Genomic DNA, 112,996 nt, shown 5'->3' with positions numbered 1-112,996 from the left:
CGTCCTCGATCGGCATGAGGAACGGCTTGTCGACGTCGCGCTCCGGCTCCGGGATCGCGGTGTCGACGGCGGCCATCAGGTCCAGGACCGACTGGCCCCACTCCTTGTCGCCCTCGAGCGCCTTGAGCGCCGAGACCTTGACGACCGGGACGTCGTCGCCCGGGAACTCGTACTCGGAGAGGAGCTCACGGACCTCGAGCTCGACGAGCTCCAGGATCTCCTCGTCGTCCACCATGTCGGCCTTGTTCAGGGCGACGACGATGTACGGAACGCCGACCTGGCGGGCCAGGAGCACGTGCTCCTTGGTCTGCGGCATCGGGCCGTCGGTGGCGGCGACCACGAGGATGGCGCCGTCCATCTGCGCCGCACCCGTGATCATGTTCTTGATGTAGTCCGCGTGACCGGGGCAGTCGACGTGGGCGTAGTGACGCGTCTCGGTCTGGTACTCGACGTGCGCGATGGAGATGGTGATACCGCGCTGGCGCTCCTCGGGAGCCTTGTCGATCTGGTCGAACGCCGAGGCCTCGTTCAGGTCCGGGTACGCGTCGTGCAGCACCTTGGTAATGGCGGCCGTGAGGGTCGTCTTACCGTGGTCGATGTGACCGATGGTGCCGATGTTGACGTGCGGCTTAGTCCGCTCGAACTTCGCCTTCGCCACTGGGGTCCTCCTGTGGAGTGGTTCTGAACGCCTTGCTTCATCGGCGCCAGGTGATCTTTGCTGGAAAGCCCGGGCCCAGGGGCATCCCGCCACGATTGTGTCGGAATGCCCCGTGAGGCTCCGGAGTCAAGCCTAAAGCGTGTGGACGCGGAGCGTTACTCGCCCTTGGCCTTCGCGATGATCTCCTCGGCGACGTTCCGCGGAACCTCGGCGTAGGAGTCGAACTGCATCGAGTAGCTTGCGCGACCCGACGTCTTGCTGCGGAGGTCTCCGACGTAGCCGAACATCTCCGAGAGGGGCACGAGGCCCTTCACGACGCGGGCACCGGCCCGCTCCTCCATGGCCTGGATCTGACCACGGCGGGAGTTGATGTCGCCGATGACCTCACCCATGTAGTCCTCGGGCGTGGTGACCTCGACGGCCATCATCGGCTCGAGGAGCACGGGGGACGCCTTGCGCGCGGCCTCCTTGAAGGCCTGCGAACCGGCGATCTTGAAGGCGAGCTCGGAGGAGTCGACCTCGTGGTAGGCACCGTCGAGAAGCGTGACGCGGACGCCCGTCATCTCGTACCCGGCGAGGATGCCGAACTGCATGGCCTCCTGCGCACCGGCGTCGACCGAAGGGATGTACTCCTTCGGGATGCGACCACCGGTCACCTTGTTCACGAACTCGTACGACGCGTCGCCGCCCTCGATGGGCTCGATCGCGATCTGCACCTTGGCGAACTGACCGGTACCACCGGTCTGCTTCTTGTGGGTGTAGTCCACGCGCTCGACGGCCTTGCGGATCGTCTCACGGTACGCGACCTGCGGCTTGCCGACGTTGGCCTCGACCTTGAACTCACGGCGCATACGGTCGACCAGCACCTCGAGGTGCAGCTCGCCCATACCACCGATGATGGTCTGGCCCGTCTCCTCGTCCGAGTGGACCTGGAACGACGGGTCCTCCTCGGCCAGGCGCTGGATCGCGACGCCCAGCTTCTCCTGGTCGCCCTTCGACTTGGGCTCGATGGCGACCTGGATGACCGGCGCCGGGAAGTCCATGGACTCCAGGATCACCGGGGCCTTGTCGTCGCACAGCGTCTCACCGGTCGTGGTCTGCTTCAGACCCATGACGGCGATGATGTCGCCGGCGCCCACCGACTCGATCTCCTCACGCTTGTTCGCGTGCATGCGGTAGATCTTGCCGATGCGCTCCTTCTTGCCCTTGACGGAGTTCAGCACGGCGGTGCCGGACTCCAGGCGGCCCGAGTAGACCCGGACGAAGGTGAGCTTGCCGAGGTGCGGGTCGCTCATGATCTTGAACGCCAGCGCCGACAGCGGCTCGTCGTCGGACGGCTTGCGCTTGACGACGACCTCGGGGTCCTTGACGTCGTGGCCCTCGATGGCCTCCACGTCGAGCGGGGTCGGCAGGTAGCGCACGACCGCGTCGAGCAGGGGCTGGACGCCCTTGTTCTTGAACGCGGTACCGCAGAACACCGGGGTGACCGTGGTGTCGCTGGACTTGCCGGACGCGATGGTGATGCGACGGATCGCGGCGTACAGCTGCTCCTCGGTGGGCTCCTGGCCCTCCAGGTACAGCTCCATGATCTCTTCGTCGTTCTCGGCGACGCCCTCGATCAGCTTGCCGCGGTACTCCTCGGCAGCCTCGGTGTGCGTGGCCGGGATGTCGACGACGTCGTACATCTCGCCCTTGGCGGCCTCGGCGGACCACACGAGCGCCTTCATGCGGACCAGGTCCACAACGCCCTTGAAGTCGGCCTCGGCACCGATCGGAAGCTGCATGACCAGCGGCTGCGCACCGAGGCGGTCCGAGATCATGTCGACGCAGCGGTGGAACTCCGCGCCGGTCCGGTCGAGCTTGTTGACGAAGCAGATACGCGGCACGCCGTAGCGGTCCGCCTGACGCCACACGGTCTCGGACTGCGGCTCAACGCCGGCGACACCGTCGAACACCGTGACAGCACCGTCGAGGACGCGCAGCGAGCGCTCCACCTCGACCGTGAAGTCGACGTGCCCGGGGGTGTCGATGATGTTGATCGTGTAGTCGTTGTCCTCAAGCGGCCAGTGACAGGTGGTGGCAGCAGAGGTGATCGTGATGCCACGCTCCTGCTCCTGCTCCATCCAGTCCATGGTGGCAGCGCCGTCGTGGACCTCACCGATCTTGTAGCTGACGCCGGTGTAGAAGAGGATCCGCTCGGTGGTGGTCGTCTTGCCCGCGTCGATGTGGGCCATGATCCCGATGTTGCGGACCTTGGCCAGGTCAAGTGAAGTGGTAGCCATAAGGCTTCAGTCTTCTCTCGGTCTCGATGGGGTCTGCGACTACCAGCGGTAGTGCGCGAAGGCCTTGTTGGACTCGGCCATCTTGTGGGTGTCCTCGCGCTTCTTCACAGCGGCACCGAGGCCGTTGGAGGCGTCGAGGAGCTCGTTGAGCAGACGCTCGGTCATGGTCTTCTCGCGACGGGCGCGGGAGTAACCGACCAGCCAGCGCAGCGCCAGGGTGTTGGCGCGGCCGGGCTTGACCTCGACCGGCACCTGGTAGGTGGCGCCACCGACACGGCGGGACTTGACCTCGAGGGTCGGCTTGATGTTCTCAAGAGCGCGCTTCAGCGTGATGACCGGGTCGTTGCCGGTCTTCTCGCGCAGGCCCTCCATGGCGCCGTAGACGATGCGCTCGGCGGTGGAGCGCTTGCCGTTCAGCAGCACCTTGTTGATGAGGGAGGTCACCAGAGGAGAACCGTAGACCGGGTCGATGATGACCGGGCGCTTCGGGGCGGGGCCCTTACGAGGCATTCTTACTTCTCCTTCTTGGCGCCGTAGCGGCTGCGGGCCTGCTTGCGGTTCTTGACACCCTGGGTGTCGAGCGAACCGCGGATGATCTTGTAGCGAACACCAGGCAGGTCCTTCACACGGCCACCACGCACGAGCACGATGGAGTGCTCCTGCAGGTTGTGTCCCTCACCCGGAATGTAAGCGGTGACCTCGATCCCGCTGGTCAGACGCACACGCGCGACCTTACGCAGGGCCGAGTTCGGCTTCTTCGGGGTGGTCGTGAACACACGCGTGCACACGCCACGACGCTGGGGCGAACCCTCAAGCGCGGGCGTCTTGTTCTTCTCGACCTTGTCCTGCCGGCCCTTGCGGACCAGCTGCTGGATCGTAGGCACTACTTCTCCGGTTTCTGTGTGCCGATAGGTACAGCTAACCTGGAACGTCGCCGACCCACGCGGTCGGGTGTGTCGAATCCGGCGGACTCCCGCCGCGAGGCGAAAAGAGCACAGATTACGGTGGCCGCTCACGGCTCACTATGCGGTTGAAGGCACGCACGGGAGCCAGGGCACACCCCAGGCACAAGGTCTGAGCGTACCTACCTCATAGGCTGCGGTCAAAACAAATGAGCCCCGCCCGCACCGCGGCCCGGAGCATGTCAAGCCCCTGCGCGGTGGATGATCTTCGATTTCCCGTTCCGCCCACGCCGACTTCCCGTTCCGCGCACGCCGCCGCGGCACCCCTCCCGCTCATCCGGACGCCGCGCCCGCCACGACCGCCAGCGTCAGCAGGACCGCCCAGCCCGCGACGGACAGCCAGCCGAGAACGAGTCCGAGCAGCGCGAACCCGTCTCCGCCCTCCCCGGTCCGGGCCATCTCGGAGCGGGCCGCGTGCCCCAGCACCACGGCCGGTATCGCGGTGAACCCGAAGGAGACCAGGCACAGCACACCGCACACCGCGGAACCGACCGCCTTGCCGTTGGTCCGCGGCCGCGGCACGGGCAGAAACGTCTGCGGTACGAGGGTGACGGGCGCGGCGTGCGGAACGGGGCCCTGGGGCAGGTCGGCGACCAGCAGCGCCAGCTCGCCCACCGTACGCGCCGCGTAGGCCCGTGAGACCCGCTTCTCGAACTCCGGCTGCTCCAGGCGCCCCTCCCCGTACCCCGCCCTGAGCACGTCCACGGCACGCTCCCGGTCGGCGTGCGAGGCGAGCATCGACGGACCGCCCTGACCGGCCCAGCCCTGCGGCGCGGGCCCGCCCTGCCACGGCTGCGGGACGCCGTTCTTCTGCCACCCGGTGGGCGCGCCGCTCCCCTGCGACGACTGCGGCACACCGTCCCCCTGCCACGGCTGCCACGACGGGTGCGTCATGGGGCACCTCCCCCGTCTCGGTCGGAGTCCCTCCATCATGCGCCGAACCGGCCCTTTCCGGCACCGTTCCGCCACCCGGAAAGAACCCCGAGGGAACCCGGAGAGAAGCTGAGGGGCGCGCCGGGGCCCGGCTCGGCCCCGGCGGCCCCTTGCCATCCCCCGGCAATGTCACCCCGCCCAAAACAGCCGACCCCGCCCCCTGCCCGCCCGCCCCGCCGTCCCGCACCCTCGAACCACCACACGGCCGAACGGGGGTGGCTCCATGAACCGCAGCACCGCACACACCGACGTCCCGCCCGTACGCCGCTGGCCGAAGGCCCTCCTGCACGGCTGGGTCGGCGGCTCCCTCGGGCTCCTGCTGATGATGGTCGTCATCGGCGGCCTCCGGCTCAGCGGCGGCGGCGCCATGTTCCTGGTGCTCTACTGCGCGGCGATCCTCCCGCCGGCCCTCGTCTCGTACCGCCTCCAGCCACGCCCCGCCCGAGCCGCCCCCACGGCCCTGCCGCCCGAGGACACCGAGCGGGCCATCACCGAGTACGGCGAACTGCTGCACGCCCACCCCTACTCCCCCGGCCACACGGCCGACACGCGGGAGCTGGCCGACTACGACACCGCCCTCGACGCCTACGAGCAGGCCAAGCGGTCCGCCCCCGCCCAGGTCCCGGCGATCCTGGCACGCGGCCGGGAGGCCCTGAACCGGCTGGGCGCCACCGGCCCGGACTCTCTGGACCACCGGCTGGGCACCACCGCCCCCGACACCACCGGCGTCACCTGGAGCCAGGGCCGCGGCACGATGAAGCTGCGGCTGCCCTGGCCCACCCCGGGCGCCCCCGCGCTGCTGGTGGTGGAGACGGACGTAGAGCGGCACCTGACCGTGCACAGCCGCTCGGGACGCGGCAGCCGCCGCCAGCCGCTCCTCGACGGGCTCCTGGGACCGCACGGCGCCCAGGTCGGCGTACCGGCTCAGGACGGCGACTCGCTGTACGTGGAGGTCGGGGCCGACGGGCCCTGGCGGCTCGCGCTGCGCCCGCTCGGCGCGGTCCGGAAGCTGGCCGACGGCGGGGTGCTGCACGGCCGGGGTACGGAGACCGTGCTCCGGCGGGGTACGGCCGGTGCGGTGGAGTTCGAGCACAGCGGCGACACGGAGTTCGTCGTCCGCCGGCTCACGGGGACGTTCCGGCCCACCCGGCTGCTCGCCCAGGGGCGCGGCAAAGCCCGGCTGACCGTCCCCGCCCAGCGGTGCTGCGTCCTGCACGTCGAGACCACCGGAAGCTGGAAACTGCGCACCCCCACCGCCTGACGCGCGGAGAGGCCGAGGCCCGCGGATACGCCGACGGGCGGCCACCCCGAGGGGTGACCGCCCGTCGACTCAAGCGACTCGCTTACTGGTTGTACGGACCGTAGTCGTAGTCCTCCAGCGGAACGGCCTGGCCGGAGCCGGTGCCGAACGGCGAGTAGTCGATGTCGTCGTAGCCGACGGCCGAGTACATCGCGGCCTTGGCCTCCTCGGTCGGCTCGACCCGGATGTTGCGGTAGCGGGACAGACCCGTACCGGCCGGGATGAGCTTACCGATGATGACGTTCTCCTTGAGGCCGATGAGGCTGTCGGACTTGGCGTTGATCGCCGCGTCCGTCAGGACTCGGGTCGTCTCCTGGAAGGAGGCGGCCGACAGCCAGGACTCCGTGGCCAGCGAGGCCTTGGTGATACCCATCAGCTGCGGACGACCGGAGGCCGGGTGACCGCCCTCCTGGACCACACGACGGTTCTCGGTCTCGAACTTCGAGCGCTCGACCAGCTCGCCGGGCAGCAGCTCGGCGTCGCCCGACTCGATGATCGTCACGCGGCGGAGCATCTGCCGGATGATGATCTCGATGTGCTTGTCGTGGATCGACACACCCTGCGAGTTGTAGACCTTCTGGACCTCGCCGACCAGGTGGACCTGGACGGCACGCTGACCCAGGATGCGCAGCACGTCGTGCGGGTTGGTGGCACCCACGGTGAGCTGCTGGCCCACCTCGACGTGGTCGCCCTCGCGGACCAGGACCTTGGCACGCTTGGAGATCGGGAACGCCGTCTCGTCGCTGCCGTCGTCCGGGGTGACGACGATCTTCTTGGTCTTCTCGGTCTCCTCGATCCGCACGCGGCCGGAGGCCTCGGAGATCGGGGCGACACCCTTCGGGGTACGGGCCTCGAAGAGCTCAACGACACGGGGCAGACCCTGGGTGATGTCGTCACCGGCCACACCACCGGTGTGGAAGGTACGCATCGTCAGCTGGGTGCCCGGCTCACCGATGGACTGGGCGGCGATGATGCCGACCGCCTCACCGATGTCGACCAGCTTGCCGGTGGCCAGCGAACGGCCGTAGCACATGGCGCAGGTGCCGACGGCGGACTCGCAGGTCAGGACCGAGCGGGTCTTGACCGTCTCGATGCCGGCCGCGACCAGCTGGTCGATCAGGACGTCACCGAGGTCGACGCCCGCCGGGGCGAGCACCTTGCCGTCCACGACGATGTCCTCGGCGAGGCAGCGCGCGTACACGGACGTCTCGGCGTTGTCCGCCTTGCGCAGGACGCCGTCGGCGCCGCGCTCGGCGATGGCCAGCTTGAGGCCGCGCTCGGTGCCGCAGTCCTCCTCGCGGATGATGACGTCCTGCGAGACGTCCACCAGACGACGGGTCAGGTAACCCGAGTCGGCGGTACGCAGGGCGGTGTCCGCCAGACCCTTACGGGCACCGTGCGTGGAGATGAAGTACTCCAGCACGGAGAGGCCCTCACGGAACGAGGCCTTGATGGGACGCGGGATGGTCTCGTTCTTCGCGTTCGACACCAGACCACGCATACCGGCGATCTGCCGCATCTGCATCATGTTTCCTCGGGCACCCGAGTCAACCATCATGAAGATGGGGTTGGTCTTGGGGAAGTTCGCGTTCATCGCCTCGGCGACCTCGTTGGTCGCCTTGGTCCAGATCGCGATGAGCTCCTGCGTGCGCTCTTCCTTGGTGATCAGACCGCGCTCGTACTGCTTCTGGACCTTCTCGTCCTGCTCCTCGTAGCCCTTGACGATGGCCTTCTTGGCCTCGGGCACGACGACGTCGGAGATGGCCACGGTGACACCGGAACGGGTCGCCCAGTAGAAGCCGGCCGCCTTCAGGTTGTCGAGCGTCGCCGCCACGATGACCTTGGGGTAGCGCTCGGCCAGGTCGTTGACGATCTCGGAGAGCTGCTTCTTGCCCACCGAGTAGTCGACGAACGGGTAGTCCTCGGGCAGCAGCTCGTTGAAGAGCGCGCGGCCCAGGGTCGTACGCAGCCGGAAGGTGTCACCCTGCTGCCACTCGGGCTCGCCCTCCTCCTGCGCCGGCGGCGTCCAGCCACGCGGCGGGATGGTGCCCACCGGGAAGCGGATGTCGATCGGCGACTGCAGCGCGAGCTCGCCCGCGTCGAACGCCATGATCGCCTCGGCCGTGGAGCCGAAGGACCGGCCCTCGCCCTTGGTGTCCCGCAGCTCGCCGTCGGTGGTGAGGAAGAACAGACCGAGGACCATGTCCTGGGTCGGCATCGTCACCGGACGGCCGTCGGCGGGCTTGAGGATGTTGTTCGAGGACAGCATCAGGATGCGGGCCTCGGCCTGCGCCTCCGCGGACAGCGGCAGGTGCACGGCCATCTGGTCACCGTCGAAGTCCGCGTTGAACGCGGTGCAGACGAGCGGGTGGATCTGGATGGCCTTGCCCTCGACCAGCTGCGGCTCGAAGGCCTGGATGCCGAGGCGGTGCAGGGTGGGAGCACGGTTGAGCAGCACCGGGTGCTCGGCGATGACCTCTTCGAGGACGTCGTACACGACCGTGCGGCCGCGCTCCACCATGCGCTTGGCGCTCTTGATGTTCTGCGCGTGGTTCAGGTCGACCAGGCGCTTCATCACGAACGGCTTGAAGAGCTCCAGCGCCATCGCCTTGGGCAGGCCGCACTGGTGCAGCTTCAGCTGCGGGCCGACGACGATGACGGAACGCGCCGAGTAGTCGACTCGCTTACCGAGCAGGTTCTGACGGAAGCGGCCCTGCTTGCCCTTCAGCATGTCGCTGAGGGACTTCAGCGGGCGGTTGCCGGGACCGGTGACCGGGCGACCACGGCGGCCGTTGTCGAACAGCGCGTCGACGGCCTCCTGGAGCATGCGCTTCTCGTTGTTCACGATGATCTCGGGCGCACCGAGGTCGAGAAGGCGCTTCAGTCGGTTGTTCCGGTTGATCACACGGCGGTACAGGTCGTTCAGGTCGGAGGTCGCGAAGCGGCCACCGTCCAGCTGCACCATCGGGCGGAGGTCCGGCGGGATGACCGGGACGCAGTCGAGGACCATGCCCTTGGGGCTGTTGGAGGTCTGCAGGAAGGCAGACACGACCTTCAGCCGCTTCAGCGCACGGGTCTTCTTCTGGCCCTTGCCGGTCCGGATGATCTCGCGGAGCTTCTCGGCCTCCTCGTCGAGGTCGAAGGACTCCAGGCGCTTCTGCAGCGCCGCGGCGCCCATCGAGCCGTCGAAGTACGTGCCGAAGCGGTCACGCAGCTCGCGGTAGAGGAGTTCGTCGCCCTCCAGGTCCTGGACCTTGAGGTTCTTGAAGCGGGTCCACACCTCGTCGAGACGGTCGATCTCGCGCTGCGCACGGTCGCGCAGCTGCTTCATCTCACGCTCGGCACCCTCGCGCACCTTGCGGCGCACGTCGGCCTTGGCGCCCTCGGCCTCCAGCTCGGCCAGGTCGCTTTCCAGCTTCTTGGCGCGGGCCTCCAGGTCGGCGTCCCGGCGGTTCTCGATCTGCTGCCGCTCGACGGAGACGTGCGCCTCCAGGGAGGGCAGGTCGCGGGTACGGCGCTCCTCGTCGACGTACGTGATCATGTACGCCGCGAAGTAGATGACCTTCTCGAGGTCCTTGGGGGCGAGGTCGAGCAGGTAGCCCAGACGCGACGGGACGCCCTTGAAGTACCAGATGTGCGTGACGGGAGCGGCCAGCTCGATGTGGCCCATCCGCTCACGGCGCACCTTGGCGCGAGTGACCTCGACGCCGCAGCGCTCGCAGATGATGCCCTTGAAGCGGACGCGCTTGTACTTGCCGCAGTAGCACTCCCAGTCCCGGGTCGGACCGAAGATCTTCTCGCAGAAGAGTCCGTCCTTTTCGGGCTTGAGGGTGCGGTAGTTGATGGTCTCGGGCTTCTTGACCTCGCCGTGGCTCCACTGACGGATGTCGTCAGCGGTGGCCAGGCCGATCCGGAGCTCGTCGAAGAAGTTGACGTCGAGCACTATGCGTCAATCCCTCTCAGGGTCGTAAGTCTTTGGGTCTGATACGGGGGTCCAGGGGCCGGAGGCCTTCGCGGGGAAGGCCTCCGGACTCCCGTCAGACCTCTTCGACGCTGCTCGGCTCGCGCCGGGACAGGTCGATGCCGAGCTCCTCCGCAGCGCGGAAGACATCCTCGTCGGTGTCACGCATCTCGATGGACATACCGTCGCTGGACAGCACCTCCACGTTCAGGCACAGGGACTGCATCTCCTTGATGAGGACCTTGAAGGACTCGGGGATGCCGGGCTCGGGGATGTTCTCGCCCTTGACGATGGCCTCGTAGACCTTCACGCGGCCGGTGACGTCGTCGGACTTGATGGTCAGCAGCTCCTGGAGGGCGTACGCGGCGCCGTAGGCCTCGAGGGCCCACACCTCCATCTCGCCGAACCGCTGGCCACCGAACTGAGCCTTACCGCCCAGCGGCTGCTGGGTGATCATGGAGTACGGACCGGTCGAACGGGCGTGCAGCTTGTCGTCGACCAGGTGGTGCAGCTTCAGGATGTACATGTAGCCGACCGAGATCGGGTCCGGGAACGGCTCACCGCTGCGGCCGTCGAACAGCCGCGCCTTGCCGGACGGGAGCACCATGCGCTCGCCGTCGCGGTTGGGGATGGTGTGCTGCAGCAGACCCGCGAGCTCGTCCTCGCGCGCACCGTCGAAGACCGGGGTGGCGACGTTGGTGCCGGGCTGGACCGAGTCGGCGCCGATCGCCTGGAGGCGCTGCGCCCACTCGTCGGCGAGACCGGAGACGTCCCAGCCGCGGCTGGCGAGCCAGCCGAGGTGGATCTCCAGCACCTGTCCCGGGTTCATTCGGGACGGCACACCGAGCGGGTTGAGGATGATGTCGACCGGGGTGCCGTCCTCCAGGAACGGCATGTCCTCGATCGGCAGGATCTTGGAGATGACGCCCTTGTTGCCGTGCCGGCCGGCGAGCTTGTCACCGTCGGTGATCTTGCGCTTCTGTGCCACGTAGACGCGGACCAACTGGTTCACGCCCGGGGGCAGCTCGTCGCCCTCCTCGCGGTCGAAGACGCGGACGCCGATGACCTTGCCGGTCTCGCCGTGCGGCACCTTCAGCGAGGTGTCACGGACCTCACGGGCCTTCTCACCGAAGATCGCGCGCAGCAGGCGCTCCTCGGGCGTCAGCTCGGTCTCACCCTTCGGGGTGACCTTGCCGACGAGGATGTCCCCGGCGATGACCTCGGCACCGATCCGGATGATGCCGCGCTCGTCGAGGTCGGCGAGGACCTCCTCGGAGACGTTCGGGATGTCCCGGGTGATCTCCTCGGGGCCGAGCTTGGTGTCACGGGCGTCGACCTCGTGCTCCTCGATGTGGATCGAGGAGAGGACGTCGTCCTGCACGAGGCGCTGCGACAGGATGATCGCGTCCTCGTAGTTGTGACCCTCCCACGGCATGAACGCGACCAGCAGGTTCTTGCCGAGCGCCATCTCGCCGTTCTCGGTGGCGGGACCGTCGGCGAGGACCTGGCCCTCGATGATCCGGTCGCCCTCGGCGACGATGACCTTCTGGTTGACCGAGGTGCCCTGGTTGGAGCGGGCGAACTTGGCCAGGCGGTACGTGATGTACGTGCCGTCGTCGTTGGCGGTGGTGATGTAGTCCGCGGAGACCTCCTGGACCACACCGGCCTTCTCGGCCTTGACGACGTCGCCGGCGTCGACGGCGGAGCGGTACTCCATGCCGGTGCCGACGAGCGGGGCCTCCGCCTTGATGAGCGGAACGGCCTGGCGCATCATGTTCGCGCCCATGAGGGCACGGTTGGCGTCGTCGTGCTCGAGGAACGGGATCATGGCGGTCGCGACCGACACCATCTGGCGCGGCGAGACGTCCATGTAGTCCACGTCGCCACCGGCGACGTAGTCGACCTCGCCGCCACGGCGGCGGACCAGGACGCGGTTCTCGGCGAAGCGCAGGTCGTCCGTGAGCGTGGCGTTGGCCTGCGCGATGACGAACCGGTCCTCCTCGTCGGCGGTCAGGTAGTCGACCTCGTCGGTGACCTGGCCGTCGACGACCTTGCGGTACGGCGTCTCCACGAAGCCGAACGCGTTGACGCGGCCGTAGGAGGCGAGCGAGCCGATCAGACCGATGTTCGGGCCTTCGGGCGTCTCGATCGGGCACATGCGGCCGTAGTGGGACGGGTGCACGTCACGGACCTCGAAGCCGGCCCGCTCACGGGACAGACCACCGGGACCCAGCGCCGAGAGACGACGCTTGTGCGTCAGACCCGACAGCGGGTTGTTCTGGTCCATGAACTGCGACAGCTGGCTGGTGCCGAAGAACTCCTTGATGGAGGCGACGACCGGCCGGATGTTGATCAGGGTCTGCGGCGTGATCGCCTCGACGTCCTGGGTCGTCATCCGCTCGCGGACGACTCGCTCCATACGCGCCAGACCCGTACGGACCTGGTTCTGGATGAGCTCGCCGACGCTGCGCAGACGACGGTTGCCGAAGTGGTCGATGTCGTCGGTCTCGACGACGATCGACTGGCCGCTGTCGCCCACGGTCTCGATCTCGCCCGCGTGCAGCTTCACCAGGTACTTGATCGTCGAGATGATGTCCTCGACGGTCAGGATGCCCGCGTCCAGCGGAGCGTCCGCGCCCAGCTTCTTGTTGACCTTGTAGCGGCCGACCTTGGCGAGGTCGTAGCGCTTGGGGTTGAAGTACAGGTTCTCAAGGAGCGTCTGCGCGGCCTCACGCGTGGGGGGCTCGCCCGGACGCAGCTTGCGGTAGATGTCGAGCAGCGCGTCGTCCTGGCCCTGGGTGTGGTCCTTCTCCAGGGTGGCGCGCATGGACTCGTACTCGCCGAACTCCTCCAGGATCTGCTCGGTGGTCCAACCGAGCGCCTTGAGCAGGACGGTCACGGACTGCTTGCGCTTGCGGTCGATGCGCACACCGACCATGTCGCGCTTGTCGATCTCCATCTCCAGCCAGGCACCCCGGGACGGGATGATCTTGGCGGAGAAGATGTCCTTGTCGGACGTCTTGTCGATGGAGGAGTCGAAGTAGACGCCGGGCGAACGGACCAGCTGCGACACCACGACACGCTCGGTGCCGTTGATGACGAAGGTGCCCTTGTTCGTCATGAGCGGGAAGTCGCCCATGAAGACCGTCTGGGACTTGATCTCGCCGGTCTCGTTGTTGGTGAACTCAGCCGTGACGAAGAGCGGAGCGGCGTACGTGAAGTCGCGCTCCTTGCACTCGTCGATGCTGTTCTTCGGGGGCTCGAAACGGTGGTCGCGGAAGGTCAGCGACATCGACCCGGAGAAGTCCTCGATCGGGGAGATCTCCTCGAAGATCTCCTCCAGACCGGACTTGGTGGGGACGTCCTGACCGGACTCCAGAGCCGCCTCGACCCGATTCTGCCAAGCGATGTTGCCGAGCAGCCAGTCGAAGCTCTCGGTCTGCAGCGCGAGCAGGTTCGGAACCTCAAGGGGCTCCTTGATCTTTGCAAAGGAGATGCGCAGCGGGGCGGTGCTGGCGCCGTTGTTCGTATTCGCGGTCGAGGCATTGCGCGAGGCGGCCAAGAGGGGGTCCTTCCGAGGGCTCGGACTCACTACGCGCGTACCGGCCCCTCACCGTGCACGAAGACAGAGATCCCTGGTCAGGGATGTTCGGTCAGCAGTGCTCAAGCGAGGGCATGCCCCTGGTGACGGGCAGGGGACAGCTAACAGGCAGCGCAAAGGGTCAGTGTAGCCACTTGGCACACTGATGTCCAGCCCCGATTTTTTCTGTGACCCTCGTTGTCCTCAACGCCTTCGGCACGCCTGCCCTCAACGCACGTTGATACTGCCCTCTTCGTCGCCGATCCATGCCTCGGATACGGATCCTTGTGACGACGCGTCCTGAGAATTGCGCGCTGCGTGCGGTTCGTCAAGGCCCCCCTGCCCGAACCAGGGGCTTTCCGGGGACACGACGAAGATCACCATACCCCTCGCTGACGAGGCCGCAAGGCAACCGTGGCCACGCCCCCAGGAACGCCGAAGAGCGACCACCCGGATGGATGATCGCTCTTCAGCGCTTGAGCGTTACAGGTCCCGTGGACCTGTGGTGCGGACCCAGGGGGTCCGAGAGGTCTTACTTGACCTCGACGGACGCGCCGGCGCCCTTGAGGGCCTCGGCAGCCTTGTCGGCGGCCTCCTTGTTGACCTTCTCCAGGACCGGCTTCGGGGTGCCGTCGACCAGGTCCTTGGCCTCCTTCAGGCCGAGGGAGGTCAGCTCACGCACGACCTTGATGACCTGGATCTTCTTGTCGCCGGCGCCGGTGAGGATGACGTCGAACTCGTCCTTCTCCTCGGCGGCCTCGGCGGCGGCGCCACCAGCGGCACCACCGGCGACGACGACCGGCGCGGCAGCGGCGGCGGTGACGTCGAACTTCTCCTCGAAGGCCTTCACGAACTCGGAGAGCTCGATGAGGGTCATCTCCTCGAACTGCGCGAGCAGGTCTTCCTGGCTGAGCTTCGCCATGATGGCGGTCCTTCCACTAAATCGGCAGGTGCCGGATGTACTGGGTGAGGCGGGCGTACGTTCGGGCCCGCTGCGACCCGCGCCTACGACTGGCGCGGATCAGAAAGCGAGCCGAATTACTCGGCACCGCCCTGCTCGGCCTGCTTGGCGCGCAGCGCGTCCACGGTGCGGACGAGCTTCGACGGCAGCGCCTGGAAGACAGAGGCAGCCTGGGACTGCTTGCCCTTCAGCGCACCGGCCAGCTTGCTGAGCAGAACCTCGCGGGACTCGAGGTCCGCAAGCTTCTTGATCTCGTCGGCGGACAGCGCCTTGCCGTCAAGGACACCGCCCTTGATGACGAGATTCGGGTTGTCCTTGGCGAAGTCACGAAGACCCTTCGCCGACTCCACCGGGTCACCGGTGACGAAGGCGACGGCAGTCGGACCAGCGAAGAGCTGGTCGTCCAGCGTGATCCCGGCCTCGTTGGCCGCAATCTTGGTCAGCGTGTTCTTCACCACGGCGTACTGGGCGTTCTCACCGAGCGAACGACGCAGCGTCTTGAGCTGCGCCACGGTGAGACCGCGGTACTCGGTCAGCACGGCAGCGTTCGAGCTACGGAACTTGTCCGTCAGCTCGGCAACCGCGGCAGCCTTGTCGGGCCTCGCCATAGAGCCTCGGCCTCCTTCCGGGTGATTCGGACCGCGCGGACCCGAAGGAGGACTGGGGAAAACGAAACGCCCCGGCGCAGGCGCACGGGGCGTAGCTCGACCTTCATGGACGGAATCCATGTGGGAGCACTTCCACAGTCACCTGCGCGGGTCGTCCGCAGTTCAGCGGATCCTTCGGCCACCGCACCCTCGTGATGAGCGCACGGCAACGACCAGCGGTCTTTGGCTTCTGGAAGAGAGTACGGGACCGGATCGCCGTCAAGCAAATCCGGTCGTACGGTGCTCAGCTCTCGCCGGGTTCCTGCATCATCTCGGCGAGGTCGACGGTGTCCTTCGCGGGCGGGGCCTCGACCGTCACCGGCTGGTTGAGGTCGAGGAAGGTGATGGTCATGTCGAGCGGGCCCTTGTCGGCGTCGCCCTTCATCCGGAACTGCTTGGTGTGGTCGTCGCCGTCGATCCACATGTCCATCGTGAGCTTGTCGATGCCCATGGCCTCGTACCGCTCGACGCTCTTCTCGCGCTTCTCGCGGGTGGCCTTGTCCTCGTCCTTGAAGGAGTCGCGCAGGGCGTCGAGGGTGAGGGTGCCCCGGTAGTGGGTGGTCTCGACGCCGTCGACCTCCTCCGTACCGACCTTCTTCACGTCGTCGGCGCCGGTGAGGAACGTGGACTCGGCCGCCGGGTTCTGCTCGGCCTGGCCGGCTCCGGGGCTCCCGCCGAGGGCCTCGTCGCCCAGCACGGACAGGTCGAACTTCATCCAGCTCTTGCCGTCCATCTCCTTGGCCATCTCGGCGTTCCCTCCGAGGTACATGGCCTTGTCGACGAACCGGATCTCCATGGAGCCGTCGGCCCGGTCGGGCGCCGTCATCTTCATGCTCATGGCGACCTCGGGCTTCAGCCGCATGGCGGCCTCGCCCTTGATCCGCCCCTGCTCCGGGATCTCACCCGTCATGCGGTACCGCAGGGACGTGATGTCGTCCGAGTTCTTCGCCGCCTTGGCGACCGCCGCGGCGGGCGTCATCTTGGGCGACTCCCCGGACTCCCCCTTGGAACAGCTCACCGCACCGGCGGCGAGGGCCACGGCCGCGAGCCCGGCGCCGATCGTCCGGCGGCGCGTGGAACGTCGTACAACAAACCCCATTGCTTCCCCCCAAGGAACATATGGTCGATTTACATGCGAGCCGTGAGCCTAACCGACGGGCCGGAAGCGGTCGTCCGAATTCCGGCCCGCTGTCGGCTCAGGAGGCGGTGCCGCCCTGTCTGCGCAGCAGGTCCTTGAAGTCCTCGGTGTCCCGCGCGGGCGGCTTGCGGACCGACACCCGCACGCCGTAGTCGCTGTAGTGGGCGGTCTGGGTCAGCTCCCCGGTCGCCATGGTGCCCCGCTCGACCTTCTTCACCAGCAGGTTCCGGTCGTCGACCCAGATGTCGACGCTCTGCTCGATGACACCGGCCTGCTGGAGCCGGTCTCTCAGGGCCGCGTCGGTGACGTCGCCGACGGGGACCGTGCCGGAGTAGTGCGTGGTGGGCCGGCCGTCCACGGTCTCCTCGCCGACCTCGCGCACGTCCTTGGAGTGCAGCAGCAGCTTCACCGACTGGCTGGGGGTGCTGCCGCGCATCTGCTCGGCGAAGGTCGCGCCCCGGCCGTCGCCGAGGTCGGCGAGATCGTCGTAGTCGTATCTGATCCAGTGCTTGCCGCCCGCCCGTGCGGCGAACGTGTCGCCCATGCGCGCGTAGTAGGCGTCGGGCAGATAGCGGGCCTGCATGGAGGTGACGCCGAGGCGGCGCATGGCCTCGGCCGTGGTGCCGCCGGTGTAGGTGATGGTCAGGCTGCCGACGAGGTCGTCCCGCCAGCCGAGGACGCCGTCGGCCTCGATGGACAGTTCGGCGCCCATGACCGTGGTGGACTCCACGCCGACCGAGTGGGCCGCGGCGGTGGCGCGCTCCGCCACGCGCAGGGCCGCGAGCGGCGGCCGGGCGCTCCCGCGCTCCTCCCGCTTCTCCTCCGCCGAGCCGGTGCAGGCGGTCAGGACGGCCGTCGCCACCAGCACGAGGCCGGCCCTACGGCGCCTTGCCGTGCCGTTCATCCGCCGCACCCCCGTCCATGTCCCGTGCCCGCACGCTAACCCAGGGCACTGACATCCGTCCGGAAAAGAGGAACGGGCCCCGCACCTGGGAAGGTGCGGGGCCCGTAGCCGACTTCAGTGAGCCCTGTCAGCTCAGACCGCCGCCGGGTCCTCCTCGACGAGGAGGTTGCGGGTGCGGTTGGGGTCGACCGGAATGCCGGGGCCGATCGTGGTGCTGATCGCGGCCTTCTTGATGTAGCGACCCTTGGCGGCGGACGGCTTCAGACGGAGGATCTCCTCCAGGGCCGCGCCGTAGTTCTCCACCAGCTTGCTGTCGTCGAACGACACCTTGCCGATGATGAAGTGCAGGTTCGAGTGCTTGTCGACGCGGAACTCGATCTTGCCGCCCTTGATGTCGTTGACAGCCTTGGCGACGTCCGGGGTCACGGTGCCGGTCTTGGGGTTCGGCATGAGACCACGGGGACCGAGCACGCGGCCGAGGCGGCCGACCTTGCCCATGAGGTCCGGGGTGGCGACGACGGCGTCGAAGTCCAGACGGCCCTTCGACACCTCGTCGATGAGCTCGTCGGCGCCGACGATGTCGGCGCCCGCGGCACGAGCGGCCTCGGCACGGTCACCGGTCGCGAAGACCAGGACCCGGGCGGTCTTACCGGTGCCGTGCGGGAGGTTCACGGTGCCACGGACCATCTGGTCGGCCTTGCGCGGGTCGACACCCAGACGGAAGGCGACCTCGACGGTGCCGTCGAACTTGGTCGTGGAGGTCTCCTTGGCGAGACGGACGGCCTCGAGCGGGGCGTACAGCTTTTCCCGGTCGACCTTGGCGTCCGCAGCGCGGAGAGACTTGCTGCGCTTGCTCACTACTGCTCCTGGGGTTCTGTAGGAGTCGTGGTCCGGGCCGAGCAGGCCCTGCCACTACTGCTGGGGGGTTGGGGTTCAGCCCTCGACCGTGATGCCCATGGAACGGGCGGTGCCGGCGATGATCTTCGCGGCGGCGTCCAGGTCGTTGGCGTTGAGGTCGGGCATCTTGGTGGTGGCGATCTCGCGGACCTGCGCCTCGGTGATCTTGGCGACCTTGGTCTTGTGCGGCTCGCCGGAGCCCTTCTCCACGCCCGCGGCCTTGAGGATCATCTTGGCGGCCGGCGGAGTCTTGGTCACGAAGGTGAAGGAACGGTCCTCGTAGACCGTGATCTCCACCGGGATGACCCAACCGCGCTGCGACTCGGTCGCGGCGTTGTAGGCCTTGCAGAACTCCATGATGTTGACGCCGTGCTGACCCAGCGCGGGGCCGACCGGCGGGGCCGGGTTGGCGGCACCGGCCTGGATCTGGAGCTTGATGAGCCCCGTGACCTTCTTCTTCTTGGGAGGCATAGCTCTCCGGGTCCTTTCGATTCGGGTCCTGCCCGCATACGGGGACCACCCGGACGCAGGCATACCGCACAACGATAGCGGGTATAGGTGTGCGGCCAAAAACCGAGCAGGTCAGGCGGACGCTCGCACGTTGCCTGACCTGCGCGGAAGCATTTGCTCCAGAAGGACTAGTTCTTCTGGATCTGGTCGAAGCTCAGCTCGACCGGCGTCTCACGCCCGAAGATCTCCACCAGACCCTTGACCTTCTTGGAGTCGGCGTTGATCTCGTTGATCGTGGCCTGGAGGGTGGCGAAGGGACCGTCGGTGACGGTGACCGAGTCGCCGACCTCGAAGTCCAGCACCTGGACCTCGACCTTGCGCTGCGGCGCCGGCTTGCCCTCGGCCTCGGCGGCCTCGCGGGCGGCCTTCTCCTCGGCCTCCGGGGCGAGCATCTTGACGATCTCGTCCAGGGTCAGCGGGTACGGGTCGTAGGCGTTGCCCACGAAGCCGGTGACGCCGGGGGTGTTGCGGACGACACCCCAGGACTCGTTCGTGAGGTCCATGCGCACCAGGACGTAGCCGGGGAGCTTGTTCTGGCGGATGGTCTTGCGGTCGCCGTTCTTGATCTGGACGACCTCTTCCTGCGGCACCTCGGCCTGGAAGATGTAGTCCTCGACGTTCAGCGAGACGGCGCGCTGCTCCAGGTTGGTCTTCACGCGGTTCTCGTAGCCGGCGTACGTGTGGATGACGTACCACTCGCCGGGCAGGGTCCGCAGTTCCTCGCGCAGGGCGGCGATGGGGTCCACCGGCTCGGCCGGCTCCTCCTCCGCCTCCTCGGCGTCCCCGGCCGCGTCCTCGTCCTCGACGTGCAGGGCGGCTTCCTCGGCGGGCTCACCGGCCTCTTCCTCGGCAGCCTCGACCTCGTCCAGGTCCTCGTCCGCGCCCTCGACGATGTCGAGCTCGTCTTCGACAGTCTCGTCGGGCTCGATGGCGTCGTTCAGGTTCTGGTCAGACACGGTGGCTGCTTCTTCCTGGATACATAGGGGTGGAACATGCGAAAAGGGGCGCCGGTAACCGCGGCGCCCTTCGCTCTTGGCTCAGCCGAAAACGTACTTGGCGGCGTGGTCGAGCCCATAGTCAATCACGGTCACCAGACCGATCATGATGACGACGAAGATGATCACTACGGTCGTGTACGTCGTCAGCTGGTTGCGCGTGGGCCAGACGACCTTGCGCAGTTCGGCGACGATCTGGCGATAGAAGAGGGCAAGGCGCTTCAGCGGGCCCTTCTTGGCACGCTTACCGCCCTTGCGGGTCTTCTTCGAATCCGCCGCCTCGTTTTCGGCATCAGGCATGTCGATGGAGCCCACGGCGTCCGTCACTCGTCCTCACCTGATTCCGGGTCGTGGCCGTGCCGCGCCCGGTCTGAGCCGCACGGCGGTGCATTCCTGTACGTACATGCGCACACATCCTGGCGAAGGTGTGTGTAGCAGGGCCGGAGGGACTTGAACCCCCAACCGCTGGTTTTGGAGACCAGTGCTCTACCAATTGAGCTACGACCCTTTGTATGTCCACCAACGTACCGCATCCGGACGGGTGCTCGGTGTGCACCGTAGGAGTGCGGCCGTTGAAGGCCAACGAGGTGAGAGTGTACGTGGTCCGCGGCGCCCCGTCGAACAGAAAGTGCCCGTAGGGACGTTGGATCCGGAAGATCGCCCAGCGTGGCGGGGGAATCCGGACGGTTGTTCAGCCCCGGTTCGGTCTGTGAAACCCGCGTGCCGGGCGGATTTCCGGTCTGAAACGATGGGCTCATGAGCGCTGCAACCCCTCCCACCGAGCGCCGGGTCTCCGCCCGAGTCGGCGCGATCTCCGAGTCCGCCACCCTCGCCGTGGACGCCAAGGCCAAGGCCCTCAAGGCCGCCGGGCGTCCGGTGATCGGCTTCGGCGCCGGCGAGCCCGACTTCCCGACCCCGGACTACATCGTGCAGGCGGCCGTCGAGGCCTGCTCGAACCCGAAGTACCACCGCTACACGCCGGCCGGCGGCCTGCCCGAGCTCAAGGCCGCGATCGCCGCGAAGACGCTGCGCGACTCCGGCTACGAGGTCGACGCGTCGCAGGTCCTGGTGACCAACGGCGGCAAGCAGGCCATCTACGAGGCGTTCGCCGCGATCCTCGACCCGGGTGACGAGGTCATCGTCCCGGCCCCGTACTGGACGACGTACCCGGAGTCGATCCGGCTGGCCGGCGGTGTCCCGGTGGAGGTCGTCGCGGACGAGACGACCGGCTACCGCGTCTCCGTGGAGCAGCTGGAGGCGGCCCGCACGGAGAAGACGAAGGTCGTCCTGTTCGTGTCGCCGTCGAACCCGACCGGCGCCGTCTACAGCGAGGCCGAGACCGAGGCGATCGGCCGCTGGGCGGTCGAGCACGGTCTGTGGGTGCTGACGGACGAGATCTACGAGCACCTGGTCTACGGCGACGCGACCTCGGTGTCGCTGCCCGCGATCCTGCCGGAGCTGCGCGACAAGTGCATCGTGGTCAACGGCGTCGCCAAGACGTACGCGATGACGGGCTGGCGGGTCGGCTGGATCATCGGCCCGAAGGACGTGGTCAAGGCCGCGACCAACCTCCAGTCGCACGCCACGTCGAACGTGTCCAACGTGGCCCAGGTGGCGGCGCTGGCCGCGGTGTCGGGCAACCTCGACGCCGTGGCGACGATGCGCGAGGCCTTCGACCGCCGGCGCAAGACCATCGTGCGGATGCTCAACGAGATCGACGGCGTGGTCTGCCCGGAGCCCGAGGGCGCGTTCTACGCGTACCCGTCGGTGAAGGGCCTGCTCGGCAAGGAGATCCGCGGCAAGCGTCCGCAGGACAGCGTCGAGCTGGCCGCGCTGATCCTGGAGGAGGCCGAGGTCGCGGTCGTACCCGGTGAGGCCTTCGGCACGCCCGGCTATCTGCGGCTGTCGTACGCGCTCGGCGACGAGGACCTCGTCGAGGGCGTCTCGCGCATCCAGAAGCTGCTGGCGGAGGCGCGGGACTGACGTCCCCGTTCAGGGGCACTCACCGGTATCGGTGGGTGCCCCTGTTTCTTTGTGCGGGTGTTTCTTTGTGCGAGCAAGACCACGAACGGGGAAAGCGCTACCGGGACGGCAGGGGCGTACGGCAGGATCCTGGGATGGAGCGTGTACGTGATGTCTCTGAGCTGCCGAAGGCCCATCTGCACCTGCACTTCACCGGGTCGATGCGGCCCGGCACCGTCCTGGAACTGGCCGACAAGTACGGCGTGCGCCTGCCCGAGGCGCTCACCGAGGCCCTGACGAGCGGGGAGCCGCCGCGGCTGCGGGCGACGGACGAGCGGGGCTGGTTCCGCTTCCAGCGGCTGTACGACGCGGCCCGCTCGTGTCTCAGGGAGCCGGAGGACATCCAGCGGCTGGTGCGGGAGGCGGCGGAGGAGGATCTGAGGGACGGCTCCGGGTGGCTGGAGATCCAGGTGGATCCGACGTCCTACGCTCCCCGGCTGGGCGGTCTGATCCCCGCCCTGGAGGTCATCCTGGACGCGGTGGAGACGACCTCGCGGGAGACCGGGCTGGGGATGCGGGTGCTGGTCGCCGCGAACCGTATGAGGCACCCTCTGGACGCGCGCACGCTGGCCCGGCTGGCGGTGCGGTACGCGGACCGGGGTGTGATCGGCTTCGGCCTCTCCAACGACGAGCGGCGGGGCATGGCCCGGGACTTCGACCGGGCGTTCCACATCGCGCGGGAGGGCGGTCTGCTCTCCGCTCCGCACGGCGGCGAGCTGGCCGGCCCGGCCTCGGTCCGGGACTGCCTGGACGACCTGCACGCAGGCCGGATCGGGCACGGTGTGCGGGCGGCGGAGGACCCGTGGCTGCTGCGGCGGCTGGCCGACCGGCAGGTGACGTGCGAGGTCTGCCCGGCGTCCAACGTGGCCCTGGGGGTCTACGAGAAGCCCGAGGACGTCCCCTTGCGGACGCTGTTCGAGGCGGGCGTCCCGATGGCCCTGGGCGCCGACGACCCCCTCCTCTTCGGCTCCCGCCTGGCCGCCCAGTACGAGATCGCCCGCCGGCACCACGCCTTCACCGACCAGGAGCTGGCGGAGCTGGCCCGCCAGTCGGTACGGGCGTCGGCGGCGCCGGAGGAGGAGAAGGCGAAGCTGCTGGCGGGTGTGGACGCCTGGCTGGCGGGCTGAGGGGGAGCCGGAAGGCCTTACAGGCTGACGCCGACCGTCACCGGCTCGTTGACGAGGGTGATCCCGAACGCGTCGTGGACGCCGGCGACGACTTCGCGGGCCAGGGCGAGCAGGTCCTCGGTGGTCGCCCCGCCGCGGTTGGTGAGGGCGAGGGTGTGCTTGGTGGAGATGCGGGCCGGGCCGGTGCCGTAGCCCTTGGTGAAGCCCGCCTTGTCGATCAGCCAGGCGGCGGAGGTCTTGGTGTGCCCCTCCCCCGCCGGGTAGGCGGGGGGTTCCACGCCGTCGCCGAGCCGCTCGCGCACGCGCGCGCGGAAGGCGGCGAACTGCGGCTCGGTGAGGATCGGGTTGGTGAAGAACGACCCGGCCGACCAGGTGTCGTGGTCCTCGGGGTCGAGGACCATGCCCTTGCCCGCGCGCAGCTTCAGCACGGTCTCGCGGGCGGCGGCCAGCGGCACGCGGTCGCCGGGTTCGACGCCGAGGGCGCGGGCCGTCTCGGCGTACTTGACCGGCCCGGACAGCCCGTCGGCGTCCTCCAGCTCGAAGCGGACGCGCAGGACGACGTACCGCTCGGGGTGGGCCTTGAAGCGGCTGTGGCGGTAGGTGAACGCGCATTCGTCGTTCGTGAGCGTGACGGTCTGGCCGGAGTGCCGGTCGTAGGCGATGACCTCGGTGATCGTCGAGGAGACCTCCTGGCCGTACGCCCCGACGTTCTGGATCGGGGTCGCGCCGGCCGAGCCGGGGATGCCGGCCAGGCACTCGATGCCGGCGAGTCCGGCCTCGACGGTGCGGGCGACGGCGTCGGTCCACACCTCGCCGGCGGCCAGTTCCAGCCGGGTGCCGACGAGTTCGAAGCCCTTGGTGGCGACGACGAGCGCGGTTCCGGCGAAGCCCTTGTCGCCGATGACCAGGTTGGAGCCGCCGCCGATGAGCAGCAGGGGCGTGCCGGCGGCGTCGGCCTCGCGGACGGCGGCGATCACCTCGGCGTCGGTGGTGGCGGTGACCAGCCGGGTGGCCGGGCCGCCCAGCCGGAAGGTGGTCAGCGGGGCGAGGGGGGCGTCGTGGAGTTCCTGCACGGGCTCAAGGGTACGAGAACGGCCCCGCCGTTCCGGGCGGGGCCGTGTCCGTACGTCGTCCGGGCTCAGCTCAGGCGGCGGGTGGCCTCGGCCCAGTCGAGCGGGAGTTCCTCGCTCTTCGCCGTCCAGGTGACGAACTTCGCGTCCTTCATCTGCGGGGCGAGGCCCCGGGCGGTCGGGGCGTGGGGGCCGGAGCGGGCGAACGCGCGGAGCGCCTGCGGCGACTCCCAGGCGGACAGGGTCCAGAAGGTCCGCCGCAGGGGCTGCGCCTTGAGGGTGGCCCCGTAGGCGCCGGGCGCCCGGCTGACCTGCCGCCACACTCCGGGCGTGCGGAGGAAGAACTTCAGGGCGCCCCACAGGGTGCGGGTCTCGAAGCGCGAGGCGAAGACGTGCACCTCGACACCGGCCGGCGGGGTGTTCGGAACGGTCCAGGGAAGCGTGGGCATGATCTGTGTCCTCCTCAGTGGCCTGCGGTTTCCAGCACGCGCGCGTGGGGTGCCGGTTGTTCGGTGCCGCTCTCGGGTTTCCGCCGGCCCGGGATGCACAGGGCCGCGACTCCGGCGAGGGCGACCAGCGCGGCGCCGGTCATCAGGGCGGGGCGCAGTCCGTCGACGAAGGTCTGGCCGGTCTCGTAGCCGCCCTGGGCCGCGAAGATCGACGACATGATCGCGATGCCGAGTGCGCCGCCGATCTCGCGCAGGGCGTTGTTGGCGCCGGAGGCGATGCCCTGCTCGGCGGCCCGGACGCTGGACATCACCACAGCGGAGGCCGGGGCGAAGAACAGGGCCATGCCGATGCCGCTGATGACCAGTCCGGGCAGCTGGATGCCGTAGGAGGCGTCCGTGGTGAGGACGTAGGCCAGGTAGCCAAGGCCCGCGGCCTGGAGAAAGAGGCCGGTGGCCACGACCGGGCGGCCGCCGATCCGGTCGGCGAGCATGCCGGCGATCGGCGCGACCAGCATGGGCATGCCGGTCCAGGGAAGCATCCGCAGGCCCGCCTCGGTGGGCGAGTAGCCGAGCACGCCCTGCATGTACTGGCTGAGCAGGAAGATCGAGCCGAACATGCCGAGGAACATCAGCATGCTGGCGGCGTTGATCCCGGAGAAGGCGCGGGAGCGGAAGAGCCGCATGGGCAGCATGGGGTTCTTGGCGCGCGTGCCGTAGAGGACGAATCCGGCCAAAAGCGCGGCCCCGGCGAGCAGGCCGGTCAGGACGAGGGGCGCGGTCCAGCCGTCGGCGGGCCCGCGGACCAGGCCGTAGACGATGCCGAAGAGGCCGCCGCTGGCGAGCAGGGTGCCGGGGACGTCGAGCGGGGCGCCGGTGCCGTAGGACTCGGCCAGGCGCAGACGGGCGAGCGGGAGCAGGACCAGGCCGAGCGGAACGTTCAGCCAGAAGATCCACTGCCAGGAGATGTGCTCGGTGAGGCTGCCGCCGATGAGCGGCCCGGAGGCCACGGCGAGCCCCGTCACGGCGCCCCAGATGCCGTAGACCAAGCCACGCTTGGCGGCGGGCACGGCCGCCGTCAGGAGGGTCAGCGTCAGCGGCATCATGATCGCCGCGCCGACGCCCTGGACCGCGCGGGCGGCGATCAGGGCGTCGATGCCGGGCGCCAGGGCTGCCGCGGCGGACGCGCCGGTGAAGATCGTGATCCCGACGAGGAAGAGCCGCCGACGCCCGAAGCGGTCGCCGAGCGCCGCGCCGAACATCAGCAGGACGGCGAAGGTGAGCGTGTACGCGCTCACCGTCCATTCCAGGTCGTGCAGCGCCCCGCCCAGGTCATCGCGGATGGAGGGCAGTGCGGTGGTGACGACGAGGTTGTCGAGGGCCGCCATGAACCCGGCGACACTGGTGATGACGAGGGCCCACACGGCCCTTCCACGTGCTGCGGTCTGCTGTGACATCTCTCCCCCAGAGGGTGCTCACGAGCTGTGGTTAGTTATTGATGACTAACTTCAACGATCATGAAAAGGCGCCGGAAACGCCTCTCCTCGACTCGCCTCGTCTCGACTTAGTGTTCGAGCCGCCCCTTGGTGCGGGCGGACGGGTAGAGCCCTTCCCGCACCCGGTGCTCGGGCGGAAATCCCATGGCGACCAGACAGTTGACGAGCATCCCGTACGCCATGAACGTCGTCGTCTCGTTGACGTCGGCACCCAGCGGCAGATGAACGGTGTCCCACAACCGCATCCAGCCTTCGCGCACCGCCGCCCCGAACTCACTGTCCCCCTCCGCCTCGGCGGCCCCCACGGCGACGTACATCTGCATCTGCAGGAGCATCATCTCGGGACGCTCCGCGATGACCTTGGTGTACGCGTTCGCCATGGCATGCAGGGCCTCTTCGCCCCGCAGCCCCTCGGAGGCCTCCTCGAACGTGCGGATGGTGTCCTCGACGCACCGCGTCGCCGCCGCCAGGAAGATCGCCTTCTTGCCCGGGAAGAGCCGGAAGAGATACGGCTGCGAGACGCCGACCCGCTTGGCGATCGCCTCCGTCGACGTGCCGTGATAGCCACCGCGGGCGAACTCGCTCATCGCCGCGCGAATGACGCTCTCACGTCGCTCCTCTGCACTCATCCTGACCATGCAGCGTAAGTTAGTACTCAATCACTAACTAAGTCAAGCGCGCCCGTCATACGGAACCCCCACCCCCACCCACCCGTTGGGGCCGGTAGGGGTCCTCAACGCGGTAAGGGGCGCCCCACCATGGAGAACGCCCCTTACACACCCGACACAGTCATCAGGCCAGCCGGACAACCGCCCGTGACATCCCCAGCACCTTCTGCCCGGCGCTGGTCGCCGTGAGGTCCACGCGGACGGTGTTGTCGTCGAGCTTGGCCGCGACCTTGCCGCTGACCTCGATCGTGGCGCCCTGGTCGCCGTTCGGGACGACGACGGGCTTGGTGAAGCGGACGCCGTACTCGACGACCGCGCCCGGGTCCCCGGTCCAGTCGGTGACCACGCGGATCGCCTCGGCCATGGTGAACATGCCGTGCGCGATGACGTCCGGCAGGCCGACCTCCTTGGCGAACTTCTCGTTCCAGTGGATCGGGTTGAAGTCGCCGGAGGCACCCGCGTACTGCACGAGCGTGGCGCGGGTCACCGGGAAGGTCTGGGCGGGCAGCTCGGTGCCGACCTCGACGTCGGCGTACGAAATCTTCGCCGTCATGGGATTGCTCACGCCTCCTCGGCCGCGCGGGCGACCAGCTTCGTCCAGGCGGTCACGACGTGCTCCCCCGCCTCGTCGTGGACCTCGCCGCGGATGTCCAGGATGTCGTTGCCGGCCATGGACTTGATCGCCTCGATGGTCGAGGTGACGGTCAGCCGGTCACCGGCCCTGACGGGGCGGGTGTAGGCGAACTTCTGGTCGCCGTGCACGACCCGGCTGTAGTCGAGGCCGAGCTGCGGGTCGGCGATGACCTGCCCCGCGGCCTTGAAGGTGATCGCGAAGACGAAGGTCGGCGGGGCGACCACATCGGGGTGGCCGAGAGCCTTGGCGGCCTCCGGGTCCGTGTACGCCGGGTTGGCGTCCCCCACCGCCTCCGCGAACTCACGGATCTTCTCCCGGCCGACCTCGTAGGGATCGGTGGGCGGATAGGTCCGCCCGACGAAGGACTGGTCGAGCGCCATGGGCTCGGCACCTCCTGATAGCTCAGCGGGGTTCGACGATGGCCGGCCCGAGGGTTACCACCCGGTTCCGGCCGACGGAACGACGCGAGGCCGCCCCCTGTTATGGGGACGGCCTCGTCGTACGAGCCTGATTTATCGCGTCTCGCGGTGCGCGGTGTGCGCGTTGCAACGCGGGCAGTGCTTCTTCATCTCAAGACGGTCCGGGTTGTTGCGCCGGTTCTTCTTGGTGATGTAGTTCCGCTCCTTGCACTCCACGCAGGCCAGCGTGATCTTCGGGCGGACGTCGGTGGCAGCCACAGGAGTGCTCCTTGACGAACGGATAGGACTGATTTAACGCAAAGAAGAGTAGCCGATCGAAGGACCGACCCCACAATCGGCTACTGTCAGTAGCGGTGACCGGACTTGAACCGGTGACACAGCGATTATGAGCCGCTTGCTCTACCGACTGAGCTACACCGCTGTGATGCGATCGGGCCCCGCCTTGCGGCGGGAACCTCTCACACCAGAGCCCCAAAACGGAATCGAACCGTTGACCTTCTCCTTACCATGGAGACGCTCTGCCGACTGAGCTATTGGGGCGAGCGATGAAGACATTACACGGTCCGCCGCCGTTCACCCAAATCCGTTTCGCGACCCCCGCCGCGCCCTGATCCGGCGGGCGTCCCAGGCGCCTCGGCAGCCTCCTCCGCTGGTCGCCCGCACGGCGGACCACACCGGTACGACTATTGCGCTCCTCCCGGCCGCGGGCGGATCACCGCCCTAGGCTCGACTCACTCTGCGTGATCTTGTCCCCCCGCGCAGCCCGAGCACCGAGCACCTGGAGCGCGATGCCCGACAGCCAGCCCCAGCCGCCCCATTCGTCCTCTTCGTCGTCCTCGTCGTCGTCCTCGTCGTCGTCCTCGGGGGCATCCGATCCGGCCGCTCTGCTGCTGTGCGGGGCGCGGCTCACCGACGGCCGGACCGTGGACGTCCGGCTGGGCGGCGGGCGCGTCGAGGCGGTGGGCACCGCCGGGAGCCTGGCGGCGGGCGGCACGCGCGCGTGCGGGGCGCGCGTGGACCTCAGCGGCTTCCTGCTCCTGCCGGCCCCGGCCGAGCCGCACGCCCACGGCGACACCGCGCTGTCCGCCGACGCGGAGGGCCCCGTCTCCTACGACCCCCAGGACGTCCAGCGCCGGGCGACCGAGGCCGCTCTGCTCCAGCTCGGGCACGGGGCGACCGCGCTACGGGCACACGTGCGCGTGGGCGACGTCCAGGGACTCGGCGCGCTGGCCGCCGTACTCCAGGCACGCCGTTCGCTGCGCGGGCTCACGGAGTTGACGGCGGTGGCGATGCCCCGGCTGCTGACCGGCGCGGCCGGGGCGGACGGGCTGGCGATGCTGCGGGACGCGGTGAAGATGGGCGCGTCCGTGGTGGGCGGCTGTCCGGATCTGGACCCCGATCCGACGGGGTACGTGGAGGCGGTCCTGGAGCTGGCCTCCGAACACGGCTGCCCGGTCGACCTGCACACGGACGCCGCGGACCCGGCCCGCCTGTCCCGCCTGGCGGCGATGGCCGGCGGGCTGCGGCCCGGGGTGACCCTGGGCCCGTGCGCCGGCCTCGCGCGCCTGCCCTCCGACGTGGCGGGCCGCACCGCGGACCAGCTCGCGGCGGCCGGGGTGACGGTGGTCTGCCTGCCGCAGGGCGGCTGCGGGGGCGTGGAGAAGCGCGGCACGGCGCCCGTACGGCTGCTGCGCGCGGCCGGCGTACGGGTGGCCGCGGGCAGCGGCGCCCTGCGGGACGTATCCAACCCGGTGGGCCGCGGCGATCCCCTGGAAGCGGCGTACCTGCTCGCGTCCCGCTACGGACTGCGCCCCGAGGACGCCTACGACACGGTCAGTTCGGCCGCGCGGACGGCGCTGGGCCTCCCCGAGGTCCGCGTCGAGGCAGGCTTCCCCGCCGACCTCCTCGCGGTGCGCGGGGACCGGCTGGCGGGGGCGCTGTCACTGGCGTACAGCCGGATCGTGATCCATCGGGGGCGGGTGGTGGCACGGACGAGCGCGGTGCGGGAGTACTGCAACTCGGCAGCCGCGGCGGAGTTGGGGCTGCCTCGGCAGGGGCGGGGGGAGGTGTCCTGAAGTTGAGGGGGGTGTTGGGGGTGGGGGGTGGGGAGTGGGGAGTGGCGTGTGACGGAGAGTTGGTGCGGGCGTGAGGGCGGGGGCGTGCGCGGCGACTGCTGTAGTCGGGGGGCGTGCGGGGGGCGTGCGCGACGGCTGCTGTAGTCGGGTGCGTGCGGGGGCCTGTGCGGCTGCTGACTGACCCGCGTGAGCTCGGGGCCGTGCGCGGCTCCTGCCGACCTGGCGTGGCCCTGTACGTCATGGGCGCACGCGCGGGCCGAAGTCCGCGCGCTTCCGGGCCCAGGGCCATGCCCTTGCGCAGCCCTCCGCTCGTGGGGCGGATGCCCCTGCGCGGGCGTACGGTCGAAGGCATGCGCATTGTCATCGCTGGTGGTCATGGTCAGATCGCGCTGCGGCTGGAGCGACTGCTCGCCGCGCGCGGGAACGAGGTAGCGGGCATCATCCGCCACCCCGAGCAGGGCGACGACCTGCGGGAGGCGGGTGCCGAACCGGTCCTGCTGGACCTGGAGTCGGCGTCGGTCGAGGAGGTCGCGGCGCGTCTGCAGGGTGCGGACGCGGTGGTCTTCGCGGCGGGCGCGGGCCCGGGCAGCGGGGCGGCCCGCAAGGAGACGGTGGACAGGGACGCGGCGATCCTCTTCGCGGACGCGGCGGTCCGGGCGGGCGTACGCCGGTACGTGGTCGTCTCGTCGATGGGCGCGGACCCGAAGCACGAGGGCCGTGAGGTCTTCGACGTCTATCTGCGCGCGAAGGGCGAGGCGGACGCGTATGTGCGCAAGCTGGACGCCCTGGACTGGACGATCCTGCGCCCCGGCATGCTCACGAACGACGCCGGCACCGGCCTGGTCCGCCTGGAGGCGCACACGGGCCGCGGCCCGGTGCCGCGCGACGACGTGGCGGCCGTACTGGCCGAACTGGTCGACACATCCGCCACGGCCGGACTGACGCTGGAACTGGTCAGCGGGTCGGCGCCGGTCGCGGTGGCGGTGAAGTCGGTGGCGGGGAACTGAGGGTGACGGCGTAGGGGCGGTGCGCGCCGCACCGGAGGAGCTGCTGCGGACGAGCGGCGGTAGGGGCGGGGCGCACCGAGCGCGGAAGTTCGCGGCCGGGCGTCCCTCGTAAGTGCCGGGCGTCCCTCGTAAGTGCCGGGCGTCCCGCGTAAGCGCCGGAGGGTCAGCGTAAGCCCGGAGGGTCAGCGTGAGCCTGGAGGGCCCGCGGCTCGACGGGCGGCCGATGGTCCGGGGGCGCGGGCGCACACGCCTGCCGCTTCGACGCGGCCGGGGTGAGTCGGCGGGCCGCCCTCCGCTCGTCCGACCGGGGTCAGAACAGCGGTATCTGGCCGGGGAATTCCGGCACCACGTAGCCGTCCAAGGACGGTTGGGGCGTGCCGATCTGGGCGGGCCGGCGGGATCCGGGGCACGAGACGAGTTCCCCGTTGGCCCGCGCGCCGGGCGGATCGTGCCGTGCGAACCGCCCGGCGACCACGGCGATCTCGCGACGGCACTCGGGGCAGCTTCTGCGACGACTGGACATGAGGTCAGTGTGCCTCGGGCGGGGCGGAGTTGCGGGAGGGGCGCCACCTGGCCGCACTCAGCCGCCGTCCGAACGCCACATCCAGCGGAGGGCGTCGGGGAGCAGGACGCCGCCGTGGTTGGGGCTGTGACCGCCGTCGCCCAGGACGAGGCGGAAGTCGTAGCCGGCTTCCGCGAGCGCGGCCGCGACGCGCAGGTTGCTGGCGAGCCAGTTGCCCTCGGGCTCGTTCCAGCGCAGGTCGCGGTGGCCCGCCTGGAGGAAGATGCGCAGTGGCTTGCCGGGGACGCGGGGAATGAGGTCGGGGTAGGGGTTGCCGCCGGGCATTTGCGTGAAGCTGGACAGGAACGCGATGACCCGGCGGAACTTGTCGGGGCGAAGCCATGCCGCGGTGAACGCGCAGTTGCCGCCGCTGCTGCCACCGCAGATACCCCAGCGCTCGGGGTCCTCGGTGACCGAGTAGCGCTTGGTGACCTCGGGGATGATCTCGTTCAGGAGAAATCTGGCATATCGGTCGTCGAACGCGTCGTACTCGATGTTGCGGTTCTTCGGATCCTCGGCGTCGGGGCGGACGCCGGGGTCGACGAACACGCCGATGGTGACGGGGATGTCACCCCGGTGCACGAGGTTGTCCAGGACGGTCGCGCCGCGAACCTCACCTGCGGGGTCCAGGTACCACCATCCGTCCTGGAACACCATGAGTGACGCCGGGTCGGCAGGGTCGTAGCCCGCCGGCACGTGGACCCAGAACTTCCGGGACGTGCCGGGATATACGCCACTGTCGTTGTCGTTCCAGTCGAACTCGATCGTCTCTCCCGGAGCCACACCTGGCTGTGCGACAGAGTCGGGGCCGTGGGCGTAGCGAACGTCCGACTGGTCGATCGGCAGCGGCTGGTGGGGCACCTCGATCGTCACGCGGGCCAACCTAGGAGAGAACACGGCTTGCCTCAAAGGGATTTGGGGCCTGCCGTGATCCGCACCGAGCGGTTCCGGATCGAGCGGTTCCGGGCTGAGCGGTTCCGGACTGAGCAGTTCCGGGCCGCTGTCAGGCCGTGCGCAAGCCATCCAGCGCGACCCGCAGGATCTGCTGTACGTAGTCGGGGTCGCCGCCGATCCCGGCAATGGCGATGATCATGTCGCAGATCTGCTCAAGGGTGAGGTCGTCGCGGACCTCGTGGGCCTCCTGGGCGGCGACGAGGAGGGGGCGGCCGGCGGCCAGGACCCGGGCGCGGTTCTCGCTGAAGAAGGGGCTGTCGCCACCGGAGTCCGCGAGCAGTTCGGTGGCGATGTCGTGCTTGCTCGCGAAGTAGGCGTGGAAGCGGTGCAGCCAGGCCATGAGCGACTCCCCCGGCGTGTCGCCCGCGACGGCCTCCGCGGCCGCGCAGAGTGCGTCGACCTCGTCCTCGTAGAGCGCTTCCAGGAGTTCTCGGCGGCTGGGGAAGTTGCGGTAGAGGGTCGCCATGCCGACTCCGGCGCGGCGGGAGATCTCGGCCATGGAGGCGGGGGCGCCGGGTTCGGCGAAGGCGGCGCGGGCGGCGGCGAGGATCTTGCCGCGGTTGCGTTCGGCGTCCGCGCGCCTCGCCGGGGAGGGCTTCTCGTCCGAGGTCATCTCAGCTCCCCAAGATTTAAGTGGATAGGCTATCCGGTTCTCCGGTACGGTCAGCGGACAGGCTATCCGTTTATGCGCGGAGCCCGGTCCCACCCACCATGCCGCGACGCGTTCGCGGCGACTTGAGGAGCAGGAGCCTCCATGGACTACCGACCCCTTGGACGTACAGGCGTCTCCGTCAGCCCGCTGTGCCTGGGCGCGATGATGTTCGGCGCGTTCGGGAACACCGACCACGACGACTCCGTCAAGATCATCCAGCGCGCCCTCGACGCCGGGATCAACTTCATCGACACCGCGGACTTCTACTCCGGCGGCGAGTCGGAGCAGATCGTGGGCAAGGCGCTCGGCGGCGGGCGGCGCGAGAACGTCGTACTCGCCACGAAGGTCGGCCTCCCCTTCGGCGAGGACCCCAACGAGCGCGGGACGTCCCGCCGTTGGATCACCAAGGCGGTCGAAGGCTCGCTGCGCCGGCTGGGGACCGACTGGATCGACCTCTATCAGGTCCACCGCCTCGACCCGACCGTGGACCTCGACGAGACCCTGGCCGTCCTGTCCGACCTGGTCCACGCGGGCAAGATCCGCATGTTCGGCGCGTCGACGGTGGCCGGCTCCGAGATCGTCGAGGCCCAGTGGACCGCCGAACGCCGCGGCCGCGAACGGTTCCGCACCGAGCAGCCCCCGTACTCCCTCCTGAACCGTGCCGCCGAGTACGACGTCCTGCCCACCTGCCTGCGTTACGGAATGGGCGTTCTCACCTACAGCCCCCTCGCCGGCGGCTGGCTCACCGGCCGCTATCGCAAGGGGCGGCAGATCACCGGTCCGGGCTCGGTGGTCCGGCAGACCCGCTTCTCCGCGGTCTACGACGCCACCGCCCCGGCGAACGCCGCGAAGCTGGACGCCGCCGACGCCCTCGGGGCGCTCGCCGACGAAGCCGGACTCACCCTCGTCCAGCTGGCCCTGGCCTTCGCCACCCGCCACCCCGCGGTCACCTCCGCGATCGTCGGCCCGCGCACCATGGATCACCTGGAGTCCTACCTGACGGCCGACGGCATCGAACTCCCCACCGACGTCCTCGACCGCATCGACGAGATCGTGCCGCCCGGACACACCATCAACGTCACCGACAACATGTGGCACACGAGCACCACCGCACTGCACGCGGCGTCCCGCCGACGGTAGGCGGAGGCGGGGGGAGCGTCAGGGGCGGAAGAGGCCGGGGGGAAGAGGCAGGAATGTCCCGGCCGCCCACGGATACGAAGAGACCCCCTCCAATCTGCGTTTCCGCAGTTTGGAAGGGGTCTACCTTCATGTGGCGGCGCCAGGATTCGAACCTGGGAAGGCTGAGCCGGCAGATTTACAGTCTGCTCCCTTTGGCCGCTCGGGCACACCGCCGGGTTTTGCTGCGCTTCGAACCGCCTTTCGGCTGCGCTCTCCGGCAACGACGTAAACAATACCCGATGCGGAGGGGTGCTTCGCCACCCGATTGATCTCCGCCCGAAGGACCGGGGATGGCTAGGCTTACCCGGATGCGGCCCGGGACCTACGCCGGGCTCGGCGCTCACCCCCGCGTACGCCGATTCGCAGCCCACACGCACCCGATACAAGGAGCCACAGGACATGGCCGACTCCAGTTTCGACATCGTCTCGAAGGTCGAGCGGCAGGAGGTCGACAACGCCCTCAACCAGGCCGCCAAGGAGATCTCGCAGCGCTACGACTTCAAGGGCGTGGGCGCCTCGATCTCGTGGTCCGGAGACAAGATCCTGATGGAGGCGAACTCCGAGGACCGGGTGAAGGCTGTCCTCGACGTCTTCCAGTCCAAGCTGATCAAGCGCGGGATCTCCCTGAAGGCGCTCGACGCGGGCGAGCCCCAGCTCTCGGGCAAGGAGTACAAGATCTTCGCGTCCATCGAGGAGGGCATCTCCCAGGAGAACGCCAAGAAGGTGGCGAAGATCATCCGTGACGAGGGCCCGAAGGGCGTCAAGGCCCAGGTGCAGGGCGACGAGCTGCGGGTCAGCTCCAAGAGCCGTGACGACCTGCAGACCGTCATCGCCCTGCTGAAGGGCAAGGACTTCGACTTCGCGCTGCAGTTCGTGAACTACCGCTGAGCCCTCGCCGCGCGGCACCGCACGGTACGGCACGGCACGGCACGGCACGGCACGGCACGAGGAAGGGTGGGCACCTGGCGGGTGCCCACCCTTCTCGCCTGCTGGCTGCGGTTCAGGGAAATGTGCTCAGTTGCGCGAGTGGCCGAACAGAATGCGGTAGGCCACCAGAAGGACCAGCGAGCCGCCGATCGCGGCCGCCCAGGTGGCGCCGTCGTAGAAGTCCTTGCTGATGGGGTGGTCCAGCCAGCGGGCCGATATCCAGCCGCCGAGGAACGCGCCCGTGATGCCGATGGCGGTCGTGCCGATGAAGCCGCCCGGGTCGCGGCCCGGCAGCAGGAACTTGGCGATGGCTCCGGCCAACAGCCCCAGGATGATCCAGCTGATGATGCCCATGCCGTGAACCTGCCCTTCCGAACACGCTGTACTCGTGCGCCTCGTACACCTCATGCGCCTCGTACGACGCTCGATGCGCGCCTCCGCTGTGCGGCTGCCGCTCGTTCTGGCCCGTGACTTGCGTGCGCTGCTCGCGTTCGCTGTCTGTTGGTGACGAAGACGTCGCCGCTGCACTTCCCGGTTGCAGCGATCAGTAGGGTGCGGCCCATGACACATTCCGGTCCTGAGCTGCGGCGCACCCTCGGCGTCGGCGACGCCGTTGTCATCGGGCTCGGCTCGATGGTCGGGGCCGGTATCTTCGCCGCGCTGGCGCCCGCGGCACACGCGGCCGGCACCGGGCTGTTGCTCGGGCTGGCTCTCGCCGCCGTGGTGGCCTACTGCAACGCCACCTCGTCGGCACGGCTGGCCGCGCTGTACCCGGCCTCCGGCGGCACATACGTGTACGGGCGGGAGCGGCTCGGGGAGTTCTGGGGATATCTCGCGGGCTGGGCGTTCGTGGTCGGGAAGACGGCCTCCTGTGCGGCGATGGCGCTCACCGTGGGCGCGTACGTCTGGCCGGATCAGGCGCACATGGTGGCGGTCGCGGCCGTGGTGGCGCTGACCGCGGTGAACTACGGCGGCGTCCAGAAGTCCGCCTGGCTGACGCGGGCGATCGTGGCGGTGGTGCTGGCGGTCCTCGCTTCCGTGGTCGTCGTGTGCCTGGGATCCGGGAAGGCCGACGCCGGGCGGCTGGACATCGGGACCTCCGGGGGCTTCGGAGGGGTGCTGCAGGCGGCCGGCCTGCTGTTCTTCGCGTTCGCGGGGTACGCGCGCATCGCGACCCTCGGTGAGGAGGTGCGGGATCCGGCGCGCACCATCCCCCGCGCCATCCCGCTGGCCCTGGGAATCGCGCTGGCGGTGTACGTGTGTGTCGCGGTGGCCGTCCTTTCCGTGCTGGGTGCAGACGCTCTCGGGGAGGCGGACGCACCGCTGGCCGACGCCGTGCGTGCGGCCGGTGTGTCCGAGCTGGCCCCGGTGGTGCGGGTCGGTGCCGCCGTGGCCGCGTTGGGCTCGCTGCTCGCCCTGATCCTGGGCGTCTCGCGCACGACGCTCGCCATGGCCAGGGACCGTCACCTGCCCGGCGCCCTGGCGGCCGTGCACCCGCGTTTCCAGGTGCCGCACCGCGCGGAGCTCGCCGTAGGCGCGGTGGTCGCGGTCCTGGCGGCCACGGTGGACGTCCGGAGCGCGATCGGGTTCTCCTCCTTCGGTGTGCTGGCGTACTACGCCGTGGCCAACGCCTCTGCGTGGACGCTCGATTCGACTCCGGCGGCGCGCGTGGTACCTGCCGTGGGACTCCTCGGGTGCGTGGTGCTGGCGTTCGCGCTGCCGGCGGTCTCGGTGGTTGTGGGCGCGAGTGTGTTGGTGGTCGGGGTTGTCGCGTACGGCGTGCGGCGGTGGGTACGGGCCGGTCATCGGTAGCGGTGTGACGGCGAGTGAGGGCCGGTCGTCTGTAGCGGTGCGGTGGCGGGTGCGGGTGTGGGTCGGGCGGTAGCGGTAAGGCGGTGGCGTTCGCGTACCGGCGCAGCTCAGTATCAGTAGCGAAACGGCAGGCGCGGCCCGGTCAGGCCGTCGTCTCCACGGCATCCGGTGAGGTTCCGGCCGGCGTTGTCGTGCGTATGCGGAAGGCGGGCCACGGGGGCAGGTCCACCCCCTCGTTCGTCTCCTCGTACCAGCCCGTGCCGTCGAGCCAGGTGCGCAGCCAGGTCTCCAGGCTGGGGGCGTCCGTGTACCAGGCGTGGTCGCTGTCGTCGGCGTTCGGTTCGAAGAGCAGGACGGGAGCCCCGGGGGCGCGGCAGTCCACGCAGGCGTACATCGCGCAGCCCCAGTGGGATATCGGCAGGACTCCCTCGGGCCAGGGCCAGTCGGGGTCCTTGCGGCCGCTCTCGCGGTTGGCGAGGTACTGCACGACGGCGGCGGGCTCGCCGGAGGGAGGGCTGTCGAGGAGGGGCAACAGGCCGTACTCCGGGCCGAATCCGCCGTCCCCTATCCGCAGGTAGAGCTCGGTGAGCAGCGGAGGCAGGGGGAAGCCGAGGGCGGCCTCGGCCCGGGCCGGGACGGTCGCGTCCACCGGATCGGGGAGGGAAGTCCAGCCCCAGGGGCGGGTGTTGCGTGCCTTGACCGCCACCTGTGTCAGCAACTGCTCGTTCTCGGTCATGCGTTCATGATGCAACCCGGCACTGACAATCGGGCGGGCCTGTGGACAACCCCCGGCCTGTGGAAAAACCCGGCTACCAGCGCGATGAGAAGGGCTGGTCCGTCCGTACGATCTCGCGGCCCAGCGGCAGCAACGACACCGGGATCAGCTTGAAGTTGGCGATGCCGAGCGGGATGCCGATGATCGTGAGGCAGAGGAGGACGCCGGTGACGATGTGGCCGATGGCCAGCCACCAGCCCGCGAGGATCAGCCACAGCACGTTGCCGATACAGGACGGCGCGCCCGCGTCGCGGCGCTCGACCGTGGTGTACCCGAAGGGCCACAGGGCGTAGACGCCGATACGGAACGCGGCGATGCCGAAGGGAATGCCGATGATCGTGATGCACAGCAGCACGCCCGCGAGCAGGTAGGCGAGGAACAGCCAGAAGCCGCTCAGAACGAGCCAGATGACGTTCAGGATTGTCTTCACTGGTGGCGACCTGCCATCTTTTCGAGCCGGGCGATGCGCTCGGGCATCGGCGGGTGTGTCGAGAACATCTTCGCCAGTCCCTGCCCCGGGCGGAAGGGGTTCGCGATCATCATGTGGCTCGCGGTCTCGATCCGTGGTTCCGGGGGCAGCGGGAGCTGCTTGGTGCCCCTTTCGAGCTTGCGCAGGGCACTGGCGAGGGCGAGCGGGTCGCCGGTGAGCTGGGCGCCGGACGCGTCGGCCTCGTACTCCCTGGAGCGGCTGATGGCCAGTTGGATGAGGGTGGCGGCGAGCGGGCCGAGGATCATGATCAGCAGCATGCCGAACAGGCCGGGGCCGTCGTCGTCGTCGGAGCGGCCGATCGGGATCAGCCAGGCGAAGTTGACCAGGAACATGATCACGGAGGCGAGGGCGCCGGCGACCGAGGAGATCAGGATGTCGCGGTTGTAGACGTGGCTCAGTTCGTGGCCGATGACGCCGCGCAGTTCACGCTCGTCGAGGAGGTGCAGGATGCCCTCCGTGCAGCACACGGCGGCGTTGCGCGGATTGCGTCCCGTCGCGAAGGCGTTCGGCGCCTCCGTCGGGGAGATGTACAGACGCGGCATGGGCTGGCGGGCCTGGGTGGAGAGCTCTCGGACCATGCGGTACAGCGCCGGGGCCTCGAACTCGCTCACCGGGCGGGCACGCATCGCGCGTAGCGCCAGTTTGTCGCTGTTCCAGTACGCGTAGGCGTTGGTCCCCAGGGCGATGACGACAGCGACGACGAGCCCCATGCGGCCGAAGAAGCTGCCGATGACGATGATGAGTGCGGACAGCCCCCCGAGGAGTACTGCGGTCCTGAGCCCGTTGTGCCGGCGGTGCACGGTACGCCCTCCAAGTGGTGCGGCAGGGGAACCCTTTGCTTGTCGATCTCCGATGTCACTGGTGCCGTGGTGTCACGTCCAGTGGACCCTCCCTTACTGGTCAACGCCAGGCGAAGGTCTCGGGTTCCCTTGGGCACACGGCCATGCACGTCGGCCGTACGGGTGATGGCCTCAGAAGAGCGCGGTGTCCGTGAAACGCAGGATCAGCTGGGGCGCTCCGGAGAGGGCGATGCCCAGGACGGCGGTCAGGCCGATGGCCGTCGTGACGGGGGCCGGGACGAGGTGCCGCTCGGGTTCGCCCTCGGGGGCGCGGAACAGCAGGGCCGTCCACTGCAGGTAGTAGAACAGGGCGATCACGACGTTGACGGCCATGACCACGGCCAGCCAGCCCAGGCCCGCGTCGACGGCCGCGGAGAAGACCGTGACCTTCGCGAAGAGGCCGATGATGCCCGGGGGCAGTCCGGCCAGACACAGCAGGAAGAACGCCAGGAGGAGGGCGGAGAGGGGGTTCTTCGCGTACAGGCCCCGGTAGTCGGAGAGGCGGTTGAGGGACTTCGTACGGCCCACCAGGGCGGCCACCGCGAAGGCGCCCAGGTTCACGGCGGCGTACATGAGGGCGTAGGCGACCGTGGAACCGATGGAGCCCTCGGGGTCTTCGGAGTACGCGGCGGCGGCGATCGGTACGAGGAGGTAGCCGGCCTGTCCGACGGACGACCAGGCGAGCAGCCGTACCGCGCTGTACGCGCGCGTGGCCTGTTGGCGCAGGGCGCCCACGTTGCCGACGGTCATGGTGAGGGCGGCCAGCGCGGCGAGTGCCGGGCCCCAGACGTCGGCGTACGACGGCAGGGCGACGACCGTGACGAGGATCAGGCCGGAGAAGCCGACCGCCTTGCCGACGACCGACAGATAGGCGGCGACCGGAAGGGGCGCTCCTACGTAGGTGTCCGGGACCCAGAAATGGAACGGGACGGCGGCGGTCTTGAAGGCGAAGCCGATGAGGGTGAGGACGACGCCGGTCTGGGCGAGGGTGTGGAGCTGGCCGTCGACGTTCTGGATCCGGTCGGCGATCCGGGTGAGGTGGAGGGTGCCGGTGGAGGCGTAGACGAAACTGACGCCCATGAGGGTGACCGCGGTGGCGGTGACCGAGGACAGGAAGAACTTCAGGGCGGCTTCGGAGGACTTGCGGTCGCCGTGGCGCAGGCCGACGAGGGCGAAGGCCGGCAGGGAGGCGACCTCCAGGGCGACGATCAGTGTGGCGAGGTCGCGGGAGGCGGGCAGGAGGGCTGCGCCCGCGGCGGAGGAGAGCAGCAGGAACCAGAACTCCCCTTCGGGGAGTCGCTTGTCGGCGTCCTTCAGGGCGGTGACAGACAGCAGGGCGGCGAGGAGGGCGCCGCCGAGGACCAGGAGCTGCAGGACGAGGGTGAAGCGGTCGGCCGTGTAGCTGCACACGTCGGGGGCGCTGTTCAGGCAGAACGTGGCGCGGTCGCCGTCCAGGAGGGGCAGCAGCATCAGCGTCGCGGCGGCGAGGCCCGCGACCGACGCCCAGCCGAGCAGGGGCTTGCGGTGCTCGGCGACGAATAGGTCGGCGACGAGGACGGCGAGTGCGACGACCGCGGCGATGGTGGGCGGCGCGATGGCGAGCCAGTCGACCGACTGGACGAGGTTCACGGCCAGTGGCTGGGCCAGGGAGCTCATCGGGTGCCTCCTGCGAGGAGCTGCTGCACGGCCGGGTCGGTCAGGCCGAGGAGGGTCTTGGGCCACAGGCCGGCTACGACGGTGAGGGCGACGAGCGGGGTCCAGGCCGCGAACTCGTAACCGTGCACGTCGGCGAGTTTCGGAGCTTCCTGCGGTACGGCGCCCATGCAGACCCGGCGGACCACGATCAGCAGGTAGGCGGCCGTGAGGAGGGTGCCGAACGCGCCGATCGTCATGAAGGTGAGAAAGGCAGGGCGGCTGAGGCCGGGGGCCGGTTCGAACGCACCGAACAGGGCCAGCATCTCGCCCCAGAATCCGGCGAGGCCCGGCAGTCCCAGGGAGGCGACCGCGGCGAAGGCGAGCAGGCCGCCGAGGCGCGGGGCCTTGCCGTACAGGGCCGCTCCGGTCTCCTTGGCGAGGGTGTCGAGGTCGGTGCTGCCGGTGCGGTCCTTCAACGCTCCGACCAGGAAGAAGAGCAGGCCGGTGATGAGGCCGTGGGCGATGTTGGCGAACAGGGCGCCGTTGACGCCGGTCGGGGTCATGGTCGCGATGCCGAGCAGCACGAAGCCCATGTGGCCGACGGAGGAGTAGGCGATGAGGCGCTTGAGGTCGCCCTTCGCGCCCTGTTTGGCGAGGGCGAGGCAGGCCAGGGATCCGTAGATGATGCCGACGACCGCGAAGGCGGCGAGGTAGGGGGCGAAGTCCGCGAAGCCGTCGGGCGCGATCGGCAGCAGAATCCGGACGAACCCGTACGTACCCATCTTCAGCAGTACGCCGGCCAGCAGGACCGAGCCGACCGTCGGAGCGGCGGTGTGGGCGTCGGGCAGCCAGCTGTGCAGCGGCCACATCGGGGTCTTGACCGCGAGCCCGAGTCCGATCGCCAGAACGGCGATGACCTGCACGGATGCGGTCAGCGACCGGCCGTTGTCAGTGGCGAGTGCCACCATGTCGAATGTGCCCGCCTTGATTCCGATCAGGAGCAGGCCGAGCAGCATGACGACCGAACCGAGCAGCGTGTAGAGGATGAACTTCCAGGCGGCCTGGGTCCGCCCTTCGCCGCCCCAGCGGGCGATGAGGAAGTACATCGGGATCAGGACCATCTCGAAGGCGAGGAAGAACAGCAGCAGGTCGAGGACGGCGAAGGTGGCGAGGGTGCCGGACTCCAGGACGAGCAGCAGTGCGACGAAGGCCTTCGGGGTCGGGCCCGCGGGCATCTTGAAGTAGCTGTAGAGCGCGCAGAGGAAGGTCAGCAGCGCGGTCAGGACCAGAAGGGGGAGGGAGATGCCGTCGATGCCGAGGTGGATGCGTACGTCGAGTGCGGGGATCCAGCTGATGTCCGTCGTGGCCTGCATCTTCGACGGCTGGTCGTGGTCGAAGCCGAGCGTGAGGACGATCGCGGCGAGCAGGATCGCGCCGGTGACGGTCACGCCGTGGCGGAGCACGGCCTGTTCGGGGGACTTCCCCTTCAGCCCCGGTGGAGCAGGCAGCAGAGCGGCGGCGGCACCGAGGAGCGGGCCGACGACGACGAACGCCAGAAGGAACTGCATCACGGACTCGTTGATATCGATCACGCCTGCTCACGCTCCCGTGGCGACGAGGACGACGGCGACCGCGAGGACGACGGTGCCGGCGAGCAGCGCGCTCACATAGGTCTGCACATTGCCGGTCTGGGCGCGCCGTACGGCGATGCCGAGCCAGCGGGGTAGGGCGCCCGCGGCGCGTACGTAGGTGTCGACGACCTCGCGGTCGAGGAACCGAACGAGGCTCGCTCCGGCCTGGACCGGGCGGACGAAGAGGGCCGCGTACACGGAGTCCAGGTGGAAGCCGACGGCCGCGTGGCGGTGCAGCGGGCCGAGCAGAAGACGGCCCGGGTCCGCCGGGTCGGGTGCCGAGGCCACGCCTCCGTAGGCCGGTGCGTGGGCGGCGATGGCCTCGGCCTCGACCAGTCCGGCGTCGCCCTCGCGGTGGGCCGCGACCGCGCCGAGGGGGACGCGGGCGGCGAGTGCGGTGGTGTGGCGCCAGGCCGCGTAGGTGACGATGCCGCCGACCAGGGCCACGCCGGTGCCGAGGACGGAGGTGGTGAGCGTGGGGGCGAGGTCGCGTCCGTCGAACCAGTCGGGCAGCGTCCCGTAGGCGAAGGCGCCGAAGGCGAGGGACGGCACGGCCAGCACCCACAGCACGACGGTCATGGTGAGGGGCTGTCGGCCGTGGTCCGGGGCTTCGGTGCCCTGGCCCCGGAAGGCAAGCAGCCACAGGCGCATCGCGTAGGCGGCGGTGAGCAGGGCCGTGAGCAGGGCGGCGACGAGGACGATCCAGCCCGCGGCGCCGGGGGCGTGCTCGGTGTGGCCGGTGGCGACGTGCTCGGCGGCGCCGAGGACGGACTCCTTGGAGAAGAAGCCGCTGAACGGCGGGATCGCGGCGAGCGCGAGGAGCGCCACGGTCATCGTCCAGTAGGCGTCCGGGACGCGGTTGCGCAGCTGGCGCATGCGGGACATGGCGGCCAGCGAGTTGGTGCCGGCGGCGTGAATGATCACGCCGGCCGCGAGGAACAGCAGCGCCTTGAAGGCGCCGTGGGACAGGAGGTGGAAGACGGCGGCTCCGCGGTCGGCGACGGCGAGGGCGCCGGTCATGTAGCCGAGCTGGCCGATCGTCGAGTAGGCGAGGACGCGTTTGATGTCGTCCTGGGCGAGCGCGGCGAGCGCCGAGCCGACCATCGTCACGGCGGCCATCACGGCCAGGACCGCCATCGCGGCCTGGGAGGCCTCGAAGACCGGAAGAAGACGGGCGACGAAGTAGACACCGGCGGCGACCATCGTCGCGGCGTGGATCAGCGCGGAGACGGGCGTGGGGCCCGCCATCGCGTCGGGGAGCCAGGTGTGCAGCGGGAACTGCGCCGACTTGCCGGCCACACCCGCGAGGAGCAGCAGCGCGACGAGCGTCGGGTGGTCCAGGCCGCCACTGGCGACGGCGCCGAGGATCTTCGTGATGCGGAACGAGCCGGCGTCGGTGGCCAGCGCGAACAGGCCGATCAGGAAGGGGACGTCACCGAGCTTGGTCACCAGGAAGGCCTTGAGGGAGGCGGCGCGGGCCTCCGGGGTCTCCCAGTAGTGGCCGACCAGGAAGTACGAGCAGATGCCCATGATCTCCCAGCCGACCAGCAGCACCATCAGGTCGCCGGAGTAGACGACGAGCAGCATCGCGGAGGTGAACAGGGAGACGAGCGCGGCGTACGAGGGGTAGCGCGGGTCGTCGCGCAAGTAACCGGTCGAGTAGATCTGCACGCAGGTGGCGACGAGGCCGACCAGGACGGCGACGAGCGCGGCGAAGCCGTCGATGTGCAGGGCGAGTTCGATGGGGACCGAGCCGGTGGGCGTGAGCTCGGTGGTGGCGGTCACGGCGCGGTCGCCGCCCTGGTCCACGGCGACCAGCACCGCGAGCACGAGGGAGGTGAGCGTCGGCAGGACGGCGAGCGGGCGGACGAAGCCGGGGGCGGTGCGGCCCAGCAGCAGGCCCGCGGCTGCGCCGAGGAACGGCAGGAGGGGGACGAGGACGGCGAGGGTGGTCGTGGTCACGCGGTGGCCTCAGCCTTCTCGGCGCCTGTCTCGGTCGCGGGGGTGTCGGACTCCTGGTCCTCGGGGGGTTCGTGGCCCTCGGCGGTGTCGCGGAGCTTGTCGATGTCCGCGGTGCCGCGGTTGCGGTGGACGGCGAGGACGATCGCCAGGCCGATGCCGATCTCGGCGGCGGCGATGGCGATGGTGAACAGGGTCAGCGCCTGGCCGGAGTGCAGGGTCTCCTCGGCGGTCCGGCTGAGCCAGACGTCGAAGGCGACCAGGTTGAGGTTGACGGCGTTGAGCATCAGCTCGACCGACATCAGGACCAGGATCGCGTTGCGGCGGGCGAGGACGCCGTACAGGCCCGTGCAGAACAGGAGGGCCGAGAGGACGGCGGGATAGGCGAGGTGCATCAGCGGCCACCCTCCCGATCAGAACTCTCTGTAACCGGACGGGAACTCTTGGCGACATGCCGGGCGTTCATGGGGGGAGAGCTCGACTCCGCCTTCGCCTTGCGGGACAGGACGATCGCGCCGACCAGGGCGGCGAGGAGGAGGACGGAGAGGGCCTCGAAGGGGAGGACCCAGTTCTGGAAGAGGGCCTCACCGGTGACCGCGGTGGAGCCGGCCGGGGTGCCGTCGAGGTCGATCCAGGTCGTGCGGAAGGCGTCGACGACGACCCAGATCAGGGCCCCGGCCGCGGCGACGGCCACCGCGAGGGCGATCCAGCGGTTCCCGGAGTCGGCGTCCGGGGAGCGGCCGATGGGGGCCCGCGTGAGCATCAGACCGAAGAGAAGGAGGACGACCACGGAGCCCACATAGATCAGTACCTGTACCCAGGCGATGAACTCGGCGGTGAGCAGGAGGTACTCGACGGCGATGCCGCCGAGGGCCACCACCAGCCACAGGGCGGCGTGCACCAGCTGCCGGGTGGTGACGGTGATCAGGGCCGCGCCGAAGGTGACCAGGCCGACGAGGAGGAAGGCGATCTCGACGCCGGTCGGGGAGAGGAAGCCCTGCGTCTCGGCGGCGGTCGTGGTCAGTGCGGTGGCGGCGGGGCTCACGACTCTCCCTCCCTCGGTTCGGCCTGCGCGGCGGCGAGCTTCTCGGCGGTCTTGCGGGCCGCGGCCAGCTCCTTCGGCTCCTCCGCGCCAGGGTCGAGCGCCGGCGGGGCCGGGACGGTCCACATCCACTCGCGCAGCTTGTCGCGCTCGTGGGTGAGGTCGCGGATGTCGGTCTCGGCGTACTCGAACTCCGGCGACCAGAACAGGGCGTCGAAAGGACAGACCTCGATGCAGATACCGCAGTACATGCACAGGGAGAAGTCGATGGCGAAGCGGTCGAGAACGTTGCGGCTGCGCTCGCGGCCGCCGGGGGTCGCCGCCGGCACCGTCTCCTTGTGGGAGTCGATGTAGATGCACCAGTCCGGGCACTCACGGGCGCAGAGCATGCAGACCGTGCAGTTCTCCTCGAACAGGCCGATCACGCCACGGGTGCGGGGCGGGAGGTCGGGCTGGACGTCCGGGTACTGCTCGGTGACCGACTTGCGCGTCATCGTGCGGAGGGTGACGGCCAGGCCCTTGGCGAGGCCGCTGCCAGGGAGGGGGGCCATGGTTAGTTGATCACCACCTTGACGACGCCGGTGAGGGCGATCTGGGCGAGGGCTAGGGGGACGAGGAGGGTCCAGGCGAGCTTCTGGAGCTGGTCCTCGCGCAGGCGGGGATAGCTGACGCGCAGCCAGATCACGAGGAAGGCGAGGACGGCCGTCTTCAGCAGGGTCCAGACCCAGCCGAGGCCGTCGGCGCCCCAGGGACCGTGCCAGCCGCCCAGGAAGAGGACGGCGGTCAGGCCGCACAGGATGACGATTCCGGCGTACTCGGCGAGGAGGAACAAGGCGAAGCGCAGTCCGGTGTACTCGGTGTACGCGCCGAAGATGATCTCCGAGTCGGCGATCGGCATGTCGAAGGGTGCTCGCTGGAGTTCTGCCAGTCCGGCGACGAAGAAGACGATCGCGCCGACGATCTGCCAGGGCAGCCACCACCACTCGAACGCGTCGAGGATGCCGGGCAGGGAGACGGTGCCGGCCGCCATCGCCACCGAGGCTGCGGCGAGCAGCATCGGGAGTTCGTAGGCGAGGAGCTGTGCGGCGGTGCGCAGGCCGCCGAGGAGGGAGAACTTGTTGGCGGAGGCCCAGCCGGCCATGAGGGAGCCGAGGACTCCGACGCCCATGACAGCCAGGACGAAGAAGACGCCCGCGTCGATGACCTGGCCGACGGCTCCCTCGCCGGGGCCGATCGGGATGGCGAGGAGGACCAGGAGGTACGGCAGGAGGGCGACGGCGGGGGCGAGTTGGAAGATACGGCGATCCGCGCCCGCGGGTACGACGTCCTCCTTCTGCGCGAACTTCACGCCGTCGGCGACGAGCTGGGCCCAGCCGTGGAAGCCGCCGGCGTACATGGGGCCGAGGCGGCCCTGCATGTGGGCCATCACCTTGTGCTCGGTCTGGCCGATGAGGAGAGGGAAGGTGAGGAAGACGACGAAGACGATGAGGAGTCGCAGGGTGACGTCGAGCACGTCGTTCACTGCGGGCCTCCTGCGGGGTCCTCGGGGGTCGTCTCGGGGGCTGGGGTGGGTTCGGGGGGTGACTCGGAGGTGGGTTCGGAGGTCGGTTCGGAGGTGGGTCGGGGAGCAGGTTCGGGGTCGGGTCCGGGCTTGGCTTCCGGGGTCTTGTCCGGTGCGGGTGCGTCGGATTCTGCGGGCGCCTCTGACTCCGGCGCCGGCGCCTGCGGCTCCTCCGGGTCCTGCGAGCGCTCCGAGCCGTCCGGTCCCTGCGAACCGTCTGCGCTGCCCGAGCCCCCCGAGCTACCCGAACCCTGCGAGTCGTCCGCGCTGCCCGAACCCTCCGAACTGTCCGTGTCCTGCGAGTGCTTCGAGGCCTCCGTGCCCTTCGAATCCTTGGAATCAGGTTCGTCGAACGCCGGGCGGGCGTGGTGCCAAGGGGCGTCGGAGCTTCTGGGGGGCCGGGGCGGCGTCGGCGCCGGGTCCTGCGGCGCCGACGACTCCGTCCGCTGCGAAGCGGAACCCTCGCTCGCGCTGCGCGCCCGACGCGGACCGGCGGCGCGAGTGGAACCGGCCGCACCCTCCGCCGACGGCACCGCAGACGCCTGCTGACTCGCCGAACCCTCGCTCGCGCTGCGCGCCCGACGGGGCGCGGCGGACGGAGTCGCCGGAGCCGTACCCTCCGCCGACGGCACCGCAGACGCCTGCTGACTCGCTGAACCCTCGCTCGCGCTGCGCGCCCGACGGGGCGCGGCGGACGGAGTCGCCGGAGCCGTACCCTCCGCCGACGGTGTCGCGGCCGCTTGCTGGCTGGCGGAGCCTTCGGAGGCTGAGCGGGCTCGGCGTGCGGGGCGTTCCGCCGTGGTGCCGGCGGTGCGGGACGGGCGGTCCCCTGCCGCGCGGGCCGCCCCTCGGGCCGGCCGGGTGGGTGCGGGTGGGAGCTGGCCCTTCATGGGGCCCCAGTCGTTGGGGTCGGGGACGCCCGGGGGCAGCATCTGGCGCCGCTTGGGGCCGCCGTGTTCGGACTCGCCCGGTTCCTTCGCGCCGGGCCAGGCCTTGGCGACGCGGGCGGCCAGGACGAAGTCCTTGCGCAGGGGGTGGCCCTCGAAGGTCTCGGGGAGGAGGAGGTGGTCCAGGCCGGGGTGGCCCTCGAAGGTGACGCCGAACATCTCGTGGGTCTCGCGCTCGTGCCAGGCGGCGCCCGCGTAGACCGTGACCGCGGACGCCAGTGCCGGCGCCTCGTGCGGCACCGTGGTCCGCAGGAGGAGTCGGCGTACGGGGGCCAGCGCGACCACGTGCGCGGCGACGCGGAAGCCCGTGCCGGGCTCGTCGACGGCGCTCAGCCAGTCGAAGTAGGTGCAGCCCAGCCGGTCGCGTGCCGTCTCCAGCGCCGCGATCCAGGACGCCGGCGGTACGTCGACGGTGAGGACCTCGTATGACTCCTCGGCCGTGGCGTCCGTACCGAAGAGCTCCGCGGCCTGCGCGGGCAGCCAGCCGACCGCGGTCATCGGGCGCCCCCTTCGGACTCGACGGACGGAGGCTTCACCAGGCCGCTCTGGAGGGCGGCGGCCGAGGGGCGGGTCGTCCCGTACCGCTCCCCCAGCGACTCGCGGGCGATCTTCTCCTGGAGCTTGAGGATCCCCTGGAGCAGCGCTTCGGGGCGCGGCGGGCAGCCCGGCACGTACACGTCGACGGGGATGATCTGGTCGACGCCCTTGGTGACGGAGTAGGAGTCCCAGTACGGGCCGCCGCAGTTGGAGCAGGCGCCGAAGGAGATGACGTACTTCGGCTCGGGCATCTGCTCGTAGAGGCGCTTCACGGCGGGCGCCATCTTGTCGGTGACCGTGCCGGAGACGACCATCAGGTCGGCCTGGCGCGGGCCGGGCGCGAAGGGGATCACGCCGAGGCGGATGAAGTCGTGGCGGGCCATCGACGCGGCGATGAACTCGATGGCGCAGCAGGCGAGGCCGAAGTTGAAGACCCAGAGCGAGTAGCGGCGGCCCCAGTTCAGGATCACCTTCATGGGCTCGGGCGCGAGGCGGGCGAGCGCGCCCAGCCGCTTCGGCTCCGGAAGAAGGACGGGCTGGACCACGGGCGGGGACCCGGGCGGGTTCACTTCTGGCGTCACGTCCATGCCAGGACGCCCTTCTTGTACGCGTACAGCAGACCGACCGACAGGAAGCCGAGGAAGATGAACATCTCGACGAGTGTGGTGGCGCCGTAGCCGGGGGCGGCGAAGACCGTCGCCCAGGGGAACAGGAAGATCGAGTCGACGGCGAAGATGACGTAGAGGAAGGCGTAGACGTAGTAGCGGACCTGGGTGTGGGCCCAGCCCTCGCCGACGGGGTCGACTCCGCACTCGTACGTCAGGAGTTTCTCGGGTGTGGGGACCACGGGACGCAGCAGGCGCCCGGCTCCGAAGGCGACGGCGACGAACAGCACGCCGACGACGGCGAGCAGTCCGACGACCGAGTAGGACTCGAAGTAATCCGCCGCGACGACGGTCGGTTCCGGCACGGTCCGCCCCTCGCTCCCTGACCTCTTTGACCTCAGTGAACACTGCCGTTCGACGATCTGTACGCACGGGAGTCTAGGCCCTGCTAAAGCGAGCGTAAGCAGCCTGTCACGGCTTGAGATGCGGAGGTGGGGTTTTCCCCCGCAGTTCCTGGCGGCCCGCCTCATGGCGCGAGCGCGGGTCGGGCGGCACGCTAGCCCATATGACCGAACGTCTCTCGCCCCCGAGCCGCGCCGAGCAGATGCGCGCGGCGGCCGACGGCGACCGGCTCCCACCGGCCCGTTTCGCCTATGACCGGCACACCTGGAAGGAGATCGTGCATCTCCTGGTGAACCTGCCGGTGTCGTTGTTCGGCTTCGTCTATGTCGCGACGGTGCTGTTCGTCGGGGCGGGGCTGACGGTCACGGTGGTCGGTTTCCCGCTGCTGGCGGCGGGGCTGCTGGGGGCCAGGCAGCTGGGCAAGCTGGAGCGGGCGCGGGCGCGTGCGCTGCTCGGGGTGCAGGTGGACGAGCCGAGTCCGTTGCGGCTGCGCGGCAGCCGCAACGGCTTCTTCGCGCAGCTGTGGCTGATGCTGAAGGACCCGGTGGGGTGGCGGACGGTGCTGTACGACTTCATCCGGCTGCCGTGGGGTGTGCTCACCTTCACGATCACGCTGGCCTCGCTGTTCGTGCTGTGGCCGGTGCTGCCGTTCATCGCGCGGGGTCTGACCAACGCGGACCGGGCGATGGTGCGCGGGCTGCTGTCGCCCTCCGACGAGCTGGAACGCCGTATCGCCGAACTGGAGTCCGACCGGGGGGTCGTGGTCGACACGGCCGCGGCCGATCTGCGGCGCATCGAGCGCGATCTGCACGACGGCGCGCAGGCCCGGCTGGTCAACCTGGCCATGGGCCTGGGTCTGGCCAAGGAGAAGCTGCTGGAGGACCCGGAGTACGCGGCCTCGATGGTCGAGGAGGCGCACGGCGAGGTGAAGCTCGCGCTGCAGGAGCTGCGGGATCTCGCCCGCGGCATCCATCCGGCCGTGCTGACCGACCGCGGCCTGGACGCCGCGCTCTCCTCGGTCGCCTCGCGCTGCACGGTGCCGGTGAAGGTGACGGTCGACCTGGCGGCGCGGCCGGCCCAGGCCATCGAGGGCATCGCCTACTTCACGGTCTCGGAGCTGCTGCAGAACATCAGCAAGCACAGTGCGGCCCGTTCGGCGTCGGTGGAGGTGTGGCGGTCGAAGGACCGGCTGCTCATCCAGGTGTGGGACGACGGCCGCGGCGGCGCGCGGCTGGACGGCGGTACGGGGATGCGCGGCCTCGCCGACCGGCTGGGTGCCGTGGACGGCCTGTTCGTCATCGACTCACCGCAGGGCGGCCCTACGACGGTCACGGCGGAGCTGCCCTGGCGCGACCGCGGCCCGGACCAGGGGTGAGACCGGGGGCGGGGGGTGGGGAAAACCCCCCGTCCAAGACGCCGACGGACTCCATGGCCCGCGGACCTGCGGCGGAGGAGTGTGGAGGTGAAATGAGAAACCGCGAGTAGAAACGGACGACGTCGATGGCCACGGAGTACGGAGAGAGCTACGGGTTCCTCGACGAGGGGACGCGGCGGCACCGGCTGCCCGCCGGGCTGCGGGCGCCCTTCGAGGCGCGGCACTGGCGGGAGCTGATCTACGTCGTGCTGAGCCTGCCGATCAGCATTCTGCTTTTCACGTACGCGGTCACCATGGTGTCGTTGGGGGCGGGCCTGCTGGTGACGTTCCTCGGAGTTCCGGTGCTGGCGGCGGCGCTGGCCGGCTGCCGCGGTTTCGGAGCGCTGGAGCGGGTCCGCGCGCGGGGGCTGCTGGACCTGGAGGTCGCCGACCCGGAGCCGCTGCGGATGCGCAAGCGGGGCTTCATGGCCTGGATGGGCGCCGTACTGAAGAGCGGCGCCTCGTGGCGGTCCCTGCTGTACGCGGTGGTGCAGTTGCCGTGGGCGGTGTTCTCCTTCGCCGTGGCGATCAGCTTCTGGGCCATGGGCTGGACGCTGCTGACGTACCCGCTGTGGTTCTGGCTCTTCCCGCTGTACGGCGGCCAGGGCGGCATCCAGCTCTACGGCGACGAGACGCACCGCATCTATCTCGACAACCCGTTCGAGATCGGCGTGACCGCGCTGGTGGGGCTGCTGTTCACGCTGGCCACGCCGTGGATCGTGCGGGCGCTGACGACGGTGGACCGGGTGATGGTGCACGGGCTGCTCGGGCCCTCGCGGCTGGCGACACGGGTGGTGGAGCTGGAGTCGGACCGGGGGGTCGTGTTCGACACGGCCGCGGCCGACCTGCGGCGCATCGAGCGCGATCTGCACGACGGGGCGCAGGCCCGGCTGGTGGCGCTGGCCATGGATCTGGGGCTGGCGAAGGAGAAGCTGGCGGAGGACCCGCAGGCGGCGGCCCGCATGGTGGACGAGGCGCACGGTGAGGTGAAGACGGCGCTGCAGGAGCTGCGGGACCTCGCCCGCGGCATCCATCCCGCCGTGCTGACCGACCGCGGTCTCGACGCGGCGCTGTCGGCGGTGGCCTCGCGGTGCACGGTGCCGGTCGAGGTCCAGGTGGACCTGGCCGAGCGGCCGGTGCCGGCGATCGAGGGGATCGCGTACTTCACGGTGTCGGAGCTGCTCCAGAACATCAGCAAGCACGCGCGGGCCACCTGGGCGGCCGTGGACGTCTGGCGGGTGGAGAACCGGCTGATGCTCCAGGTCGTGGACAACGGGGTCGGCGGCGCGGACGCCTCCGCCGGGTCGGGCCTGGCGGGTCTGACGGAGCGGCTGGACGCGGTGGACGGGATCCTGGTGGTGGACTCGCCGGTGGGCGGACCGACCCGCATCACGGCCGAGCTTCCCTGGCGGGCCGTGTAACCGCCCGGCGTCACGGCATCACGGCATCACGGCGTCCGCCTCCGGAGCCCGGGGGCGGACGCACGTACCCCCGCCCCCACCCCCAACCCCACCCCCACCCCGAAGACGGACACATCCTCACGCGCCCCCACCCCCCGCCGGAATCAGCCCCTCCCCACCCCCAGGACGGGACAGAGCAGGCCGGGTTGTCCACAGGCCCGGTGCGCGGGCGCGGATCACGGAATACTGAGGAGCCGTGGGACGCGGCCGGGAACGCCCGGCCGGACGCAACAGGCTCGGGGGCCGAAGGTCGTGGAGGACAGGGTGCGGGTGGTCATCGCCGAGGATTCAGTGCTGCTCAGGGAGGGCCTGACCCGGCTGTTGACCGACCGCGGGCACGAGGTCGTGGCCGGTGTCGGCGACGGCGAGGCGCTGATCAAGACGATCACGGAGCTGGACGGGCAGGGCACACTGCCGGACGTCGTGGTCGCCGACGTACGCATGCCGCCGACGCACACGGACGAAGGGGTCCGGGCCGCCGTGCAGTTGCGCAAGGCCCATCCGGGACTCGGCGTGCTCGTGTTGTCACAGTACGTGGAGGAGCGCTACGCCACCGAACTGCTGGCCGGTTCCAGCCATGGGGTCGGCTATCTGCTCAAGGACCGGGTAGCCGAGGTGCGTGAGTTCGTCGACGCGGTGGTGCGGGTGGCCCAGGGGGGTACGGCCCTCGATCCGGAGGTGGTCGCGCAGCTGCTCGGGCGCAGCCGGAAGCAGGACGTGCTCGCGGGACTCACCCCGCGGGAGCGCGAGGTCCTGGGGCTGATGGCCGAGGGGCGGACCAACTCCGCGATCGCCCGGCAGCTCGTGGTGAGCGACGGAGCCGTCGAGAAGCACGTCAGCAACATCTTCCTGAAGCTGGGGCTCTCCCCGAGTGACGGGGATCACCGACGGGTTCTCGCGGTCCTCACCTACCTGAACTCCTGACCACCTGACACCGTGTCAGCCAGGCGCGGTGTCAGGCACCGGGCCCGGAAGCGCCCGAGAACCACACAACGAGCGGGGAGCGTCATCAAGGGAAGCGCCGGGGGGCGTGTAAATCATGACAAGTCAGGGTGGCGGACCATCTCAGAACCGTGTCCATGATGTGAATGACCCGGGGATGACGACCTTTACGGACGTAGGGTTGATTTCGGGAGGGCCTGCGGGAAGGCCTGTCCCCGACAGCCGCCTCGAAGGAGGTCCAGTTCAGTGACCAGCCAGGTCAGTAGCCCAGCGGATCAGGCCGACGAAGCAGTACTGGGAGAGCAGCGCAAACCGGCGGCGGAGAAGGATGTACGCCGGCTGGACCGGGTGATCATTCGGTTCGCGGGGGACTCGGGCGACGGTATGCAGCTCACCGGAGACCGCTTCACCTCGGAGACGGCGTCCTTCGGCAACGATCTGTCGACGCTGCCGAACTTCCCCGCCGAGATCCGCGCGCCCGCCGGCACGCTGCCCGGCGTCTCCTCCTTCCAGCTGCACTTCGCCGACCACGACATCCTCACCCCGGGCGACGCTCCGAACGTGCTGGTCGCGATGAATCCGGCCGCTCTGAAGGCCAACGTCGGGGACCTGCCGCGCGGCGCGGAGATCATCGTCAACACCGACGAGTTCACCAAGCGGGCGATGCAGAAGGTCGGCTACGAGAGCTCTCCGCTGGAGGACGGCTCGCTGGACGGCTACCACCTGCACCCGGTGCCGCTGACCACGCTGACGGTGGAGGCGCTGAAGGAGTTCGAGCTGTCCCGCAAGGAGGCGGAGCGCAGCAAGAACATGTTCGCGCTGGGCCTGCTGTCGTGGATGTACCACCGGCCCACCGAGGGCACGGAGAAGTTCCTGCGGTCGAAATTCGCCAAGAAGCCGCAGATCGCGGCGGCGAACATCGCGGCCTTCCGGGCGGGCTGGAACTTCGGCGAGACCACGGAGGACTTCGCGGTCTCCTACGAGATCGCCCCGGCGGCGACGGCGTTCCCGGTCGGCACCTACCGCAACATCTCCGGGAACCTCGCCCTGTCCTACGGACTGGTCGCCGCGTCCCGGCAGGCGGACCTGCCGCTGTATCTGGGCTCGTACCCGATCACTCCGGCCTCCGACATCCTGCACGAACTGAGCAAGCACAAGAACTTCGGTGTGCGGACCTTCCAGGCCGAGGACGAGATCGCGGGCATCGGGGCGGCGCTGGGCGCGGCGTTCGGCGGGTCGCTGGCGGTGACCACGACGAGCGGTCCCGGGGTGGCGCTGAAGTCGGAGACCATCGGGCTCGCGGTGTCGCTGGAGCTGCCGCTGCTGATCGTGGACATCCAGCGCGGCGGGCCGTCGACGGGCCTGCCCACCAAGACCGAGCAGGCGGACCTGCTGCAGGCGATGTTCGGCCGCAACGGCGAGGCGCCGGTCCCGATCGTGGCCCCGTGCACGCCCGCCGACTGCTTCACCGCGGCCCTGGAAGCGGCCCGGATCGCGCTGGCCTACCGCACCCCGGTGATGCTGCTCTCGGACGGCTACCTGGCCAACGGCAGCGAGCCGTGGCGGATCCCGGAGGTGGACGAACTCCCCGATCTGCGGGTGCAGTTCGCGCAGGGCCCGAACCACACCCTGGAGGACGGCACCGAGGTCTTCTGGCCGTACAAGCGCGATCCGCAGACCCTGGCCCGCCCGTGGGCGATCCCCGGAACTCCGGGTCTGGAGCACCGCATCGGCGGCATCGAGAAGGAGGACGGCACGGGCAACATCTCCTACGCCCCCGCCAACCACGACTTCATGGTCCGCACCCGCCAGGCGAAGATCGACGGCATCGACGTGCCCGACCTGGAGGTCGACGACCCGCACGGCGCCGGCACCCTGGTGCTGGGCTGGGGCTCGACATACGGGCCGATCACCGCGGCGGTACGGCGGCTGCGCACCGCCGGGCAGGAGATCGCGCAAGCTCATCTGCGGCACCTCAACCCCTTCCCGCGCAACCTCGGCGAGGTGCTGCGGCGTTACGACAAGGTGGTGATCCCCGAGATGAACCTCGGCCAGCTCGCCACGCTGATCCGGGCGAAGTACCTGGTGGACGCCCACTCGTACAACCAGGTCAACGGCATGCCGTTCAAGGCTGAGCAGCTCGCCACGGCTCTCAAGGAGGCCATCGATGGCTGAGACGTCCAGGGAAGGCACGGGCACGATCGAGGCACTCTCGCTCGTTCCCAAGGCCGAGGCCCGCCAGTCCATGAAGGACTTCAAGTCCGACCAGGAAGTGCGCTGGTGCCCCGGCTGCGGCGACTACGCGATCCTCGCGGCGGTCCAGGGCTTCATGCCCGAGCTCGGCCTGGCCAAGGAGAACATCGTCTTCGTCTCCGGGATCGGCTGCTCGTCCCGCTTCCCGTACTACATGAACACCTACGGGATGCACTCCATCCACGGCCGGGCGCCCGCGATCGCCACGGGACTGGCCACCAGCAGGCGGGACCTGAGTGTCTGGGTGGTGACGGGTGACGGCGACGCGCTGTCCATCGGCGGCAACCACCTGATCCACGCCCTGCGCCGCAACGTCAACCTCAAGATCCTGCTGTTCAACAACCGGATCTACGGCCTGACCAAGGGCCAGTACTCGCCGACCTCCGAGGTCGGCAAGATCACCAAGTCGACGCCGATGGGCTCGCTGGACGCACCCTTCAACCCGGTGTCGCTGGCGATCGGCGCGGAGGCGTCCTTCGTCGCCCGCACCGTCGACTCCGACCGCAAGCACCTCACCGAGGTCCTGCGCCAGGCCTCCGCCCACCAGGGCACCGCACTGATCGAGATCTACCAGAACTGCAACATCTTCAACGACGGCGCCTTCGAGGCCCTGAAGGACAAGCAGCAGGCCCAGGAGGCGGTGATCCGCCTGGAGCACGGGCAGCCGATCCGCTTCGGAGCCGACGGCGCCAAGGGCGTCGTACGGGACGCGACGACCGGCGATCTGAGGGTGGTCACCGTGACCGCGGACAACGAGGCGGACGTCCTGGTCCACGACGCCCACTCCGCGTCCCCGACCACGGCCTTCGCACTGTCCCGGCTCGCCGACCCGGACACCCTGCACCACACCCCGATCGGCGTGTTCCGCAGCATCGAACGCCCGGTCTACGACACGCAGATGACCGACCAGCTCGACACGGCGATCGAGCAGAACGGCAAGGGCGACCTGGCCGCCCTGCTCGCCGGCGGCGACACCTGGACGGTGGTCGGCTGAGACCACGGCCGACATGCGAGGGCCCGGGTGCTTTCACCGCACCCGGGCCCTCGTCCCGCATCGGCGCTCAGCTCAGCCCGGCTCAGACGCTGTTCCTCGCCGCGTCGTAGGCCGACCGCGCCTCCTGTACCGCACCCATGCGCCGCTCGGTCCACAGCGCAAGACCCCGCACCTGCTCCGCCGCCTCGCGCCCCAGCTCCGTCAGGGAGTAGTCGACCCGCGGCGGGATCACCGGCCGGGCGTCCCGGTGGACGAAGCCGTCCCGTTCCAGGGTCTGGAGGGTCTGGGTGAGCATCTTCTCGCTGACGGTCCGCCCGCCGAGCGTGCCGAGCGCGCGGCGCAGCTCGCTGAAGCGGTGGGGGTGGTCCAGGAGCCGGATGAGGACCAGGACACCCCAGCGGCTCGTGACGTGCTCCAGGACGAGCCGGTACGGGCACATGGTCTCGGCCTCGGACGCTCTCTTACTTACCGCCATGCCAGTACCTTACTTCAAAGTGTGTACTTACGAATAGTTAGCGCACCCCATATGGTTAGCGGCATCCGCACCCCACAAGGAGACCGCAGACCATGAGCATCGTCGTCACCGGAGCCACCGGACACCTCGGCCGCCACGTCATCGAGCAGTTGCTGGAGAAGGTGCCCGCCGAGCAGATCACCGCCGTCGTCCGCACCCCCGAGAAGGCCGCCGACCTCGCCGCCAAGGGCGTGCAGCTCGCGGTCGCCGACTACAACGCGCCCGAGACCTTCGACGGCCTCCTGGCGGCGGGCGACAAGGTCCTGCTGATCTCCGGCAACGAGTTCGACAAGGGCCGCCCCGCCCAGCACCAGGTCGTCATCGACGCCGCCAAGGCCGCGGGCGTCGCGCTGCTCGCCTACACCAGCGCCCCCGGCAGCCTCACCGCCGCCCTCGCCGACGACCACCGGGCCACGGAGAAGGCGCTCACCGGCTCCGGCGTCCCCTACGTCCTGCTGCGCAACGGCTGGTACCACGAGAACTACACCGAGAACCTCGGCCCCGTGCTGGAGCACAGCGCCGTCGTCGCCGCGGCCGGCGAGGGCCGGGTCTCCTCCGCCTCGCGCGCCGACTACGCGGCCGCCGCCGTCGCCGTACTGACCGGTGAGGGGCACGAGAACCGGACGTACGAGCTGGGCGGCGACGAGGCGTGGAGCTTCGCCGAGTACGCGGCCGAGCTGAGCCGGCAGACCGGCCGGGAGATCGCCTACAGCCCCGTCCCGCCGGAGGCGCTCGTCGGGATCCTGACCGGTGCCGGGCTGCCCGAGCCGTTCGCCGCGGTCCTCGCCGGTGTCGACGTCTCCATCGAGAAGGGTGAGCTCGTCGTCTCCTCCGGCGACCTGTCCCGCCTGACCGGCCGCCCGACCACCCCGCTCTCCGAGGCGATCGCCGCCGCCCTCAAGGGCTGAGCGTCCCGGCCACGCGCCTGTCATGACCGTATGGCGATACGGGCATGACAGGCGGGGTCGTTCGGCGCTACCTTCGTGCAGGCACGCACGACATGAGGGAGGGCCCGTGAGCGAGAAGCCGAAGGGCGAGCGGCGCATAGGCCTGCTGAACGGTTTCGCGGCCTACGGCATGTGGGGCCTGTTCCCCCTCTACTTCCCCCTCCTGAAGCCCGCCGAGCCGTTCGAGGTCCTCGCCCACCGGATGGCGTGGACCCTCGTCGCCGTCGCCGTGGCGCTGCTCGCCCTGCGCCGGTGGGCCTGGGCCGGGGAGCTGCTGCGCCAGCCCCGCCGGCTCGCGCTCGTGGCGGTCGCCGCGGGCGTCATCGCCGTCAACTGGGGCGTCTACATCTGGTCCGTGAACAACGACCGGGTGGTGGAGGCCTCGCTCGGCTACTTCATCAACCCGCTGGTCACCATCGCGATGGGCGTACTGCTGCTGAAGGAGCGGCTGCGGCCCGTGCAGTGGGTGGCGGTCGGGGTCGGCTTCGCGGCGGTCGTGGTGCTCACCGTCGGCTACGGCCGGCCCCCGTGGATCTCCCTCGTGCTCGCCTTCTCCTTCGCCACCTACGGATTGGTGAAGAAGAAGGTCAACCTCGGCGGCATCGAGTCGCTGGCCGCCGAGACCGCCATCCAGTTCCTGCCCGCACTCGGCTTCCTGCTCTGGCTGACCGTGAGCGGCGACTCCACGTTCACGACCGAGGGCCCCGGGCACACCGCGCTCCTCGTGGGCACCGGCCTCATCACCGCACTGCCGTTGGTCTGCTTCGGCGCGGCGGCGATCCGCGTGCCGCTGTCCACACTGGGACTGCTGCAGTACCTCGCGCCCGTCTTCCAGTTCCTGCTCGGCGTCCTCTACTTCCGCGAGGCGATGCCCGCCGAACGCTGGGCCGGGTTCGCGCTGGTCTGGCTGGCGCTGTCGCTGCTGACCGCCGACGCGTGGCGCTCCGCGCGCAGGACGGCCCGCGCACTGAGGGAGGAGACGGTCACGGCGGGCGCCGCCGGTGCCGTACGGAACGCGGGCAGTGCGTCTGTGGAGCCCGGCCCGGTGAACGCGCGGCCGTAGACGGCGGCCGCCGGCGGGAGGCCGGGCGCGGACCGGCCCCGGCCCGACATGTGCTGTGCGGCCGGAGGCCGCCAACCGGACCTGGCGCATGCGACTGCGGTTCGGCAGCGCGCCCCCAAGGGGCGCGGGGAACTGCGCGACCGGCCACGACGAGTCCGCGGGCGAACAACGACACACCACGGCACTCCCAGCGGAGCGCTCAGCTCTGCTGCCGCTTTCGGTGCGCCCTGACCTTCTCCCGGTTTCCGCAGTGCTCCATCGCGCACCAGCGCCTGCGGCCCGGCCGGGAGGTGTCGACGAACAGCAGGTAGCAGTCGTGGGCGCCGCACTCGCGCACGCGGTCGGCGTACGGGCCGGTGAACAGGTCGATCGCGTCGCGGGCGAGGGTGGACAGCAGCTGGGTGCCGGTGGCGCCCGGCGCCCACGCGCGCGTGCCCTCGGGGGTGAGGCGGGAGACCAGGGGGGACTCGGCCGCGGGCGCGTTGACCGCGTCGACGAGTTCCGCCCGCACCGGACGCCCGTGCGCCCGGTCCGCGGCGAGCAGGAAGAGCGCGTCACGGAAGGCGCGGGTCCGCTCCAGCTCCGCTTCCGATACGGCGATGTCGAGGGCGCCGGGCAGGCGGCTGCGGTCGGCCCAGGCCACCAGGTCCGCCGGCTCGTGCAGCACCTCGTAGCGCGCGAAGGCGCCGGGGCCGCCCGTCGGCAGCAGCTCCAGGCACAGGGCGCCGGGGTCGAAGCGGTACGGCTTGCCCTCGTAGGAGATCAACGTCAGGCCGGGCTGCCGTCCCAGCGTTTCCCTTGCACGCTCACTCATGTAACTACTATAACTGGTTACATGACCGAGACACCCGCTCCGCTGCACTGGAAGCTCGTCATCGACGCCACCGATCCGCACCGGCAGGCCGACTTCTGGGCCGCCGCCCTGCACTACCTGACCGAGGACAACAGTGCCTTGGTCGAACGGCTGTTGAAACTCGGCGCGCTGCCCGCCGAGGCCACCGTCGACTTCCACGACCGCCCGGCCTTCCGGGACCTGATCGCCGTGCGGCACCCGGAGGACCCGTACGAGGAGGAGAGCGGCACGGGGCTCGGGCGGCGGCTGCTGTTCCAGCGCGTTCCCGAGCCGAAGACCGCCAAGAACCGGCTCCATCTGGACCTGCACGCGCCCGCGGGGCAGCGCGACGCCGAGGTCGAGCGGCTGGAGGGGCTCGGGGCGAGCGTGGTGCGGCGGGTGTCGGAGCCGGGCGGGTCGTGGGTGGTGATGGCGGACCCGAACGCGTCTAACTAGCGGTTCTAGGGTATCGGCCGGTCAACGGCACGCGGAAGCCCCGCCCGCACGCCACGGGGGCAGCGCACGAACGGGGCCGGGCCGAACCGCTGAACTGTCTTACTCGCCGTCGCTCAGCGGGCCGGGGTCGGGTCAGCGCGGGTCACTCGCGCATGGTCGGTGTACTCGCGCCGGAAGAGGTCATGGCCGGGGTTCAGGCCGGTATGTCTCAGCGCCCAGTCTTGGGCGGTCTCGGGATCAGCCTGCGGGCCGGATGACTCGCCGCATCCGATGGACGTGCAGAACAGTTCCGCCGTTATGCCGCTCTCGGGTGCGTGCTGGATCGTGTGGGGCACGTAGCGGTAGACAGCGCGGGTGCTCATCCGAACGCCTCAGCGGGCAACGTGGGGCCCTCGTCTTCTCCGTCGTCCTGGACGTCTTCGGTGCCGCTGACTCCCAGACGGTCACCCCGGCTCTCAGCGACCCTCAAGGCGTCCCCCAGGCACTCCGTCAACTGCCGTGCCAGATAACGCATTTCGGGTTCCGTGGCGCGGGGGTTGGAGAGGAGTTCGTGAGCGTGGAGAAGCACCTTCTCCCCGATGCTGAGTTGCGCAGCTTCCATGTCATCCGCGAGACGGCTGAGTACGCCCCCGGCGTCGTCACTTTGAAGCAAGCATTCCTTGCCATCCTTCGTCTTCCACGGCAATACGCGAACCACGTTCCGCGTGCCGCCTGCCCGCTCGCCCACGTCTTCCCCTCCGCCCTCTTCGTGTTTGCACTCAAGGTAGAGGAGAGTTTCAAGTGACCCCAGAATAATTCCTGTTGTCGCCTAAAGATCATGTAAGAGTGACTGCACACATGCGGCTAGAAACTCGCGGGCGCCGTCGCCGTAGATCGCGAAACCCGCATACATTTCGAAGATTTCCCGGTACTGGGCTATGTCACGACCGTCTTGAAAAACGATTCTTCCTGTGAAGGTCTCGACGGTTGCTAGACGATCGTCATAGATGGTGAATGTATTCAACGGGCCGCGCGGAATGTTTGTGCCGTTCGGAACTACGCCAATCCGGATGTTGGGCAGCCGGGAAAGTGACGTGAGTCGATCAATCTGAACTGCCATCGCTGTCGTGGGAACGATGGCCCATCTGATGGCCTGTTCGGTGAGGAGGAAGGTGAATCGCTTTGATGTGTCATACAAGACGGCCTGACGTTCCAGTTTTCGCGCAACGGTCTTGGTCTTGCCCCCGGGGGAATGCGTGAGACTAGCTCTTACGTACTCAGGTGTAGCAAGAAGGCCAGTGAGCATGGACGGCAGGAAGTAGCGCATCTCCGTCGACTCGGATTCCAACGCTGCCAGCTCAGCTTGCCGCTTCTCCAAGCCCCGCCGCCAGGAGGAACGCTTGTCCTGCCACTCGGTGTTAGCCATCCTGGCTAGCGCCATCACTTCGCTGACAAGTTCCGGAGGGGCGTCCACGGCCCGCAATATGCGTTCGACGTCTACGAGTGAAGGCGTGGTCTTGCCCGTCTCGATCTTGCTGATTTTCGACTGACTCATGGCGCAACGCTTAGCGAGCCGATCCCCAGTGAGACCGGCTCGCTTTCGCAAGTCGCGCAGAGTTTCAGCTAGGTCAGCCTTCGACCGGCCCAACTGTTCTGGCTCAAGTGTCACCCGTGCTCTTTCATGTACTCAGCGAACGGGATTGCTGCGGCAAGAGCCGTGTGCTTCCATGCCCGAAACTGTTCCACGTCACCTTCGTGAATTTCACGACCGATCTGCGTTCCGTCCGGCCGAAAGTTCAGATGAACAACGGTGGACTCGTCGAACATCCACCAATCTTGCCCGGTAACAGGAAGGCCGTAGTCGTCGTGTGTGACATCCAGGATTCGAATGTCTTCACCCGCTGCAATGTTCCCAGGGATTCCCCATGCGAATTGGTACCGCTGGTAGTCCGTTAGAGGCTGCCGCACAACGCGTACGCGCCCGATCTTCTTACCTGCTTCGCGATACTCCCTGACGCGCGTGTGCCACTTCGCATTGTGGTCAGCGGGCTTGTCCTCGCCCCGCAGAAAGAGAGCCACATTCTGAGCCTCGCGCGGCATGGTGTAGGTCGGTTGAGCTTCAAAGCGCCATGCATCGTATTGGAAGGCATCGAACACCTTCCGCCACTCACCATCCGAGAGCACGCACAGCCTCCCTGAGAATGTGCTCAGGAATCTCCACGAGACCTTCGCCGTCTGGGACTGTGAAGCCCTCGTATGCGTCTCCCTGAACCACGAACGTGCCGTGCCCCGTGGCGTACACGTTGGGGCAGTCGTCGTCGTCACAGTTCGGTCCGTTGACCGTTCCCGTAAGGCGGGTAAGGCGCTCTCTGCCTGCCATCGTGGCCCCCTTCCGGCCGGGCGCTTCCCGACCCTCGGGAACGACGCTAGGCAGATCACGGAGAGGTGTCTATGACAGAACACGACTATTCGTGTCTTGGAATAAACGATCTTCGATCTGTGCCATACCAACGACGAAGCCCCCGACGACCACCCAGCGCGGGCAGCCATCGGGGGCAGGGATCAGAAGTGCTCCGGGCAGTCGCAGACCACGCCCAGCGCTGCCGGGTCGGGGTCGGTACCGGCTTCGGCGCGGAACAGTCCCGTGAAGAGCGGCCACAAGGGGTGCGCACCGATCTTGCGGGGCTCTTCATCGGCCAACAGGCAGGCCAGTTCTTGGAGTTCGTCACTCAGGGGCGGCAGATCGCCGGCCCAGCGGCGTTGGCGGTCGGCCAGACACTCGCCCAGGTGTTCATACACGGCGTGACTCCTCAACTGCCCTTCGGGCGGCGTCTCTCATGACTGTCAGCGGGTCCGCGTCGCTCGTGTCGGTGGCGCGCTCGTGGGCGGACAGGGCGGCGTCGAGTTGGGCCAGGAAGCGAAGCGCCGGATGGGCAACCGGTGCCCCGGCGCTGCCAGGCACAAGAACCCCGTCAGCGGCTATCTGGGCCACCAGGGCACCCCAGACGGCCCGAAGCTCCTCGTACCGTTCCCCGTCGCTCTCGGGGGTCGTGGCGGGCTTCGTCGCGGCCGTGCTGTCGGTGGACTTGCGGGCGCGTGCCGCTGCCTTCCTGTGAGCGTCGCTGCAATACCGGGTGCGCCGATCAGCGTCGGCGGGCAGTTCCGCGCCGCAAGGAGCGTGAGCACATCGTCTCTTCAATCGGTTTCCCTTCGGATTTGGCGGACACTCTGGAATTTCTGTGTCCGGGACGGACGTAAAAGGCGAGCTGGGGACGGGATCGCTGAGCGGCATTGCCGTGAACTTTCGGTCCACATACGCCTACCGGCAGCACCAGAAACCCGAGAGGGCAAGCGATCAACCGTCAATGACGCGAACGACAGTGCCGACATTCAATGCGCCAGGCATCCGACCGTTCATCGCGCCGAGCGTCAGCCGATATCCGGTGCTTCAGCACGTACGAACAGCGCGGGCAGGAAGGGCAGCACGCTGGAACCCACGGCCTGTCATCCCCGCTGAGCAATGCCCGACCGTCGGGGCGCATCCATGCCGGGCGCATCCATGAAGGCCAGTCGCTCAACTCCTCAGCCGTACCCGGGATCTCACGCACCCTGAATCCGATCAGCGTGCGCCCGTCGTTGAGTTTGTGGGCAGTTCCCCTCTTCCGGGCCCACCCCTTCCCGGAGAGGTACCCCCCTATGTCATCGGGGCACTGAATGCACATACCCGCCCCCAGGGGCACGCCGTCAATGCGCACCCCTGAGAGCAGTTCAACGAACATGAGAGTCAGGCCAGTTCGGCAAGCTCAGCGGAGAGAAGCCACTCAGCCTCACTCTTCGGAACGTCGTACGTCTCTCCATTCTGGAGAACGTGCGACGGGATGCCATCAGTGGTCGGGCCGTAGCTCATGTAGCCGGTCATGCGAAGGGTCACGGTCGGCTCATCGGTGTTGAAGAAGGACATGGTGGAGAACTCCCTTTAGGCGGTAACGGTGATCTTGCAGACGGCAGCGGCATTCGGAACAGCGATAGCGGCACGGGCTATAGCGCGCACGGCCGTACCGTCCTTCAGGAATCCAAACTGGTCCGATACCTGAAAGCCCGCATCCTTGCGCCACACGGCAAAGATCTGGTCCGCCTCATAGGCGAGAACATCCGTGCCCGGCATGAACGAAGAGATCCACACCGGCACACCCAGGATCGCGCGCTGAATGCCAGCGGTAGGCGAACCAGCCGACTCACTCAGAAGAGGCTTCAGTGAACCGGACGTTTCCCGAAGCGCCATAAGTGCCGCCCATGTGGTCGGGTGCATCACAACGGCAGTAGCCTTCGAGTTGACCGCTTCGAGCTTTCCGAATGCGGCGACGAAGGCGTCAAGGTCCTTGAATCCGCCCGTCACCGCGTGCGTCTGGATTCCCGGAGTGTTCGCGATTCCCACGAACCCCTTGTTGGCTCCCGTGCCAATCAGCGCTTCACGGTCGAAACCCAGCGAGACCGACCGCATAAGCGACTTGGCCACAGGGTCCATGAATGCCGAACCACCGTCCTCCACAAGCTCATTGGCGAGCATGTCAGCGGCGGCAATCTTCTTCGGTTTCACCTTCAGTGGCTCAGCGCCGAAACCACCGGTCGGCAGGTCGTCAAGCTCACCGACGAAACCCGCCGCGAAGTCCGAACGGATCACGGGGAACGAGTAGGTCTCAGCGTTCGTCTGCACCCGGTTCACGCCGGACGCCATGACGACGGACTGAGGGGCGAGAAGGTCAACGAACTTCTTCGCCATGTCTTCCGGGCTGAATGCCTTGCCGGTGCCCGGCGTGGTGATCCCACGGGAAATCTCGACCGAGCGCGCCAGAAGCTCACCAGGGATAACCCGCGCGCCTACCGGCTGCCCGATCGGGAGGCCGCGCGTGGTGCCCATCTGTTGTAGCGGGGAGTTCACCCGCATGGCCATTTCCTCAGCGGCGGATGCGGAAATGTGCCTCTTGGCGGTCGCATCGTGCTCCGCGATCTGGTCCAGAAAACTGGACTCCTCCTTACGCTCAGCGGCGGAAAGCGCCCGGTTCCCGATCTTCTCGGCAAACGCGCGGAGCTTGTCGGAAGCGGTCTGCCGCTTCTCCATAGCGATCCGCGCTATCTCGGCATGACTCAACTGACACCCCTTGTGTATTGGCAGCAAAAGACACGAGCCCAGAAAGTGAAGGGCCGTGCCGGCTGCGGGTTAGCGGGGGATTTGGAAACGTCCCCTCACCTGTATTAGTAAATGTCTACGCGGCATCACTCGAAGCGCGGTTCCTCGCTGCCCAATCGCGCTTACGCTGCCGGTTCCGCTCCGCCCGACATACGTCGGAGCACATGAGCGGCCAACGGCGCTTCTGCCCCTCCGGGCGCTTCTGCTCATAGGTCTTGCCGCACACTTCGCATTCGCCGGTGAACACCTTCACGCCGTCCACCACTCGAATAGTGCCGCCCTTCGTCTTCCACGAAACGGGCCGGGCCTCACGGCGACGAATGATGAGCCGGGACCGGAGCACGTCCTTACGAAGCGCGGGCGGAAACTCCCACAGAGGCCGGAACGGGTCGACTATCAGCCGGTAGCCGCCACGGGCGAAGCCAGCGCGTACGTCCACGGGGCCGTTCTCCCCGGACATGACGCGGGCGGTGTCCCATTCCATCCATGCCCGCCGAACCTGCGGGTCTATGTGCTCCGTCAGCTCGTCGGGGGTGTCAAGGAGGGCGTCAATCTCGTTCTCAGTCACGCCAGTTGGGTTGTAGTACACGCGGGAATCTCCAGTCTGAGGGCATAGAAGAGCCCCGGTTCGGTGAAGCCGGGGCAGGTACTGAACAAGTAGGTGACCCGTGGGGCAGTGCCTCACGTGAGTCGGTGATCAAACGGCCTTGCGCTTGCGGTGCTCAGCCGTCTTGCATCGGTTGGAACAGAAACGGCGGGGACGACCACGGCCCGACCACCCGGCAGGCTTGCCGCAATGGACGCAAACGGCTTCCTTGCGTTCCTCAGCGGCGATCCACTCCGCCTCTTCCAAATCGTCCTGTGCTTCCTGGCAATGACGCTCCGCCTCGCCCTGGTAGTCACAGAACTTCTTGCGCGGGGTGGTTGCCTCGAAAGGCTCACCGCACAGCGGGCACGTCTTCCACACACGCGGTGTGCGCGGTTTCCTGCTGACTCGGAATCCGGCCTGTCGGCAAGCGGCGGAGCAGTAGCGCTCTTGCCGTCCGGTCAGCAGCTCCCCACAGTGCTGGCATTCGTCAGTGCGGTTGTTGCTGTCGTAGTAGCCCATGCGGGCAGACCTCCTTGTGACGTTATTCGGTGAGATGAAACGGATGGCGTAGTAACGGCTCTAGCTTTTTCTTGTGAGTTCTTAGGAGGTAGACGAATTACTGTTATGCGTCACAGAAATAAGTAACAAGCCAACTAAGATCGCTCGCTCTCCCGCTGGCGGGCGGCCCGGTAGGCGGCACGGTCCCGGCAGCGCTTCGAGCAATACCGGGCGGGACGCCCCACCCCGCTATAGGCCACTGTGCGCCCGCATTCCGGCCCCGCGCACGGTTCACCCGCACGCAGCCTTTCAGCGGCCCTGAGAGCGTCCGCTGTGAGCTTGTGCAGTCTCAGCGTCCGCTCATCGCTGCCGTGCACGCTTTCCCACGCGACCGCTTCGGCTTCCCGGAGCATGTCCAGAAGCGCGGCGAATCTCGGCGTATCCATGAGGTCCCTTCGTTGTAATCCGGCGTAAGTCGCGAACAGAAACGGCGAATCACGGCGTAACCGGTAAGGTGGCCGGTCGAGTTCTGCCGCAATTCGCCGGACTTGAAAATGTCTAGCGGGTTGATTGCCCGCCCCTGCCTGTCTTGGAGTGCAAGGGTTTCCTGTTGCCGCGAAGCCCCGCCCCTCCGCTGCGGGAGGAACGGGGCCTACGGGGCGCTGAGGGGCTTACGCGGCCAGTTCCTGGGCTTCCTGGCGTACGGCAAGCAGAGTGTCTATCGCGTCGTCCAGGGGGCCGTTCACGGTGAAGTGGACACGGGATTCGTCCAGTCGTCGCCAGCCGCCCCGCGTCCCCCTCGTCACCGTGAGCCGGGCCCCCGCCTCGATCAGCATGGCGCGCCGGTCGGCCGTCTCTGAGGCGTGCCACTCGTCGGCGTAGACGCGGCCGGTCCTGATGACCTCATGGCGGGGCTCCACCTTCGGTGTCGCCTCCAGCTCTGCAAGGCGTGCGTCCAGAGCGTCAGCGCGCTTCTGCCACGCCTGCCGGGCAGCGTTCGACTTGTGCCGCCCCTCCTGGCGCTGGTGCTCCTCGAACTCCACCAGCGTCGCGGCGATCTCCGGGCCGGGGTCGTAGCCGGGAACCGTCCGGGTCTCCGTGATCGCCAGCGAACCCGTCAGCCGCAGGAACTCACGCTCCACGTACTCGTCCACCCAGTCCGCCCGCACATAGGCCGGAGCTGCGCAAGTCTCCCCGCGCGCATGGGCGTTGCACTTGTAGGTGGGGCGCTGATTCGCCTTGCTGGTTTGCTTGTTGAGGTACATGCGCCCGCCGCAACCGTCGCAGTGGATCACCCGCAACAAGAGCGCGTCCGTGTCCTTGCGTTCGCGGTTGTCCACCGACCGCTCATCGAACAGCGCGCCGATCGCGTCGTACTCGGCGCGGGTGAGAACCGGCGTGGTCGTCGCCATGACCGGACGGCCCTCACTGTCCCGGACGGGTTTGTTCTGGTGCAGCTTCCACCCGATCAGCGCGGCGGACGTCAGGACCCGCTTCACGATGCTGGGGCCCCACTTGAACCGCTCCCGCTTGACGTGCTCGCCCTTGCTGCCACCCGTCTTCCCGCCGGTCGTGCGGCCCTTCCTGAGCGCCCAGTGGTCACGCGGGGAAGGGATGCCCTCCTCGTTCAGCTCAGCGGCAACCACACTCGCCGTCTTGCCCGCGCTCAGGTCCTTGATCATCCGCTCAATGACCGCGACCGCCTCAGCGTCCGGAACCAGCGTCCAGCCGCCCCCGTCCAGCGGCGCGGGCTCGTAGCCGTAGTGCGGACGCGAACCGCGCCACCGCAGCGGCATCACACGCATAGCCGCTTGAGCGCCCGTGACACGCTCCGCGATCGACTGGGCTTCCATCTGAGCGGCGAACGCCAGAAGGGTTGCGATCAGCTCACCGACGACGTTGGACATGTCGAGTTCGAGCCGTGCACCGCCGGGCCCCTCCGCGAACACCAGCCGCTTGCCGTGCTTGCGCGCCCACCCGACCAACGCCGACATGTCCGCCATGGACCGGACGGCACGGTCAAGACGCCACCAGATGACCATGTCGAAGTCTTCGGGCCGCTCGAACCAGGGGCCCAGCTCCGGGCGCTCGAACGGGGTCGTCTTGGACGCCGACACGTCCAGGTCTTCCGCCTCCCCGACGATGACCGCGCCCAGACTCGCGGCGGCCCTCTCATTCGCCTCACGCTGCCGGGCGGGTGAGGTGGTCTCGTCGGTGGCGACGCTCAGACGGATAGCGGACACGGCACGGGGCTGATCAGCGTTGGGGTTCACGCCCCGTACCTGGCGAGTGGATTGCCTACCCGGCGTGACCTGCGATGCTTCGTTCATGCACTCGCTAGAGCGCAAGGGTTTCCTGTGTCCGCCGACAAGCGTGGATGCTGCCACTTCCGGGCCCTCCCAGAACCGCGTATCTCACGCGTCCGGAGATCCGGAGGGGAACGAGTTCTGCGTGCACTAGCCGTGCTCCGGCATGCGAACTCCGTGTCCTGTTACCGCTCTTGACGGAGAGTCAGTCCCAGCTTCACCATCCAGGCACCCCATTCACCGTGGAATCCCTGTGATTCCCGAGGGAATTCGGAGCCCCCCACATGAAGCTCACGAAGCTCTCCGTCTCCGGGCGGGCCACGGCCGCCGGTGTCGTCGCGGCCGTATCCCTCCTGGTCAGCGGCTCCATAGCCGGCGCGACACCCGCGCCGGCACAGGGCCTGGCCGCCGCGCCCGACATACCCGTGGCGAACGTCAAGGCCCATCTGACTCAGTTCCAGTCCATCGCCACCGCCAACGGCGGCAACCGGGCGCACGGCCGGGCCGGTTACCGCGCCTCGCTCGACTACGTGAAGGCCAAGCTCGACGCCGCCGGATTCACCACCACCGTCCAGCAGTTCACCGCCTCCGGCCGCACCGGCTACAACCTGATCGCCGACTGGCCCGGCGGCGACACCAACCAGGTGCTCATGGCGGGCTCGCACCTCGACAGCGTGAGTTCCGGCGCCGGCATCAACGACAACGGCTCCGGCTCCGCGGCCGTACTGGAGACCGCGCTCGCCGTCTCCCGGGCCGGACTCCAGCCCGCCAAGCACCTGCGGTTCGCCTGGTGGGGCGCGGAGGAGCTGGGACTCGTCGGCTCCCGCTTCTACGTCAACAGCCTCTCCTCCGCCAACCGAGCCCGGATCAGCGGCTATCTCAACTTCGACATGATCGGCTCACCGAACCCCGGCTACTTCGTCTACGACGACGACCCGGTGATCGAGAAGACCTTCCAGACCTACTTCACCGGCCTCGGCGTTCCGACGGAGATCGAGACCGAGGGCGACGGCCGCAGTGACCACGCCCCCTTCAAGAGCGCGGGCATCCCGGTCGGCGGCCTGTTCACGGGCGCGAGCCGTACGAAGAGCGCGGCGCAGGCGGCGAAGTGGGGCGGCACGGCCGGGGTGGCGTTCGACCGCTGCTACCACTCGTCGTGCGACACGACCGCCAACATCAACGACACGGCACTGAACCGGAACAGTGACGCCCTGGCGTACGCGGTGTGGGAGTTGTCGGACTAGGCGGACTGGGAGGGAGGGGCCGTGGCGGGCGCCGCCCCTCGCGTCCGCGCGGGCGTCCGCGGTCCGATCCGCCGGGCGGCTTCTGGCTTCCCGGCTTCGGGCCCGGTCCGTTTCTGGCTTCCTGGCTTCGGGCCCGGCCCGTTTCTGGCTTCCCGACCTCCGGGCCCGGCCCGTTTCTGGCTTCCCGACCTCCGGGCCCGGCCCGTTTCTAGCTTCCCGACTTCCGGGCCCGGTCCGTGAGTCGGCGCATGCGGGCGTGCGCCGACTCCAGCCGGTCCGGCTCCTCCGCCGCCGGGCCGCCGTCCGCGGTCAGGGCGGTCCACAGGTCGATCAGTTCGCGCCCGAGGCGCAGGCCCTGCTCGGGGTCGCGTACGGCACGCCAGGCGGTCGCCGCGCTCAGGACGTTGCCGTAGGCGGCCTCGCCGTCCCGGGCGCGGCGGTGGAGGCGGGCCAGGTCGAGGGAGAGCGTGAGGGCGCGGGTCGGGTCGCCCGCCAAGTAGGCAATGTAGGCGGTGAGTTCACGCAGCCGGAGCACCTCGGGGTGTTCCGGCCCCAGCGCCCGCGAGGCCTGCGCCACCGTCTCCTCCGCGAGCCGCGCGGCCTCCTGCGTCCGCCCCTCCCGAACGGCCTCGTTGACCCGGGCCACCGGCTCCGCGAGGAGACCGGCCCCGCCAACGGTCGGCTCATCATCCAGCACGGCCTCGGCCACGGCATCGAACCCGCGGGGCGGGGTCGGCTTGGGCTCCGGGTCCAGGGCGGGGGCGGGGGCGGGGGTGAAGATCGGGGTCGGGGCGGGGGCAGGGGTCGAGGGCGGTGTGGGGAGCGGGTGCGGGTGCGGGTGCGGGTCCGGGGGCATCGGGGGCGGTGGGCCGAACGTTCCCGTCGGTGGGGTGGGGGTGGCGGGGGTGGTGGGCCTTGTGCGGCGTAGCAGGTGGGTGGGCGTGTCCGGTATCGAGGTGTCGCGGGTCGGCTCGGCCGTGAGGACGCTGGAGCCGTCCGGGTTCACCTGGAGGGGGACGGCGCATCCGATGCGTTCGTCGTGGACGGTGGCCAGGACGGGGCGGCCGGCGGCGAGAGCGATGCGGTGGAGGTGAGCGCGGACGGCCTGCTGGACCTCCTGGCCCGGCGCCGGCACGACCGGTTCGCCGTCGACCGAGGCCGTGCCCGCGCCGGGACCGGCCGCGGGGACGCGGACGTCGAGGGGTGCCCCGAGGGGGGTCGCCGAAGGACCGGCCTGTTGCTGTTCCCGCTTCTTGGCTCGGCTGAGTCGGGTCATCGGTTCCTCACTCGCTGGCAGCACCTACCCCCGAGTCTCTCCGGGGGCGCGCGGTGCACACGTCACCGGGGCGTCACAGCCTCGTTCCAGGAGCAGCCCGGCGTCCGACCCCTTGGCCATTTCATTGCGTGCGCATATAATGCACATGCGATCAATCCTCGTACGCCGACTATTTTTGGGGGATCCCATGACCCGCCGTTTCCTGTTCCTCCTGGGCAGCAGCCGCGCCGACGGCAACACCGAGCTGCTGGCCCGCCGGGCCGCCGAGCAGTTGCCCGGGGATGTGGAACAGCAGTGGATCGACCTCGCGGCCCACCCGCTTCCGGACTTCGAGGACCTGCGCCACGACAGCGACTTCACGCGCCCCACGGACGGGAACACCGGGCTGCTGTTCGACGCCACGACCACGGCGACGGACATCGTGATCGCCTCCCCGCTCTACTGGTACTCGGTCTCCGCCCACACCAAGCGCTATCTCGACCACTGGGCCGGCTGGCTGCGCATCCCCGGCGTCGACTTCAGGGCGACGATGGCCGGGCGGACGCTCTGGGGCGTCACCGCGCTCGCCGACCACGAACCCGTGGTCGCCGCCCCCCTGATCGGCACGCTCAACAACTCGGCCGCGTACCTGAAGATGCGCTTCGGCGGGGTGCTGCTCGGCAACGGCAGCAAGCCCGGCGACGTGCTGACCGACGCCGAGGCCCTGACCCGCGCGAAGACGTTCTTCCAGCAGGAGGCGCCGCTCGCCCGGTTCGCCTTCGAGGAGGACTGACCTACGCGGTGACGTCCTTCGAGGAGGACTGACCTACGCGGTGACGTCCTTCGAGGAGGACTGACCTACGCGGTGATGTCCTTCGTCGTGAACCGCGCCCAGGCCGCCGTGCCGAACACCCCGGCGTACAGCGCCTGCAGGCCCAGGTTCTTCACCAGCTCGTCCCAGTAGACCGGGTCGCGCATCAGGTCGGCGAAGGACAGCCAGTAGTGGGAGAAGAGGTACGGGTGGAGCGCGGCGAGCTGGGGGATCTGGTCGAGGATCTGGACCGTGATCAGCAGGCCGACCGTCGTCGCCATCGCCGCGATGCCGCTGTTGGTCAGCGTGGAGATGAACAGGCCGAGCGCCGCGACACCGGTCAGTGACGCGGCCACGACCAGGGCGATCAGCAGGGCGCGGCCGAGTCCCTCGGCGAAGCTGATCCGGGTGCCGGAGATCGTCGTCAGATCGCCCAGCGGGAAGAGCAGCGCGCCGACCGCCAGCGCCGAGGCCGCGACCACGAGCGTGGCCAGCAGGCAGAACGCCATCGTGGTCGCGTACTTGGTGAGCAGCAGCCGGGTGCGGCCGGCGGGGGCGACCAGCAGGTAGCGCAGGGTGCCCGCGTTGGCCTCGCCGGCGATGGCGTCACCCGCTACGACGCCGATCGCCATCGGCAGGAAGAACGGCAGCGTCGCGGCCAGCCCGGTGAACACCAGGAACAGGCCGTTGTTGGTGATCTGCGAGATGAAGGCCGGGCCTTCGCCGCCCCCGTGGGCCGAACCGCCGTCGCCCGTCTCGATCTTCACGGCGATACCGACGAGGACCGGCACCGCTGCCAGCACGGCGAGGAGCGCGAGGGTGCGCCAGCGGCGGAAGGTGGTACGCAGTTCGCTGCGCAGCAGCCCGAAGGTCCACAAAGGGCCGGCCGCGCGGGTTGCCTCAGCCTGCGACATCGAAGCCCTCTCCGGTCAGTGCCACGAACGCGTCCTCCAGCGAAGCCCGTTCGACGCCGAAGCCACGGACGCGGACGCCCGCCGCGACGAGCGCGGCGTTCACCTCGGCCAGATCGCGCTCGGGCGGCTCGGCGGTCACCCGGTCCTCGGCGACGACGACGTCACCGGCGCCCTGTTCCTTCAGCACCCGGGCGGCTTCGGCGGTGTCGGGCGTGCTCACCACGAGCCGGCCCCGCGCGCCCGCGGCCAGCTCCGTCACCGCGCCCTGGGTGATGAGCCGCCCCTGGGCCATCACGGCCGCGTGCGTGCAGACCTGCTCGATCTCGTCGAGGAGGTGCGAGGAGAGGAAGACGGTCGTGCCGTCGGAGGCCAACTCCCGTATCAGGGAGCGGATCTCGCGCATGCCCTGCGGGTCGAGGCCGTTGGTCGGCTCGTCGAGGACGAGGAGCCGGCGCGGCTGCAGGAGCGCCGCCGCGAGCCCCAGTCGCTGCTTCATGCCGAGCGAGTACGCCCGGGACTTCTTGGCCGCGGCCGCGGTCAGGCCCACCCGGTCCAGCGCCGCGGCGACGCGCGCGTGCCGGGTGCGCGGGTCGGCGGTCGGGTCGGCGGCGTCGTAGCGCAGCAGGTTGTCGCGGCCGGAGAGGTGGCCGTAGAGCGCGGGGCCCTCGATGAGGGCGCCGACGTGCGGCAGGACGGTGCGGGTGGCACGGGGCATGAGCCGGCCGAGCACCCGTGCCGTGCCGGAAGTGGGCTCGATGAGGCCCATCAGCATGCGGATGGTGGTGGTCTTGCCGGAGCCGTTGGGGCCGAGGAAGCCGAAGACGCTGCCCGTCGGGACGGTCAGGTCCAGGCCGTCCACGGCGAGTTGCCCGCCGCGGTAGCGCTTGGTGAGCGCACGGGTGACGATGACACCGTCACCCTGCTCCGGTTGCGGCTCCGCGGCGGACGTCTCGGTCATGGGTGCCTTACTACCCCGCGTTGGCGGCCTTGACCAGCGCGTCCTTGGTGACCGCGCCGACATAGACCTTGCCGTCCTCGGTCATCAGGGCGTTGACCAGGCGGGTCTTGAAGACCGTGCCCTCGCCGAACTTGCCCTCGACCTTGTCCCCGAGGGAGTCCAGGAAGCCGCCGAAGTCGCCGCCGACCTCGGCTCCGGAGGGCAGGCCCTCGCCGCCGGTGTCGAGGACGGCGATGGAGTTCCAGCCCTCACCGATGATCTTCGGTTCGGCCTCGGGGGTGTGCTTGTCCGGTGCCGGGGCCGATTCCGGTGCCGGGGCCGATTCCGGCTTCGTGGGGTGGTCCGGCGCGCCCTCTTCGTGGTCCAGTGCGCCCTCTTCGGTGACCTTCGCCCCCTTCGGCGGGGTGAAGTCGAAGGTCGACGCGGCCGGCTTGGCGAAGCTGACCTGCGTGAAGCCCGCGTCTACCACCGCGGCGCCGCCGCTCGACGGCGTCAGCGTGAACTTCAGCGGCAGCCCGGTCTTCGCGTCCACGGCGACGGTGACGGCGCCGACGGTGGTGTCGTCCTGCTTGGGCTTGATGAGCAGACGGTAGGCGTCCCGGCCGGCGACCTGCGCGGTGCCGTCGACGGTGACGGACGTGGTGTCGTCGACCGACTTCAGGGCCTCCTCGGTGAGGTCCTTCGGCGTGGCGGGGACCTTCTCCTCCTGCCGCTCGCCCTCGGTGGCGGTGCCGTGGAAGACCTCGTTCGACTTGCTGTCGTAGCCCCAGACGTCCTTGCCGTTGTGGATGAGGCTGTACTCGGCGGCGTTCTCCATCAACGAGAGCTTCTGCCGGTCCGGGCCGTCCACGGCGACGCGCAGGGTGTGCGTGCCGGACGCCAGTTCGGCGAGCTTGGCGGTCGGGTCGGCGGACGATCCGTCACCGGACTCCATGGCCCCCGAGGCCAGTGAACCCCCGAGTCCGCCGAGGTCGGGCAGGCCCAGATCGGTGCTGATCTTCACCGTGCCGGACAGTTGCTGTACGTCGGACTCGGCGATCTTCTCGATGAGCTGCTGCGCGCTGATCTTCGGCAGGTCGGGGTCGCCGGAGTCGGCGAGCGCGGGGACGAGCCCGATGGTCGCCGCCGCCACCCCCACCACCGCGACCGGAACGACGTACCGAGCGGCCTTGCGCCGCCCGGAGCGCAGGTCGTCGACCTCGCCGGCCGTGCTGTCGTCGGATTCGTACGGTGCCATGTGTGCCCTACCTCCGTGTCGGCGGCGGCCTTCAACTCCCGTGCGTCCACCCGTAGCCGCCATTCTCACCCGAATCGGTGAGGAGTGGTGTTTTCCGTGGTTTCCATCTGACCAAATCGGCCGGGAGGAAGCGTCAGACCGCGGGCTCAACTCCGCGTACACCTGGGGTATGACGTGAGAGGACGGCATCTCCCCCGACCCGTAGGGGTTGCGGGGGGTGGGCGTATCAAGGGGCGCGGGCAAGCCGCAGCCCCTAAGCCGGGGGCAAGCAGGGGCAAGCAGGGGCAAGCAGGGGCAATCCCTACCCCGCCCGATGCACCACCGCGTCGCACAGCTCCATCAGCGCCGCCTTCGCATCGCACTCCGGCAACGGCGCGAGCGCCGCCCGCGCGTCCTCCGCGTACCGCACGGTGTCCCTGCGTGCCTGCTCCAGCGCCGGGTGCGCCCGCAGCGCGGCCAGCGCCTCCGCGTGCCGCACGTCGTCGGTCAGGTCGGAGTCCAGCAGCTCGCACAGCGCGAGGTCCTCGGCCAGCCCCAGCCGCTCGGCCCGCTCCCGCAGCCGCAGCACCGGCAGCGTGGGGATGCCCTCGCGCAGGTCCGTGCCGGGCGTCTTCCCGGACTCGTGCGAGTCGGACGCGATGTCCAGTACGTCGTCCGCGAGCTGGAACGCGACGCCGAGCCGCTCGCCGTACTGCGTGAGCACGTCCACGACCGTCTCGTCGGCCCCCGACATCATCGCGCCGAACCGGCACGACACCGCCACCAGCGAGCCCGTCTTGCCGGCCAGCACGTCGAGGTAGTGCTCGACGGGGTCCCGGCCGTCCTGCGGACCGGCCGTCTCCAGGATCTGCCCGGTGACGAGGCGCTCGAACGCCTCCGCCTGGACCCGGACCGCCTCGGGACCGAGGTCGGCGAGGATGTGCGAGGCGCGCGCGAACAGGAAGTCGCCGGTGAGGACCGCGACCGAGTTGCCCCAGCGGGTGTTGGCGCTGTCCACACCGCGCCGGACCTCGGCCTCGTCCATGACGTCGTCGTGGTACAGCGTGGCCAGGTGGGTCAGCTCCACCACCACCGCCGAGGGGACGACCCCCGGTGCGTGCCGGTCCCCGAACTGCGCGGCGAGCATCACGAGCAGCGGACGGAACCGCTTCCCGCCCGCCCGCACGAGATGCTGGGCGGCCTCGGTGATGAAGGGGACCTCGCTCTTGGTGGCTTCGAGCAACCCTTCCTCGACAGCCGCCAATCCGGCCTGGACATCGGCTTCCAGAGCCTGGTCCCGCACGCTCAGCCCGAACGGCCCGACGACGGTCACGAGGGGTCTCCTGTCTGCTGGTGTCTACTGGCGATTACACGGTTTGTCGATAGGTCGCTGCCATCACTCAAGTCAGCGTATCCGGTCACCTTTCGATCACCGCTGCCGCCCACCCGTCCACCACGGGCGGTAATGGATCACGACGGTTATGTTTTTGATCACCCGATAAGAACGGATTTCTTTCGGTTTACCCGTAGATATCGGGCTATCCCCCGACCCACGACCGTCGGACGACGCCACCCCGACGCCGACCGGACACACCTCTTGCCCCCGCGCGTGACTTGGCTCACTCGGGAAACGCACAGGCACCCCACCGGCTTCCCCGTACGCCCCTTTGCGAACGGCGAGTTGAGACTTGGCGACCGCAAAGATGCACCCGCCACACACCCGCCACCCGAAGATCAAACCGCTCGATATGTGAATCCGGCACTTGTTCCGGACATGTGCTCTCGCATACGTTCCCGGCCTGTCGGGCGGACGCCGAATCCTGCCGCCGCCCGGCTCCACCGAGACCTTCGTACGGCAGGAGCGGGGGACCCAGGTAAGTCGCCGGGCCGGGCGTCTTCGGACACACCGGTACGGCTCGGGGTGAAGTCGCGTCCTTCAGGTGCGCGGCCGGGCAGCTCCCGCCCGAACCCGACAGCTCACCTCGCAGGCGACGGAGAGGAACCTCGCCATGCCCGCTGCCGCTCAGCACCGCCGCCCTCACCGCCACCGCCTCGCCCGCAAGCTCGCCGTCCTCGGCACCGGAGCCGCCGTACTGGCGCTGCCCCTCATCGGCACGACCGGCGCCGCCGCGGCCACCCCGACCGTCACCACCGCCGCCTCGCTCGGGTACGCCGACAACCTCGACGGCTGGATCAGGGCGTCCCTCCAGGTCATGGCCCAGAACGGGATCCCCGGCTCGTACGAAGGCATCTACCGCAACATCCTGCGGGAGTCCTCCGGCAACCCGTACGCGATCAACGACTGGGACTCCAACGCCGCCGCCGGCACCCCGTCCAAGGGCCTCCTCCAGGTCATCGACCCGACCTTCCGGGCGTACCACGTCTCCGGCACCTCCTACGATCCCTACGACCCGGTCGCGAACATCACCGCCGCCTGCAACTACGCGGCCCAGCGGTACGGCTCGATCGACAACGTGTGGGGCGCGTACTAGGTGTATTGATCACGAGCGTTGTTAACGCTGGGCGGGTCCGAGGAGTCTTTCGAGGACGACGGCGATGCCGTCGTCCTCGTTCGACAGCGTGACCTCGTCGGCGACCGACTTGAGTTCGGGGTGGGCGTTGGCCATGGCGACGCCGTGGGCCGCCCAGTCGAACATCGGGATGTCGTTGGGCATGTCACCGAAGGCGATCGTCCGGTCCGGTCCGAGACCCAGATGTTCGGCGGCCAGCGCCAGCCCCGTGGCCTTGGTGATGCCGCATGGCTGAAGTTCGACGGTCCCGGGGCCGGACATGGTGACGGTCGCGAGGGAACCGACCACCGAGCGCGCCGTCGCCGCCAACTCGTCGTCGGACAGGTCGGGATGGCGCAGCAGCACCTTGCTGATCGGCTCGCACCACAGGTCGTCACGGCGGCCGACCCGTACCGCGGGCAGCGTGGGGTGCGGCATCAGGTAGCCGGGCTCGATGAGCGTGAGCCCGTCGACTCCGTCCTGGTCGACCGCCGCGTACACCTGCCCCACCTCGGCCTCGATCTTGCCGAGCGCCGTCTCGGCCAGCTCCCGGTCCAGGGTGACGGACCACAGCAGCCGGTCCGCGCCGGCGTCGTACACCTGCGCGCCCTGCCCGCACACCGCGAGCCCCGTGCTGCCGAGGTCGTCCAGCAAGGGCCGCACCCGGGGCGCCGGCCGGCCCGTCACCACCAAGTGCCGGGCACCGGCGTCCGCCACCCGCGCAAGCGCTGCGAGCGACCGGTCGGAGAGCGTGTCGTCGCCTCGGAGCAGCGTTCCGTCCAGATCGGTGGCGATGAGCGAATATGCGAGGGGTGCGGCCATGATCAGAGAATACGGACAGGATGCCCCTGCGGCTCAGCGCGAACCGGACGACGACGGCGCCCTCCTCCGCCCCGTGCGCCCCTTTCAACTCCCCTGCCCCCACCACCTTTTCACTCGACCGATGAAATCCCCTCACCGAACAGACCGATCGGGGACGCCGTGGACGGCGGCGGACGGCGCCGACCGATCCAGGCCCACTCCTTCGGCACTGCCCGGGACCGGCACCCCACCCGTAACGTGGGCGGCGACGACACGGATCCGTGGCACGCACGAGAGTGAGGCAGCACCCATGCCCCCCTTTGATGTCCCCGAGGGCGACCCCTTCGGCCCGCACAACCTTCCGTACGGCGTCTTCTCCGTCCCCGGCTCGGACTCCGCGCCCCGGGTCGGCGTACGGCTCGGCGACCACGTCCTCGACGCGGGCGCCGCGGCGCGGCAGCTCTCCTCCCCGTACGTCTCCCTGCTCGCCCGGCCGAATCTCAACCCGCTGCTGGCCGCGGGCCGCACCGCCTGGTCCGACGTGCGCCGCGCGCTGACGGCGTGGGTGACGGTGCCCTCCCACCAGGAAGCCGTCGCGCACCTGTTCCACCCGCTGTCCTCGGTGACCCTGCACCTCCCCTTCGAGGTTGCGGACTACGTCGACTTCTACGCCTCCGAGAACCACGCCCGGAACGTCGGCCGGATCTTCCGCCCGGACGCCGCGGACTCCCTCACTCCGAACTGGAAGCACCTGCCGATCGGCTACCACGGCCGCTCGGGCACGGTGGTCGTCTCGGGCACGGACGTCGTACGGCCGTCGGGCCAGCGCAAGGCCCCTGCCGACGCGGCCCCCGTCTTCGGCCCCTCCACCCGCCTCGACATCGAGGCGGAGGTCGGATTCGTGGTCGGGGTGCCCTCGGAGAGGGGCCGGCCGGTGGGGCTCGGTTCCTTCCGGGAGCACGTCTTCGGCCTCTGCCTCCTCAACGACTGGTCCGCCCGCGACATCCAGGCCTGGGAGTACGTCCCCCTCGGCCCGTTCCTCGGCAAGTCCTTCGCCACGTCCGTCTCGGCGTGGATCACCCCGCTGGACGCCCTCGACGAGGCCCGGGTGGCACCACCGCAGCGCACGCACCAGCTGCTGCCCTATCTGGACGACGCGGCCGAGGACCCCGGCGGCTACGACCTGCGCATCTCCGTGGCGATCAACGGCCATGTGATCTCCGAGCCTCCCTTCTCCACCATGTACTGGACGGCCGCCCAGCAGCTGGCCCACCTGACGGTCAACGGCGCCTCGCTGCGCACCGGCGACCTCTACGGCTCCGGCACGGTCAGCGGCCCGGCCGAACACGAACGCGGCTCCCTGCTGGAGCTGACCTGGAACGGCCGCGACCCTCTCGAACTCCCCGACGGCAAGCGGACCTTCCTGGAGGACGGCGACGTGGTGACGCTCTCCGCCTGGGCACCCGGCACGGGCGGGATCCGGATCGGACTGGGCGAGGTCACCGGGCGGGTGGTGGCCGGGGAGGCCGGGTGAAGCCGGGAGGCCAGGTGAAGCCGGGTAAGGCCCGGGAGGCCGGGGGAGGCCGGGGTGGCACACCCGCTTCGGCACCGAATCGCCTTTGCCCGCAGGTGAGTTGACGCCCGCCTTCGACGCACGCGGGTGACCGCTCCCTCCTCACGCAGACCGGCACGCGCAGGGGACGATCACGCTCCGGACGGTCTTCGCCGCTCGCCGGCCCCTGCCGTGCTCCGCCCGCCACCGTCATACTTGGCGGCGGGCACTGCGCGCGGCACGCGCCCCGCACCGGCCGCGCACAGCCCGCCCCGCAGCCGACCCTTCTCCGACCATGATCCGGAGCCCTGTGGCATGACCGTCTGCCTGCTCCTGCTGAGCGTCGTCGCCCTGACGGCCGCGCTGCCGGTCCCCCGTTCCCTGACGCGGGCCGCGTGGCCCGAGCGGGAGCCCGTGGTGGCGCTGTGGGTGTGGCAGTGCCTGGTAGCCACGGTCCTGCTGTGCTGTCTGGCCGCGCTCGTCCTGGGCGCGGCCGCCGTCTTCCACACGGTCCGCGACCACGTCTTCGCCCCTGCGCCGCCGGCCGTGACCGCGGCGTACGACCTCTCCGCGGCACCGGCCTGGGCCGCCGGGCTCACCCTGCTGCTGGCCTGCGGTGCCGCCTGGACGACCGCGATGCTGGCCCGCGAGCTGGTCGAGGCGCGCCGCAGCCGCGGCCGGGCCAGGGCCCATCTGCGCGAGCGCGCGCCCGACCTGCCCGCCGGTCTGCCGGCCGCGCGCGGCCCGCTGCTGGTGCTGGAGGACGAGTACCCCGACGCCTGGTGGATGCCCGGGAGCCCGGCCCAGCTGATCGTCACCACGGGCGCCCTGCACCGCCTGACCGGCCACCAGCTCGACGCCGTCCTCACCCACGAGCGCGGCCATGCACGGGCCCGCCACGACTGGCTGCTGCACCTCTCCACTGCCCTTGCCACCGGCTTCCCCCGTATCCCGCTCTTCGCCCACTTCTGCGACCAGACCCACCGCCTGGTCGAACTGGCCGCCGATGACACGGCGTCCCGCCGGTGCGGCCACCTGACCACCGCGCTGGCCCTGATCGAGCTCAACCAGCACCGGGGCGTGCTGTCCTGCGCGTCCAGCCACCGGCTGCTGGGCGAGCGCGTGAACCGGCTGCTGGAACCCCGGCCGAGGCTGCACCGCCGGCACCGGGCACTGGCCACGGCGACGGCGGCCCTGGTGCCGCTGCTGCCCCTGCTGATCGTTTTCGGGCCGGGGCTGACCGCACTGACATAGGGGCGCTCGCAGGCCGGGCGTTCTTCGGTTGCGGCTGGGTGAGGGCCGGGCGCGCGGTTTCCGGCGCCCTTTCGAGGCGCTGCCCCGCCCGCTCAGCCTGGACGCCTTCAGCTCCAGTCCGGCTCCTCGCTCATCTCCGGCCACTCCTCCCCCGCGGGCTCGTCCTCCCCCGCCTTGGGCTCCGCCGACCCCAAGGAGGCCAGCACCCCGATCACGCCCTCCCCGTACGTCGCCAGTTTCTTCTCGCCGACCCCGCTCACCCCGGCCAGCTGCTCCACGGACGTCGGCCACACCGTCGCGATCTCCCGAAGCGTCGCATCATGGAAGATCACGTACGCCGGGACACCCTGCTCCCGCGCCTGCTCCGCCCGCCAGGACCGCAGCGCCTCGAAGGCCGGCACCAGCTCCTGGGGCAGCTCGGCCACCGCGGCCTTCGCCTTGCGCTCGCCCTTGCCGGAGGACCCCGACGCCGAGCGGGCGGACGCGGGCTTCTTCGGCTCCTTGCGCAGCGGCACCTCCCGCTCCCGCCGCAGCACTTCCCCGCTGGCCTCGGTCAGCACGAGCGTGCCGTACTCCCCCTCCACCGCGAGGAGCCCCTGGGCCAGCAACTGCCGGACGACGCCCCGCCATTCGCCCTCGCTCAGCTCCTCGCCGATGCCGAAGACGGACAGCTGGTCGTGGTCGAACTGGATCACCTTGGCAGTGCGCTTGCCCAGCAGGATGTCCACGATCTGCACCGCGCCGAACTTCTGCCCCCGCTCCCGCTGCAGCCGTACCACCGTCGACAGCACCTTCTGCGCCGCGATGGTGCCGTCCCAGGTCTCGGGCGGGGTGAGGCAGGTGTCGCAGTTGCCGCAGCCCGCGGGGTCCGGCTCCTGGCCGAAGTAGGCGAGCAGTTGCCCGCGTCGGCACTGCGCCGTCTCGCACAGGGCGAGCATCGAGTCCAGATGGGCGGCCGCCCGGCGCTGGAACGCCTCGTCGCCCTCGCCCGACTGGATCAGCTTGCGCTGCTGTATGACGTCGTTCAGGCCGTACGCCATCCAGGCCGTCGACGGCAGTCCGTCGCGTCCCGCCCGGCCCGTCTCCTGGTAGTAGCCCTCCACCGACTTGGGCAGGTCCAGGTGGGCCACGAACCGCACGTCCGGCTTGTCGATGCCCATGCCGAAGGCGATGGTCGCCACCACGACCAGCCCGTCCTCGCGCAGGAAGCGCGACTGGTGCGCCGCGCGGGTGCCCGCGTCCAGTCCGGCGTGGTACGGCACCGCCTCGACGCCGTTGCGGCTCAGGAACTCCGCCGTCTTCTCCACCGAGTTGCGCGAGAGGCAGTAGACGATGCCCGCGTCCCCGGCGTGCTCCTCGCGCAGGAAGCTCAGCAACTGCTTCTTGGGGTCGGCCTTGGGCACGATCCGGTACTGGATGTTGGGCCGGTCGAAGCTGGCCACGAAGTGCCGGGCCGTCGGCATGTTCAGCCGCTGGGTGATCTCCTGGTGCGTGGCGCGGGTGGCCGTGGCGGTCAGTGCGACCCTCGGGACGTCCGGCCAGCGCTCGCCGAGCAGGGAGAGGGCCAGGTAGTCGGGGCGGAAGTCGTGTCCCCACTGGGACACACAGTGCGCCTCGTCGATCGCGAACACCGCGATCTTGCCGCGGGAGAGCAGATCGAGCGTGGCCTCCACGCGCAGCCGCTCAGGAGCGAGGTACAGCAGGTCCAGCTCGCCCGCCAGGAACTCGGCCTCCACCACCCGGCGCTCGTCGAAGTCCTGCGTGGAGTTGATGAACCCGGCACGCACGCCGAGCGCCCGCAGTGCGTCCACCTGGTCCTGCATGAGCGCGATGAGCGGCGAGACGACGATGCCCGTACCGGGTCTGACCAGGGACGGAATCTGGTAGCACAGCGACTTGCCACCGCCGGTCGGCATGAGTACGACGGCGTCGCCGCCGGCCACCACATGCTCGATGACCGCCGCCTGCTCGCCGCGGAAGGCCTCGTACCCGAAGACCCTGTGGAGCGTGGCCAACGCCTCGCTGTCGGCTACCGCTGTCATTGCACCGATCCCGCCCGTCCCGCCCATCGCCGTGCCCCCGTCCGTCGCTCCTCGACCACTGCGTCCACGATAGGCGTCCGCACCGACAGCGCCGGAGTTATCCACAGGCTGCCTCGTGACGTTCGGTAGTCATTCGAATGGCCGTCGTCATCCGGCAGGGCCCCACCGGCCGGGACAGGCTCTTCCGGCCGGGACAGGCTCTACCCGCGCAGGCCGCGCCCGACCCCGACCTGTTCTCGTCTGGACGGAACTGGCCAAGGCGTACGCGGCGACGGCGCCGTACGGGCACGAGCCGTTCGCCGTCGGCAACGGCTTCCGGCCCACGCCGTGCGTGTCCGGCACGGGCTACCACTGCGTCAAGGAAGCGAACGTCGGGAGGACCGACCCCAGGAAGCCTGCCGCCGTCCTCTACGAGAACGGTCCGACCGGACGCACGCTCATCGCCGTGGAGTGGATCGTGCAGGCCGAGGACGGCGTCGGCAAGCAGCGGTCTGTTCAACCCCACGCATCCCGCAGTCACGTGCCCGGCGAACCCGGCCCCCTGACGGACGCGACAGGCCCCGGCTCCCTGAAGGGAACCGGGGCCCACCGCTCACACACCGCAGGTCAGCGCACGAACACTCCCGCCTGGCCGGCCAGGTCCAGGAAGTACTGCGGCGCCACGCCGAGCACCAGCGTGACCGCCACGCCCACCCCGATCGCCGTCATCGTCAGCGGCGACGGGACGGCGACGGTCGGCCCCTCGGGCCGCGGCTCGCTGAAGAACATCAGCACGATGACGCGGATGTAGAAGAACGCCGCGATGGCCGACGAGATCACACCGACCACGACCAGCGGGGCCGCGCCGCCCTCCGCCGCCGCCTTGAACACGGCGAACTTCCCGGCGAAGCCGGAGGTCAGCGGAATGCCCGCGAAGGCCAGCAGGAACACCGCGAACACGGCCGCCACGAGCGGCGAACGGCGGCCGAGACCGGCCCACTTGGACAGGTGCGTCGCCTCGCCGCCGGCGTCGCGCACCAGGGTCACCACCGCGAACGCCCCGATCGTCACGAACGAGTAGGCGCCCAGGTAGAAGAGGACCGACGAGATGCCGTCCGGTGTGGTGGCGATGACGCCCGCGAGGATGAAGCCCGCGTGGGCGATCGACGAGTACGCCAGCAGCCGCTTGATGTCGGTCTGGGTGATCGCGACGATCGCGCCGCCCAGCATGGTGACGATCGCGACGCCCCACATGACCGGCCGCCAGTCCCAGCGCAGGCCGGGCAGCACGACGTAGAGGATGCGCAGCAGCGCCCCGAAGGCGGCCACCTTCGTCGCCGCGGCCATGAAGCCGGTCAACGGGGTGGGCGCGCCCTGGTACACATCGGGCGTCCACATGTGGAACGGCACCGCGCCCACCTTGAACAGCAGACCCGCGACGATCATGGCGGCGCCGATGAGCAGCAGCGCGTCGTTGCCCATGGTGTCCGCGAGGGCCGGGTCGACGGTGGTGATCGTGCCGTCGACGACCTGCGCGATCGTCGCGTACGACACGGAGCCCGCGTAGCCGTACAGCAGCGCGATGCCGAACAGGGTGAACGCGGAGGCGAACGCCCCGAGCAGGAAGTACTTCACGGCCGCTTCCTGCGACATCAGCCGCTTGCGGCGGGCGAGGGCGCACATCAGGTACAGCGGCAGCGAGAAGACCTCCAGCGCGATGAACAGCGTCAGCAGGTCGTTGGCCGCCGGGAAGACCAGCATGCCCGCGACGGCGAAGAGCAGCAGCGGGAACACCTCGGTCGTGGTGAACCCGGCCTTGACAGCGGCCTTCTCGCCGTCGCTGCCCGGCACGGCCCCGGCCTGGGCGACGAAGGAGTCCACCCGGTTGCCGTGCGCTTCCGGATCCAGCCGCCGCTCGGCGAAGGTGAACAGGCCGACCAGTCCGGCCAGCAGGATCGTGCCCTGCAGGAAGAGCGCCGGCCCGTCGACGGCGATGGCGCCCATCGCCGCGATGCCCGCCTTCGTGGTGCCGTACCCGTCCACCGCGAGCGCCACGACCGCGGCGAAGGCCGCGATGAGCGCGACGGCGGAGAGGAACACCTGGGCGTAGTAACGGGACTTGCGCGGCACGAGCGCCTCGATGAGCACTCCGAGGACCGCCGCACCGACGACGATCAGCATGGGCGACAATTGCCCGTATTCGATCTTCGGCGCGTCGATCTTCGAGATCGGGTCGGCCGCGGTTGTCCACAGGCTGTGGACGGCTGATGCGCTCACTTGGCCGCCTCCACCTCGGGCTGGGGGTCCTTCTTCTGTACGTCGGACATGGTCTGCTCGACCGCCGGGTTGACGATGTCCGTGACGGGCTTCGGGTAGACGCCCAGGAAGATCAGCAGCACGATCAGCGGGGTGACGACGGCGAGTTCACGTACCCTGAGATCCGGCATGGCGGAGACCTCCGGCTTCACCGGCCCGGTCATCGTGCGCTGGTAGAGCACCAGGGTGTAGAGCGCGGCGAGCACGATGCCGAAGGTGGCGATGATGCCGACCACCGGGTACGCGGCGAATGTGCCGACCAGGACCAGGAACTCGCTGACGAACGGTGCGAGTCCGGGCAGCGACAGGGTCGCCAGGCCGCCGATCAGGAAGGTGCCGGCGAGTACCGGAGCGACCTTCTGCACTCCGCCGTAGTCGGCGATGAGCCGCGAGCCGCGCCGCGAGATCAGGAAGCCGGCCACCAGCATCAACGCCGCCGTCGAGATGCCGTGGTTGACCATGTAGAGCGTCGCGCCGGACTGGCCCTGGCTGGTCATCGCGAAGATGCCCATGATGATGAAGCCGAAGTGCGAGATCGACGCGTAGGCGACCAGCCGCTTGATGTCGCGCTGGCCCACGGCGAGCAGAGCGCCGTAGATGATGCTGATCAACGCCAGGACGAGGATCGCGGGCGTCGCCCACTTCGACGCCTCCGGGAACAGCTGGAGGCAGAAGCGGAGCATCGCGAAGGTGCCCACCTTGTCGACGACCGCGGTGATGAGGACGGCGACCGGGGCGGTGGCCTCCCCCATCGCGTTGGGCAGCCAGGTGTGCAGCGGCCACAGCGGGGCCTTCACCGCGAAGGCGAAGAAGAAGCCCAGGAACAGCCACCGTTCGGTGCTGGTCGCCATGTCCAGGGAACCGTTGGCCCGGGCCTCGGCGATCTCGGTGAGCGAGAAGTTCCCGGCGACCACGTACAGGCCGATCACCGCGGCCAGCATGATCAGACCGCCGGCCAGGTTGTACAGGAGGAACTTCACGGCCGCGTACGAGCGTTGTGTCGCCGCCACCTTCTCGCCGTGCTCGTGGGCACGGTCCCCGAAGCCTCCGATGAGGAAGTACATCGGGATGAGCATGGCTTCGAAGAAGATGTAGAAGAGGAAGACGTCGGTGGCCTCGAAGGAGATGATCACCATCGCCTCGACGGCCAGGATCAGGGCGAAGAAGCCCTGCGTCGGCCGCCAGCGGCGGCTTCCGGTCTCCAGCGGGTCGGCGTCGTGCCAGCCGGCCAGGATGATGAAGGGGATGAGGACGGCGGTGAGCGCGATGAGCGCCACCCCGATGCCGTCCACGCCCAGTTCGTACCGGACCCCGAACTCCTTGATCCAGGAGTGGGACTCGGTGAGCTGGTAGCGGTCGCCGTCCGGGTCGAAGCGGACCAGGACGGTGACGGCGAGCGCGAGCGTGCCGAGCGAGAAGAGCAGCGCCAGCCACTTGGCGGCGGTGCGCTGCGCGGCCGGCACGGCGGCCGTGGCCACCGCTCCGATCGCGGGGAGCGCCGCCGTCGCTGTCAGCAGGGGAAAGGACATCGGTATCAGACCGCCCTCATCAGCAGGGTCGCGGCGACGAGGACCGCCGCACCGCCGAACATCGAGACCGCGTACGACCGCGCGAAGCCGTTCTGCAGTCGGCGCAGCCGTCCGGACAGGCCGCCGACCGAGGCCGCCGTGCCGTTGACGACGCCGTCGACCAGCGTGTGGTCGACGTAGACCAGGGACCGCGTGAGGTGCTCGCCGCCGCGGACGAGGACGACGTGGTTGAAGTCGTCCTGGAGCAGGTCGCGCCGGGCGGCCCGGGTGAGCAGCGAGCCGCGCGGGGCGACGACCGGGACCGGCCTGCGGCCGTACTGGAGGTACGCGACGGTGACGCCGATGACCATCACGGCCACCGTGCACGAGGTGACCGCGGCCGCGCTGAGCGGCGCATCGCCGTGGTCGTGTCCAGTGATGGGCTCCAGCCAGTGCAGGAAGCGGTCGCCGACACTGAACAGGCCGCCGGCGAAGACCGATCCGAAGGCCAGCAGGATCATCGGGATCGTCATGGAGCGGGGCGACTCGTGCGGGTGCGGTTCGGCGTGCTCGCCGCGGTGCTCGGCGGCCGGCTCCGCGCTCGGCCCGGCCGGGGAGGCCGTGGGCCGGTTCCGCCAGCGCTCCTCTCCGAAGAACGTCAGCAGCATCACACGCGTCATGTAGTACGCGGTGATGGCCGCGCCGAGCAGGGCGCAGCCGCCGAGGATCCAGCCCTCGGTGCCGCCCTTGGCGAACGCCGCCTCGATGATCTTGTCCTTGGAGAAGAAGCCGGACAGACCCGGGAAGCCGATGATGGCGAGGTAGCCGAGCCCGAAGGTGACGAAGGTGACCGGCATGTACTTGCGCAGGCCGCCGTACTTCCTCATGTCGACCTCGTCGTTCATGCCGTGCATGACCGAACCGGCGCCGAGGAACAGACCGGCCTTGAAGAAGCCGTGCGTCACCAGGTGCATGATCGCGAAGACGTAGCCGATCGGGCCGAGGCCGGCGGCGAGCACCATGTAGCCGATCTGCGACATGGTCGAGCCGGCCAGCGCCTTCTTGATGTCGTCCTTCGCGCAACCGACGATCGCACCGAACAGGAGCGTGACGGCACCGACGATGGTGACGACCAGCTGCGCGTCGGGAGCGGCGTTGAAGATCGCTCCGGAGCGGACGATCAGGTAGACGCCCGCGGTCACCATCGTGGCGGCGTGGATAAGAGCCGAGACCGGGGTCGGGCCCTCCATCGCGTCCCCGAGCCAGGACTGCAGCGGCACCTGGGCGGACTTGCCGCAGGCGGCGAGCAGCAGCATCAGGGCGATGGCGGTGAGCCTGCCCTCGGAGGTGTCGGCGACGAGCCCGGCCTCTTCGCCGGTGCCGAGCACCGGGCCGAAGGCGAAGGTCCCGAAGGTGGTGAACATGATCAGGATGGCGATCGACAGACCCATGTCGCCGACGCGGTTGACCAGGAACGCCTTCTTCGCGGCCGTGGCGGCGCTGGGCTTGTGCTGCCAGAAGCCGATGAGCAGGAAGGAGGCGAGGCCGACGCCCTCCCAGCCGACGTACAGCAGCAGGTAGTTGTCGGCGAGGACGAGCAGCAGCATCGCCGCGAGGAACAGGTTCAGATAGCCGAAGAAGCGGCGGCGGCGCTCGTCGTGCTCCATGTACCCGACCGAGTACAGGTGGATCAGCGTGCCGACACCGGTGATCAGCAGGACGAACGTCATCGACAGCTGGTCGAGGCGGAAGGCGACGTCCGCCTGGAAGCCCTCCACCGGGATCCAGCTGAACAGGTGCTGTGTCAGCGTCCGGTGTTCGGCGTCCTTGCCGAGCAGGTCGGTGAAGAGGATGACGCCGAACACGAAGGACAGGGCCGCGAGCAGCGTGCCGATCCAGTGGCCGACGGCGTCCAGGCGCCGGCCACCGCACAGCAGGACCGCCGCTCCGAGCAGGGGCGCCGCGATGAGCAGCGCAATCAGGTTCTCTGCATTCATACGGTCCAGCGCCCCTTACAGCTTCATCAGGCTGGCGTCGTCGACCGAGGCCGAGTGGCGGGAACGGAACAGCGACACGATGATCGCGAGCCCGACCACGACCTCCGCGGCGGCGACGACCATCGTGAAGAAGGCGATGATCTGGCCGTCGAGATTGCCGTGCATCCGGGAGAAGGCGACGAGCGAGAGGTTGCAGGCGTTGAGCATGAGCTCGACGCACATGAACACCACGATCGCGTTGCGCCGGATCAGCACGCCGGTGGCGCCGATGGTGAACAGCAGAGCGGCGAGATAGAGATAGTTGACGGGGTTCACTTCGCCGCCTTCCTGTGGTCCGTGCGCTCCAGGCGGTCCTCGGCGCGCTGCTCCAGTGCCTTGAGGTCGTTGAGCGCCTCGGTGGACACGTCACGGATCTGGCCGCGGTCGCGCAGCGTCTTGCTGACGGTGAGCTCCGAGGGGGTGCCGTCGGGCAGCAGTCCGGCGATGTCCACGGCGTTGTGCCGGGCGTACACACCGGGCGCCGGCAGCGGCGGGAGGTGCTTGCCCTCGCGCACCCGCTGCTCGGCCAGCTCCCGCTGGGTCTTGGCACGCTCGGTGCGCTCCCGGTGGGTGAGCACCATGGCGCCGACGGCGGCCGTGATGAGCAGGGCGCCGGTGATCTCGAAGGCGAAGACGTACTTGGTGAAGATGAGGGCCGCCAGGCCCTCCACGTTGCCGCCCGCGTTGGCCTGCGCGAGGCCGTTGAACTCCGAGAGGGAGGCGTTGCCGATGCCGGCGGTCAGCAGGATGCCGAAGCCGAGGCCGCACAGAAGGGCCAGCCAGCGCTGGCCCTTGATGGTCTCCTTCAGCGAGTCCGCCGCCGTGACGCCGACGAGCATCACCACGAAGAGGAACAGCATCATGATCGCGCCGGTGTAGACGACGATCTGTACGACGCCCAGGAAGTAGGCGCCGTTGGCGAGGTAGAACACCGCCAGGATGATCATGGTGCCGGCCAGGCAGAGCGCGCTGTGCACGGCCTTCTTCATGAAGACGGTGCACAGGGCGCCGATCACCGCGACCGTGCCGAGGACCCAGAACTGGAAGGCCTCGCCGGTGGAGGTGGAGTAGGCGGCCAGTTGCGCGGTCATCGGCCGATCACCTTCTCCGACGCCGGCTCGTCCGCTCCGAAGGTGGAGGCGGCCTCCTGCACCACCTCGCCCTTGGTGTGGGGCACCTGCCGCTCGGTGCCGGGCGCGGCCTCCGTCACCAGCCCCCGGTAGTAGTCCTGTTCGTCCGTCCCGGGGTACATCGCGTGCGGGGAGTCCACCATGCCGTCCTCAAGACCGGCGAGCAGCTGCTCCTTGGTGTAGATGAGGTTGGCGCGGCTGGAGTCGGCGAGCTCGAACTCGTTCGTCATGGTCAACGCGCGCGTGGGGCACGCCTCGATGCACAGTCCGCACAGGATGCAGCGGGCGTAGTTGATCTGGTACACCCTGCCGTACCGCTCGCCCGGCGAGTAGCGCTCCTCGTCGGTGTTGTCCGCGCCCTCGACGTAGATCGCATCGGCGGGGCAGGCCCAGGCGCACAGCTCGCAGCCGACGCACTTCTCCAGGCCGTCCGGATGGCGGTTGAGCTGGTGCCGTCCGTGGAAGCGCGGAGCGGTGGTCTTCTGCTCTTCCGGGTACTGCTCGGTCAGCCGCTTCTTGAACATGGCCTTGAAGGTCACGCCGAAGCCGGCCACGGGGTTCTGGAAGCCAGGCTTTGTCTGCCCGGTCTCCTTGGGCTCCTCAGCCATCGGACGCCTCCTTTCCATCCAGAGATCCGTCGTCACTCTGAGTATTCACTGCGCCACTGACAATCAGCTCCCGCTCGCTGCGCGAACGGCGCCGCGGTACCGGCGGCAACTCCTGTCCCGGCAGCGGCGGTACGGGGAATCCACCCGCCGTCGGGTCGAATGCGGCGCTCGGAGCGGGCTCCTCCTTCGGCTTCCCTCGGATCATGTCCGCGACGAAGGAGAGCAGCAGGAGCACGAAGACACCGCCGGCGACGTAGAGCGCGATGTCGGCGAAGTCGTAGCCCTCGTTGCGGAGGGCGCGCACGGTGGCGACGAGCATCAGCCACACCACGGCGATCGGGAGGAGCACCTTCCACCCGAGCTTCATCAGCTGGTCGTAGCGGACCCGGGGGAGGGTGCCGCGCAGCCACACGAAGAAGAAGATCAGCATTTGGAGCTTGACGACGAACCAGAGCATCGGCCACCAGCCGTGGTTCGCGCCCTCCCAGAAGGTGCTGATGGGCCAGGGGGCCCGCCAGCCGCCGAGGAACAGCGTCACCGCGATCATCGACACGGTGATCATGTGGACGTACTCGCAGAGCATGAAGATGGCGAACTTGATGGAGCTGTACTCGGTGTTGAAGCCGCCGACCAGGTCGCCCTCGGACTCCGGCATGTCGAACGGGGCCCGGCTGGACTCACCGATCATCGTCACCATGTAGATCAGGAACGAGACCGGCAGCAGGATGACGTACCAGCGGTCCTGCTGGGCTCCGACGATCGTCGAGGTCGACATCGAACCGGAGTAGAGGAACACCGACGCGAAGGCCGCGCCCATGGCGATCTCGTACGAGATCATCTGGGCGCACGAGCGGATACCGCCGAGCAGCGGGTACGTCGATCCGGAGGCCCAGCCACCGAGGACGAAGCCGTACACCCCCAGCGAGCCGATGGCCAGGATGTAGAGCATCGCGACCGGCAGGTCGGTGAGCTGCATCGTGGTGCGCTGGCCGAAGATCGAGATCTCGTTGCCCGCCGGACCGAAGGGGATCACCGCGATGGCCATGAAGGCCGGGATGGCGGCGATGATCGGCGCGAGGACGTAGACCACCTTGTCCGCGCGTTTGACGATGATGTCTTCCTTGAGCATCAGCTTCACGCCGTCGGCGAGCGACTGGAGCATGCCCCAGGGGCCGTGCCGGTTGGGGCCGACCCGGCGCTGCATCCAGCCGACGACCTTGCGCTCCATGACGATGGAGATCAGCACGGTCAGCATCATGAAGGCGAAGCAGAACACCGCCTTGATGACGACCAGCCACCAGGGGTCGCGGCCGAACATCGAGAGGTCTTCAGCGGCGAGATACGGGCTCATGCCTCCACCTCCTTGGGGGCCTCGGCCGCGGAGGTCGACGGGCCGATGCGGACGAGGGAGCCGGGCCGGGCCCCGGTGTCGGAGGCGACGCCGTGGCCGGTGGAGTTCAGCGGGAGCCAGACCACCCGGTCGGGCATCTCGGTGACCTTGAGCGGAAGTTCGACCGTCCCGGCGGTGCCGGTCACCGCGAGGACGTCGCCGTCCTTCACGCCCGCCTCGGCGGCGGTGGCTGCCGACACGCGCGCGTGTGCCGCGTGCCGCGTCCCCGCGAGCGCCTCGTCGCCCTCCTGGAGCCTGCCCTGGTCGAGCAGCAGCCGGTGTCCGGCCAGCACGGCCTCACCGGCGGCCGGTCGCGGCAACTGGGCGGCCGTCTCCAGGGGTTCGGTGGCCCGCGGCCCGTCCCACGCACCGAGCCGGTCCAGCTCCGCACGCGTGGTCCGCAGATCCGGCAGCCCCAGGTGTACGTCCATGGCGTCGGCCAGCATCTGCAGGACGCGTCCGTCGGTCGGGGCCAGGCGGCGCGTCATCTGGTCGGGCTTGAGCGCGGCCTCGAAGAAGCGCACCCTGCCCTCCCAGTTGAGGAAGGTGCCGGCCTTCTCGGCGACGGCGGCCACCGGAAGGACCACGTCGGCGCGCTCGCTGACCTCGCTGGGCCGCAGCTCCAGCGAGACGAGGAAGCCGACCTCGGCGAGCGCCTCACGCGCGCGTGCCGGATCGGGCAGGTCGGCGATCTCCACGCCGGCGACCAGCAGGGCCTGGAGTTCGCCGGTGGCGGCGGCCTCCACGATCTGGCTGGTGTCGCGGCCGTAGCGGTGCGGCAGGTCGGCCAGGCCCCAGGCCGCGGCGACCTCCTCACGGGCGCGCGGGTCGGTGGCCGGACGGCCGCCCGGCAGCAGCGACGGAAGCGCACCGGCCTCGACGGCCCCGCGCTCCCCCGCCCGGCGCGGAATCCACACCAGGTGGGCGCCGGTCGCCGACGCGGCGCGTACGGCGGCGGTCAGCCCGCCGCCCACAGCGGCCAGCCGCTCGCCCACGACGATCACCGCGCCCTCGGCGCGCAGCGCCTCGGCGGCCTTCGCCCCGCCGTCCTCCAGGCCGACCCCGCTCGCGAGCGCGTCCAGCCACTCGGTCTCGGTGCCGGGAGCGGCGGGCAGCAGCGTTCCGCCGGCCTTCTCCAGGCCGCGGGTGGCGTAGGTGGCGAGGGAGAAGACCTGCTGGCCGTGCTTGCGCCAGGCCTTGCGCAGCCGCAGGAAGACGCCGGGCGCCTCCTCCTCGGCCTCGAACCCGACCAGCAGCACCGCGGGCGCCTTCTCCAGCGCGGTGTACGTCACGCCCGTACCGTCGAGGTCGCGGCCGCGTCCGGCGATCTGCGCGGCGAGGAAGTCGGCCTCCTCGCTGCTGTGCACACGCGCGCGGAAGTCGATGTCGTTGGTGTCGAGCGCCACGCGCGCGAACTTGCTGTAGGCGTAGGCGTCCTCGATGATGAGGCGGCCGCCGGTCAGGACGCCGGTGCGGCCGCGCGAGGCGAGCAGCCCCTGGGCGGCGATCTGCAGCGCCTCCGGCCAGGAGGCCGGTTCCAGGACGCCCTCGGCGTTGCGCACCAGAGGCGTCTCGATCCGGTCCCGCTGCTGCGCGTACCGGAACGCGAACCGCCCCTTGTCGCAGATCCACTCCTCGTTGACCTCCGGGTCGGGCGAGGCCAGGCGCCGCATGACCTTGCCGCGCCGGTGGTCGGTGCGCGTCGCGCAGCCGCCGGAGCAGTGCTCGCACACGGAGTGCGAGGAGACCAGGTCGAAGGGGCGGGAGCGGAAGCGGTACGCCGCCGAGGTGAGCGCGCCGACCGGGCAGATCTGGATGGTGTTGCCGGAGAAGTACGACTCGAAGGGGTCGCCCTCACCGGTGCCGACCTGCTGCAGGGCGCCCCGCTCGATCAGCTCGATCATCGGGTCGCCGGCGATCTGGTTGGAGAAGCGGGTGCAGCGCGCGCACAGCACGCACCGCTCGCGGTCGAGCAGCACCTGCGTGGAGATCGGCACCGGCTTCTCGTACGTCCGCTTCCTGCCCTCGAAGCGGGACTCGGCGTTGCCGTGCGACATGGCCTGGTTCTGCAGCGGGCACTCGCCGCCCTTGTCGCAGACCGGGCAGTCCAGCGGGTGGTTGATGAGCAGGAGCTCCATCACACCCTTCTGGGCCTTCTCCGCGACCGGCGAGCTGAGCTGGGTCTTCACCACCATCCCGTCGGTGCAGGTGATGGTGCACGAGGCCATCGGCTTGCGCTGGCCCTCGACCTCGACGATGCACTGGCGGCAGGCGCCGGCCGGGTCGAGTGCCGGATGGTCGCAGAACCGGGGGATCTCGATGCCGAGCTGTTCGGCGGCCCGGATGACCAGGGTGCCCTTCGGCACGCTGATCTCGGCGCCGTCGATCGTCAGCGACACGAGATCTTCCGGCGGGACCGCCGCCTCCCCGCCTCCGGAGGGAGCGCTGGTCGTCACTGTCATGCGTTCACCTCCGTGTGCTTGTCCGCCCAGGCCGTCGACTTGGCCGGGTCGAAGGGGCAGCCGCGGCCCGTGATGTGCTGCTCGTACTCCTCGCGGAAGTACTTGAGCGAGGAGAAGATCGGCGATGCGGCGCCGTCGCCGAGGGCGCAGAACGACTTGCCGTTGATGTTGTCGGCGATGTCGTTCAGCTTGTCGAGGTCGCTCATCACGCCCTTGCCGGCCTCGATGTCGCGCAGCAACTGCACGAGCCAGTAGGTGCCTTCACGGCAGGGCGTGCACTTGCCGCAGGACTCGTGGGCGTAGAACTCGGTCCAGCGCGTGACGGCGCGCACCACGCAGGTTGTCTCGTCGAAGCACTGCAGCGCCTTGGTGCCGAGCATGGAGCCGGCGGCGCCGACGCCCTCGTAGTCGAGGGGCACGTCGAGGTGCTCGTCGGTGAACATCGGCGTCGAGGAGCCGCCCGGCGTCCAGAACTTCAGCCGGTGGCCCGGCCGCATGCCGCCGCTCATCTCCAGCAGCTGGCGCAGGGTGATGCCGAGCGGGGCCTCGTACTGGCCGGGGCTGGCGACGTGGCCGCTGAGCGAGTAGAGCGTGAAGCCCGGGGACTTCTCGCTGCCCATCGACCTGAACCAGTCTTTTCCTTTGTGGAGGATCGCGGGAACCGATGCGATCGATTCGACGTTATTCACCACAGTCGGGCAGGCATAGAGGCCCGCAACGGCAGGGAAAGGGGGACGGAGCCGCGGTTGACCACGGCGGCCTTCGAGCGAGTCGAGCAGTGCGGTCTCCTCACCGCAGATGTACGCGCCCGCACCCGCGTGCACGGTGAGTTCGAGGTCGAGGCCACTGCCGAGGATGTTCTTGCCGAGGTAGCCGGCCGCATAGGCCTCGCTCACGGCCGAGTGCAACCGCCGCAGCACGGGGACGACTTCACCACGCAGATAGATGAAGGCATGCGAAGACCTGATGGCATAACACGCGATGATCATGCCCTCGATGAGGCTGTGCGGGTTCGCGAAGAGGAGCGGAATGTCCTTGCACGTTCCGGGCTCCGATTCGTCGGCGTTGACAACTAGATAGTGCGGTTTTCCATCTCCCTGGGGAATGAACTGCCACTTCATTCCGGTGGGGAATCCCGCGCCGCCGCGCCCGCGCAGACCGGAGTCCTTGACGTACGCGATCAGGTCGTCCGGCGACATGGCGAGCGCCTTGCGGAGTCCCTCGTATCCCTCGTGCCTTCGGTAGACGTCCAGCGTCCAGGACTTGTCCTCGTCCCAGAAGGCCGACAGCACGGGTGCGAGCAGCTTCTCGGGGCTGGTGTCTTTCAGCTCGGGTGCCAAGGTCATCACTCCCCCTCCTCGGCGACGGGTCCGGCCGGGTGGGCCGGGTCGGAGGCCGATGTGTCCTGCGGCGCGTCGTGTGAGCTCAAGTGCTCCGTCGGTGACGGCTCGTGCACCGCCTTGTCCTGCGGCTCCTCATGAGGTCGGCCGTCGCGTGGGTGAACCACCCGCGCGGGAGCGGTCTCCCCCTTGGCCAGCTTGAGGCCGACCAGCGAAGCGGGTCCCGCGCTTCCGCCGGCCTCGACGGCCCCTTCCCGCTCGTCGGGAAAGCCCGCCAGGATCCTGGCCGTCTCCTTGAAGGTGCACAGCCGCGCCCCGCGCGTGGGCGTCACTTCGCGCCCGGTGCGCAGGTCGTCCACCATGCGCTTCGCGCTCTCGACGGTCTGGTTGTCGAAGAACTCCCAGTTGACCATCACGACCGGCGCGTAGTCGCAGGCCGCGTTGCACTCGATGTGCTCCAGGGTGACCTTGCCGTCGTCGGTGGTCTCGCCGTTGCCGACGCCCAGGTGCTCCTGGAGCGCCTCGAAGATCGCGTCGCCTCCCATTACCGCGCACAGTGTGTTGGTGCACACGCCGACCTGGTAGTCACCGCTCGGCCGGCGCCGGTACATGGTGTAGAAGGTGGCGACCGCGGTCACCTCGGCCGTGGTCAGGTTCAGCATGTCCGCGCAGAACTGCATCCCGGTGCGCGTGACATGGCCCTCCTCCGACTGCACGAGGTGCAGCAGTGGCAGGAGCGCCGACCGGGAGTCGGGGTAGCGGGCGATGACCTCGCGCGCGTCCCGCTCCAGTCGGGTTCGAACGTCGTCCGGGTAGCCGGGCGCGGGCAGTTGGGGCATGCCCAGGCTGACGCCCTGCTCCGAAGAACTGGTGGTCACCGGTCGACGCCTCCCATCACGGGGTCGATGGACGCGACGGCGACGATGACGTCGGCGACCTGGCCGCCTTCGCACATCGCCGCCATGGCCTGCAGGTTGGTGAAGGACGGGTCGCGGAAGTGGACCCGGTAGGGGCGGGTGCCTCCGTCGGAGACGGCATGCACCCCGAGTTCGCCCTTGGGTGACTCGACGGCCGCGTACGCCTGTCCCGGCGGGACGCGGAAGCCCTCGGTGACCAGCTTGAAGTGGTGGATCAGGGCCTCCATGGAGGTGCCCATGATCTTCTTGATGTGGTCGAGGGAGTTGCCGAGGCCGTCCGGACCGAGCGCGAGCTGGGCGGGCCAGGCGATCTTCTTGTCGGCGACCATGACCGGGCCGGGCTGGAGCCGGTCCAGGCACTGCTCGACGATCCTGAGCGACTGGCGCATCTCCTCCAGCCGGATCAGGAAGCGGCCGTAGGAGTCGCAGGTGTCGGCGGTCGGGACCTCGAAGTCGAAGGTCTCGTAGCCGCAGTAGGGCTGTGCCTTGCGCAGGTCGTGCGGCAGGCCGGTGGAGCGCAGGACCGGGCCGGTGGCGCCGAGAGCCATGCAGCCGGCCAGGTCGAGGTAGCCGATGTCCTGCATACGGGCCTTGAAGATGGGGTTCCCGGTGGCGAGCTTGTCGTACTCCGGGAGGTTCTTCTTCATCTTCTTCACGAACTCGCGGATCTGGTCCACCGCGCCGGGCGGCAGGTCCTGCGCGAGTCCGCCGGGGCGGATGTACGCGTGGTTCATCCGGAGGCCCGTGATGAGCTCGTAGATGTCGAGAATCATTTCACGATCACGGAATCCGTAGATCATGATCGTGGTGGCGCCGAGTTCCATGCCGCCGGTGGCGATGCACACCAGGTGCGAGGAGAGCCGGTTGAGCTCCATCAGGAGCACGCGGATGAGGGTGGCGCGGTCGGGGATCTGGTCCTCGATGCCGAGGAGTTTCTCGACGGCGAGGCAGTAGCCGGTCTCGTTGAAGAAGGACGTCAGGTAGTCCATGCGTGTCACGAACGTGGTGCCCTGCGTCCACGTGCGGAACTCGAGGTTCTTCTCGATGCCGGTGTGCAGGTAGCCGATGCCGCAGCGGGCCTCGGTGACCGTCTCGCCGTCGATCTCCAGGATCAGGCGGAGCACCCCGTGGGTGGAGGGGTGCTGGGGGCCCATGTTGACGACGATGCGTTCGTCGTCGGCACGGGCCGCGGACTCGACGACCTCGTCCCAGTCGCCACCGGTGACCGTGTAGACGGTGCCTTCGGTGGTCTCGCGGGGGGAAGCGTGGGAAGTGCTCATGAGTACGACCTCCGCTGGTCCGGAGCCGGGATCTGGGCGCCCTTGTACTCGACGGGGATGCCGCCGAGGGCGTAGTCCTTGCGCTGGGGGTGGCCCTGCCAGTCGTCCGGCATCATGATCCGCGTCAGGGCCGGGTGACCCTCGAAGACGATCCCGAAGAAGTCGTAGGTCTCGCGCTCGTGCCAGTCGTTGGTGGGATAGACCGCGACCAGCGACGGGATGCGGGGGTCGCTGTCGGGGGCGCTGACCTCCAGGCGGATCAGCCGGTTGTGGGTGATCGAGCGCAGGTGGTAGACGGCGTGCAGCTCGCGGCCCTTGTCGTGCGGGTAGTGGACGCCGCTGACTCCGGTGCAGAGCTCGAAGCGCAGGGCGGGGTCGTCGCGCAGGGTGCGGGCGACGCGCAGCAGGTGCTCGCGTTCGATGTGGAACGTGAGCTCGTCGCGGTCGACGACCGTCTTCTCGATGGCGTTGTCGGGCAGGAGGCCCTGTTCCTCCAGTGCGCCCTCCAGCTCGTCGGCGACCTCGTCGAACCAGCCGCCGTAGGGGCGGCTCGCCGGGCCCGGGAGCCGGACCGAGCGGACGAGGCCGCCGTAACCGGAGGTGTCGCCGCCGTTGTTGGCGCCGAACATGCCGCGCTGGACGCGGATCTCCTCGCCGCCCTGGCCGCGCTGGCCCGGGAGGTTGGAGGCACTGAGGTCCTTTTCGGGATTGACCTCGTTGCCGTTGGCGTCGCTCACCGCAGCAGCCCCTTCATTTCGATCGTGGGCAGGGCCTTGAGTGCCGCTTCCTCCGCCTCGCGGGCCGCTTCCTCCGCGTTCACGCCGAGCTTGGAGGACTGGATCTTCTGGTGGAGCTTGAGGATCGCGTCCACCAGCATCTCGGGCCGCGGCGGGCAGCCGGGGAGGTAGATGTCGACCGGGACGATGTGGTCGACGCCCTGCACGATCGCGTAGTTGTTGAACATGCCGCCCGAGGAGGCGCAGACCCCCATGGAGATCACCCATTTCGGGTTCGGCATCTGGTCGTAGACCTGCCGGAGCACCGGCGCCATCTTCTGGCTCACCCGGCCGGCGACGATCATGAGGTCCGCCTGCCGCGGGGAGCCGCGGAAGACCTCCATGCCGAAGCGCGCCAGGTCGTAGCGTCCGGCGCCGGTGGTCATCATCTCGATGGCGCAGCACGCGAGGCCGAAGGTGGCGGGGAAGACGGACGCCTTGCGCACCCAGCCCGCGGCCTGCTCGACGGTGGTCAGCAGGAAGCCGCTCGGCAGCTTTTCTTCGAGTCCCATGTCGTTAAAGGCCCCTCAGTCCCATTCCAGGCCGCCGCGCCGCCATACGTACGCGTACGCGACGAAGACGGTGAGCACGAAGAGCAGCATCTCCACGAGCCCGAAGATCCCCAGGGCGTCGAAGGTGACGGCCCAGGGGTAGAGGAAGACGATCTCGATATCGAAGATGATGAAGAGCATCGCCGTCAGGTAGTACTTGATCGGGAAGCGCCCGCCGCCGGCCGGCGTGGGGGTCGGTTCGATTCCGCACTCGTAGGCTTCGAGCTTGGCGCGGTTGTACCGCTTCGGACCGATCAGCGTGGCCATGACCACGGAGAAGATCGCAAAGCCTGCCCCGAGGGCTCCCAGTACGAGGATGGGCGCATACGCGTTCACCGCTCCTCGCTCCTCTCAGTCGGCACTGACTGCTGGCGGTTGCATCGGACTCGTCTCCTGCGTCCCACCGGTTCCTCGAACCTTGCTCGTCCTGACCAAGATCGAGAACATGTGAAGCAGGTCACAAGCCCAACTGCCTCGCATCTTATGCCTGCCGCTCTGTGATCTGCGACACGGGGTATTGCACAAGCTTTGTGATCTCCACCACCTGACGAAGGATCATGAAGTCGGATGAGTGGTGATCTTCGCACGCGAGGCGTCCAAGTGATCACCTCACGTGACATTTCCGCTCGTCGTCCCAGCTCGGACGGGGCGTCTCAATATCAAGAGGCTTCCCTTGCATGCAAATTGGCGCTGGACGCCACGTCCTGATAGAGGACCCCGTTCACACATCAGAGGGAGGTCCGCGGTGCGATGTGGACGCGTGCACGCGTTCACGAGCGACCCGGGGCGGGCCGTGCGCGCGAGACGCGACCGTCGCCGTAACCGTTGCGTGACCTCCGCCACACTCCCGAGAGGGTCACGAGAAGCGGGCTTGGCCACCGGCCTCAACAGGTGGTAGGCGTGGGGCAATTCGGGCGAACCGACGAAAGGCCGTGATCACAGGCAGGTTAAGCCCGGTCCGCTTTGTCCGTTACGGCGTCAATAAAGGGCGACACGCCCGGGGTTCACGCGGTCGATTGAACAACTGTGGCGCAGCACACGTTTCTTGAAGGTATGGAGGAGCCCCTGATACCGGTTGTTCTCATGTCCCACACCGCTCACATACGCAGCCACCGGAAGCCCCGCCGCAGCGCGACGACGAGTCTCGCGATGCGCGCCGGAGTTGCCGGTGGCGTCCTCAGCATGGCAGCGGCGGGTGCGTCGGCCACGGCGAACGCCGCCGAGCCGGTGACGCAGACCATCGAACTGCCCACCCTCACGGCCGACCTGGCCGCCCAGGTCGCCGAGTCCGCGGACGCCACCCAGCAGGCCGCGGCCACCTACGAGCTGCAGGCCGAGCGTGACGCGGCCGCCGCAAAGGCCGCGAAGCAGGCCAAGGCGGACCTCGCCGAGGCGAAGAAGAAGGCGGAGGCCAAGAAGAAGGCCGCCGAGGAGGCCCGCAAGGCCGCGGCGGAGCGCGCCTCGCGCAACGCCGAGCGTGCCACCCTCTCCACCACCAGCACGGCCGCCACGGCCCCGACCACGGCCTCCGCTCCCGCCAGCGGCAGCGTCGCGACGGTCATCTCCTTCCTCAAGGCCCAGCTGGGCGACGCCTACGTCCTGGGCGCCACCGGCCCCAACGCGTGGGACTGCTCCTCCCTGGTCCAGGCCGCGTTCAAGCAGGTCAACATCGACCTGCCGCGCGTCTCGCAAGACCAGTCGATGGTCGGCACGGACGTCCCCCTGTCCAGCATCCAGGTCGGCGACATCCTGTACTGGGGCGGCAAGGGCTCGGCCTACCACGTGGGCGTGTACATCGGAAACGGCCAGTACCTGGACGCCGCCAACCCGTCCAAGGGCGTGGTCATCCAGGACCTCTCCGGCTACCCGGCCTCGGGCGCGGTGCGCGTACTCTGACGCACCGCCCTCCACGGGCACAGTCGTACGGACGGGGCCGCAGCCGCTCGGGGGCAGCGGCCCCGTCCGGCGCTCTCCGTCCGGCGCTCTCCGTCCGGCGCTCTCCGTCCGGGCGGCTCGGCGGATGCGGCCGGTTCGCCTCTGCGGCTCCTGCTTGTTCTGTTGTCATGAAAAGCGACAGCAACGGCGACAGAACAAGGAGTTCGCAATGCCGAGTGTCTTCCTCCAGGGCAGGCCCGTCGACTCGTATCCGCCGCTCGCGCCCGAGGCCCGGCGCGGGGCCGTGCGCAGGATCGTCGAGGCGGGTGAAGGGGTCCTGCACAAGCCGTGCCGGGACGTGACCGAGTTCGGGCCGGATCTCGCGGCGCTCATCGACGACATGTTCCTGACGATGTACATCGCCGACGGCTGCGGACTCGCGGCCAACCAAATCGGGGTCGATCTGCGGTTGTTCGTCTACGACTGCCCGGACGACGACGGGGTCCGGCATGTCGGGCATGTCGTGAACCCGGTGCTGGAGCAGCTCGACGCGGCCGGCCGGCGCCTGCTCGACGAGGGCGAGGGGTGCCTGTCGGTGCCGGGCGCCGTGATGGACGTACCGCGCCCGGACCGGGCCGTGGTGCGTGGGTTCGACAAGGACGGCGCACCGCTCGTCGTCGAGGGCACCGGGTACTTCGCGCGGTGTCTCGCGCACGAGACCGACCACTGCGACGGGCAGGTCTATCTGGACCGGCTCTCCCGGCGGGAGCGGAAGGACGCGCTGCGGCAGGTGGCGGACCGCCGGGACGAGGTCTTCGCGCGACGGGCGGCCAGGACGGCGGCGCTGAGCGGCTGATCCGGCACGACGAACGACGCCGGTGGTCGTGATCGCCCCGACGGCCCTGGACGATCACGACCACATGGTCGGTCACGCCTTGGGGGCCACCTTGCTCAGGCCGTTGATGATGCGGTCCATCGCGTCGCCGCCCGTGGGGTCGGTGAGGTTGGCGAGGAGCTTCAGGGTGAACTTCATCAGCAGCGGGTGGGTCAGACCGCGCTGGGTCGCGATCTTCATGACCTTCGGGTTGCCGATGAGCTTCACGAAGGCGCGGCCCATCGTGTAGTAGCCGCCGTAGGTGTCCTTCAGGACGCGCGGGTAGCGCTGGAGGGCCATTTCACGGCCCGCGGGGGTCGAGCGGGCGTGGGCCTGGACGATGACGTCGGCGGCGATCTGGCCGGACTCCATGGCGTAGGCGATGCCCTCGCCGTTGAAGGGGTTCACCAGGCCGCCGGCGTCGCCGACGAGCAGCAGCCCGCGCGTGTAGTGCGGCTGGCGGTTGAAGGCCATGGGGAGGGCGGCGCCGCGGATGGGGCCGGTCATGTTCTCCGGCGTGTAGCCCCACTCCTCCGGCATGGAGGCGCACCAGGCCTTCAGGACCTCGCGCCAGTCGAGTTCCTTGAAGGAGTCGGAGGTGTTCAGGACGCCCAGGCCGACGTTCGAGGTGCCGTCGCCCATGCCGAAGATCCAGCCGTAGCCGGGCAGCAGGCGGTCCTCGCCCGGGCCGCGGCGGTCCCACAGCTCCAGCCAGGACTCCAGGTAGTCGTCCTCGTGCCGGGGGGACTCGAAGTAGGTCCGTACGGCCACGCCCATCGGGCGGTCCTCGCGGCGGTGCAGGCCCATCGCCAGCGACAGACGCGTGGAGTTGCCGTCGGCGGCCACCACCAGGGGCGCGTGGAAGGTGACTTCGCGCTTCTCCTCGCCGAGCTTGGCGTGCACGCCGGTGATACGGCCGGTGCGGTCGTCGATGATCGGGGCGCCGACGTTGCAGCGCTCGTACAGGCGCGCGCCCGCCTTCTGGGCCTGGCGGGCGAGCTGCTCGTCGAAGTCGTCGCGCTTGCGGACGAGTCCGTAGTCGGGGAAGGAGGCGAGGTCCGGCCAGTCGAGCTGGAGCCGGACACCGCCGCCGATGATCCGCAGGCCCTTGTTGCGCAGCCAGCCGGCCTCTTCGGAGATGTCGATGCCCATCGCCACCAGCTGCTTGACCGCGCGCGGGGTGAGGCCGTCGCCGCAGACCTTCTCCCGCGGGAACTCGGTCTTCTCCAGCAGGAGTACGTCGAGTCCGGCCTTGGCCAGGTGGTACGCGGTCGTGGAGCCGGCTGGCCCCGCGCCCACGACGATCACATCGGCGGTGTTGTCGGAGAGGAGGGGCTCGGTCACGGCGGGATCTCCCCAAGTTCGAAATCTGCGTGCCGACCGGCACTGGACATGGGCAGTCTATGCAGCAGTAGCGATCACCCGGCTGAAGGGCTGCCCCGTGAACCGAGCTCTCCCCGTAGTACGGCTGCGCGTCCCCACCGACGAGGACGCCGTCGCCTGGCACCGGCTCTTCGACGACCCGGAGGTCATGGAGTTCCACGGCGGTAGGTCCGCCGGGCTGTCGGTCTACGAGGAGCTCACCGCCCGGCAGCGGCGGCACGACGCCGAGCGCGGGTTCTGCCTGTGGAGCATGCTCGACGAGTCCGGGGACGTCATCGGCTTCACCGGCGCCCAGCCCTGGGAGCGGGACTGGGGGCCCACGGGCGAGATCGAGATCGGCTGGCGGCTCGCCCGGGCGCACTGGGGCCGGGGGTACGTCACCGCGGCCGCGCGGGAGACGCTGGAGCGGGTGCGGGCGGCGGGGGTGCCGGGCGTGGTGGCGATGGTGGACGCCCGCAACGAGCGCTCGATCGCGGTGACCCGGCGGCTGGGCATGCGGCTGGCCGAGGTGTTCACCACGCCGACGAGTGAACGGCAGGGCCACTGCTATCGGTTGGACCTGGAAAGCGGAAGAGCTTAGCCCTATTTCGGTCACCAACAGTAACGAACTGTCACAGAAAGACACTTAGCGCTTCCGGGCGGCGCTCGGCCGGGGTTACTCTGCCGGTACCGCTGGGGGTGACATCTGTGCATATACCGCCCAAGACGCCCGAAGTACGCGTACCGCGCCTCGTCGGCCTGATGGCCGTGGACGCGTGCAGGTCGGCCGAGGCACGCGGCGTGCTGCTGGCCTCGCCCGACCGGGCCGACGTCCGTCTCGCCCTCGTCGACTACGTCGTACGGCAGTACCCGCCGCCGGGCGTCGAGGTGCCGCGCGGGGCCGTCGTCACCGTGTGGTTCGACTTCGGGGAGGGCGAGGGCGGCGGAGGCGCGGGCGTACGGGAGCCGCGTTCACCGCGACCGCCGCGCGGCGGGACGCAACGGGAGCTCGACGAGCCCGGCGGCCACTCCTACGCGGCATGCGCGGGCTTCGGCTGCCCCTGAAGCGGCCGGTCCTGAAACGGCCGGTCCTGAAACGGCCGGTCCTGAAACGGCCGACCCTGAAGCGGCCAGCCCTGAAACGGCCGGTCCCCAAACGGTCGTACCGGAAACGGCCCCCCGCCTCAGCTCTCCTTGAACCCTCGGTGCAGCGCCACGACCCCGCCTGTCAGGTTGCGCCAGACGACCTTCGACCAGCCGGCCCCCCGCAGACGTTCGGCCAGGGCGGGCTGGTCGGGCCAGGCGCGGATGGACTCGGCGAGGTAGACGTAGGCGTCGGGGTTGGAGGAGACCGCGCGGGCGACCGGCGGGAGGGCGCGCATCAGGTACTCGGTGTAGACGGTCCGGAAGGGCGCCCACGTGGGGTGCGAGAACTCGCAGATGACAACCCGGCCGCCGGGCCTCGTCACCCGGTACATCTCGCGCAGCGCGGCGTCGAAGTCCTGGACGTTGCGCAGGCCGAAGGAGATCGTGACGGCGTCGAAGGTGCCGTCCTTGAACGGCAGTCGCGTCGCGTCGCCCGCCGTGAGCGGCAGCCAGGGGTGCTTGCGCTTGCCGACCTGGAGCATGCCGAGGGAGAAGTCACAGGGCACGACGTACGCGCCGGTGCGGGCGAAGGGCAGGGAGGAGGTCGCCGTACCGGCGGCGAGGTCCAGGATCTTCTGCGCGGGCCGGGCGTCGACCGCCTTGGCGACCTCCTTGCGCCACACCCGGTCCTGGCCGAGCGACAGCACGTCGTTGGTCAGGTCGTACCGTTCCGCGACGTCGTCGAACATGGAGGCGACTTCGTGCGGCTGCTTGTTCAGGGAAGCGCGGGTCACGGGCCCATTCTTGCAGCCGCCCTCGCGCGACCGGCGGACGCCCTCACCGAGTGCAGCGAGGCGGGGCGTGTTCACAAGAAGCGCCCCCGATCTACCGACGCCGGTAGACCAACCGTCCCTCCGCCACCGTCGCCACGCACGTCCCCGCGCCCCTCTCCGCGAGTTCGGCCTCGTCCCGTACCTCGAAAACCGCGAAGCGGGCCGAGGAGTGGCGCTCGCGCGGGGCCGCGAACTCCACCGGCAGCCCGGAGCCGTACGGGTCGAGCGCGGGAGTTCCGCCGGGGCTGCCGATACGGCCCATGGGCGCCACGCCCGAGCGGTGCACGGCGTCCCGCACCGCCCGGTTGCGCAGTTCCTCGCAGGCCACCCGGACCGTGCCGTGGGCCAGCATGCGCTGCAGACCGCGCCGGGCGCTGGCCGCCCAGCGGGCGTCGTCCATGGGGAGCGCCGCCAGCGCGGCACCGGTCAACGGCTCGGTGCCGAGTTCGTCGGCCTCGCGCGGATCGGGGTGGTACGCCTCCTCCAGCAGCTCGTTGCCGTGGAGGTTGATCAGCCCGGGTGTCAGGATGCCGGGCCACTCCCGCACCCGCGCCCCGGGATGCAGGGCGACCAGGTCCGCCAACTGCCCCGCGTCGGCGATCCACGCGCCCTGCACGGCGAGCGCGCGGCCCCTGGAGTCGGCGTGGATCGTCAGCACGGCGGCCCTAGTTGGCAGCGAGGATCTTCAGCTCGGGGTGGGCGGTGCCGCCCTCGATCGCCGTGGAGGAGATGTGGGAGACGACCCGCTCGTCGACGGGGTCGTTCGCCGGGTCGTCGTGCACGACGAGGTGCTCGTAGGTGGTGGAGCGCTGGGCCGGGACCCGCCCCGCCGTGCGGATCATGTCGATCATTTCCTGCAGGTTGGAGCGGTGCTTGGCACCGGCCGCCGAGACGACGTTCTCCTCCAGCATGACCGAGCCGAGGTCGTCCGCGCCGTAGTGCAGGGTGAGCTGGCCGGCGTCCTGGCCGGTGGTCAGCCAGGAGCCCTGGATGTGGGCGATGTTGTCCATGAACAGCCGGGCGATCGCGATCATCCGCAGGTACTCGAAGATCGTGGCCTGCGTGCGGCCCTTCAGATGGTTGTTCATCGGCTGGTACAGGTACGGGATGAAGGCGCGGAAGCCCCCGGTCCGGTCCTGTACGTCACGGATCATCCGCAGGTGCTCGATGCGCTCGGCGTTGGTCTCGCCGGTGCCCATCAGCATGGTGGAGGTGGACTCCACGCCCAGCCGGTGGGCGGTCTCCATGATCTCCAGCCAGCGTTCGCCGGACTCCTTGAGCGGGGCGATGGCCTTGCGGGGCCGCTCGGGCAGCAGTTCCGCACCGGCACCGGCGAAGGAGTCGAGCCCGGCGGCGTGGATGCGCTGGATCGCCTCCTCCACGCTCACCTTGGAGATGCGGGCCATGTGCTCGACCTCGCTCGCCCCCAGGCTGTGGATGACGAGCTGCGGGAAGTCCTTCTTGATGGCCGCGAAGTGCTTCTCGTAGTACTCGACGCCGTAGTCCGGGTGGTGTCCGCCCTGGAACATGATCTGCGTACCACCGAGTTCGACGGTCTCGGCGCACCGGCGCAGGATGTCGTCGAGGTCGCGGGTCCAGCCGTTCTTGGTGTCCTTGGGCGGCGCGTAGAAGGCGCAGAACTTGCACGCCGTGACGCACACGTTCGTGTAGTTGATGTTGCGCTCGATGATGTACGTCGCGATGTGCTCGGTACCCGCGTACCGGCGGCGGCGTACGGCGTCGGCGGCGGCGCCCAGTGCGTGCAGCGGGGCGTCGCGGTAGAGGTCGAGGGCCTCTTCGGGGGTGATGCGTCCGCCCGCGGCGGCACGGTCGAGGACGGACTGGAGGTCGGCCTTCTCGGTCACCGGCGGTGTCCCTTTCGTCAAGGAATCAAAAGGTGTGCGCGAAGCGCTCCCTACAAGGGTGGTGGTGGGAGACGGGTGGGCGGACTGATCCAGCGTACGCCAGCCCCGATTCCCGCCCGACGTCAGGCCGTGTACGCCCCGACGAGCAACCCCAGGAACGCGCCGGCCAGCAGGAACGGCCCGAAGGCGATCGCCGTTTTCCGCCCTGCCTTCCCTACGACGACCAGGGCGCCGGCGTAGAAGGCCCCGAGGAGGAACCCGGCGAAGGTGCCCAGCATGACCGCCGACCAGCCGTACCACCCCAGCACCGCGCCCGTGCCGAGGGCCAGCTTCACGTCGCCGAAGGCCATGCCGGAGGGGTTGATGAGGAAGAGGACGAAGTAACCGGCGCCGAGGGCGAGGCTGCCGTACAGGGCGGTGAGCCACTCCCCCGCGTGTTCGGGCAGCAGCGCCACGACGCCGAGCAGGGCGAGCGCGGCGGCCGCGAGCGGGAGGGTCAGCGCGTCCGGCAGCCGCTGCACCCGGAGGTCCACGACCGACAGCAGCACGCCGACGGGCGCGAGCAGCAGCCAGACGCCCAGTTCGGGGCGGGTGCCGGTGGCGGCGGCGAGGGCGGCGCAGACCAGGGCGGTGGCGAGAGGGAGCAGGACGCCGCCAGGGCCGTAGGCCTCACGGCAGGTGCCGCAGTGGGCGCGGCCGAGCCAGCCGCGCACCGGGTGGCCGGCCGGGCAGGTGTTCCGCCAGGGCTCCTCGGGCTGGACGGAGAAGCGGTAGGCGGCCCTGGGCAGGAGGGCGCCCGCCGCCGCACCCCACAGTGCGGCGGCGAGGACGAGCAGCAGGTCGGTCATCCGGCGGCGACGGCGCCGTCGCGCCAGGTCGGCAGCAGCTCGTCGAGCAGCGCCTCGGTGCGCGGCGGCAGCCCGCGCGCGCCGCTGCGGGTGATCAGGTCGGCGGTCAGGGCCTGGAGCCGGGCGGTGTCGCCGGTGGCGTGGGTGGCGCGCAGCAGCTCGTGCCACAGACGCTCGTCGACGGGCGCGGAGCCCAGGGCCGCGTTCAGCGCCTCGATGGCCTTCTCCGCGCGGTCCTTCTCCAGGTGGAACGCGGACAGCGCGAGCCCGATGTCGGCGACCAGCAGCGGGAGCTGGGCGTCGACGATCTCGTGGGTGAGCCAGCGGTAGCGGCCCTCGGGCCGGTCGGCGAGCAGCGGCCCGCGCACCAGGACGAGCGCGTCGGTCAGGAGCCGCCCGCGCACCACCCGGCTGTCGACGCCCCGGCCCTGCGTGGCCTCGTGGTAGAGGGAACGCAGCACGTCCAGGTCCGATACGACGGACTTGGCGAGCGTGAGCCGGCCGGTGGCGTCGGTGCGCAGCCGCGGGCTGCCGTCGGGGTCGGTGCCGAGCCAGGCGCGGAGCCGTTCCAGGAGGGCGTCGCGGACGTCCTCGGTGACCCCGCGCGGCCACAGCGCGGAGGACAGCACGCGCGGGTGCACGCCCTCGCGGTGCAGCAGGAGCAGCGCGAGCGCCTCGTGGAGCAGGGCGCTGCGGTCGCCGTCCGGGGTGTCGAGGCCGATGATCTCGTAGGGGCCGACGAGCCGGGCGTAGACCGCGGGCCGTCCCTGCTCGCTGACGTCGACGAGGAACGGCGGGGTGGTGGCCGGGCCGCCGTCGGGGCCGTGCTCGGGGTCGGCCTGGACGAACAGTTCCACGACGGCCTGCTGTTGCGGGACCGGCAGGAGCTGGGCGTCGAGTTCGAGGCCGAGGAGCGGGGCGAGCAGCTTGCCCTCGCCGGTGATCTCCATCTCCCAGGCGGCGCCGGGCAGGTCGCCGGTCTCGGTGCCGACGAGGTAGCCGATGCCGAGCCGTCCGGCGTCGGCGGCGAGTTCGGCGAGCTTGACGGCGTCCTCGGCGGAGGGCTGGGCGGCGAGCAGGACCAGGTGCGGGGCCCAACGGGTGTGCTGGGCGGGGCCCGTGCGACCGGTCAGCACGGAGTCGTGCCCGGCGGCTCCCAAGGCCCCCCGCCGCTGCCGCGTCTCGGCCTCCATGGTCTCGATCAGGTCCTCGACGCCGTCGAGGTGGCGCAGCCGGTTGGGCGCGAGCGGGGTGAGGTCCTGGCCGAACCCGACGAGGGTGATGGTCATACGGTCCGACCAGCCGTTGGTGGCGAGTTCGGCGGCGACGGAGGCGAAGACGGCCGCCCGGTCGGCCTCGCGGCCGCTCAGGGACACGATGCCGGGCACCGACTCCAGGTTGAGCAGCAGCCGCGAGTCGTCCATGGTGCCGAGGCTGACCAGGCCCGGGTAGGGGGCGGCGGTGTCGGTGTCCTCGTACCGCTCGGCGTCGGTCCGGGCCAGCATCCAGAACGTCTGGTCCTGCCCGAGCTGCCAGGGCGCGGGCGGCTTCCCGGCGGGCTGGGCGAGCTGGAGGTGCAGGTCGCCGTTGCTGAGCCAGGCCGCGTAGACGGTCGGCAGGGCGCGGGACTCCTCGGCGAGGGAGGCGGCGAGGCCGCGCAGCGACCGGTCGAGCAGGCGTACGCCCTCGGGGTCGGCGCCGACCAGGAGCGCGTCCTGGGCGTCCGCGGCGGAGCCGGTCGGCGTGGGCGGCTCCATGCCGCGCCGCCCGCCGACGGTGCCGAGCGCCGACTGCCACAGCGCCTGGCGGCGGCGCCGACCGAGCGCACCGAGGAGGCCCGCGGCGAGCAGGGGCGCGGCGAGCAGCGCCTCGGGGAGGCCGAAGGAGCTTCCGTCCTGCGTGGACCCGGTGGCGTGGGGGGCGGCCGGCTGCCGGTGGTCGGCGTGCCGGTCGGGCGCGGGGCGCTGTTCGGGTACGGAGACGTGGGCGTCGGAGCCGCCCTGGGCACCGCCGCCTTGTGCTTGGTCGCCTTGCGCGCCGCCGCCCTGCGCCTGATCCCCGGTCTTGGCGTAGTCGCTGATCTGCTGCTGGACCTCGGGCGAGACGTTCGGTGCCTCGTCGGGCATCTCCACCAGGTCGCCGCCGCGGGCGTCGCCCGGCATCTCCATGATCCAGCCGGGCCGGATGAGGGAGGCCTCGGACAGCCGGGAGCCGTCGGGCTGCACCCGGTCCTTGTTGAGCTGGTAGATCTCCTTGTACCGGCGGCCGTCGCCCAGGTGCCGCTCGGCGATCTCCCAGAGGGAGTCGTGGTGGCGCCCCTCGGGCGGCTGGATCCGGTAGTACTTCGTGTCGCCGCCCTTGGCGGTGCTCGCCCCGGCCCCGGCCTCGGCGTGGGACGCCTGCTCGGCGAGGGCGGCGGCGGTGCTCGCGGCCTGCTCCTGCTGCTGCGCGAACAGCCCGCCCGGGGTCTGCTCGGCCGCGGCGACGGTCCCCCGCTGGTTCCCCTCCAGGCTCTGCCCGAGCTGCGACAGCCCCGGCGTCAGGCTGGCGGCGGTCGCGCCGACGAGCAGCAGCGCCGCGACGAGCTGCCGGGCGAGCAGCTGGCTCGGCCCGGCGCCGGGCACGCGCCCCGGCACGCCGACCCCGGACACCGCCGCCTTCATCTCGACGATCACACACGCCGTGAACTGGGCCCAGGCCAGCCAGACGAAGAAGGTGAGGATGCCGAGGAAGGCGCCGACGTCCAGCTCGTTGGTGAGCCACTCCTGCGGGTCCCACGTGCTCGGCACCGGCCACCCGAGCTGCGTGGCCAGCGCGACGGGCACCCCGACGACCAGCACGAGCAGCGCGACGAACGCGAGGAACGCGAGGAACGCCTTCACGAAGTCCCCGAAGGAACGCCGGTGCACGCGCACGGGCTGCGGGGTCCGGTTCCGCGGGGTGGTCGGGCTTCCCGTGGGGCTTCCCGTCGAGCTTGAGCGTCGCGGCATGGGAGGTGTCCTGGGGTGTGTGGTCGTATGCGGCGGGAGGGGGTGATGGGCGTACTGAGCCTACAGAGATCTTATGGACTGACCTTCGGGCCGTCGAAGGGCGGAGCGGGAGCGGAGGCGGTGACGCTACGGACACCTCTCACATCTCACCCGAAACAGGCCGACCTGCCCGCCGAGCGCGGGGAGCGCGTCGCACTCCTCACATCCCCTACGCCGCGACGAGGTCACACCACACATACTTACCGCGACTGCCGTCCCGGCACAGCGGCTGCCACCCCCACACGTCGGCGCACGCCCGGACGAGGGCCATCCCCCTCCCGTCCTCCACCTCCTCCCCCAGCCGCTCCCATCTCTCCGGCGGACCGGGAGGCACGGGGTCCGCGTCCCACGCCCCGACCCTCAGCACCCCGGCCGACCAGCGCACCCGCAGGGCGGCGGGCCCCGCCGTATGACGTACGGAGTTGGAGACGAGCTCCGCCGCGACCAGCTCGGCCGTGTCCACGAGGCGGATCAGGCCGTGCATGGTCAGGATCAGACGGAGGGTGCGGCGACAGACGGTGACGGCGCGAAGGTCGTTGGGGATGGAGAGGGTGTACTCCCAGGGGTCACTTTCCGGCATGGGTGAACTCCTGTCGCAGGAAGGAGAGTTGGCAGTCCCTGCGGAGCGCGGGCGGTGGCAGTGTCGCAGCCGCCGCGGCAGGGCGGAGCGGTGCGCTTCCGGGGTCCCGGGGATTCACAGGGTGTGCGGCGCGTCACTGACGGTAGGTATAAATGTTGCGACCGCGCAAGCTGTCTGCGTAATCTCACACCCGAACGAGGCACCTAGCGCGGCAAGTTGATAGAGGGAGCGCACCACATGGCGACGCGGCGACACCCCACGGCACGACAGATCCGCGTAGGCTCCGAGCTGCGCAAGCTCCGGGAAGCCGCAGGCCTGAAGGCAACCGAGGCGGCCTCTCTGCTGGGTGTGAACTCCACACAGATGAGCCAGATCGAGTCCGGTGTCGCCGGGGTCAGCGAGGAACGCGTCCGTCGGCTCGCAGCCAACTACACCTGCTCGGACGGCCCGTTGGTCGACGCCCTCGTGGTGCTCGCCGGCGATCGGACCCGCGGTTGGTGGGAGGAGTACCGGGGTGTTCTGCCCGCCGCCTACCTGGACCTCGCCGAGTTGGATCACTACGCCACATTCCGGCACGACGTGGCTGTCACCCACGTGCCCGGGCTGTTCCAGACGGAGGCCTATGCCCGTGCTCTCTTCGCCTACATGAACCCCGAGTTCCCGGAGACCGAGCTGGAGCATCGGGTACGCCACCGGATGCGGCGGAAGGTCATCATCGAGGGACCCGATCCCATGCCGTACGAGACCGTGATCCACGAGGCCGCCCTGCGCATCAAGGTGGCCGGTCGAGCCGAGTTCCGTGCTCAACTGGTTCGCGTACTGGAGTTGTCCGAGGCGGATCACGTGACCGTGCGGGTCGTCCCGTTCGCCCTGGACGACTTCGCGGGGGCCGGAAGCGCGATGGTGTACCTGGGTGGTCTGGTGCCCGGCCTGGACACCGTGGTCCGTGATGCCCCGCACGGCACGGCCTTCGTCGACTCCGCGGCACAACTGGAGCACTTCCGAAGGCTCTTCCGTAGGGTGAGGGAAGCGTCACTCGACCCCGGGCGGTCGCGTGAACTCATCCACCAGTTGGCCAAGGACCTGTGAGGACCCAGTCATGACCACCCCCGCTCTATGGCGGAAGTCTTCCTTCTCCGGCGGCGGCGAGGGCAACGA

At 69.5% G+C, this 112,996-nt stretch carries 106 protein-coding genes, 4 tRNA genes and 1 riboswitch (1 of these 111 cut by a window edge); of the genes, 27 read left to right on the top strand and 83 right to left on the bottom strand.

Annotated elements, in window-relative coordinates; genetic code table 11:
- From tuf to ICC28_RS10260, 5 genes are all read right to left on the bottom strand, one after another.
- On the bottom strand, positions 1 to 658 hold the 5' portion of the coding sequence (gene tuf / locus ICC28_RS10280) for an elongation factor Tu (protein ID WP_188288168.1). Its footprint begins 536 nt before the window's first position; only the first 658 of its 1,194 coding nucleotides appear in the window; it begins with the start codon at positions 656 to 658; the stop codon falls past the left edge of the window.
- A 155-nt stretch (positions 659 to 813) separates the two neighbouring features.
- Positions 814 to 2,940 (bottom strand): elongation factor G, encoded by a 2,127-nt coding sequence (gene fusA / locus ICC28_RS10275; protein ID WP_188288167.1) that lies wholly within the window; start codon positions 2,938 to 2,940, stop codon positions 814 to 816.
- Between the two features lie 39 nt (positions 2,941 to 2,979).
- Positions 2,980 to 3,450, bottom strand: coding sequence for a 30S ribosomal protein S7 (gene rpsG / locus ICC28_RS10270; RefSeq protein ID WP_003998848.1), 471 nt, complete (start codon positions 3,448 to 3,450; stop codon positions 2,980 to 2,982).
- Positions 3,451 to 3,452: 2 nt separating this feature from the next.
- Entirely contained in the window at positions 3,453 to 3,824 is a 372-nt protein-coding gene (gene rpsL / locus ICC28_RS10265) for a 30S ribosomal protein S12 (protein WP_003948652.1), read from the bottom strand.
- Between the two features lie 351 nt (positions 3,825 to 4,175).
- Positions 4,176 to 4,796, bottom strand: a complete 621-nt coding sequence (locus tag ICC28_RS10260) for a DUF1707 and DUF4190 domain-containing protein (protein ID WP_188288166.1) — start codon at positions 4,794 to 4,796, stop codon at positions 4,176 to 4,178.
- Between the two features lie 262 nt (positions 4,797 to 5,058).
- Here ICC28_RS10260 and ICC28_RS10255 point away from each other — a divergent pair, with 262 nt between their 5' ends.
- Positions 5,059 to 6,096: a hypothetical protein gene (locus ICC28_RS10255; protein WP_188288165.1), complete on the top strand. Its 1,038-nt coding sequence runs from the start codon at positions 5,059 to 5,061 to the stop codon at positions 6,094 to 6,096.
- A gap of 82 nt (positions 6,097 to 6,178) precedes the next feature.
- Here the strand turns inward: ICC28_RS10255 and ICC28_RS10250 are convergent, their stop codons facing one another.
- The 11 genes from ICC28_RS10250 to ICC28_RS10200 all read right to left on the bottom strand — a co-directional run bounded on the left by ICC28_RS10250 (position 6,179) and on the right by ICC28_RS10200 (position 20,236).
- Positions 6,179 to 10,078, bottom strand: a complete 3,900-nt coding sequence (locus ICC28_RS10250; RefSeq protein WP_188288164.1) for a DNA-directed RNA polymerase subunit beta' — start codon at positions 10,076 to 10,078, stop codon at positions 6,179 to 6,181.
- A 94-nt stretch (positions 10,079 to 10,172) separates the two neighbouring features.
- A complete protein-coding gene (gene rpoB, locus ICC28_RS10245) occupies positions 10,173 to 13,658 on the bottom strand; it encodes a DNA-directed RNA polymerase subunit beta (RefSeq protein ID WP_188288163.1) in 3,486 nt (1,161 codons plus the stop codon).
- Positions 13,659 to 14,208: 550 nt separating this feature from the next.
- Positions 14,209 to 14,598 (bottom strand): 50S ribosomal protein L7/L12, encoded by a 390-nt coding sequence (gene rplL / locus ICC28_RS10240; RefSeq protein WP_093720402.1) that lies wholly within the window; start codon positions 14,596 to 14,598, stop codon positions 14,209 to 14,211.
- A gap of 116 nt (positions 14,599 to 14,714) precedes the next feature.
- Positions 14,715 to 15,245, bottom strand: a complete 531-nt coding sequence (gene rplJ / locus ICC28_RS10235) for a 50S ribosomal protein L10 (protein WP_188288162.1) — start codon at positions 15,243 to 15,245, stop codon at positions 14,715 to 14,717.
- 283 nt (positions 15,246 to 15,528) lie between these two features.
- Positions 15,529 to 16,383, bottom strand: a complete 855-nt coding sequence (locus tag ICC28_RS10230; RefSeq protein ID WP_188288161.1) for a DUF1396 domain-containing protein — start codon at positions 16,381 to 16,383, stop codon at positions 15,529 to 15,531.
- A 97-nt stretch (positions 16,384 to 16,480) separates the two neighbouring features.
- A complete protein-coding gene (locus ICC28_RS10225; protein ID WP_188288160.1) occupies positions 16,481 to 17,326 on the bottom strand; it encodes a hypothetical protein in 846 nt (281 codons plus the stop codon).
- A 132-nt stretch (positions 17,327 to 17,458) separates the two neighbouring features.
- The gene (rplA, locus tag ICC28_RS10220; protein WP_188288159.1) at positions 17,459 to 18,184 is read right to left on the bottom strand and encodes a 50S ribosomal protein L1; all 726 of its coding nucleotides are present in this window, start codon (positions 18,182 to 18,184) and stop codon (positions 17,459 to 17,461) included.
- A gap of 75 nt (positions 18,185 to 18,259) precedes the next feature.
- Positions 18,260 to 18,694 carry a 50S ribosomal protein L11 gene (rplK, locus tag ICC28_RS10215; RefSeq protein WP_186281124.1) on the bottom strand — a complete coding sequence of 145 codons (435 nt, stop codon included), beginning with the start codon at positions 18,692 to 18,694 and terminating at the stop codon, positions 18,260 to 18,262.
- A 167-nt stretch (positions 18,695 to 18,861) separates the two neighbouring features.
- Positions 18,862 to 19,689 carry a transcription termination/antitermination protein NusG gene (gene nusG / locus ICC28_RS10210; RefSeq protein ID WP_188288158.1) on the bottom strand — a complete coding sequence of 276 codons (828 nt, stop codon included), beginning with the start codon at positions 19,687 to 19,689 and terminating at the stop codon, positions 18,862 to 18,864.
- An 81-nt stretch (positions 19,690 to 19,770) separates the two neighbouring features.
- On the bottom strand, positions 19,771 to 20,055 hold the full coding sequence (gene secE / locus ICC28_RS10205) for a preprotein translocase subunit SecE (protein ID WP_188288157.1): 285 nt from the start codon (positions 20,053 to 20,055) through the stop codon (positions 19,771 to 19,773).
- Positions 20,056 to 20,163: 108 nt separating this feature from the next.
- A tRNA-Trp gene (locus ICC28_RS10200) sits at positions 20,164 to 20,236 on the bottom strand.
- A 248-nt stretch (positions 20,237 to 20,484) separates the two neighbouring features.
- Between ICC28_RS10200 and ICC28_RS10195 the strand changes: the two genes are divergently transcribed.
- Both ICC28_RS10195 and ICC28_RS10190 read left to right on the top strand, forming a co-directional pair.
- The gene (locus tag ICC28_RS10195; protein WP_188288156.1) at positions 20,485 to 21,711 is read left to right on the top strand and encodes a pyridoxal phosphate-dependent aminotransferase; all 1,227 of its coding nucleotides are present in this window, start codon (positions 20,485 to 20,487) and stop codon (positions 21,709 to 21,711) included.
- Positions 21,712 to 21,845: 134 nt separating this feature from the next.
- A complete protein-coding gene (locus tag ICC28_RS10190; RefSeq protein ID WP_188288155.1) occupies positions 21,846 to 22,877 on the top strand; it encodes an adenosine deaminase in 1,032 nt (343 codons plus the stop codon).
- Between the two features lie 17 nt (positions 22,878 to 22,894).
- On the opposite strand, the gene ICC28_RS10185 is transcribed toward ICC28_RS10190, so the two are convergent.
- The 9 genes from ICC28_RS10185 to ICC28_RS10145 all read right to left on the bottom strand — a co-directional run bounded on the left by ICC28_RS10185 (position 22,895) and on the right by ICC28_RS10145 (position 28,150).
- Positions 22,895 to 24,019, bottom strand: a complete 1,125-nt coding sequence (locus ICC28_RS10185; RefSeq protein WP_188288417.1) for a UDP-N-acetylmuramate dehydrogenase — start codon at positions 24,017 to 24,019, stop codon at positions 22,895 to 22,897.
- Positions 24,016 to 24,396 (bottom strand): DUF3291 domain-containing protein, encoded by a 381-nt coding sequence (locus tag ICC28_RS10180; RefSeq protein WP_188288154.1) that lies wholly within the window; start codon positions 24,394 to 24,396, stop codon positions 24,016 to 24,018. Before ICC28_RS10180 ends, ICC28_RS10185 begins: the two co-directional genes overlap by 4 nt.
- A 14-nt stretch (positions 24,397 to 24,410) precedes the next feature.
- Complete coding sequence (locus ICC28_RS10175; RefSeq protein ID WP_188288153.1) at positions 24,411 to 25,850, bottom strand: MFS transporter; 1,440 nt, start codon at positions 25,848 to 25,850, stop codon at positions 24,411 to 24,413.
- Positions 25,851 to 25,957: 107 nt separating this feature from the next.
- On the bottom strand, positions 25,958 to 26,527 hold the full coding sequence (locus ICC28_RS10170) for a TetR/AcrR family transcriptional regulator (protein ID WP_188288152.1): 570 nt from the start codon (positions 26,525 to 26,527) through the stop codon (positions 25,958 to 25,960).
- A gap of 154 nt (positions 26,528 to 26,681) precedes the next feature.
- Entirely contained in the window at positions 26,682 to 27,110 is a 429-nt protein-coding gene (locus ICC28_RS10165; protein WP_188288151.1) for a MaoC family dehydratase, read from the bottom strand.
- Between the two features lie 8 nt (positions 27,111 to 27,118).
- Positions 27,119 to 27,571 (bottom strand): MaoC family dehydratase N-terminal domain-containing protein, encoded by a 453-nt coding sequence (locus tag ICC28_RS10160; protein ID WP_188288150.1) that lies wholly within the window; start codon positions 27,569 to 27,571, stop codon positions 27,119 to 27,121.
- A 132-nt stretch (positions 27,572 to 27,703) separates the two neighbouring features.
- The gene (gene rpmG / locus ICC28_RS10155) at positions 27,704 to 27,868 is read right to left on the bottom strand and encodes a 50S ribosomal protein L33 (protein ID WP_003948671.1); all 165 of its coding nucleotides are present in this window, start codon (positions 27,866 to 27,868) and stop codon (positions 27,704 to 27,706) included.
- Between the two features lie 90 nt (positions 27,869 to 27,958).
- Positions 27,959 to 28,031: transfer RNA gene (locus ICC28_RS10150), tRNA-Met, on the bottom strand.
- A gap of 46 nt (positions 28,032 to 28,077) precedes the next feature.
- Positions 28,078 to 28,150, bottom strand: a tRNA-Thr gene (locus ICC28_RS10145).
- A gap of 248 nt (positions 28,151 to 28,398) precedes the next feature.
- Here ICC28_RS10145 and ICC28_RS10140 point away from each other — a divergent pair.
- On the top strand, positions 28,399 to 29,685 hold the full coding sequence (locus ICC28_RS10140; RefSeq protein WP_188288149.1) for an amidohydrolase family protein: 1,287 nt from the start codon (positions 28,399 to 28,401) through the stop codon (positions 29,683 to 29,685).
- Positions 29,686 to 30,035: 350 nt separating this feature from the next.
- Positions 30,036 to 30,692: an SDR family oxidoreductase gene (locus tag ICC28_RS10135; RefSeq protein WP_188288148.1), complete on the top strand. Its 657-nt coding sequence runs from the start codon at positions 30,036 to 30,038 to the stop codon at positions 30,690 to 30,692.
- A gap of 310 nt (positions 30,693 to 31,002) precedes the next feature.
- On the opposite strand, the gene ICC28_RS10130 is transcribed toward ICC28_RS10135, so the two are convergent.
- The 3 genes from ICC28_RS10130 to ICC28_RS10120 all read right to left on the bottom strand — a co-directional run bounded on the left by ICC28_RS10130 (position 31,003) and on the right by ICC28_RS10120 (position 32,821).
- A complete protein-coding gene (locus tag ICC28_RS10130) occupies positions 31,003 to 31,215 on the bottom strand; it encodes a hypothetical protein (RefSeq protein WP_188288147.1) in 213 nt (70 codons plus the stop codon).
- A gap of 57 nt (positions 31,216 to 31,272) precedes the next feature.
- Positions 31,273 to 32,127, bottom strand: a complete 855-nt coding sequence (locus ICC28_RS10125; RefSeq protein ID WP_188288146.1) for an alpha/beta hydrolase — start codon at positions 32,125 to 32,127, stop codon at positions 31,273 to 31,275.
- Between the two features lie 130 nt (positions 32,128 to 32,257).
- Entirely contained in the window at positions 32,258 to 32,821 is a 564-nt protein-coding gene (locus tag ICC28_RS10120) for a TetR/AcrR family transcriptional regulator (RefSeq protein WP_188288145.1), read from the bottom strand.
- Positions 32,822 to 32,962: 141 nt separating this feature from the next.
- Between ICC28_RS10120 and ICC28_RS10115 the strand changes: the two genes are divergently transcribed.
- Positions 32,963 to 34,000 carry an aldo/keto reductase gene (locus tag ICC28_RS10115; protein WP_188288144.1) on the top strand — a complete coding sequence of 346 codons (1,038 nt, stop codon included), beginning with the start codon at positions 32,963 to 32,965 and terminating at the stop codon, positions 33,998 to 34,000.
- A 131-nt stretch (positions 34,001 to 34,131) separates the two neighbouring features.
- Here ICC28_RS10115 and ICC28_RS10110 read toward each other — a convergent pair.
- Positions 34,132 to 34,213 (bottom strand) — tRNA-Tyr (locus ICC28_RS10110).
- Positions 34,214 to 34,438: 225 nt separating this feature from the next.
- Between ICC28_RS10110 and ICC28_RS10105 the strand changes: the two genes are divergently transcribed.
- Positions 34,439 to 34,927, top strand: coding sequence for a YajQ family cyclic di-GMP-binding protein (locus tag ICC28_RS10105; RefSeq protein ID WP_039656297.1), 489 nt, complete (start codon positions 34,439 to 34,441; stop codon positions 34,925 to 34,927).
- Between the two features lie 126 nt (positions 34,928 to 35,053).
- Here ICC28_RS10105 and ICC28_RS10100 read toward each other — a convergent pair whose 3' ends face one another.
- Positions 35,054 to 35,320, bottom strand: coding sequence for a GlsB/YeaQ/YmgE family stress response membrane protein (locus ICC28_RS10100; protein ID WP_188288143.1), 267 nt, complete (start codon positions 35,318 to 35,320; stop codon positions 35,054 to 35,056).
- A gap of 207 nt (positions 35,321 to 35,527) precedes the next feature.
- On the opposite strand from ICC28_RS10100, the gene ICC28_RS10095 reads away from it, so the two are divergent.
- Complete coding sequence (locus tag ICC28_RS10095; RefSeq protein ID WP_188288142.1) at positions 35,528 to 36,778, top strand: APC family permease; 1,251 nt, start codon at positions 35,528 to 35,530, stop codon at positions 36,776 to 36,778.
- Between the two features lie 142 nt (positions 36,779 to 36,920).
- Here the strand turns inward: ICC28_RS10095 and ICC28_RS10090 are convergent, their stop codons facing one another.
- From ICC28_RS10090 to ICC28_RS10030, 13 genes are all read right to left on the bottom strand, one after another.
- Complete coding sequence (locus ICC28_RS10090; RefSeq protein WP_188288141.1) at positions 36,921 to 37,514, bottom strand: SMI1/KNR4 family protein; 594 nt, start codon at positions 37,512 to 37,514, stop codon at positions 36,921 to 36,923.
- Positions 37,515 to 37,587: 73 nt separating this feature from the next.
- Complete coding sequence (locus ICC28_RS10085; RefSeq protein WP_188288140.1) at positions 37,588 to 37,983, bottom strand: YccF domain-containing protein; 396 nt, start codon at positions 37,981 to 37,983, stop codon at positions 37,588 to 37,590.
- Entirely contained in the window at positions 37,980 to 38,843 is an 864-nt protein-coding gene (gene htpX / locus ICC28_RS10080) for a zinc metalloprotease HtpX (RefSeq protein WP_188288139.1), read from the bottom strand. Before htpX ends, ICC28_RS10085 begins: the two co-directional genes overlap by 4 nt.
- A gap of 171 nt (positions 38,844 to 39,014) precedes the next feature.
- A complete protein-coding gene (locus ICC28_RS10075) occupies positions 39,015 to 40,538 on the bottom strand; it encodes an NADH-quinone oxidoreductase subunit N (RefSeq protein WP_188288138.1) in 1,524 nt (507 codons plus the stop codon).
- Complete coding sequence (locus ICC28_RS10070) at positions 40,535 to 42,109, bottom strand: NuoM family protein (protein ID WP_188288137.1); 1,575 nt, start codon at positions 42,107 to 42,109, stop codon at positions 40,535 to 40,537. The genes ICC28_RS10075 and ICC28_RS10070 overlap by 4 nt, the downstream gene beginning before the upstream one ends.
- 6 nt (positions 42,110 to 42,115) lie before the next feature.
- Positions 42,116 to 44,110: an NADH-quinone oxidoreductase subunit L gene (locus ICC28_RS10065; RefSeq protein WP_188288136.1), complete on the bottom strand. Its 1,995-nt coding sequence runs from the start codon at positions 44,108 to 44,110 to the stop codon at positions 42,116 to 42,118.
- The gene (gene nuoK, locus ICC28_RS10060; RefSeq protein WP_188288135.1) at positions 44,107 to 44,502 is read right to left on the bottom strand and encodes an NADH-quinone oxidoreductase subunit NuoK; all 396 of its coding nucleotides are present in this window, start codon (positions 44,500 to 44,502) and stop codon (positions 44,107 to 44,109) included. The genes ICC28_RS10065 and nuoK (ICC28_RS10060) overlap by 4 nt, the downstream gene beginning before the upstream one ends.
- Complete coding sequence (locus ICC28_RS10055) at positions 44,502 to 45,152, bottom strand: NADH-quinone oxidoreductase subunit J (protein WP_188288134.1); 651 nt, start codon at positions 45,150 to 45,152, stop codon at positions 44,502 to 44,504. Before ICC28_RS10055 ends, nuoK (ICC28_RS10060) begins: the two co-directional genes overlap by 1 nt.
- Entirely contained in the window at positions 45,149 to 45,700 is a 552-nt protein-coding gene (locus tag ICC28_RS10050; RefSeq protein ID WP_188288133.1) for a NuoI/complex I 23 kDa subunit family protein, read from the bottom strand. Before ICC28_RS10050 ends, ICC28_RS10055 begins: the two co-directional genes overlap by 4 nt.
- Positions 45,701 to 45,702: 2 nt before the next feature.
- Positions 45,703 to 46,671 carry a complex I subunit 1/NuoH family protein gene (locus tag ICC28_RS10045; RefSeq protein ID WP_188288132.1) on the bottom strand — a complete coding sequence of 323 codons (969 nt, stop codon included), beginning with the start codon at positions 46,669 to 46,671 and terminating at the stop codon, positions 45,703 to 45,705.
- A complete protein-coding gene (locus ICC28_RS10040; protein ID WP_188288131.1) occupies positions 46,668 to 48,155 on the bottom strand; it encodes an NADH-quinone oxidoreductase subunit C in 1,488 nt (495 codons plus the stop codon). Before ICC28_RS10040 ends, ICC28_RS10045 begins: the two co-directional genes overlap by 4 nt.
- The gene (locus ICC28_RS10035; RefSeq protein ID WP_188288130.1) at positions 48,152 to 48,781 is read right to left on the bottom strand and encodes an NADH-quinone oxidoreductase subunit B; all 630 of its coding nucleotides are present in this window, start codon (positions 48,779 to 48,781) and stop codon (positions 48,152 to 48,154) included. The genes ICC28_RS10040 and ICC28_RS10035 overlap by 4 nt, the downstream gene beginning before the upstream one ends.
- Positions 48,772 to 49,164 (bottom strand): NADH-quinone oxidoreductase subunit A, encoded by a 393-nt coding sequence (locus tag ICC28_RS10030; protein WP_188288129.1) that lies wholly within the window; start codon positions 49,162 to 49,164, stop codon positions 48,772 to 48,774. Before ICC28_RS10030 ends, ICC28_RS10035 begins: the two co-directional genes overlap by 10 nt.
- A gap of 200 nt (positions 49,165 to 49,364) precedes the next feature.
- Here ICC28_RS10030 and ICC28_RS10025 point away from each other — a divergent pair, with 200 nt between their 5' ends.
- From ICC28_RS10025 to ICC28_RS10005, 5 genes are all read left to right on the top strand, one after another.
- Positions 49,365 to 50,576, top strand: a complete 1,212-nt coding sequence (locus tag ICC28_RS10025) for a sensor histidine kinase (RefSeq protein WP_188288128.1) — start codon at positions 49,365 to 49,367, stop codon at positions 50,574 to 50,576.
- Positions 50,577 to 50,701: 125 nt separating this feature from the next.
- The gene (locus tag ICC28_RS10020) at positions 50,702 to 52,036 is read left to right on the top strand and encodes a sensor histidine kinase (RefSeq protein ID WP_188288127.1); all 1,335 of its coding nucleotides are present in this window, start codon (positions 50,702 to 50,704) and stop codon (positions 52,034 to 52,036) included.
- Positions 52,037 to 52,339: 303 nt separating this feature from the next.
- Positions 52,340 to 52,999 carry a response regulator transcription factor gene (locus ICC28_RS10015; RefSeq protein ID WP_282703368.1) on the top strand — a complete coding sequence of 220 codons (660 nt, stop codon included), beginning with the start codon at positions 52,340 to 52,342 and terminating at the stop codon, positions 52,997 to 52,999.
- Between the two features lie 264 nt (positions 53,000 to 53,263).
- Positions 53,264 to 55,192 (top strand): 2-oxoacid:acceptor oxidoreductase subunit alpha, encoded by a 1,929-nt coding sequence (locus ICC28_RS10010; RefSeq protein WP_188288125.1) that lies wholly within the window; start codon positions 53,264 to 53,266, stop codon positions 55,190 to 55,192.
- Positions 55,185 to 56,264, top strand: coding sequence for a 2-oxoacid:ferredoxin oxidoreductase subunit beta (locus ICC28_RS10005; RefSeq protein WP_188288124.1), 1,080 nt, complete (start codon positions 55,185 to 55,187; stop codon positions 56,262 to 56,264). The genes ICC28_RS10010 and ICC28_RS10005 overlap by 8 nt, the downstream gene beginning before the upstream one ends.
- Positions 56,265 to 56,346: 82 nt before the next feature.
- Here the strand turns inward: ICC28_RS10005 and ICC28_RS10000 are convergent, their stop codons facing one another.
- The gene (locus ICC28_RS10000; protein WP_188288123.1) at positions 56,347 to 56,739 is read right to left on the bottom strand and encodes a winged helix-turn-helix transcriptional regulator; all 393 of its coding nucleotides are present in this window, start codon (positions 56,737 to 56,739) and stop codon (positions 56,347 to 56,349) included.
- Between the two features lie 92 nt (positions 56,740 to 56,831).
- Here ICC28_RS10000 and ICC28_RS09995 point away from each other — a divergent pair, with 92 nt between their 5' ends.
- Together ICC28_RS09995 and rarD are read left to right on the top strand one after the other, a co-directional pair.
- Positions 56,832 to 57,686, top strand: a complete 855-nt coding sequence (locus ICC28_RS09995) for an SDR family oxidoreductase (RefSeq protein WP_188288122.1) — start codon at positions 56,832 to 56,834, stop codon at positions 57,684 to 57,686.
- A 169-nt stretch (positions 57,687 to 57,855) separates the two neighbouring features.
- Positions 57,856 to 58,788 carry an EamA family transporter RarD gene (gene rarD / locus ICC28_RS09990; RefSeq protein WP_262928465.1) on the top strand — a complete coding sequence of 311 codons (933 nt, stop codon included), beginning with the start codon at positions 57,856 to 57,858 and terminating at the stop codon, positions 58,786 to 58,788.
- Positions 58,789 to 58,987: 199 nt separating this feature from the next.
- Here rarD and ICC28_RS09985 read toward each other — a convergent pair whose 3' ends face one another.
- A complete protein-coding gene (locus ICC28_RS09985; RefSeq protein WP_188288120.1) occupies positions 58,988 to 59,602 on the bottom strand; it encodes a CGNR zinc finger domain-containing protein in 615 nt (204 codons plus the stop codon).
- Positions 59,603 to 59,623: 21 nt separating this feature from the next.
- On the opposite strand from ICC28_RS09985, the gene ICC28_RS09980 reads away from it, so the two are divergent.
- On the top strand, positions 59,624 to 60,076 hold the full coding sequence (locus ICC28_RS09980) for a VOC family protein (protein WP_188288119.1): 453 nt from the start codon (positions 59,624 to 59,626) through the stop codon (positions 60,074 to 60,076).
- A gap of 113 nt (positions 60,077 to 60,189) precedes the next feature.
- Here ICC28_RS09980 and ICC28_RS09975 read toward each other — a convergent pair whose 3' ends face one another.
- On the bottom strand, positions 60,190 to 60,438 hold the full coding sequence (locus ICC28_RS09975) for a hypothetical protein (protein ID WP_188288118.1): 249 nt from the start codon (positions 60,436 to 60,438) through the stop codon (positions 60,190 to 60,192).
- Between the two features lie 188 nt (positions 60,439 to 60,626).
- Here ICC28_RS09975 and ICC28_RS09970 point away from each other — a divergent pair, with 188 nt between their 5' ends.
- Positions 60,627 to 60,860, top strand: a complete 234-nt coding sequence (locus ICC28_RS09970; protein WP_188288117.1) for a hypothetical protein — start codon at positions 60,627 to 60,629, stop codon at positions 60,858 to 60,860.
- A gap of 24 nt (positions 60,861 to 60,884) precedes the next feature.
- Here the strand turns inward: ICC28_RS09970 and ICC28_RS09965 are convergent, their stop codons facing one another.
- The 9 genes from ICC28_RS09965 to ICC28_RS09925 all read right to left on the bottom strand — a co-directional run bounded on the left by ICC28_RS09965 (position 60,885) and on the right by ICC28_RS09925 (position 68,678).
- The gene (locus ICC28_RS09965) at positions 60,885 to 61,724 is read right to left on the bottom strand and encodes a helix-turn-helix domain-containing protein (protein ID WP_188288116.1); all 840 of its coding nucleotides are present in this window, start codon (positions 61,722 to 61,724) and stop codon (positions 60,885 to 60,887) included.
- Positions 61,721 to 62,239, bottom strand: a complete 519-nt coding sequence (locus tag ICC28_RS09960; RefSeq protein WP_188288115.1) for a DUF6879 family protein — start codon at positions 62,237 to 62,239, stop codon at positions 61,721 to 61,723. The genes ICC28_RS09965 and ICC28_RS09960 overlap by 4 nt, the downstream gene beginning before the upstream one ends.
- Positions 62,223 to 62,435 (bottom strand): hypothetical protein, encoded by a 213-nt coding sequence (locus ICC28_RS09955; RefSeq protein ID WP_188288114.1) that lies wholly within the window; start codon positions 62,433 to 62,435, stop codon positions 62,223 to 62,225. Before ICC28_RS09955 ends, ICC28_RS09960 begins: the two co-directional genes overlap by 17 nt.
- 182 nt (positions 62,436 to 62,617) lie before the next feature.
- A complete protein-coding gene (locus ICC28_RS09950) occupies positions 62,618 to 62,854 on the bottom strand; it encodes a hypothetical protein (RefSeq protein ID WP_188288113.1) in 237 nt (78 codons plus the stop codon).
- Between the two features lie 985 nt (positions 62,855 to 63,839).
- Entirely contained in the window at positions 63,840 to 64,016 is a 177-nt protein-coding gene (locus ICC28_RS09945; protein ID WP_188288112.1) for a hypothetical protein, read from the bottom strand.
- A 15-nt stretch (positions 64,017 to 64,031) separates the two neighbouring features.
- A complete protein-coding gene (locus tag ICC28_RS09940; RefSeq protein ID WP_188288111.1) occupies positions 64,032 to 65,204 on the bottom strand; it encodes a phage major capsid protein in 1,173 nt (390 codons plus the stop codon).
- Between the two features lie 115 nt (positions 65,205 to 65,319).
- Positions 65,320 to 65,811 (bottom strand): hypothetical protein, encoded by a 492-nt coding sequence (locus ICC28_RS09935; RefSeq protein WP_188288110.1) that lies wholly within the window; start codon positions 65,809 to 65,811, stop codon positions 65,320 to 65,322.
- 129 nt (positions 65,812 to 65,940) lie between these two features.
- Entirely contained in the window at positions 65,941 to 66,351 is a 411-nt protein-coding gene (locus tag ICC28_RS09930; protein ID WP_188288109.1) for a hypothetical protein, read from the bottom strand.
- A 650-nt stretch (positions 66,352 to 67,001) separates the two neighbouring features.
- Positions 67,002 to 68,678 (bottom strand): recombinase family protein, encoded by a 1,677-nt coding sequence (locus tag ICC28_RS09925; RefSeq protein WP_223188639.1) that lies wholly within the window; start codon positions 68,676 to 68,678, stop codon positions 67,002 to 67,004.
- Between the two features lie 242 nt (positions 68,679 to 68,920).
- On the opposite strand from ICC28_RS09925, the gene ICC28_RS09920 reads away from it, so the two are divergent.
- Positions 68,921 to 69,880, top strand: coding sequence for a M28 family metallopeptidase (locus ICC28_RS09920; protein ID WP_188288108.1), 960 nt, complete (start codon positions 68,921 to 68,923; stop codon positions 69,878 to 69,880).
- Between the two features lie 208 nt (positions 69,881 to 70,088).
- On the opposite strand, the gene ICC28_RS09915 is transcribed toward ICC28_RS09920, so the two are convergent.
- A complete protein-coding gene (locus ICC28_RS09915; RefSeq protein ID WP_188288107.1) occupies positions 70,089 to 71,156 on the bottom strand; it encodes a tetratricopeptide repeat protein in 1,068 nt (355 codons plus the stop codon).
- A 187-nt stretch (positions 71,157 to 71,343) separates the two neighbouring features.
- Here ICC28_RS09915 and ICC28_RS09910 point away from each other — a divergent pair, with 187 nt between their 5' ends.
- Entirely contained in the window at positions 71,344 to 71,928 is a 585-nt protein-coding gene (locus tag ICC28_RS09910; protein WP_188288106.1) for a flavodoxin family protein, read from the top strand.
- Between the two features lie 65 nt (positions 71,929 to 71,993).
- Here the strand turns inward: ICC28_RS09910 and ICC28_RS09905 are convergent, their stop codons facing one another.
- From ICC28_RS09905 to ICC28_RS09890, 4 genes are all read right to left on the bottom strand, one after another.
- Complete coding sequence (locus tag ICC28_RS09905) at positions 71,994 to 72,860, bottom strand: ABC transporter permease (protein ID WP_188288105.1); 867 nt, start codon at positions 72,858 to 72,860, stop codon at positions 71,994 to 71,996.
- On the bottom strand, positions 72,847 to 73,818 hold the full coding sequence (locus ICC28_RS09900) for an ABC transporter ATP-binding protein (RefSeq protein ID WP_188288104.1): 972 nt from the start codon (positions 73,816 to 73,818) through the stop codon (positions 72,847 to 72,849). The genes ICC28_RS09905 and ICC28_RS09900 overlap by 14 nt, the downstream gene beginning before the upstream one ends.
- A gap of 10 nt (positions 73,819 to 73,828) precedes the next feature.
- The gene (locus ICC28_RS09895; RefSeq protein ID WP_188288103.1) at positions 73,829 to 75,055 is read right to left on the bottom strand and encodes a LolA family protein; all 1,227 of its coding nucleotides are present in this window, start codon (positions 75,053 to 75,055) and stop codon (positions 73,829 to 73,831) included.
- Positions 75,056 to 75,356: 301 nt separating this feature from the next.
- Positions 75,357 to 76,367: a polyprenyl synthetase family protein gene (locus ICC28_RS09890; RefSeq protein WP_188288102.1), complete on the bottom strand. Its 1,011-nt coding sequence runs from the start codon at positions 76,365 to 76,367 to the stop codon at positions 75,357 to 75,359.
- Positions 76,368 to 76,861: 494 nt separating this feature from the next.
- Positions 76,862 to 77,038, top strand: a riboswitch (cyclic di-AMP (ydaO/yuaA leader).
- Positions 77,039 to 77,043: 5 nt separating this feature from the next.
- Between ICC28_RS09890 and ICC28_RS09885 the strand changes: the two genes are divergently transcribed.
- Complete coding sequence (locus ICC28_RS09885; RefSeq protein WP_188288101.1) at positions 77,044 to 77,526, top strand: transglycosylase SLT domain-containing protein; 483 nt, start codon at positions 77,044 to 77,046, stop codon at positions 77,524 to 77,526.
- 21 nt (positions 77,527 to 77,547) lie between these two features.
- On the opposite strand, the gene ICC28_RS09880 is transcribed toward ICC28_RS09885, so the two are convergent.
- Positions 77,548 to 78,366, bottom strand: coding sequence for an HAD family hydrolase (locus tag ICC28_RS09880; RefSeq protein ID WP_188288100.1), 819 nt, complete (start codon positions 78,364 to 78,366; stop codon positions 77,548 to 77,550).
- 289 nt (positions 78,367 to 78,655) lie between these two features.
- On the opposite strand from ICC28_RS09880, the gene fahA reads away from it, so the two are divergent.
- Positions 78,656 to 79,879, top strand: coding sequence for a fumarylacetoacetase (fahA, locus tag ICC28_RS09875; protein ID WP_188288099.1), 1,224 nt, complete (start codon positions 78,656 to 78,658; stop codon positions 79,877 to 79,879).
- Between the two features lie 333 nt (positions 79,880 to 80,212).
- The gene (locus ICC28_RS09870; protein ID WP_188288098.1) at positions 80,213 to 81,151 is read left to right on the top strand and encodes a M56 family metallopeptidase; all 939 of its coding nucleotides are present in this window, start codon (positions 80,213 to 80,215) and stop codon (positions 81,149 to 81,151) included.
- A gap of 107 nt (positions 81,152 to 81,258) precedes the next feature.
- Here the strand turns inward: ICC28_RS09870 and recQ are convergent, their stop codons facing one another.
- The 15 genes from recQ to ICC28_RS09795 form a co-directional block, all read right to left on the bottom strand.
- Positions 81,259 to 83,220: a DNA helicase RecQ gene (gene recQ / locus ICC28_RS09865; RefSeq protein WP_188288097.1), complete on the bottom strand. Its 1,962-nt coding sequence runs from the start codon at positions 83,218 to 83,220 to the stop codon at positions 81,259 to 81,261.
- A gap of 579 nt (positions 83,221 to 83,799) precedes the next feature.
- Entirely contained in the window at positions 83,800 to 85,449 is a 1,650-nt protein-coding gene (gene nuoN / locus ICC28_RS09860; RefSeq protein WP_188288096.1) for an NADH-quinone oxidoreductase subunit NuoN, read from the bottom strand.
- A complete protein-coding gene (locus ICC28_RS09855) occupies positions 85,446 to 87,017 on the bottom strand; it encodes an NADH-quinone oxidoreductase subunit M (protein ID WP_188288095.1) in 1,572 nt (523 codons plus the stop codon). Before ICC28_RS09855 ends, nuoN begins: the two co-directional genes overlap by 4 nt.
- A gap of 5 nt (positions 87,018 to 87,022) precedes the next feature.
- A complete protein-coding gene (gene nuoL / locus ICC28_RS09850; protein ID WP_188288094.1) occupies positions 87,023 to 88,993 on the bottom strand; it encodes an NADH-quinone oxidoreductase subunit L in 1,971 nt (656 codons plus the stop codon).
- Between the two features lie 15 nt (positions 88,994 to 89,008).
- A complete protein-coding gene (gene nuoK, locus ICC28_RS09845) occupies positions 89,009 to 89,308 on the bottom strand; it encodes an NADH-quinone oxidoreductase subunit NuoK (protein ID WP_188288093.1) in 300 nt (99 codons plus the stop codon).
- Positions 89,305 to 90,123, bottom strand: a complete 819-nt coding sequence (locus tag ICC28_RS09840; RefSeq protein ID WP_188288092.1) for an NADH-quinone oxidoreductase subunit J — start codon at positions 90,121 to 90,123, stop codon at positions 89,305 to 89,307. Before ICC28_RS09840 ends, nuoK (ICC28_RS09845) begins: the two co-directional genes overlap by 4 nt.
- The gene (gene nuoI, locus ICC28_RS09835; protein WP_188288091.1) at positions 90,120 to 90,770 is read right to left on the bottom strand and encodes an NADH-quinone oxidoreductase subunit NuoI; all 651 of its coding nucleotides are present in this window, start codon (positions 90,768 to 90,770) and stop codon (positions 90,120 to 90,122) included. Before nuoI ends, ICC28_RS09840 begins: the two co-directional genes overlap by 4 nt.
- Positions 90,763 to 92,121, bottom strand: a complete 1,359-nt coding sequence (gene nuoH, locus ICC28_RS09830; protein WP_188288090.1) for an NADH-quinone oxidoreductase subunit NuoH — start codon at positions 92,119 to 92,121, stop codon at positions 90,763 to 90,765. Before nuoH ends, nuoI begins: the two co-directional genes overlap by 8 nt.
- A complete protein-coding gene (locus ICC28_RS09825) occupies positions 92,118 to 94,622 on the bottom strand; it encodes an NADH-quinone oxidoreductase subunit G (RefSeq protein ID WP_188288089.1) in 2,505 nt (834 codons plus the stop codon). The genes nuoH and ICC28_RS09825 overlap by 4 nt, the downstream gene beginning before the upstream one ends.
- Positions 94,619 to 95,968 carry an NADH-quinone oxidoreductase subunit NuoF gene (nuoF, locus tag ICC28_RS09820; RefSeq protein ID WP_188288088.1) on the bottom strand — a complete coding sequence of 450 codons (1,350 nt, stop codon included), beginning with the start codon at positions 95,966 to 95,968 and terminating at the stop codon, positions 94,619 to 94,621. The genes ICC28_RS09825 and nuoF overlap by 4 nt, the downstream gene beginning before the upstream one ends.
- A complete protein-coding gene (nuoE, locus tag ICC28_RS09815; protein WP_188288087.1) occupies positions 95,968 to 96,840 on the bottom strand; it encodes an NADH-quinone oxidoreductase subunit NuoE in 873 nt (290 codons plus the stop codon). Before nuoE ends, nuoF begins: the two co-directional genes overlap by 1 nt.
- On the bottom strand, positions 96,837 to 98,159 hold the full coding sequence (locus tag ICC28_RS09810) for an NADH-quinone oxidoreductase subunit D (RefSeq protein WP_188288086.1): 1,323 nt from the start codon (positions 98,157 to 98,159) through the stop codon (positions 96,837 to 96,839). Before ICC28_RS09810 ends, nuoE begins: the two co-directional genes overlap by 4 nt.
- A complete protein-coding gene (locus ICC28_RS09805; RefSeq protein WP_188288085.1) occupies positions 98,156 to 98,896 on the bottom strand; it encodes an NADH-quinone oxidoreductase subunit C in 741 nt (246 codons plus the stop codon). Before ICC28_RS09805 ends, ICC28_RS09810 begins: the two co-directional genes overlap by 4 nt.
- Complete coding sequence (locus ICC28_RS09800) at positions 98,893 to 99,447, bottom strand: NuoB/complex I 20 kDa subunit family protein (RefSeq protein WP_030758424.1); 555 nt, start codon at positions 99,445 to 99,447, stop codon at positions 98,893 to 98,895. Before ICC28_RS09800 ends, ICC28_RS09805 begins: the two co-directional genes overlap by 4 nt.
- A 15-nt stretch (positions 99,448 to 99,462) precedes the next feature.
- Positions 99,463 to 99,822, bottom strand: coding sequence for an NADH-quinone oxidoreductase subunit A (locus ICC28_RS09795; RefSeq protein ID WP_003974383.1), 360 nt, complete (start codon positions 99,820 to 99,822; stop codon positions 99,463 to 99,465).
- A gap of 717 nt (positions 99,823 to 100,539) precedes the next feature.
- Between ICC28_RS09795 and ICC28_RS09790 the strand changes: the two genes are divergently transcribed.
- On the top strand, positions 100,540 to 101,382 hold the full coding sequence (locus tag ICC28_RS09790) for a C40 family peptidase (RefSeq protein ID WP_188288084.1): 843 nt from the start codon (positions 100,540 to 100,542) through the stop codon (positions 101,380 to 101,382).
- A 208-nt stretch (positions 101,383 to 101,590) separates the two neighbouring features.
- Positions 101,591 to 102,217, top strand: coding sequence for a peptide deformylase (def, locus tag ICC28_RS09785; protein WP_188288083.1), 627 nt, complete (start codon positions 101,591 to 101,593; stop codon positions 102,215 to 102,217).
- A gap of 72 nt (positions 102,218 to 102,289) precedes the next feature.
- Here def and ICC28_RS09780 read toward each other — a convergent pair whose 3' ends face one another.
- A complete protein-coding gene (locus ICC28_RS09780) occupies positions 102,290 to 103,579 on the bottom strand; it encodes a geranylgeranyl reductase family protein (protein ID WP_188288082.1) in 1,290 nt (429 codons plus the stop codon).
- Positions 103,580 to 103,676: 97 nt separating this feature from the next.
- Here ICC28_RS09780 and ICC28_RS09775 point away from each other — a divergent pair, with 97 nt between their 5' ends.
- The gene (locus tag ICC28_RS09775) at positions 103,677 to 104,198 is read left to right on the top strand and encodes a GNAT family N-acetyltransferase (protein ID WP_188288081.1); all 522 of its coding nucleotides are present in this window, start codon (positions 103,677 to 103,679) and stop codon (positions 104,196 to 104,198) included.
- A gap of 107 nt (positions 104,199 to 104,305) precedes the next feature.
- Complete coding sequence (locus tag ICC28_RS09770; RefSeq protein WP_188288080.1) at positions 104,306 to 104,662, top strand: PASTA domain-containing protein; 357 nt, start codon at positions 104,306 to 104,308, stop codon at positions 104,660 to 104,662.
- A 119-nt stretch (positions 104,663 to 104,781) separates the two neighbouring features.
- On the opposite strand, the gene ICC28_RS09765 is transcribed toward ICC28_RS09770, so the two are convergent.
- From ICC28_RS09765 to ICC28_RS09740, 6 genes are all read right to left on the bottom strand, one after another.
- Entirely contained in the window at positions 104,782 to 105,477 is a 696-nt protein-coding gene (locus tag ICC28_RS09765; protein ID WP_188288079.1) for a demethylmenaquinone methyltransferase, read from the bottom strand.
- 91 nt (positions 105,478 to 105,568) lie between these two features.
- Positions 105,569 to 106,174: a hypothetical protein gene (locus tag ICC28_RS09760; RefSeq protein ID WP_188288078.1), complete on the bottom strand. Its 606-nt coding sequence runs from the start codon at positions 106,172 to 106,174 to the stop codon at positions 105,569 to 105,571.
- A 7-nt stretch (positions 106,175 to 106,181) separates the two neighbouring features.
- On the bottom strand, positions 106,182 to 107,381 hold the full coding sequence (mqnC, locus tag ICC28_RS09755) for a cyclic dehypoxanthinyl futalosine synthase (RefSeq protein WP_188288077.1): 1,200 nt from the start codon (positions 107,379 to 107,381) through the stop codon (positions 106,182 to 106,184).
- Positions 107,382 to 107,503: 122 nt separating this feature from the next.
- Positions 107,504 to 108,229: an A24 family peptidase gene (locus ICC28_RS09750; RefSeq protein WP_188288076.1), complete on the bottom strand. Its 726-nt coding sequence runs from the start codon at positions 108,227 to 108,229 to the stop codon at positions 107,504 to 107,506.
- Positions 108,226 to 111,219, bottom strand: a complete 2,994-nt coding sequence (locus ICC28_RS09745) for a BTAD domain-containing putative transcriptional regulator (RefSeq protein WP_223188637.1) — start codon at positions 111,217 to 111,219, stop codon at positions 108,226 to 108,228. Before ICC28_RS09745 ends, ICC28_RS09750 begins: the two co-directional genes overlap by 4 nt.
- Positions 111,220 to 111,427: 208 nt before the next feature.
- Positions 111,428 to 111,838 carry an ATP-binding protein gene (locus tag ICC28_RS09740; protein WP_188288074.1) on the bottom strand — a complete coding sequence of 137 codons (411 nt, stop codon included), beginning with the start codon at positions 111,836 to 111,838 and terminating at the stop codon, positions 111,428 to 111,430.
- A gap of 237 nt (positions 111,839 to 112,075) precedes the next feature.
- Between ICC28_RS09740 and ICC28_RS09735 the strand changes: the two genes are divergently transcribed.
- Entirely contained in the window at positions 112,076 to 112,927 is an 852-nt protein-coding gene (locus ICC28_RS09735) for a helix-turn-helix domain-containing protein (protein WP_188288073.1), read from the top strand.
- Positions 112,928 to 112,996: the final 69 nt, after the last annotated feature.

The sequence above is a fragment of the Streptomyces sp. TRM68416 genome, from assembly GCF_014596915.1.
In the GTDB taxonomy this organism is placed as follows: Bacteria; Actinomycetota; Actinomycetes; order Streptomycetales; family Streptomycetaceae; genus Streptomyces.
This window is presented reverse-complemented; position numbering and strand designations above follow the sequence as displayed.

Excerpts from the sequence above, each read along its gene's own strand:
- ICC28_RS09930 (WP_188288109.1), bottom strand. The coding sequence starts at position 66,351 with ATGGGCTACTACGACAGCAACAACCGCACTGACGAATGCCAGCACTGT.
- ICC28_RS10230 (WP_188288161.1), bottom strand. The coding sequence starts at position 16,383 with ATGGGGTTTGTTGTACGACGTTCCACGCGCCGCCGGACGATCGGCGCC.
- ICC28_RS09735 (WP_188288073.1), top strand. The coding sequence starts at position 112,076 with ATGGCGACGCGGCGACACCCCACGGCACGACAGATCCGCGTAGGCTCC.
- ICC28_RS10095 (WP_188288142.1), top strand. The coding sequence starts at position 35,528 with ATGACACATTCCGGTCCTGAGCTGCGGCGCACCCTCGGCGTCGGCGAC.
- rpsG (WP_003998848.1), bottom strand. The coding sequence starts at position 3,450 with ATGCCTCGTAAGGGCCCCGCCCCGAAGCGCCCGGTCATCATCGACCCG.
- ICC28_RS09885 (WP_188288101.1), top strand. The coding sequence starts at position 77,044 with ATGCCCGCTGCCGCTCAGCACCGCCGCCCTCACCGCCACCGCCTCGCC.
- ICC28_RS09745 (WP_223188637.1), bottom strand. The coding sequence starts at position 111,219 with ATGCCGCGACGCTCAAGCTCGACGGGAAGCCCCACGGGAAGCCCGACC.
- ICC28_RS09870 (WP_188288098.1), top strand. The coding sequence starts at position 80,213 with ATGACCGTCTGCCTGCTCCTGCTGAGCGTCGTCGCCCTGACGGCCGCG.
- ICC28_RS10175 (WP_188288153.1), bottom strand. The coding sequence starts at position 25,850 with ATGTCACAGCAGACCGCAGCACGTGGAAGGGCCGTGTGGGCCCTCGTC.
- ICC28_RS10140 (WP_188288149.1), top strand. The coding sequence starts at position 28,399 with ATGCCCGACAGCCAGCCCCAGCCGCCCCATTCGTCCTCTTCGTCGTCC.
- ICC28_RS09840 (WP_188288092.1), bottom strand. The coding sequence starts at position 90,123 with ATGACCGCGCAACTGGCCGCCTACTCCACCTCCACCGGCGAGGCCTTC.
- nuoK (WP_188288135.1), bottom strand. The coding sequence starts at position 44,502 with ATGCACCTCGCCTATCCCGCCGTCCTCTCGGCCCTCCTGTTCTGCACG.
- ICC28_RS09945 (WP_188288112.1), bottom strand. The coding sequence starts at position 64,016 with ATGTCCTTCTTCAACACCGATGAGCCGACCGTGACCCTTCGCATGACC.
- ICC28_RS09880 (WP_188288100.1), bottom strand. The coding sequence starts at position 78,366 with ATGGCCGCACCCCTCGCATATTCGCTCATCGCCACCGATCTGGACGGA.
- ICC28_RS10170 (WP_188288152.1), bottom strand. The coding sequence starts at position 26,527 with ATGGTCAGGATGAGTGCAGAGGAGCGACGTGAGAGCGTCATTCGCGCG.
- ICC28_RS09855 (WP_188288095.1), bottom strand. The coding sequence starts at position 87,017 with ATGTCCTTTCCCCTGCTGACAGCGACGGCGGCGCTCCCCGCGATCGGA.
- ICC28_RS10120 (WP_188288145.1), bottom strand. The coding sequence starts at position 32,821 with ATGACCTCGGACGAGAAGCCCTCCCCGGCGAGGCGCGCGGACGCCGAA.
- ICC28_RS09980 (WP_188288119.1), top strand. The coding sequence starts at position 59,624 with ATGACCGAGACACCCGCTCCGCTGCACTGGAAGCTCGTCATCGACGCC.
- ICC28_RS09800 (WP_030758424.1), bottom strand. The coding sequence starts at position 99,447 with ATGGGACTCGAAGAAAAGCTGCCGAGCGGCTTCCTGCTGACCACCGTC.
- ICC28_RS09920 (WP_188288108.1), top strand. The coding sequence starts at position 68,921 with ATGAAGCTCACGAAGCTCTCCGTCTCCGGGCGGGCCACGGCCGCCGGT.
- ICC28_RS10135 (WP_188288148.1), top strand. The coding sequence starts at position 30,036 with ATGCGCATTGTCATCGCTGGTGGTCATGGTCAGATCGCGCTGCGGCTG.
- ICC28_RS10005 (WP_188288124.1), top strand. The coding sequence starts at position 55,185 with ATGGCTGAGACGTCCAGGGAAGGCACGGGCACGATCGAGGCACTCTCG.
- ICC28_RS10195 (WP_188288156.1), top strand. The coding sequence starts at position 20,485 with ATGAGCGCTGCAACCCCTCCCACCGAGCGCCGGGTCTCCGCCCGAGTC.
- ICC28_RS10225 (WP_188288160.1), bottom strand. The coding sequence starts at position 17,326 with ATGAACGGCACGGCAAGGCGCCGTAGGGCCGGCCTCGTGCTGGTGGCG.
- recQ (WP_188288097.1), bottom strand. The coding sequence starts at position 83,220 with ATGGGCGGGACGGGCGGGATCGGTGCAATGACAGCGGTAGCCGACAGC.
- ICC28_RS10255 (WP_188288165.1), top strand. The coding sequence starts at position 5,059 with ATGAACCGCAGCACCGCACACACCGACGTCCCGCCCGTACGCCGCTGG.
- ICC28_RS10100 (WP_188288143.1), bottom strand. The coding sequence starts at position 35,320 with ATGGGCATCATCAGCTGGATCATCCTGGGGCTGTTGGCCGGAGCCATC.
- rplL (WP_093720402.1), bottom strand. The coding sequence starts at position 14,598 with ATGGCGAAGCTCAGCCAGGAAGACCTGCTCGCGCAGTTCGAGGAGATG.
- ICC28_RS10025 (WP_188288128.1), top strand. The coding sequence starts at position 49,365 with ATGACCGAACGTCTCTCGCCCCCGAGCCGCGCCGAGCAGATGCGCGCG.
- nuoH (WP_188288090.1), bottom strand. The coding sequence starts at position 92,121 with ATGAGCCCGTATCTCGCCGCTGAAGACCTCTCGATGTTCGGCCGCGAC.
- ICC28_RS09790 (WP_188288084.1), top strand. The coding sequence starts at position 100,540 with ATGGAGGAGCCCCTGATACCGGTTGTTCTCATGTCCCACACCGCTCAC.
- ICC28_RS09900 (WP_188288104.1), bottom strand. The coding sequence starts at position 73,818 with ATGACCGAGACGTCCGCCGCGGAGCCGCAACCGGAGCAGGGTGACGGT.
- ICC28_RS10165 (WP_188288151.1), bottom strand. The coding sequence starts at position 27,110 with ATGACGGCGAAGATTTCGTACGCCGACGTCGAGGTCGGCACCGAGCTG.
- nuoF (WP_188288088.1), bottom strand. The coding sequence starts at position 95,968 with ATGACCTTGGCACCCGAGCTGAAAGACACCAGCCCCGAGAAGCTGCTC.
- ICC28_RS10035 (WP_188288130.1), bottom strand. The coding sequence starts at position 48,781 with ATGGACGTGACGCCAGAAGTGAACCCGCCCGGGTCCCCGCCCGTGGTC.
- rarD (WP_262928465.1), top strand. The coding sequence starts at position 57,856 with ATGTGGGGCCTGTTCCCCCTCTACTTCCCCCTCCTGAAGCCCGCCGAG.
- ICC28_RS09910 (WP_188288106.1), top strand. The coding sequence starts at position 71,344 with ATGACCCGCCGTTTCCTGTTCCTCCTGGGCAGCAGCCGCGCCGACGGC.
- ICC28_RS09810 (WP_188288086.1), bottom strand. The coding sequence starts at position 98,159 with ATGAGCACTTCCCACGCTTCCCCCCGCGAGACCACCGAAGGCACCGTC.
- ICC28_RS10160 (WP_188288150.1), bottom strand. The coding sequence starts at position 27,571 with ATGGCGCTCGACCAGTCCTTCGTCGGGCGGACCTATCCGCCCACCGAT.
- ICC28_RS10115 (WP_188288144.1), top strand. The coding sequence starts at position 32,963 with ATGGACTACCGACCCCTTGGACGTACAGGCGTCTCCGTCAGCCCGCTG.
- ICC28_RS09975 (WP_188288118.1), bottom strand. The coding sequence starts at position 60,438 with ATGAGCACCCGCGCTGTCTACCGCTACGTGCCCCACACGATCCAGCAC.
- ICC28_RS10260 (WP_188288166.1), bottom strand. The coding sequence starts at position 4,796 with ATGACGCACCCGTCGTGGCAGCCGTGGCAGGGGGACGGTGTGCCGCAG.
- ICC28_RS09905 (WP_188288105.1), bottom strand. The coding sequence starts at position 72,860 with ATGTCGCAGGCTGAGGCAACCCGCGCGGCCGGCCCTTTGTGGACCTTC.
- fusA (WP_188288167.1), bottom strand. The coding sequence starts at position 2,940 with ATGGCTACCACTTCACTTGACCTGGCCAAGGTCCGCAACATCGGGATC.
- ICC28_RS09825 (WP_188288089.1), bottom strand. The coding sequence starts at position 94,622 with ATGACAGTGACGACCAGCGCTCCCTCCGGAGGCGGGGAGGCGGCGGTC.
- fahA (WP_188288099.1), top strand. The coding sequence starts at position 78,656 with ATGCCCCCCTTTGATGTCCCCGAGGGCGACCCCTTCGGCCCGCACAAC.
- ICC28_RS10090 (WP_188288141.1), bottom strand. The coding sequence starts at position 37,514 with ATGACCGAGAACGAGCAGTTGCTGACACAGGTGGCGGTCAAGGCACGC.
- ICC28_RS09995 (WP_188288122.1), top strand. The coding sequence starts at position 56,832 with ATGAGCATCGTCGTCACCGGAGCCACCGGACACCTCGGCCGCCACGTC.
- nuoI (WP_188288091.1), bottom strand. The coding sequence starts at position 90,770 with ATGGCTGAGGAGCCCAAGGAGACCGGGCAGACAAAGCCTGGCTTCCAG.
- ICC28_RS10105 (WP_039656297.1), top strand. The coding sequence starts at position 34,439 with ATGGCCGACTCCAGTTTCGACATCGTCTCGAAGGTCGAGCGGCAGGAG.
- ICC28_RS10180 (WP_188288154.1), bottom strand. The coding sequence starts at position 24,396 with ATGCCCACGCTTCCCTGGACCGTTCCGAACACCCCGCCGGCCGGTGTC.
- ICC28_RS10075 (WP_188288138.1), bottom strand. The coding sequence starts at position 40,538 with ATGAGCTCCCTGGCCCAGCCACTGGCCGTGAACCTCGTCCAGTCGGTC.
- ICC28_RS09985 (WP_188288120.1), bottom strand. The coding sequence starts at position 59,602 with ATGAGTGAGCGTGCAAGGGAAACGCTGGGACGGCAGCCCGGCCTGACG.
- nuoL (WP_188288094.1), bottom strand. The coding sequence starts at position 88,993 with ATGAATGCAGAGAACCTGATTGCGCTGCTCATCGCGGCGCCCCTGCTC.
- ICC28_RS09915 (WP_188288107.1), bottom strand. The coding sequence starts at position 71,156 with ATGACCCGACTCAGCCGAGCCAAGAAGCGGGAACAGCAACAGGCCGGT.
- rplJ (WP_188288162.1), bottom strand. The coding sequence starts at position 15,245 with ATGGCGAGGCCCGACAAGGCTGCCGCGGTTGCCGAGCTGACGGACAAG.
- ICC28_RS10190 (WP_188288155.1), top strand. The coding sequence starts at position 21,846 with ATGGAGCGTGTACGTGATGTCTCTGAGCTGCCGAAGGCCCATCTGCAC.
- ICC28_RS09895 (WP_188288103.1), bottom strand. The coding sequence starts at position 75,055 with ATGGCACCGTACGAATCCGACGACAGCACGGCCGGCGAGGTCGACGAC.
- ICC28_RS10050 (WP_188288133.1), bottom strand. The coding sequence starts at position 45,700 with ATGGCCCCCCTCCCTGGCAGCGGCCTCGCCAAGGGCCTGGCCGTCACC.
- def (WP_188288083.1), top strand. The coding sequence starts at position 101,591 with ATGCCGAGTGTCTTCCTCCAGGGCAGGCCCGTCGACTCGTATCCGCCG.
- ICC28_RS09955 (WP_188288114.1), bottom strand. The coding sequence starts at position 62,435 with ATGGCAGGCAGAGAGCGCCTTACCCGCCTTACGGGAACGGTCAACGGA.
- ICC28_RS10020 (WP_188288127.1), top strand. The coding sequence starts at position 50,702 with ATGGCCACGGAGTACGGAGAGAGCTACGGGTTCCTCGACGAGGGGACG.
- ICC28_RS10040 (WP_188288131.1), bottom strand. The coding sequence starts at position 48,155 with ATGACCGCGGTCGGCTGGCTGCCCGCGCAGGCCGCGGAGCTCTTCGGT.
- ICC28_RS10130 (WP_188288147.1), bottom strand. The coding sequence starts at position 31,215 with ATGTCCAGTCGTCGCAGAAGCTGCCCCGAGTGCCGTCGCGAGATCGCC.
- rplK (WP_186281124.1), bottom strand. The coding sequence starts at position 18,694 with ATGCCTCCCAAGAAGAAGAAGGTCACGGGGCTCATCAAGCTCCAGATC.
- ICC28_RS10000 (WP_188288123.1), bottom strand. The coding sequence starts at position 56,739 with ATGGCGGTAAGTAAGAGAGCGTCCGAGGCCGAGACCATGTGCCCGTAC.
- ICC28_RS09740 (WP_188288074.1), bottom strand. The coding sequence starts at position 111,838 with ATGCCGGAAAGTGACCCCTGGGAGTACACCCTCTCCATCCCCAACGAC.
- ICC28_RS09750 (WP_188288076.1), bottom strand. The coding sequence starts at position 108,229 with ATGACCGACCTGCTGCTCGTCCTCGCCGCCGCACTGTGGGGTGCGGCG.